Source organism: Stenotrophomonas sp. GD03958, assembly GCF_029839005.1.
Classification (GTDB): Bacteria; Pseudomonadota; Gammaproteobacteria; order Xanthomonadales; family Xanthomonadaceae; genus Stenotrophomonas; species Stenotrophomonas hibiscicola.
Map to the genome: position 1 here is coordinate 1 of NZ_JAOBZT010000001.1, position 110,239 is coordinate 110,239.

The 110,239-nt window shown below is 67.3% G+C and carries 107 protein-coding genes, 2 tRNA genes, 1 other RNA gene and 2 pseudogenes (1 of these 112 cut by a window edge); 56 read left to right on the forward strand and 56 right to left on the reverse strand.

Going from position 1 to position 110,239, the window contains the following annotated elements; all coding sequences use genetic code 11:
• The first annotated feature begins 184 nt into the window (after positions 1–184).
• Positions 185–589 carry a DUF6165 family protein gene (locus N5C25_RS00005; protein ID WP_058980313.1) on the forward strand — a complete coding sequence of 135 codons (405 nt, stop codon included), beginning with the start codon at positions 185–187 and terminating at the stop codon, positions 587–589.
• Between the two features lie 18 nt (positions 590–607).
• Here N5C25_RS00005 and N5C25_RS00010 read toward each other — a convergent pair whose 3' ends face one another.
• Complete coding sequence (locus N5C25_RS00010) at positions 608–1,654, reverse strand: glycosyltransferase family 9 protein (RefSeq protein ID WP_058980312.1); 1,047 nt, start codon at positions 1,652–1,654, stop codon at positions 608–610.
• 20 nt (positions 1,655–1,674) lie between these two features.
• On the opposite strand from N5C25_RS00010, the gene N5C25_RS00015 reads away from it, so the two are divergent.
• The 3 genes and pseudogenes from N5C25_RS00015 (at position 1,675) to N5C25_RS00025 (ending at position 3,577) form a co-directional block, all read left to right on the forward strand.
• Positions 1,675–2,424 carry a 3-deoxy-D-manno-octulosonic acid kinase gene (locus N5C25_RS00015; RefSeq protein WP_021204519.1) on the forward strand — a complete coding sequence of 250 codons (750 nt, stop codon included), beginning with the start codon at positions 1,675–1,677 and terminating at the stop codon, positions 2,422–2,424.
• Positions 2,424–3,191 carry an MBL fold metallo-hydrolase gene (locus N5C25_RS00020; protein WP_058980311.1) on the forward strand — a complete coding sequence of 256 codons (768 nt, stop codon included), beginning with the start codon at positions 2,424–2,426 and terminating at the stop codon, positions 3,189–3,191. Before N5C25_RS00015 ends, N5C25_RS00020 begins: the two co-directional genes overlap by 1 nt.
• Positions 3,188–3,577, forward strand: a pseudogene (locus N5C25_RS00025) (DUF4440 domain-containing protein). Before N5C25_RS00020 ends, N5C25_RS00025 begins: the two are co-directional and overlap by 4 nt.
• A 77-nt stretch (positions 3,578–3,654) precedes the next feature.
• On the opposite strand, the gene ffs reads toward N5C25_RS00025, so the two are convergent.
• Positions 3,655–3,751: signal recognition particle sRNA small type (gene ffs, locus N5C25_RS00030), an RNA gene on the reverse strand.
• A 302-nt stretch (positions 3,752–4,053) separates the two neighbouring features.
• On the opposite strand from ffs, the gene sugE reads away from it, so the two are divergent.
• Positions 4,054–4,371, forward strand: a complete 318-nt coding sequence (gene sugE / locus N5C25_RS00035; RefSeq protein ID WP_005415486.1) for a quaternary ammonium compound efflux SMR transporter SugE — start codon at positions 4,054–4,056, stop codon at positions 4,369–4,371.
• Between the two features lie 358 nt (positions 4,372–4,729).
• Positions 4,730–15,631, forward strand: coding sequence for an autotransporter-associated beta strand repeat-containing protein (locus tag N5C25_RS00040; protein ID WP_279936101.1), 10,902 nt, complete (start codon positions 4,730–4,732; stop codon positions 15,629–15,631).
• Positions 15,632–15,687: 56 nt separating this feature from the next.
• On the opposite strand, the gene N5C25_RS00045 is transcribed toward N5C25_RS00040, so the two are convergent.
• The gene (locus N5C25_RS00045; RefSeq protein ID WP_058979454.1) at positions 15,688–16,131 is read right to left on the reverse strand and encodes a GNAT family N-acetyltransferase; all 444 of its coding nucleotides are present in this window, start codon (positions 16,129–16,131) and stop codon (positions 15,688–15,690) included.
• A gap of 352 nt (positions 16,132–16,483) precedes the next feature.
• On the opposite strand from N5C25_RS00045, the gene N5C25_RS00050 reads away from it, so the two are divergent.
• A complete protein-coding gene (locus tag N5C25_RS00050; protein ID WP_021204514.1) occupies positions 16,484–16,858 on the forward strand; it encodes a DUF3592 domain-containing protein in 375 nt (124 codons plus the stop codon).
• Between the two features lie 334 nt (positions 16,859–17,192).
• Here N5C25_RS00050 and N5C25_RS00055 read toward each other — a convergent pair.
• Positions 17,193–17,285, reverse strand: a tRNA-Ser gene (locus tag N5C25_RS00055).
• Between the two features lie 143 nt (positions 17,286–17,428).
• Between N5C25_RS00055 and dnaX the strand changes: the two genes are divergently transcribed.
• The 4 genes from dnaX (at position 17,429) to N5C25_RS00075 (ending at position 20,942) form a co-directional block, all read left to right on the forward strand.
• Positions 17,429–19,477 (forward strand): DNA polymerase III subunit gamma/tau, encoded by a 2,049-nt coding sequence (dnaX, locus tag N5C25_RS00060; protein WP_279936105.1) that lies wholly within the window; start codon positions 17,429–17,431, stop codon positions 19,475–19,477.
• A gap of 6 nt (positions 19,478–19,483) precedes the next feature.
• Positions 19,484–19,804 (forward strand): YbaB/EbfC family nucleoid-associated protein, encoded by a 321-nt coding sequence (locus N5C25_RS00065; RefSeq protein ID WP_019659509.1) that lies wholly within the window; start codon positions 19,484–19,486, stop codon positions 19,802–19,804.
• A gap of 111 nt (positions 19,805–19,915) precedes the next feature.
• The gene (gene recR / locus N5C25_RS00070) at positions 19,916–20,515 is read left to right on the forward strand and encodes a recombination mediator RecR (RefSeq protein WP_058979448.1); all 600 of its coding nucleotides are present in this window, start codon (positions 19,916–19,918) and stop codon (positions 20,513–20,515) included.
• A gap of 67 nt (positions 20,516–20,582) precedes the next feature.
• Entirely contained in the window at positions 20,583–20,942 is a 360-nt protein-coding gene (locus N5C25_RS00075) for a histidine triad nucleotide-binding protein (RefSeq protein ID WP_005408300.1), read from the forward strand.
• 76 nt (positions 20,943–21,018) lie between these two features.
• Here the strand turns inward: N5C25_RS00075 and N5C25_RS00080 are convergent, their stop codons facing one another.
• The 4 genes from N5C25_RS00080 to N5C25_RS00095 are packed head-to-tail and all read right to left on the reverse strand — an operon-like array spanning position 21,019 to position 25,385.
• Complete coding sequence (locus tag N5C25_RS00080) at positions 21,019–21,546, reverse strand: Slp family lipoprotein (protein ID WP_019659507.1); 528 nt, start codon at positions 21,544–21,546, stop codon at positions 21,019–21,021.
• Positions 21,543–23,492, reverse strand: a complete 1,950-nt coding sequence (locus N5C25_RS00085) for a DUF3488 and transglutaminase-like domain-containing protein (protein WP_262214649.1) — start codon at positions 23,490–23,492, stop codon at positions 21,543–21,545. Before N5C25_RS00085 ends, N5C25_RS00080 begins: the two co-directional genes overlap by 4 nt.
• On the reverse strand, positions 23,485–24,408 hold the full coding sequence (locus N5C25_RS00090; protein ID WP_032955142.1) for a DUF58 domain-containing protein: 924 nt from the start codon (positions 24,406–24,408) through the stop codon (positions 23,485–23,487). The genes N5C25_RS00085 and N5C25_RS00090 overlap by 8 nt, the downstream gene beginning before the upstream one ends.
• Before the next feature lie 23 nt (positions 24,409–24,431).
• On the reverse strand, positions 24,432–25,385 hold the full coding sequence (locus N5C25_RS00095; protein WP_019659504.1) for an AAA family ATPase: 954 nt from the start codon (positions 25,383–25,385) through the stop codon (positions 24,432–24,434).
• 42 nt (positions 25,386–25,427) lie between these two features.
• Here N5C25_RS00095 and N5C25_RS00100 point away from each other — a divergent pair, with 42 nt between their 5' ends.
• Entirely contained in the window at positions 25,428–27,263 is a 1,836-nt protein-coding gene (locus N5C25_RS00100; RefSeq protein WP_058979444.1) for a glycosyltransferase family 39 protein, read from the forward strand.
• A 100-nt stretch (positions 27,264–27,363) separates the two neighbouring features.
• Here the strand turns inward: N5C25_RS00100 and N5C25_RS00105 are convergent, their stop codons facing one another.
• On the reverse strand, positions 27,364–27,933 hold the full coding sequence (locus N5C25_RS00105) for a Maf family nucleotide pyrophosphatase (RefSeq protein WP_019659502.1): 570 nt from the start codon (positions 27,931–27,933) through the stop codon (positions 27,364–27,366).
• A 113-nt stretch (positions 27,934–28,046) separates the two neighbouring features.
• Here N5C25_RS00105 and N5C25_RS00110 point away from each other — a divergent pair, with 113 nt between their 5' ends.
• From N5C25_RS00110 to N5C25_RS00175, 14 genes are all read left to right on the forward strand, one after another.
• Positions 28,047–28,556, forward strand: coding sequence for a YceD family protein (locus N5C25_RS00110; protein ID WP_019659501.1), 510 nt, complete (start codon positions 28,047–28,049; stop codon positions 28,554–28,556).
• A 107-nt stretch (positions 28,557–28,663) separates the two neighbouring features.
• Positions 28,664–28,858, forward strand: a complete 195-nt coding sequence (rpmF, locus tag N5C25_RS00115) for a 50S ribosomal protein L32 (protein WP_005408308.1) — start codon at positions 28,664–28,666, stop codon at positions 28,856–28,858.
• A gap of 91 nt (positions 28,859–28,949) precedes the next feature.
• Positions 28,950–29,927: a beta-ketoacyl-ACP synthase III gene (locus N5C25_RS00120; protein WP_019659500.1), complete on the forward strand. Its 978-nt coding sequence runs from the start codon at positions 28,950–28,952 to the stop codon at positions 29,925–29,927.
• A gap of 76 nt (positions 29,928–30,003) precedes the next feature.
• On the forward strand, positions 30,004–30,786 hold the full coding sequence (locus N5C25_RS00125; protein ID WP_019659499.1) for a serine/threonine protein kinase: 783 nt from the start codon (positions 30,004–30,006) through the stop codon (positions 30,784–30,786).
• A 147-nt stretch (positions 30,787–30,933) separates the two neighbouring features.
• Positions 30,934–31,878: an ACP S-malonyltransferase gene (gene fabD, locus N5C25_RS00130; protein ID WP_279936113.1), complete on the forward strand. Its 945-nt coding sequence runs from the start codon at positions 30,934–30,936 to the stop codon at positions 31,876–31,878.
• Positions 31,879–31,959: 81 nt separating this feature from the next.
• Positions 31,960–32,703: a 3-oxoacyl-ACP reductase FabG gene (fabG, locus tag N5C25_RS00135; RefSeq protein ID WP_005408312.1), complete on the forward strand. Its 744-nt coding sequence runs from the start codon at positions 31,960–31,962 to the stop codon at positions 32,701–32,703.
• Between the two features lie 152 nt (positions 32,704–32,855).
• Complete coding sequence (gene acpP, locus N5C25_RS00140; RefSeq protein ID WP_005415509.1) at positions 32,856–33,095, forward strand: acyl carrier protein; 240 nt, start codon at positions 32,856–32,858, stop codon at positions 33,093–33,095.
• Between the two features lie 142 nt (positions 33,096–33,237).
• Complete coding sequence (fabF, locus tag N5C25_RS00145) at positions 33,238–34,500, forward strand: beta-ketoacyl-ACP synthase II (RefSeq protein WP_019659496.1); 1,263 nt, start codon at positions 33,238–33,240, stop codon at positions 34,498–34,500.
• Between the two features lie 92 nt (positions 34,501–34,592).
• On the forward strand, positions 34,593–35,957 hold the full coding sequence (locus N5C25_RS00150) for an aminodeoxychorismate synthase component I (RefSeq protein WP_279936114.1): 1,365 nt from the start codon (positions 34,593–34,595) through the stop codon (positions 35,955–35,957).
• Positions 35,958–36,166: 209 nt separating this feature from the next.
• Positions 36,167–37,228: an endolytic transglycosylase MltG gene (mltG, locus tag N5C25_RS00155; protein WP_058979434.1), complete on the forward strand. Its 1,062-nt coding sequence runs from the start codon at positions 36,167–36,169 to the stop codon at positions 37,226–37,228.
• The gene (gene tmk, locus N5C25_RS00160) at positions 37,225–37,890 is read left to right on the forward strand and encodes a dTMP kinase (RefSeq protein WP_058979432.1); all 666 of its coding nucleotides are present in this window, start codon (positions 37,225–37,227) and stop codon (positions 37,888–37,890) included. Before mltG ends, tmk begins: the two co-directional genes overlap by 4 nt.
• The gene (locus tag N5C25_RS00165) at positions 37,887–38,843 is read left to right on the forward strand and encodes a DNA polymerase III subunit delta' (protein ID WP_279936115.1); all 957 of its coding nucleotides are present in this window, start codon (positions 37,887–37,889) and stop codon (positions 38,841–38,843) included. Before tmk ends, N5C25_RS00165 begins: the two co-directional genes overlap by 4 nt.
• A complete protein-coding gene (locus tag N5C25_RS00170) occupies positions 38,840–39,193 on the forward strand; it encodes a PilZ domain-containing protein (RefSeq protein ID WP_065177971.1) in 354 nt (117 codons plus the stop codon). The genes N5C25_RS00165 and N5C25_RS00170 overlap by 4 nt, the downstream gene beginning before the upstream one ends.
• Before the next feature lie 175 nt (positions 39,194–39,368).
• A tRNA-Val gene (locus N5C25_RS00175) sits at positions 39,369–39,443 on the forward strand.
• A 159-nt stretch (positions 39,444–39,602) separates the two neighbouring features.
• Here the strand turns inward: N5C25_RS00175 and N5C25_RS00180 are convergent.
• The 4 genes from N5C25_RS00180 to N5C25_RS00195 all read right to left on the reverse strand — a co-directional run bounded on the left by N5C25_RS00180 (position 39,603) and on the right by N5C25_RS00195 (position 42,040).
• Complete coding sequence (locus tag N5C25_RS00180; RefSeq protein ID WP_021202623.1) at positions 39,603–39,860, reverse strand: hypothetical protein; 258 nt, start codon at positions 39,858–39,860, stop codon at positions 39,603–39,605.
• A gap of 2 nt (positions 39,861–39,862) precedes the next feature.
• Positions 39,863–40,477, reverse strand: coding sequence for an RHS repeat-associated core domain-containing protein (locus N5C25_RS00185; protein ID WP_279936116.1), 615 nt, complete (start codon positions 40,475–40,477; stop codon positions 39,863–39,865).
• Between the two features lie 539 nt (positions 40,478–41,016).
• Positions 41,017–41,580, reverse strand: coding sequence for a hypothetical protein (locus N5C25_RS00190; protein ID WP_279936117.1), 564 nt, complete (start codon positions 41,578–41,580; stop codon positions 41,017–41,019).
• Positions 41,581–41,632: 52 nt separating this feature from the next.
• On the reverse strand, positions 41,633–42,040 hold the full coding sequence (locus N5C25_RS00195) for a hypothetical protein (RefSeq protein WP_058979429.1): 408 nt from the start codon (positions 42,038–42,040) through the stop codon (positions 41,633–41,635).
• Between the two features lie 567 nt (positions 42,041–42,607).
• Here N5C25_RS00195 and N5C25_RS00200 point away from each other — a divergent pair.
• The 4 genes from N5C25_RS00200 to N5C25_RS00215 all read left to right on the forward strand — a co-directional run bounded on the left by N5C25_RS00200 (position 42,608) and on the right by N5C25_RS00215 (position 47,360).
• Positions 42,608–42,988, forward strand: a complete 381-nt coding sequence (locus N5C25_RS00200; RefSeq protein ID WP_058979427.1) for a tautomerase family protein — start codon at positions 42,608–42,610, stop codon at positions 42,986–42,988.
• Positions 42,989–43,179: 191 nt separating this feature from the next.
• Complete coding sequence (locus N5C25_RS00205) at positions 43,180–43,575, forward strand: DUF2946 family protein (protein WP_014646198.1); 396 nt, start codon at positions 43,180–43,182, stop codon at positions 43,573–43,575.
• A 129-nt stretch (positions 43,576–43,704) separates the two neighbouring features.
• Positions 43,705–45,843, forward strand: coding sequence for a TonB-dependent receptor (locus N5C25_RS00210; RefSeq protein WP_279936118.1), 2,139 nt, complete (start codon positions 43,705–43,707; stop codon positions 45,841–45,843).
• 11 nt (positions 45,844–45,854) lie between these two features.
• Positions 45,855–47,360, forward strand: coding sequence for a PepSY domain-containing protein (locus N5C25_RS00215; RefSeq protein ID WP_279936119.1), 1,506 nt, complete (start codon positions 45,855–45,857; stop codon positions 47,358–47,360).
• Between the two features lie 9 nt (positions 47,361–47,369).
• Here the strand turns inward: N5C25_RS00215 and N5C25_RS00220 are convergent, their stop codons facing one another.
• On the reverse strand, positions 47,370–48,503 hold the full coding sequence (locus tag N5C25_RS00220; RefSeq protein ID WP_279936120.1) for an MFS transporter: 1,134 nt from the start codon (positions 48,501–48,503) through the stop codon (positions 47,370–47,372).
• Between the two features lie 11 nt (positions 48,504–48,514).
• Positions 48,515–49,291, reverse strand: coding sequence for a DeoR/GlpR family DNA-binding transcription regulator (locus tag N5C25_RS00225; protein ID WP_279936121.1), 777 nt, complete (start codon positions 49,289–49,291; stop codon positions 48,515–48,517).
• A gap of 156 nt (positions 49,292–49,447) precedes the next feature.
• Between N5C25_RS00225 and smqnr the strand changes: the two genes are divergently transcribed.
• Complete coding sequence (smqnr, locus tag N5C25_RS00230) at positions 49,448–50,095, forward strand: SmQnr family pentapeptide repeat protein (protein ID WP_251102227.1); 648 nt, start codon at positions 49,448–49,450, stop codon at positions 50,093–50,095.
• A gap of 3 nt (positions 50,096–50,098) precedes the next feature.
• On the opposite strand, the gene N5C25_RS00235 is transcribed toward smqnr, so the two are convergent.
• Positions 50,099–50,773 carry a class I SAM-dependent methyltransferase gene (locus N5C25_RS00235; protein WP_262214674.1) on the reverse strand — a complete coding sequence of 225 codons (675 nt, stop codon included), beginning with the start codon at positions 50,771–50,773 and terminating at the stop codon, positions 50,099–50,101.
• 134 nt (positions 50,774–50,907) lie between these two features.
• Positions 50,908–52,287, reverse strand: coding sequence for a PLP-dependent aminotransferase family protein (locus tag N5C25_RS00240; RefSeq protein WP_262214676.1), 1,380 nt, complete (start codon positions 52,285–52,287; stop codon positions 50,908–50,910).
• A 133-nt stretch (positions 52,288–52,420) separates the two neighbouring features.
• Here N5C25_RS00240 and N5C25_RS00245 point away from each other — a divergent pair, with 133 nt between their 5' ends.
• The gene (locus tag N5C25_RS00245) at positions 52,421–53,284 is read left to right on the forward strand and encodes a DMT family transporter (protein WP_058979414.1); all 864 of its coding nucleotides are present in this window, start codon (positions 52,421–52,423) and stop codon (positions 53,282–53,284) included.
• A gap of 49 nt (positions 53,285–53,333) precedes the next feature.
• Here N5C25_RS00245 and N5C25_RS00250 read toward each other — a convergent pair whose 3' ends face one another.
• Positions 53,334–54,257, reverse strand: a complete 924-nt coding sequence (locus N5C25_RS00250; RefSeq protein WP_058979452.1) for a LysR substrate-binding domain-containing protein — start codon at positions 54,255–54,257, stop codon at positions 53,334–53,336.
• A 106-nt stretch (positions 54,258–54,363) separates the two neighbouring features.
• Between N5C25_RS00250 and N5C25_RS00255 the strand changes: the two genes are divergently transcribed.
• Complete coding sequence (locus tag N5C25_RS00255; protein WP_251102231.1) at positions 54,364–55,881, forward strand: MFS transporter; 1,518 nt, start codon at positions 54,364–54,366, stop codon at positions 55,879–55,881.
• A 281-nt stretch (positions 55,882–56,162) separates the two neighbouring features.
• On the opposite strand, the gene N5C25_RS00260 is transcribed toward N5C25_RS00255, so the two are convergent.
• Positions 56,163–56,567 carry a GFA family protein gene (locus tag N5C25_RS00260; RefSeq protein WP_058979411.1) on the reverse strand — a complete coding sequence of 135 codons (405 nt, stop codon included), beginning with the start codon at positions 56,565–56,567 and terminating at the stop codon, positions 56,163–56,165.
• 170 nt (positions 56,568–56,737) lie between these two features.
• Between N5C25_RS00260 and N5C25_RS00265 the strand changes: the two genes are divergently transcribed.
• The gene (locus N5C25_RS00265) at positions 56,738–57,712 is read left to right on the forward strand and encodes a DUF4105 domain-containing protein (protein ID WP_058979410.1); all 975 of its coding nucleotides are present in this window, start codon (positions 56,738–56,740) and stop codon (positions 57,710–57,712) included.
• Positions 57,712–59,733 carry an alpha/beta hydrolase gene (locus N5C25_RS00270; RefSeq protein WP_058979408.1) on the forward strand — a complete coding sequence of 674 codons (2,022 nt, stop codon included), beginning with the start codon at positions 57,712–57,714 and terminating at the stop codon, positions 59,731–59,733. The genes N5C25_RS00265 and N5C25_RS00270 overlap by 1 nt, the downstream gene beginning before the upstream one ends.
• A gap of 87 nt (positions 59,734–59,820) precedes the next feature.
• Here the strand turns inward: N5C25_RS00270 and N5C25_RS00275 are convergent, their stop codons facing one another.
• Positions 59,821–61,242 carry an MFS transporter gene (locus N5C25_RS00275; protein WP_279936122.1) on the reverse strand — a complete coding sequence of 474 codons (1,422 nt, stop codon included), beginning with the start codon at positions 61,240–61,242 and terminating at the stop codon, positions 59,821–59,823.
• A 29-nt stretch (positions 61,243–61,271) separates the two neighbouring features.
• Here N5C25_RS00275 and soxR point away from each other — a divergent pair, with 29 nt between their 5' ends.
• Positions 61,272–61,706 (forward strand): redox-sensitive transcriptional activator SoxR, encoded by a 435-nt coding sequence (gene soxR, locus N5C25_RS00280; protein WP_058979405.1) that lies wholly within the window; start codon positions 61,272–61,274, stop codon positions 61,704–61,706.
• 83 nt (positions 61,707–61,789) lie between these two features.
• Here soxR and N5C25_RS00285 read toward each other — a convergent pair.
• Positions 61,790–62,419, reverse strand: a pseudogene (locus tag N5C25_RS00285) (short chain dehydrogenase); the annotation flags it as partial.
• Between the two features lie 71 nt (positions 62,420–62,490).
• On the opposite strand from N5C25_RS00285, the gene N5C25_RS00290 reads away from it, so the two are divergent.
• Positions 62,491–63,366, forward strand: a complete 876-nt coding sequence (locus N5C25_RS00290) for a LysR family transcriptional regulator (protein ID WP_262214680.1) — start codon at positions 62,491–62,493, stop codon at positions 63,364–63,366.
• Positions 63,367–63,425: 59 nt separating this feature from the next.
• On the opposite strand, the gene proC is transcribed toward N5C25_RS00290, so the two are convergent.
• On the reverse strand, positions 63,426–64,247 hold the full coding sequence (gene proC, locus N5C25_RS00295) for a pyrroline-5-carboxylate reductase (RefSeq protein WP_058979401.1): 822 nt from the start codon (positions 64,245–64,247) through the stop codon (positions 63,426–63,428).
• A gap of 18 nt (positions 64,248–64,265) precedes the next feature.
• Positions 64,266–64,943: a YggS family pyridoxal phosphate-dependent enzyme gene (locus N5C25_RS00300; protein WP_058979397.1), complete on the reverse strand. Its 678-nt coding sequence runs from the start codon at positions 64,941–64,943 to the stop codon at positions 64,266–64,268.
• 87 nt (positions 64,944–65,030) lie between these two features.
• On the opposite strand from N5C25_RS00300, the gene N5C25_RS00305 reads away from it, so the two are divergent.
• The 3 genes from N5C25_RS00305 to N5C25_RS00315 all read left to right on the forward strand — a co-directional run bounded on the left by N5C25_RS00305 (position 65,031) and on the right by N5C25_RS00315 (position 68,501).
• Entirely contained in the window at positions 65,031–66,068 is a 1,038-nt protein-coding gene (locus N5C25_RS00305) for a type IV pilus twitching motility protein PilT (protein WP_006422551.1), read from the forward strand.
• 99 nt (positions 66,069–66,167) lie between these two features.
• Positions 66,168–67,310 (forward strand): PilT/PilU family type 4a pilus ATPase, encoded by a 1,143-nt coding sequence (locus N5C25_RS00310; protein WP_019659468.1) that lies wholly within the window; start codon positions 66,168–66,170, stop codon positions 67,308–67,310.
• Positions 67,311–67,517: 207 nt separating this feature from the next.
• The gene (locus tag N5C25_RS00315; protein ID WP_058979395.1) at positions 67,518–68,501 is read left to right on the forward strand and encodes an aldo/keto reductase; all 984 of its coding nucleotides are present in this window, start codon (positions 67,518–67,520) and stop codon (positions 68,499–68,501) included.
• Between the two features lie 62 nt (positions 68,502–68,563).
• On the opposite strand, the gene N5C25_RS00320 is transcribed toward N5C25_RS00315, so the two are convergent.
• The gene (locus N5C25_RS00320) at positions 68,564–69,463 is read right to left on the reverse strand and encodes a LysR family transcriptional regulator (protein ID WP_058979393.1); all 900 of its coding nucleotides are present in this window, start codon (positions 69,461–69,463) and stop codon (positions 68,564–68,566) included.
• A 93-nt stretch (positions 69,464–69,556) separates the two neighbouring features.
• Between N5C25_RS00320 and N5C25_RS00325 the strand changes: the two genes are divergently transcribed.
• Together N5C25_RS00325 and N5C25_RS00330 are read left to right on the forward strand one after the other, a co-directional pair.
• Entirely contained in the window at positions 69,557–69,769 is a 213-nt protein-coding gene (locus N5C25_RS00325) for a DUF4287 domain-containing protein (RefSeq protein WP_279936123.1), read from the forward strand.
• 111 nt (positions 69,770–69,880) lie between these two features.
• Positions 69,881–70,588, forward strand: coding sequence for a YitT family protein (locus N5C25_RS00330; protein ID WP_005415543.1), 708 nt, complete (start codon positions 69,881–69,883; stop codon positions 70,586–70,588).
• A 60-nt stretch (positions 70,589–70,648) separates the two neighbouring features.
• Here the strand turns inward: N5C25_RS00330 and N5C25_RS00335 are convergent, their stop codons facing one another.
• Both N5C25_RS00335 and N5C25_RS00340 read right to left on the reverse strand, forming a co-directional pair.
• Positions 70,649–71,194, reverse strand: coding sequence for a DNA-3-methyladenine glycosylase I (locus N5C25_RS00335; RefSeq protein WP_279936124.1), 546 nt, complete (start codon positions 71,192–71,194; stop codon positions 70,649–70,651).
• The gene (locus N5C25_RS00340; RefSeq protein WP_279936125.1) at positions 71,191–73,008 is read right to left on the reverse strand and encodes a DUF4153 domain-containing protein; all 1,818 of its coding nucleotides are present in this window, start codon (positions 73,006–73,008) and stop codon (positions 71,191–71,193) included. Before N5C25_RS00340 ends, N5C25_RS00335 begins: the two co-directional genes overlap by 4 nt.
• Before the next feature lie 91 nt (positions 73,009–73,099).
• On the opposite strand from N5C25_RS00340, the gene N5C25_RS00345 reads away from it, so the two are divergent.
• The 4 genes from N5C25_RS00345 to N5C25_RS00360 all read left to right on the forward strand — a co-directional run bounded on the left by N5C25_RS00345 (position 73,100) and on the right by N5C25_RS00360 (position 75,808).
• Complete coding sequence (locus tag N5C25_RS00345) at positions 73,100–73,666, forward strand: YqgE/AlgH family protein (protein WP_021202596.1); 567 nt, start codon at positions 73,100–73,102, stop codon at positions 73,664–73,666.
• Entirely contained in the window at positions 73,659–74,153 is a 495-nt protein-coding gene (gene ruvX / locus N5C25_RS00350) for a Holliday junction resolvase RuvX (RefSeq protein WP_005415547.1), read from the forward strand. Before N5C25_RS00345 ends, ruvX begins: the two co-directional genes overlap by 8 nt.
• Positions 74,154–74,169: 16 nt before the next feature.
• On the forward strand, positions 74,170–75,120 hold the full coding sequence (locus N5C25_RS00355) for an aspartate carbamoyltransferase catalytic subunit (protein WP_021202595.1): 951 nt from the start codon (positions 74,170–74,172) through the stop codon (positions 75,118–75,120).
• A 196-nt stretch (positions 75,121–75,316) separates the two neighbouring features.
• The gene (locus N5C25_RS00360) at positions 75,317–75,808 is read left to right on the forward strand and encodes a transposase (protein ID WP_019659459.1); all 492 of its coding nucleotides are present in this window, start codon (positions 75,317–75,319) and stop codon (positions 75,806–75,808) included.
• A 186-nt stretch (positions 75,809–75,994) separates the two neighbouring features.
• Here the strand turns inward: N5C25_RS00360 and N5C25_RS00365 are convergent, their stop codons facing one another.
• The 16 genes from N5C25_RS00365 to N5C25_RS00440 form a co-directional block, all read right to left on the reverse strand.
• The gene (locus N5C25_RS00365) at positions 75,995–76,792 is read right to left on the reverse strand and encodes a prolyl oligopeptidase family serine peptidase (RefSeq protein ID WP_111103434.1); all 798 of its coding nucleotides are present in this window, start codon (positions 76,790–76,792) and stop codon (positions 75,995–75,997) included.
• Positions 76,793–76,862: 70 nt separating this feature from the next.
• Complete coding sequence (locus N5C25_RS00370; RefSeq protein ID WP_019659457.1) at positions 76,863–77,129, reverse strand: hypothetical protein; 267 nt, start codon at positions 77,127–77,129, stop codon at positions 76,863–76,865.
• 59 nt (positions 77,130–77,188) lie between these two features.
• Positions 77,189–78,550 (reverse strand): magnesium transporter, encoded by a 1,362-nt coding sequence (gene mgtE / locus N5C25_RS00375; protein ID WP_019659456.1) that lies wholly within the window; start codon positions 78,548–78,550, stop codon positions 77,189–77,191.
• A 194-nt stretch (positions 78,551–78,744) separates the two neighbouring features.
• The gene (gene ptsP, locus N5C25_RS00380; protein WP_279936126.1) at positions 78,745–80,514 is read right to left on the reverse strand and encodes a phosphoenolpyruvate--protein phosphotransferase; all 1,770 of its coding nucleotides are present in this window, start codon (positions 80,512–80,514) and stop codon (positions 78,745–78,747) included.
• A 2-nt stretch (positions 80,515–80,516) separates the two neighbouring features.
• Positions 80,517–80,786 (reverse strand): HPr family phosphocarrier protein, encoded by a 270-nt coding sequence (locus N5C25_RS00385; protein ID WP_005408385.1) that lies wholly within the window; start codon positions 80,784–80,786, stop codon positions 80,517–80,519.
• Positions 80,779–81,171 (reverse strand): PTS fructose IIA subunit family protein, encoded by a 393-nt coding sequence (locus N5C25_RS00390; RefSeq protein ID WP_111103436.1) that lies wholly within the window; start codon positions 81,169–81,171, stop codon positions 80,779–80,781. Before N5C25_RS00390 ends, N5C25_RS00385 begins: the two co-directional genes overlap by 8 nt.
• Before the next feature lie 509 nt (positions 81,172–81,680).
• The gene (rapZ, locus tag N5C25_RS00395; RefSeq protein WP_019659453.1) at positions 81,681–82,565 is read right to left on the reverse strand and encodes an RNase adapter RapZ; all 885 of its coding nucleotides are present in this window, start codon (positions 82,563–82,565) and stop codon (positions 81,681–81,683) included.
• 27 nt (positions 82,566–82,592) lie between these two features.
• Positions 82,593–83,543, reverse strand: a complete 951-nt coding sequence (gene hprK, locus N5C25_RS00400; RefSeq protein WP_019659452.1) for an HPr(Ser) kinase/phosphatase — start codon at positions 83,541–83,543, stop codon at positions 82,593–82,595.
• A complete protein-coding gene (locus N5C25_RS00405; RefSeq protein ID WP_061479789.1) occupies positions 83,540–83,992 on the reverse strand; it encodes a PTS sugar transporter subunit IIA in 453 nt (150 codons plus the stop codon). Before N5C25_RS00405 ends, hprK begins: the two co-directional genes overlap by 4 nt.
• 21 nt (positions 83,993–84,013) lie before the next feature.
• Positions 84,014–84,331 (reverse strand): ribosome-associated translation inhibitor RaiA, encoded by a 318-nt coding sequence (gene raiA / locus N5C25_RS00410; protein WP_004147311.1) that lies wholly within the window; start codon positions 84,329–84,331, stop codon positions 84,014–84,016.
• A 58-nt stretch (positions 84,332–84,389) separates the two neighbouring features.
• Positions 84,390–85,811: an RNA polymerase factor sigma-54 gene (locus tag N5C25_RS00415; protein WP_279936127.1), complete on the reverse strand. Its 1,422-nt coding sequence runs from the start codon at positions 85,809–85,811 to the stop codon at positions 84,390–84,392.
• A gap of 39 nt (positions 85,812–85,850) precedes the next feature.
• Positions 85,851–86,570 (reverse strand): LPS export ABC transporter ATP-binding protein, encoded by a 720-nt coding sequence (lptB, locus tag N5C25_RS00420; protein WP_019659449.1) that lies wholly within the window; start codon positions 86,568–86,570, stop codon positions 85,851–85,853.
• A complete protein-coding gene (lptA, locus tag N5C25_RS00425) occupies positions 86,570–87,121 on the reverse strand; it encodes a lipopolysaccharide transport periplasmic protein LptA (RefSeq protein ID WP_058979378.1) in 552 nt (183 codons plus the stop codon). Before lptA ends, lptB begins: the two co-directional genes overlap by 1 nt.
• Before the next feature lie 103 nt (positions 87,122–87,224).
• Positions 87,225–87,800, reverse strand: coding sequence for an LPS export ABC transporter periplasmic protein LptC (gene lptC, locus N5C25_RS00430; protein ID WP_058979375.1), 576 nt, complete (start codon positions 87,798–87,800; stop codon positions 87,225–87,227).
• Complete coding sequence (locus N5C25_RS00435; RefSeq protein WP_019659446.1) at positions 87,797–88,345, reverse strand: HAD hydrolase family protein; 549 nt, start codon at positions 88,343–88,345, stop codon at positions 87,797–87,799. Before N5C25_RS00435 ends, lptC begins: the two co-directional genes overlap by 4 nt.
• A 66-nt stretch (positions 88,346–88,411) precedes the next feature.
• Complete coding sequence (locus N5C25_RS00440) at positions 88,412–89,413, reverse strand: KpsF/GutQ family sugar-phosphate isomerase (protein ID WP_019659445.1); 1,002 nt, start codon at positions 89,411–89,413, stop codon at positions 88,412–88,414.
• A 54-nt stretch (positions 89,414–89,467) separates the two neighbouring features.
• On the opposite strand from N5C25_RS00440, the gene N5C25_RS00445 reads away from it, so the two are divergent.
• The 3 genes from N5C25_RS00445 to N5C25_RS00455 are packed head-to-tail and all read left to right on the forward strand — an operon-like array spanning position 89,468 to position 91,305.
• On the forward strand, positions 89,468–89,698 hold the full coding sequence (locus tag N5C25_RS00445) for a BolA family protein (RefSeq protein ID WP_021202589.1): 231 nt from the start codon (positions 89,468–89,470) through the stop codon (positions 89,696–89,698).
• Positions 89,699–89,719: 21 nt separating this feature from the next.
• Positions 89,720–90,991, forward strand: a complete 1,272-nt coding sequence (gene murA, locus N5C25_RS00450; RefSeq protein WP_058979374.1) for a UDP-N-acetylglucosamine 1-carboxyvinyltransferase — start codon at positions 89,720–89,722, stop codon at positions 90,989–90,991.
• Positions 90,988–91,305 (forward strand): hypothetical protein, encoded by a 318-nt coding sequence (locus N5C25_RS00455; protein ID WP_032957609.1) that lies wholly within the window; start codon positions 90,988–90,990, stop codon positions 91,303–91,305. The genes murA and N5C25_RS00455 overlap by 4 nt, the downstream gene beginning before the upstream one ends.
• A 114-nt stretch (positions 91,306–91,419) precedes the next feature.
• Here N5C25_RS00455 and N5C25_RS00460 read toward each other — a convergent pair whose 3' ends face one another.
• The 7 genes from N5C25_RS00460 to purM all read right to left on the reverse strand — a co-directional run bounded on the left by N5C25_RS00460 (position 91,420) and on the right by purM (position 96,336).
• Positions 91,420–92,103: a DUF3108 domain-containing protein gene (locus N5C25_RS00460; protein ID WP_019659442.1), complete on the reverse strand. Its 684-nt coding sequence runs from the start codon at positions 92,101–92,103 to the stop codon at positions 91,420–91,422.
• Between the two features lie 2 nt (positions 92,104–92,105).
• Positions 92,106–92,924 carry a DUF3108 domain-containing protein gene (locus tag N5C25_RS00465; protein WP_279936128.1) on the reverse strand — a complete coding sequence of 273 codons (819 nt, stop codon included), beginning with the start codon at positions 92,922–92,924 and terminating at the stop codon, positions 92,106–92,108.
• 68 nt (positions 92,925–92,992) lie between these two features.
• On the reverse strand, positions 92,993–93,652 hold the full coding sequence (purN, locus tag N5C25_RS00470) for a phosphoribosylglycinamide formyltransferase (RefSeq protein ID WP_251102240.1): 660 nt from the start codon (positions 93,650–93,652) through the stop codon (positions 92,993–92,995).
• Positions 93,649–94,308 carry a DUF2238 domain-containing protein gene (locus tag N5C25_RS00475; protein ID WP_019659439.1) on the reverse strand — a complete coding sequence of 220 codons (660 nt, stop codon included), beginning with the start codon at positions 94,306–94,308 and terminating at the stop codon, positions 93,649–93,651. Before N5C25_RS00475 ends, purN begins: the two co-directional genes overlap by 4 nt.
• 40 nt (positions 94,309–94,348) lie before the next feature.
• The gene (locus tag N5C25_RS00480) at positions 94,349–94,771 is read right to left on the reverse strand and encodes a hypothetical protein (RefSeq protein WP_058979369.1); all 423 of its coding nucleotides are present in this window, start codon (positions 94,769–94,771) and stop codon (positions 94,349–94,351) included.
• On the reverse strand, positions 94,768–95,256 hold the full coding sequence (locus tag N5C25_RS00485) for a hypothetical protein (protein WP_019659437.1): 489 nt from the start codon (positions 95,254–95,256) through the stop codon (positions 94,768–94,770). The genes N5C25_RS00480 and N5C25_RS00485 overlap by 4 nt, the downstream gene beginning before the upstream one ends.
• A 21-nt stretch (positions 95,257–95,277) precedes the next feature.
• A complete protein-coding gene (gene purM, locus N5C25_RS00490; RefSeq protein ID WP_019659436.1) occupies positions 95,278–96,336 on the reverse strand; it encodes a phosphoribosylformylglycinamidine cyclo-ligase in 1,059 nt (352 codons plus the stop codon).
• Positions 96,337–96,435: 99 nt separating this feature from the next.
• Between purM and N5C25_RS00495 the strand changes: the two genes are divergently transcribed.
• Genes N5C25_RS00495 through hda form a run of 3 tightly spaced genes read left to right on the forward strand, consistent with a single transcriptional unit; the run spans position 96,436 to position 99,448 of the window.
• Positions 96,436–97,575 (forward strand): DUF2066 domain-containing protein, encoded by a 1,140-nt coding sequence (locus tag N5C25_RS00495; RefSeq protein WP_019659435.1) that lies wholly within the window; start codon positions 96,436–96,438, stop codon positions 97,573–97,575.
• Complete coding sequence (locus N5C25_RS00500) at positions 97,572–98,741, forward strand: AI-2E family transporter (protein WP_058979367.1); 1,170 nt, start codon at positions 97,572–97,574, stop codon at positions 98,739–98,741. The genes N5C25_RS00495 and N5C25_RS00500 overlap by 4 nt, the downstream gene beginning before the upstream one ends.
• Positions 98,741–99,448, forward strand: coding sequence for a DnaA regulatory inactivator Hda (gene hda / locus N5C25_RS00505; RefSeq protein WP_021202582.1), 708 nt, complete (start codon positions 98,741–98,743; stop codon positions 99,446–99,448). Before N5C25_RS00500 ends, hda begins: the two co-directional genes overlap by 1 nt.
• A 620-nt stretch (positions 99,449–100,068) precedes the next feature.
• Here hda and murU read toward each other — a convergent pair.
• The 4 genes from murU to N5C25_RS00525 all read right to left on the reverse strand — a co-directional run bounded on the left by murU (position 100,069) and on the right by N5C25_RS00525 (position 103,699).
• Positions 100,069–100,779 carry an N-acetylmuramate alpha-1-phosphate uridylyltransferase MurU gene (murU, locus tag N5C25_RS00510; RefSeq protein ID WP_279936129.1) on the reverse strand — a complete coding sequence of 237 codons (711 nt, stop codon included), beginning with the start codon at positions 100,777–100,779 and terminating at the stop codon, positions 100,069–100,071.
• Complete coding sequence (locus N5C25_RS00515) at positions 100,776–101,801, reverse strand: phosphotransferase (RefSeq protein ID WP_279936130.1); 1,026 nt, start codon at positions 101,799–101,801, stop codon at positions 100,776–100,778. Before N5C25_RS00515 ends, murU begins: the two co-directional genes overlap by 4 nt.
• A 64-nt stretch (positions 101,802–101,865) precedes the next feature.
• Positions 101,866–102,135, reverse strand: a complete 270-nt coding sequence (locus tag N5C25_RS00520) for a GlsB/YeaQ/YmgE family stress response membrane protein (protein ID WP_019659430.1) — start codon at positions 102,133–102,135, stop codon at positions 101,866–101,868.
• Between the two features lie 70 nt (positions 102,136–102,205).
• Complete coding sequence (locus N5C25_RS00525) at positions 102,206–103,699, reverse strand: M20 family metallopeptidase (RefSeq protein ID WP_279936137.1); 1,494 nt, start codon at positions 103,697–103,699, stop codon at positions 102,206–102,208.
• 199 nt (positions 103,700–103,898) lie between these two features.
• Between N5C25_RS00525 and N5C25_RS00530 the strand changes: the two genes are divergently transcribed.
• From N5C25_RS00530 to N5C25_RS00545, 4 genes are all read left to right on the forward strand, one after another.
• Complete coding sequence (locus tag N5C25_RS00530; RefSeq protein ID WP_032955193.1) at positions 103,899–104,225, forward strand: helix-hairpin-helix domain-containing protein; 327 nt, start codon at positions 103,899–103,901, stop codon at positions 104,223–104,225.
• A gap of 351 nt (positions 104,226–104,576) precedes the next feature.
• Positions 104,577–105,659 (forward strand): L,D-transpeptidase, encoded by a 1,083-nt coding sequence (locus N5C25_RS00535; RefSeq protein WP_111104316.1) that lies wholly within the window; start codon positions 104,577–104,579, stop codon positions 105,657–105,659.
• A 17-nt stretch (positions 105,660–105,676) separates the two neighbouring features.
• A complete protein-coding gene (locus N5C25_RS00540) occupies positions 105,677–106,402 on the forward strand; it encodes a murein L,D-transpeptidase catalytic domain family protein (protein ID WP_262214163.1) in 726 nt (241 codons plus the stop codon).
• A gap of 34 nt (positions 106,403–106,436) precedes the next feature.
• Positions 106,437–107,045, forward strand: coding sequence for a HutD family protein (locus N5C25_RS00545; protein ID WP_279936131.1), 609 nt, complete (start codon positions 106,437–106,439; stop codon positions 107,043–107,045).
• A gap of 113 nt (positions 107,046–107,158) precedes the next feature.
• Here N5C25_RS00545 and N5C25_RS00550 read toward each other — a convergent pair whose 3' ends face one another.
• The 3 genes in view from N5C25_RS00550 to N5C25_RS00560 are tightly spaced (at most 55 nt apart) and all read right to left on the reverse strand, a layout consistent with a single transcriptional unit that may run on beyond the window.
• Complete coding sequence (locus N5C25_RS00550; protein WP_279936132.1) at positions 107,159–108,763, reverse strand: sulfite reductase subunit alpha; 1,605 nt, start codon at positions 108,761–108,763, stop codon at positions 107,159–107,161.
• On the reverse strand, positions 108,760–109,731 hold the full coding sequence (locus tag N5C25_RS00555) for an FAD:protein FMN transferase (RefSeq protein WP_279936133.1): 972 nt from the start codon (positions 109,729–109,731) through the stop codon (positions 108,760–108,762). Before N5C25_RS00555 ends, N5C25_RS00550 begins: the two co-directional genes overlap by 4 nt.
• A 55-nt stretch (positions 109,732–109,786) precedes the next feature.
• A protein-coding gene (locus N5C25_RS00560; protein ID WP_058979350.1) for a DUF4198 domain-containing protein crosses the window boundary here: on the reverse strand, positions 109,787–110,239 show its 3' portion. 351 nt of this gene lie beyond the right edge of the window; the window shows 453 of its 804 coding nt (coding positions 352–804); its start codon lies beyond the right edge, outside the window; the stop codon is at positions 109,787–109,789.

A 110,239-nucleotide genomic window follows, 5' to 3' on the forward strand; every position in this document is an offset into this window, starting at 1 on the left:
CCCCTGTCGGGGCAGCACCTCAACAGAGGGGCTTGGTCCTCCAGATGCATCACGGGAGATCCGCGCGGTGCGTGGATGCTGTTCCTGCTGGCAGGCTCATCCACGCATGGCGTGGATCTACCCGGGATATCCGTGCGTACGCTGCGGGTTAACATGTACGCATCACCTGCTGGAGCTTTTCCCGATGACCGCTGAAATCCTCGTCCCCGTTTCCTTCGGCGAGCTGCTGGACAAGATCTCGATCCTGCAGATCAAGTCCGAGCGCATCAGCGACGAGGGCAAGCTGGCCAATGTGCGCAAGGAGCTGTCGGCGCTGGAGCAGACCTGGATGGCACACCCGGCCGCGGTGAAGGACATCGCCAGGCTGCGTGCCGAGCTGAAGGCGGTCAACGAGCAGCTGTGGGACATCGAGGACGACATCCGCCTGAAGGAGAAGGTGCAGGCGTTCGACCAGGGCTTCATCGACCTGGCGCGCAGTGTCTACCTGCGCAACGACGAGCGCGCGCGCATCAAGAAGGCGATCAACCTGGCGCTGGGCTCGGCGTACGTGGAAGAGAAGTCCTACCAGGATTACGCGCAGCGCACGTAAACCCGGGCAGGCTGCCGATCACCCCAGGTGGTCGGCGACGTAGCGTTCGAACGCAGCGATACCGTCTTCCACGGTGATCAGTTCCATCACATCGTCGAATTCGATCTTGGTGCCCCACTTCAGGTCCGCCGCCTGCTTGGCCAGGTACTTGCGCGCGGCATCATCGTAGCGGTCCACGCAGTAGCGGCGGTCCGAGTACGGGCCACTGCGGTCCGGATTGCTGGCTGCATGCAGGCCCAGCACTTTGGCGCCCATCGCGTTGGCGATGTGCATCGGGCCCGAGTCCGGGGTCATCACCAGATTGGCGCGGGCCAGCAGGGCAGGCAGCTGCTTCAACGTGTCCTTGCCGACCAGGTCCAGTGCCGGCGTCTGCAGCTGCGCCTGGATCGCATCGGCCATGTGGCGCTCCAGTTCGCTGCGGCCACCGCACAGCACCACCCGCCAACCGCGCTGTGCGGCGTGGTTGGCCACCGCTGCATAGCGGTCCGCATACCAGTTGCGCCGCACGTGGCTGGAGCAGGGCGAGATCATCAGCACCGGGCGGCCATCGTCCTGCCACTGCGCGGCGGCCCACTCGAAGGCGGAGGGCGGCACGGCCAGATCCCAGCTGACTTCGGTCTGGCGCAGGCCCAGCGGTTCGCAGAAGCTGCCGATGGCATCCAGTACATGGATGCCGGGGCGGTCAGGAATGCGCTCGTTGATGAAGAGCCCGTGCAGGTCCTTGGAGCGGCTGCGGTCGTAGCCGATGCGGCGCTCGGCCGGAATGAAGGCTGACAGCAGGTTGGCGCGGAATGCGACCTGCATCTGCAGAAGCGCCTCGAAGCGCCCCGGTGGCAGTTGCCTGCGCAGTTCCTTGACCCCAGCCATGCCGCTCTTCTTGTCGTAGGCATGGAAGGTGACACCGGGCAGGCCGTCAAGCAGCTTGTGGCCAACCTTGTCGATGATCCAGTGGATCGGCGTGTCCGGGCGCGCAGCCTGCAGGGTGCGCACCAGGGGCACCACGTGGGTGACGTCGCCGAGTGCGGACAGGCGCAGGAGGCACAAGGAGGAGGACGCTGATGCCATGTGTTGTTAGACTCAATGAAATGGTCGCATTCGACGCCAATGAAGCGCTGACGCCATGCCGCGAGGGTCGCGGCATCGGGGCCATTCTGTTCGACCGCGAGCGGCTGCGGCAAGCCGACATCGGCCTGTTCTCGCCCCAGCACTGGGGCAGCAGGGCCCGACCGGTGGGCGAGGGCGGCCGCGGCAGCGCCTGGTTCGTCGATGCGCCGTTCGGGGCCAGCGTGCTGCGGCACTACCTGCGGGGCGGCCTGGCCGCGAAGCTCAGCCACGACCAGTACCTGTGGCGCGGTTCGGACCGGACCCGCAGCTTCGCCGAATTCCGGCTGATGCGCGCGCTGCGCGAGAAGAAGCTGCCGGTGCCACGGCCGATCGCCGCGTTCTACATGCGCGAGGGCCTGCGCTACCGGGCCGCGATCCTGATGGAGCGGATCGAGGGCGTGCGCTCGCTGGCCGACCGCGCCCTGGTCGCCGGCCGGGGCGCGCCCTGGGAGGAGACGGGGCGGCTGATCGCCCGCTTCCATCGTGCCGGCCTGGACCATGCCGACCTCAACGCGCACAACATCCTGTTCGATGGCAACGGCCATGGCTGGCTGATCGACTTCGACCGTGGGGTGATCCGCATTCCGGCCACCGCCTGGCGCGAACGCAACCTCAAGCGCCTGCTGCGCTCGCTGATCAAGTTGCGCGGCGAGCGCAGCGTGGAAGATGTGCAGAAGGACTACGCGCGGCTGCGCCGTGCCTATGACATGGCCTGGAACCGGGGCACCTGATGGATTGGTCGTTGCGTTTCCTCGGCGTCGGCAATGCGTCGGCGGTCGAGCTGGGGTCGCCGATGTCGGTGATCGAGCGGGATGGGCGTCCGTGGCTGACCATTGATTGTGGTGGTGAAGGGCTGACCGCATTCAAGGCGCACTACGGCCACATGCCGCAGGCGTTGTTCGTGACCCATGTGCACCTTGACCACGTGGCCGGCTTCGAACGGCTGTTCGTGGACACCTTCTTCAATGCGCAGCAGCGCGGCAAGGTGCGCCTGTATGTGCCGGCCACGGTGGTGCCGCTGCTGCACCAGCGCATCGGTGACTATCCGAACGTGCTGGCCGAGGGCGGTGCGAACTTCTGGGATGCCTTCCAGCTGATCGTGGTGGGCGATGCGTTCTGGCACGAGGGAGTGCGCCTGGAGGTGTTCCCAGTGCGCCACCACTGGCCGGAGACGGCCTATGGCCTGCGCCTGCAGGGCGCGCTGACCTGGAGCGGCGATACCCGGCCGATTCCGGAGATGCTGGCCCGCTTCGCCAATGACAACGAGCTGATCGCCCACGACTGCGGCCTGCACGGCAATCCGTCGCACACCGGCGTGGACGATCTGGAGCGTGAGTACAGCGCCGAGCTGCGGGCGCGGATGATGCTCTACCACTATGCCAGCGTGGCCGATGGCCAGGCGCTGGCGGCGCGGGGGCACCGTGTTGCGCAGCCGGGGCAGTGCGTGCCCCTGGCCAGCCCGACCGCGCCGCACGTACTGGCGCAGGATCCGGCGTGATCGACGTGGGCCAGCCTGCGGACGCAGCGTTGGCCGCCGAACTGGAGGCGCTGGAACGCGCGCTGCATGCGCCGCAGGTGCGGGGTGACCGCCAGGCCCTTTCGGCCCTGCTGGACGAGGATTTCAGCGAGATCGGCAGTTCCGGACAATGCTACGGTCGTGATGCCGCGTTGCTGGAGATCCCGTTGGAGCGCGCGCAGGTGCTGATTGAATCGGAACAGTACGCCGTGTGGTTGCTGGCCTAGGGCCTGGCCCAGGTGCGCTACCGCAGCCGCCATCACGTCGATGGCCAGGCGCAACGCTGGGTGCTGCGCAGTTCGCTGTGGCGTCGGCATGCGCAGGGGTGGCGTGTGGTGTTCCATCAGGGAACGCCGCAGGCGCGGTAGCGGTGGGCCATGCCCGGCGAGGGGCGCCAATCAAGATTGGCGGCTACCAGGGCCGTGGGGCGCCCGAAAAGGCGATGGCCCCGCCGGCTGACCTCGGCGCCCGCGTCGATCGATACCGTTGCTGCCTTCCGGCCCTGGCGGGATTTTCGACCTAGCGTCGCGAGGGGCCGACGGGGCCACCATAGAGACGTTGGCCGCCCAAGGGGCGACCGGTGTTCACCGATCAGGGGAAGCAGCGCGCGACGCGCCGGAGACCACAGCCGGACTGCGCATCGGCTGACCGATGGCAGACGGCAACTATAGCGCAGGCAGGTACATCGACGCCAGCTTCGTGCACTGAATCGGCTGTAACCCGCGTCTGCTGGCAAGGGCCCGGCGCGACCGGCGTTGCTACAATGCCGGCCAGGAGGAACGGCCTCCCCCACATCGGGAACCACTGACCAGGACGGCCTGGCCCTACCAAGAGGAGGGCTGTCATGGCCTGGATCTATCTGTTGTTCGCCGGCCTGCTGGAAATCGTCTGGGCCGTGTCCATGAAGCAGTCCGAAGGCTTCACCAGGCTCACCCCCACCGTGGTCACGATCATCGGCATGATCGCCAGCTTCTGGCTGCTTGCAGTGGCCATGCGCAGCCTGCCGCTGGGCACTGCCTACACAATCTGGACCGGCATCGGCGCGGTCGGTGCATTCGTGGTCGGCATCGTGTTCCTCGGCGAGCAGGTCAGCCCGATGCGGATCGGTGCAGCGGTGCTGATCGTTTCCGGCCTGGTGCTGATGAAACTCTCGAGCAGCTGAATGATTTACTTAAGGCGGGGAAAGGAATCTCCGCTTTCGGCAGGTATATGCATTTTCGGCAAGACCATTTTGTCCGCCCGTTTTATTTGACGTACGTCATGAAAATAACGAGCGTGATTCACATGCCGCTGGCACCGACGGTCGCACAGTGCCGCCATTCGTCGGGCGAAACCGGGGAGTTTTCGCCTTGAGGGACACGCTGTCGTACCTGTCACCGGGTGCGATCGCGTGAAGATGTGAAGATTTTCAGGAGTTAATGCCCTCGAACCTTGTTCCCGCATCGGGAGCCGGGGTGGGCCGCATTGTCTCCAAAAAACCTGCCAGCTGTGCCATCCGGTCTTTTCATGGAGATTTACCGATGAACCGCATTTACCGTCTGGTTTTCAATCGTGCCCTTGGGGTAATGCAGGTTGCTTCGGAGATCGCCCGCAATCCCGGCGGAAGCGCGGCCAGCGCAGGGCGGGTGCCGCGATTGCGGGCGCACCAGCTGGCGGCGGCTTTGGCCGCCACACTGGCCAGCGGACCGGCATTCGCAGCGTGCACGGGCACCACAACCGTAAACTGCGACAGCACCACCAACATCAACAACTACTCCAACGCGACCAACGGCCTCACGCTGAACATCGACGCGGGTGCATTGCTGCGTACGCCGCCGATCGTAGGCGGCGGCAACGCAGCAACGCTGACCGGCGACAACGTGACGGTCAACAACAATGGCACGATCGATCCGAGCTCGATCATCCTCGCCTCGCCCGGCCTGGTCATCGGCAATGCTTCTGCCAACAACAGCGCGATCGTCGTCAACAACAATGCCAGCGGACAGATCAAGGGTGTCGTCAACATCGCAACGCTGCTGGGCTTCGGTGGACAGGCGCTGGTGGCACAGAATGTCAACGGCACCACCACCATCAACAACGCCGGCCTGATCAGCACGTCGTTGATCGGCGCAGGCAGCGTTTCCGACGCGACTACCGTGGTGACGTACGGTGGTGCGGCAGCCAATGTGACCAACACCGGCACCATCGACGGGCGTGTCGGCCTAGGCGCTTCTGGCGGTAATACGTTCCTCAATGCGGGGGCGGTCAGTGGCAGCGTTCACCTGGGTGATTCAACCGGCGGCAACACCTTCACCGCAGTGTCGGGTTCCAGCGTTGTGAGCGGCGGCGGCGGCGCTCTTGCCGGCGTGATTACCGGTGTTACCGGGGTGAAGGTTGCGGCTGCGGGATCGGTCGACGCCGGTACCGGCAGTGGTGCGGCCAACAACACGCTGGTGTTGCAGAACGTCGTCAGCGGTCCGGGGGCCGGCACCGGCGGAGCGGTGACCACACTGGGCTGGAACCAGTACCTCAATTTCCAGAAACTCACCGTCAACAGCGGCACCTGGAACCTGCAGGGTGCGTGGGCGGTTGCAGGCGCGACCACGCTCAATGATGGCCTGGTCAATTTCAACAATGCCGGTTCCTTCGGCACAGGGCTGTTCACCGCCAACGGCGGTGCCATCGCATCCTCCACGGCCGGTCTGAATCTGGCCAACGCTTTCAGCCTCGGCGGCAATCTATCCCTGGCCGGGACCAATGCGTTCGGCTTGAATGGCGTGCTTTCAGGTGCTGGCGGACTGACGGTCAACAACACCGGCATCGTTACTCTCGGCGGCGCAAACCTGTTCTCCGGTGGCGTCAACCTCAATGCCGGCGGCCTGCTGCTGGGCAATGCCGGTGCACTCGGCAGCGGCAATCTGACCATAGGTGGCAGCGCCTCGCTGGACACGACGGCGGGCTTCAACCTGGGCAACAACCTGGTGGTCAATGGCGGGGGCTCGCTGAACCTGCTGGGCAGCAATGCGCTGTCATTGAGTGGCTCGATTTCCGGTGCCGGCAACGTGACCAAGAACGGTGCGGGCACGCTGACCCTGAACGGTGCCAATTTGCTGAGCGGCAGCTTCAACCTGGCCGGGGGCGCGTTGGCCTTGGGCGCGGGCGGTAGCCTGTCGCCCACCGGCGCGATCACGCTGGGCGTCGGCACCAGCCTGGATCTTTCGGCGGCCGCCAACCAGACCATCGGTTCGCTGGCGGGCCTCGGCGGTTCGGTCAACCTGGGCAGCCACACGCTCACCCTCGCGGGGCTGGGCGATACCAGCTACAGCGGCACGTTCGCCGCAGGCACGGGTGGCCTGGTCAAGCTGGGCACCGGCGTGCAGACCTTGTCGGGCGTGAACAACCTCAGTGGCGGCGTGGCACTCAACGGCGGCGGCCTGCTGCTGGGCAATGCTGCTGCGCTGGGCAGCGGTGCGCTCAGTGTCGGCGGCGACGTGACGCTCGATGGAACCACGGGGGCGCTTGCACTGGGCAACGCGGTCAACCTCGGTTCGGGTGCCAGCCTCAATCTGCTCGGCAACCAGGCGTTGACGTTCAACGGCGTGATCGGTGGCACCGGCAGCCTGGTCAAGAGCGGTGCGACCACGCTGACGCTCAACGGTGCAAATACCTTTGGTGGTGGGCTGGCGCTCAATGCCGGTGGCTTGGTCCTGGGCAATGCCGGCGCGCTCGGAACCGGCGCGCTGAATGTCGGCGGTCCGACAACGCTCGATGCCAGCGCGGCGCTGAGCGTGAGCAACGGCATCAACCTCGGCGCAGGTGGCCTGCTGAATGTACTGGGCAGCAATGCATTGACGCTGGGCGGCGCCATCGGTGGCACCGGCAGCCTGGTCAAGAACGGTGCGGCCACGCTTACGCTGGGTGGCGCAAATACCTTCATCGGCGGCCTGGCGATCAATGCCGGCAAGGTTGCGGTGGGCAGCGGCGGAAGCCTGGCCGCCGGCGGTGCGGTCAGCCTGACCGGCGTTGGCGCGGACCTGGACATCTCGCTCGGCGGCAACCAGACCATCGGCGCGCTGTCCGGTATTGCCGGCAGCACGGTGACGCTGGGCAGCAGCACGCTCACCTTCGGTGATGCCACCAACCAGACCTTCGCCGGCGTGATCGGCGGCACCGGTGGGCTGATCAAGCAGGGTACCGGCGTGCAGACGCTGACCGGTGCCAATACCTTCAGCGGTGGGGTGAATCTTGCGGCCGGTGGGCTGGTGCTGGGCAACGCCGGTGCGCTGGGAAGCGGCGCGCTGACAGTCAGTGGCAACGGGTCGCTGGATGCCACGGCAGCGTTGAACCTGGGCAGTGCGATCAACCTCGGCGCGGCCCTGACCCTGCCGGGTAGCCAGAACCTGGCCCTGGCCGGCAACATCACGGGCACCGGCAGCCTGGTCAAGAACGGCGCCTCGACACTGACCTTGAACGGAACCAACACCTTCAGCGGTGGACTGAACGCAAACGCGGGCAGCCTGCTGCTGGGCAACAGCGGCGCGCTCGGTACGGGGACACTGGGCATCGGTGGCAACGTCTCGCTCGACGGCAGTGCGCCGCTGAACCTGAGCAACAACGTGGCACTGGGTGCAGGCGCCGCGTTGTCGCTGCCGGGTTCGCAGGCGATCACGCTGGGTGGGGTGGTGTCCGGTGCGGGCAGGCTGGTGAAGAACGGTGCCACCACCTTGACCCTCAATGGCGCCAACAGCTTCGGTGGGGGGCTGACCGTCAACGGCGGCGGCCTGCTGCTGGGCAATGCCGGCGCGCTGGGCAACGGTGCATTGTCGGTGGGGGCCGATACCACGCTGGACAGTTCGGTGGCCCTGAATCTCGCCAACGACGTCAACCTCGGTGCAGGCGCGGTGCTGGATCTGCTGGGCAGCCAGGACGTGTCGCTGGGCGGTGTCATCAGCGGCACTGGCGGCCTGGTCAAGAACGGTGCGGCGACACTGGCGTTGAACGGAGCCAACACCTTCAGCGGGGGTGTTGGCCTCAACGCGGGCCTGCTGCAGCTGGGCAATGCCCAGGCATTGGGTACCGGCCAGCTGGACGTGGGCGGCAACGCTTCGCTGGATGCAGCATCGGCGCTCACCGTGACCAACAACATAGGCCTCGCCGCCGGCGCCAACCTCACGGTGCTGGGCAGCAATGACCTGACGCTCGCCGGCCCGGTATTCGGTGTTGGCGGGCTGATCAAGGACGGTACGGCGCGGCTGACGTTGTCTGGCGCCAATACCTACAACGGTGGCACGACCATCAACGCAGGCACGCTGGCGCTGGGAGCGGGCGGCGGTCTTGCCGCAACCGGTGCAGTGGATCTTGCGGGCGCCGGTGCGGCACTGGACATCTCCGCAGCGGGTGCAGCGCAGACCATCGGCGCACTGAACGGCGTGGCAGGCAGCCAGCTGCTGCTTGGCGCGCAGTCACTCACCTTCGGCGGTGCCGCCGATGGCAGTTTTGCCGGCGTGATCGACGGTACCGGTGGCCTGATCAAGACCGGTACGGGCGTGCAGACGCTGTCCGGCGCCAACACGTTCAGCGGTGGCCTTGCGCTCAACGCGGGCGGCCTGATTCTCGGCGACGCCAGTGCGCTCGGCACGGGTCCGCTGGGCATCGGTGGCACCACCACGCTGGACAGTACCGTGGCGCTGAACCTGGCCAACGCGGTGAACTTTGGTGCCGGTACGCAACTGACGCTGGGCGGCACCAATGATGTCACCCTCGGCGGCGTGGTGGCTGGCAACGGCAGCCTGGTCAAGAACGGTACGGGTCTGCTGACGCTCAACAACACCAACACGTTCGATGGCGGCCTGACCTTGAACGGCGGCAGCCTGGTGGTGGGCGCCAACGGGGCGCTGGGTTCCGGCACGCTGGCGGTGAACAACAGTGCTTCGCTGGATGCCGGCACCGCGGTGACGCTGGGCAACGCGGTGAACCTTGGCTCGGGCGTGGCGCTGACCGTAGCGGGCAGCAATGCGCTGACCCTGGGCGGCATCGTGTCCGGCAATGGCAGCCTGATCAAGAACGGCACCGCCACGCTGACACTGGACGGCGCCAACACTTACAGCGGTGGCACCACCATCAACGCCGGCACGCTGGCGCTGGGCGTGGGGGGCAGTCTGGCTGCCGCTGGCGACCTCACGCTCGGTAATGCCGGCGCGGGCTTCGATATCTCCGGCGCGACCGGCAACCAGACCATCGGTGCGCTCAACGGCGTGCTCGGAACCACACTGGCGCTGGGGGGCAATTCGCTGACATTCGGCACCGCGACCAACGGGGCCTTCGATGGCGTGATCAGTGGTGGTGGCGGGCTGGTGAAGGTCGGCGCCGGGGTGCAGACCCTGTCCGGTGCCAATACCTTCGGCGGCGGCGTCTCGCTCGATGCCGGCGGCCTGGTGCTCGGCAATGATGCCGCGCTGGGTACCGGCGTGCTCACCGTCGGTGGGGCGACCACGCTGGATACCACCGCGCTGGCGACGCTGGCCAATAACGTGGTGCTCAACGCCGGGCTGACGGTGCTGGGCACCAGCGCGCTCACCCTCAACGGTGTGCTCTCCGGTGCCGGCAGCCTGACCAAGAACGGCACTGCGATGCTGACCTTGAACGGCGCCAACACCTACACCGGCGGTACCAACGTCAACGCCGGCACGCTGGCACTCGGCGCCGGGGCCAGCCTGGCCGCAAGCGGCACCGTCAATCTCGCCACCGGCGCCACGCTGGACCTGTCGGCCGGCAATGGCACGCAGGTGTTCGGCACGCTGGTTGGCAACGGCACGGTCAACCTGGGCGCCAACAACATCGAAGTGGGCAGCGCCGCCAACGGCACCTTCAGCGGTTCGATCGCCGGCACCGGTAGCCTGACCAAGGTCGGTAGCGGTATCGAGACACTGACCGGCACCAATACCTACACCGGCGGCACCACCATCAACGCCGGCACGCTGGCGATCGGTCTCGGCGGCAGTCTGTCCTCGTCCGGAGCGGTGAACGTCGCCGCCGCCGGCGCGGGCTTCGACATTTCGGGTTCCGGTGCCAACCAGACGATTGGTTCACTGTCTGGCGTGACCGGCTCCCTGGTCAGCCTCGGCGCCAACTCGCTGATCCTCGGCGGCGCCGACAGCAGCACCTTCGACGGTTCGATTTCCGGCACCGGTGCGCTGGTCAAGAACGGCGTGGGTATCCTCACCCTGGGCGGCGCCAACCTGTTCAGTGGTGGTCTGGCCTTGAACGGTGGCGGCCTGGTGGTCGGCAACAACAGCGCGCTGGGTACGGGGGCGCTGGACGTGGGGGCCGACGCGACGCTGGACAGCAGCCTGGCAGTCACCCTCGGCAACGCCATCAACCTCTCTGCCGGCAACAACCTCACCCTGCTCGGCAGCAATGGGCTGACCTTGGACGGCATCATCAGCGGTGCCGGTGGTCTGGTGAAGGACGGCGCAGCCACGGTGACCCTGACCGGTGCCAACACCTATTCCGGCGGCACCACCATCAACAACGGCACGCTGGCCATCGGTGCCGGAGGCAGCCTGGCGTCCTCCGGCGCGGTGAATCTGGCCGGTGCCGGCACGCTGGACATCTCCGGCGGTGGCAGCCAGAGCATTGGTTCGCTGGCCGGCGTGGCCGGCAGCACAGTGGCGCTGGGCGGCAACACGCTGACCCTCGGCGGCGTCGCCGACAGCACCTACAACGGCGTGATCAGCGGCAGTGGCGGCCTGATCAAGAACGGCGCCGGCGTGCAGACGCTGAATGGTGCCAATGCCTTCAGCGGTGGCGTCACGCTCAACGCCGGTGGCCTGGTGGTCGGCAACAATTCCGCGCTTGGCACGGGTACGGTGACCGTGGGTGGCAATGCCTCGCTCGATTCCAACAGCGCGATCACGCTGGGCAACAACTTCGTTCTCAATGCCGGCCTGACCGTGCTGGGCAGCAACGATCTGACACTCAACGGCAATCTCAGCGGCACCGGGTTCCTCACCAAGGAGGGCCTGGCCACACTGACCTTGAACGGCACCAACACCTATTCCGGTGGCACCAACATCAACGCCGGTACGCTGGCGCTGGGCGCGGGCGCGAGCCTGCTTGCCAGTGGCACCGTCAACCTGGCCACCGGCGCGACCTTCGATCTGTCGGCCGGTGCGGGTACGCAGGTGTTCGGCACGCTTATCGGCAACGGTACGGTGAATCTGGGCGCGAACACGCTGACCATCGGCGATGCCAGCAACGGCACGTTCGGTGGTTCGATTGCCGGCACCGGCGGCCTGATCAAGGAAGGCACCGGCACCGAAACCCTGACCGGTACCAACACCTTCACCGGCGGCACCACCATCAATGCCGGCACGCTGGCGATCGGTGCCGGCGGCAGCCTGGCGGCGACCGGTGCGGTCACCCTCGCCAATGCGGGTACCGCGTTCGATATCTCCGCAGGCGGCAACCAGAGCATCGGCTCGCTGGCGGGCGTGGCGGGTTCGAGTGTGGCGCTGGGTGGCAACACGCTGACTCTCGGCGGCGTCGGCAACACCACGTTCGACGGCACCATCGGCGGCACGGGAGCGCTGATCAAGGACGGCGTTGGCGTGCAGACGCTGGGCGGTGCGAACACCTTCAGCGGCGGCGTCACCCTCAATGCCGGCGGGCTGGTGGTCGGCAACAATGCCGCGCTCGGTACGGGTGCGTTGAACGTGGCCGGGAACGGTTCGCTGGATGCCAACGCGGCGGTGACCCTGGCCAACAACGTTGCACTCGGCGCCGGTGCCACGCTTGATGTGCTGGGCAACAACGACCTGACGCTGGCCGGTGCGGTCTCCGGTGCAGGCGGCCTGACCAAGGATGGTGCGGCCACGCTGACCCTGGCCGGCGCCAGCAGCTACACCGGCACCACCACCATCAACAGCGGCACGCTGGCGGTGGGCGCGGGCGGCAGCCTGTCCGACGCCAGCACGGTGAACCTGGCCGGCACCGGTACGCTGGACATCAGTGCCGGTGGCAACCAGAGCATCGGTGGCCTGGCCGGTGTTACCGGCAGTACGGTGGCGCTGGGCGGTGCAACGCTGACCACCGGCGGCAACAACGCCAGCACCACGTTCGCCGGCGTGATCGGCGGCACCGGTGGCCTGGTGCAGAGTGGTACCGGCACGCTGACCCTGAGCGGTGACAACACCTACACCGGTGGCACCACCATCAACGGTGGCAGCACGCTGCAGATCGGCAACGGTGGCAGCACCGGCTCGGTGCTGGGCGACATCACCAACGACGGCAGCCTGGTCTACAACCTCGGCACCACGGCAACCGTGGGCGGTGTGGTCAGCGGCAGTGGCAGCCTGACCCAGGCCGGCAGCGGTACGCTGGTGCTGACCGGCAACAACACCTACACCGGCGGTACCACCATCAATGCCGGTGGCACATTGCAGGTGGGCAACGGCGGTGCAACCGGCGCGATCGTGGGTGACATCACCAACAACGGTGCGCTGGTATCCAACGTGGCCGGCAACACCACGCTGGGCGGCACCATCAGCGGCGCCGGTGGCCTGACCCAGGCCGGCAGCGGCACGCTGACCCTGACCGGCAACAACACCTATACCGGCGGCACTACCATCAATGCCGGTGGCACGCTGCAGGTGGGCAATGGCGGTGCGACCGGCGCGATCACCGGCAACGTTGCCAACAACGGCAGCCTGGTGTTCAACGTCGGTGGCAACACCACAGTCGATGGCGCGATCAGTGGCAGTGGCACGCTGATCCAGGCCGGCGCTGGCGTGTTGACCCTGGTTGGCAACAACACCTATACCGGCGGCACCACCATCAATGCCGGTGGCACGCTGCAGGTCGGCAACGGCGGGGCAACCGGCTCCATCGCTGGCGACATCACCAACGATGGCGCGTTGATCTCCAACGTGGGCGGCAACACCGCGCTGGGCGGCACCATCAGCGGCAGCGGCGGCCTGACCCAGGCCGGCAGCGGGACGTTGCTGCTGACCGGTACCAACACCTATACCGGCGGTACCACCATCAACGCCGGCGGTACGCTGCAGCTGGGCAACGGCGGTGCGACGGGCTCGATCGTCGGCGACGTCACCAACAATGGCACGCTGCTCTCCAATGTGGCGGGCAATACCACGCTGAATGGCACCATCAGTGGCAGTGGCGGCCTGACCCAGGCCGGCAGCGGCACGCTGACCCTGAACGGCAACAACACCTATACCGGCCAGACCACCATCAATGCCGGTGGCACCCTGCAGGTCGGCAATGGCGGTGCGACCGGTGCCATCGGCGGCAGCGTCGTCAACAACGGCAGCCTGGTGTTCAACGTGGGTGGCAACACCACCGTCGGCGGTGCCATCAGCGGCAGCGGCGGCCTGACCCAGGCCGGCACCGGCACCGTGGTCCTGACCGGTAACAACACCTATACCGGCGGCACCACCATCAACACCGGCGGCACGCTGCAGGTCGGCAACGGTGGCGCGAGCGGTGCGATCACCGGCAACGTTGCCAACAACGGCAGCCTGGTGTTCAACGTCGGCGGCAACACCACGGCGGGCGGCACCATCAGCGGCAACGGTGGCCTGACCCAGGCCGGCACCGGCACCGTGGTCCTGACCGGCAACAACACCTACACCGGCGGCACCACCATCAATGCCGGCGGCACCGTGCAGGTCGGCAATGGCGGCGCCAGCGGCTCGATCACCGGCAATATCACCAACAATGGTGGCCTGGTCATCAACACCGGCGGCACCACCACGCTGGGCGGCACCATCAGCGGTGGTGGCAGCATCGTGCAGGCAGGCCCGGGCGGCCTGAACCTGGGCGGCAACAGCGGCGGCTTCAGCGGCACCGGCCAGGTCACCGGCGGTGGCCTGAATGTCACCGGCAACATCGGTGGCCAGTGGACCATCGGCAGCGGTACCACGCTGTCCGGTACCGGGACCATCGGTGGCACGGGTGGCGGCGTGACGGTGTCCAGCGGCGGCGTGCTGGCGCCGGGCAATGGTCCAGGCAACAGCGGCGGTGCGGGCAATGGCGCCGGCACCATTACGGTGGGCGGCAATCTGACCCTGTCGCCGGGCAGCACGCTGGGCATCGACCTGGGTGCCACCGGCAGCGACACGGTGCAGGTGGGCGGTAGTGCAAACGTGGGTGGCAGCACGGTGCGGGTGAACACCATTTCGCCGAGCACCAGCTACCAGCAGGGCCAGCAGTACACGGTGGTCAATGCAGGTGGTGGCGTGAGCGGGCAGTTCGCTTCGGCAACCTCGCCGTCGGCCTTCCTGACGATTACGCCGGTCTATACCGCCAACACCGCCAACCTGCAGATAGACGTGGCGCAGACCGCAGCATTCACCACCGCAGCGACGACGCGCAACCAGTACAACACTGCCGCAGCGCTGGACAGCCTGCCGCAGAGCGGCCCGGCGCTGGGCCTGTACAACACCCTGCTGATGTATGACGCGGGCACTGCGCGCGCGGCGTTCGACCAGCTTTCGGGTGAAGTGCATGCGGCCAGCCGCGCGGTGCTGCTGTACGACAACTACCTGGAGGAGGGTATCCGCCAGCGCCTGGGCAGTGAGCTGCCGACCGTGCGTGGTGAGCGAGCCTCGGCCTGGCTGGCCGGGAGTGGCAAGGTGTTCCGCCAGGACGGTGACGGCAACGGCGATGACATCCGCTCCAACCGCAATGCGCTGATGGCGGGCGTGGACTGGCAGCTGGGCGAGCACGTGGTGCTGGGTGCGGCCGCAGGCAACGAGCGGCTGGATACGCGCCTGTACGATCGCAGTTCGCGGGCCCGCCTGCGTGGCCACACGTTCAGCCTGTATGCACAGGGCCAGTGGAACAACGGTTTCGCGGTCGGTGGCGGCGTATCGCGTGGCGACTACCGCACGCGCACCACGCGTGAGGTGCCGCTGCTGGGCCAGACCCTGTACAGCCGCCAGGACTCGGATGTGACCATCGCGCAGGTGGAGGGCAGCTGGACCTGGTCCCATGGCAGGACCCAGCTGCAGCCGTACGTGCAGTTCACCAAGCACTGGGTCGACAGCGATCGCGCAGTGGAGCAGGGCGGCACTGCTGCGCTGGCGCTGGAAGGCGGCAAGGACACGCTCAATGTCAGCGCCGTGGGCGTGCGTGGGCGCTGGGACGTGGGCAGCGGCGAGCGCTTCCCGGCACAGCTGACGGTCGGCCTCGGCTGGCAGCACGCCTCGGGTGACACCGATGTGGCCAGCCGCAATCGCTTCGCGGTGGGCGGCAATGCCTTCGATGTCTACAGTGCGGTGATGGCGCGCAATGCGCTGGTCAGCCAGCTGGGCGTGGCGGTCGGCCTCGGCCGCAACAGCCAGCTGTCGATGTTCGTGCAGGGCCAGCATGGCGATGGCCGCCGCGACGTGGGTGGGCAGATCAACCTGCGCGTAGGCTTCTGAGGGAAGTGCGGCGATGTTGGATCCAGGCTTGCGTGGATCCGGGGCGGGGCGGAGGGCTAGACCCTCCGCTCCATCTCCACGGCGTCGATCCCGGCGCCGTGGCCATTGGACACGATCCGCGTCACCTGGAAGCCCAGCCCGGCATAGAAGCCCTGGGTGTGCTGGCTGGTACTGAGCGTGATGCGCTTGATCGACGGATCCGCTTCGGCCTGGCGCAGGCGTGCCAGCGCCAGTTCGCGGCCCAGTCCCTGCCGGTGCAGCGCGCGCTGCACCATGCCCCAGCAGAAGCCGGCACTGCCGTCGCCGCGTCGCGACAGGCCGCCACAGGCCACGATGCTGCCATCGCGCTCGATCACCTGGAATGCACAGTCCATGGCCTGCTCGCGCAGGAAGCGTTCAAAGTCGCTGCGCTCTTCGGGCGCGAAATAGGTGGGCACGTTGCTGTCGAACATCGACAGGCAGGCGCTGGCGTCGGCGGGGCGGTAGAGGCGGAGGTTCATGGGAAATGCCATGGAGTTGCCCGGCTGCATTTCAACCGTCCAGACGTTGGGAGGGGGCGAAGCGTTCCAGGGTACATGGAGCGATGCCGATCCTTTTCCAGGTGACTTTTCCCCACTCGAATGACCGGGCTCGGGACGCAGGCGCCTGTACCAGGCGGGTGCGTCGTTCGCGGGCAATGGCGAGGCGCATGCGGCCGCGATGGCGTGCAGCGGGGCGCGGCGGCTTCCGGGCTATGCTTTCGACACATGGGACTGACCGCGCGGCAGGATCCGCCGGCCCCATTCGTCTTCCTGCCTGCAACGGAGCTGCCCAGTGACGCCCGACCCTTCTCTTTCCCGGACTGCCCAGCTCATGCGCGGTCTGCTGTTTGGCGCGGTGGGCCTGTTGAGCCTTGCCGTGGCCGCCCTCGAGGTGACGCATCGTCTTGAGTTCCTGGAGGTCGCGCAGGCCGTTGATGGCCAGGTCGAGCGTCTGAACGCCGGCGGATCGCATCCGCAGGTCGCGTTCACCACCGCGACCGGCCAACGCATCTCGTACCCGCAGGGCGGCATGATTTTCGGCTATGAGCCTGGGCAGCCGGTACGCGTGCTGTACGACCCGGCGCGACTGCGGCTGGAGCCGGTCCTGGATACGTTCGGTGCGTTGTGGGGAATGACGGTCGTGTGGGTGCTGCTGGGGCTGGCGTTCGTCGGCGCCTGCGTGCGGGGACTGCTCCGGCGCAGATGACTCGCGGCCGATCGCGCGCCGTCGGCGGGCGGGCCGTTGGACCGGCCACGGCGGCAGCGCCTGTTCAGTCCGGCAGTGCCTGCGGCGATTGCCGACAGTCAAATGAAAAAGCCGCCCACTGGGCGGCTTCTTCATTTATCTGGCGGAGAGAGGGGGATTGTCGGGTGCATCCCTGCACCCGATCCCGATGCGCGTTGCGCCCCGGGACCAGCCTGCGGCTGTCCGGTTCTGCTCCTGCAGAACCGTCGAACCCCGGCGGGGCTTCTCACCACCCATCCCATCCGCCAGACAAACGCAAAAGGGCCACCCTGTGGGCGGCCCTTTTGCGTTTGTCTGGCGGAGAGAGGGGGATTCGAACCCCCGAAGCGCGGTTTAGACGCTTACACACTTTCCAGGCGTGCTCCTTCAACCACTCGGACACCTCTCCGGATCCCTGCCACCGGCAAACGCCTCAGCAGGGGCGCAGATTCTAGCGGGCGGCGCGGCCGGACACAAGCGCCCAGATCACGGACGCATCCGGGCGCATTGTTGGCGAGGGGGCTGGACAGGCATGGCACAATGGAACATCCGATGGAAAACGGTGGCCTGATGTCCTACCTCGTCCTTGCCCGCAAGTGGCGTCCGAAGCGTTTTGCCGAGCTGGTGGGCCAGGAACACGTGGTCCGTGCGCTCAGCAACGCGTTGGACAGCGGCCGTGTCCACCACGCGTTCCTGTTCACCGGTACCCGCGGCGTGGGCAAGACCACCATCGCGCGCATCTTCGCCAAGTCGCTGAACTGCGAGCAGGGCACCAGCGCCGACCCGTGCGGCCAGTGCGCGGCCTGCCTGGACATCGACGCCGGCCGCTACATCGACCTGCTGGAAATCGATGCCGCGTCCAACACCGGCGTGGATGACGTGCGCGAGGTGATCGAGAACGCGCAGTACATGCCGTCGCGCGGCAAGTACAAGGTCTACCTGATCGACGAAGTGCACATGCTGTCCAAGGCGGCGTTCAATGCGCTGCTGAAGACGCTGGAAGAACCGCCGGAGCACGTGAAGTTCCTGCTGGCCACCACCGACCCGCAGAAGCTGCCGGTCACCGTGCTCAGCCGCTGCCTGCAGTTCAACCTCAAGCGCCTGGACGAGGATCAGATCCAGGGCCAGATGACGCGCATCCTGGCGGCAGAAGAGATCGAGGCAGAGGGCAGTGCCATCGTACAGCTGGCCAAGGCCGCTGACGGCAGCCTGCGCGACGGCCTGTCGCTGCTGGACCAGGCGATCGCCTATGCCGGCGGCGCGCTGCGCGAGGACGTGGTGCGCACCATGCTGGGCACGGTCGATCGCACCCAGGTGGCGGCGATGCTCGATGCGCTGGCCGAGGGCGATGGCCCGCGCCTGCTGCAGGTGGTGGCCGCGCTGGCCGAATTCTCACCGGACTGGAGTGGCGTGCTGGAAGCGCTGGCCGAAGGCCTGCACCGCATCCAGGTGCAGCAGCTGGTACCGGGTGCGGCCGCTGCCGAAGGCCTGGACGCCGTCGCATTCGCCGAGCGCCTGCGCCCGGAAGTGGTGCAGCTCTGGTACCAGATGGCGCTGAATGGCCGGCGCGACCTGCCGTTGGCGCCGAGCCCGCGCGCAGGTTTCGAAATGACCGTGCTGCGGATGCTGGCATTCCGCCCGGCCGTAGCAGTCCCGCCGGTACCGAAGTCGGTGGATGGTGCAGGCAATGCGCCGGGTGGCAATGCGGCCGGTGGTGGCACCGGTGCGGGTACCCACGAAGCGATGCCGGCGACTGCCGCCGCTTCGGCAAGCCCGGCCGTGGTGGCGCAGGTGGCCGCTCCGGTGCAGGCCGCGCCGCGCGAACCTGAACCCGAACCCGAGCCGGCCCCGCAACCCGAACCGGACCCGACGCCGGAGCCCGAGCCGGTTCCGGTGGAAGAGCCTGTGCAGCCGCCGCCGATGAAGGCCGAGGCCGCTCCACCGGCTGCTGAAGCGGAAGCGGGCGACGACCTGCCGCCGTGGGCCACCGACGAAACCGAGGCGCGTGACGAGGCGCTGGCGGCCGAGATGGCGGGGCCAGACGCCGCCATGGTCGCGCCCTGGCATGAGCCGCCGGCTCCCGTCGTGGCTCCCAGCGAGCCTGCACCGCCCGAGCGCCCGTTCCGCACTGAAGGCATTGCCATCGCGCCGGCCGAGCCCGCGCCAGTGCAGGGGGCCGCGCCGCTGGAAGGTGTCAGCGACCTGGCCACGGCCGAGGACTGGCTGGATCTGGTGGACAACAGCGGCCTCAGCGGCCCGTCGCGGCAGCTGGCGGCCAACGCTGCCTTCATCAGTTGCCAGCACGGGACCTTGAAACTGGGCCTTTCGCCCGGATTTGAGTACCTGCGCTCTGAGCGTGCGCTGGCCGCCCTGGGCGAGATGCTGGAGAAAGCCCTTGGCCAGGCCCCGAAGATCGTGGTCGAGACCGTGGAGATCGAGCACGTTCCGGCCGAGACCCTGCATCAGCGTGCCGACCGCCAGCGTAGTGAGCGGCAGCAGGTGGCAGAGGCTGTTTTCATGGACGATCCGGAGGTGCAGATGCTGATCCAACAGCACGGTGCCCGGGTTGTTTCCGATTCCATCCGTTCTTTTGACGAGTAAGAGACTATGCGCGGCAACATCGCCCAACTGATGCAGCAGGCCCAGAAGATGCAGGAGAACCTGCAGAAGGCCCAGGAAGAAATCGCAAGGATCGAAGTGACCGGCAGTGCCGGTGGCGGCATGGTCAGCGTGACCCTGACCGGCGCCAAGGAATGCCGCAAGGTGCGCATCGACCCGTCGCTGACCAGCGACCCGGAGATGCTGGAAGACCTGATCGCTGCCGCCTTCAACGATGCTTCGAACAAGATCGATGCCGAGTCGAAGTCGAAGATGGGTTCGGCCACCGCTGGCATGCAGTTGCCGCCGGGCATGAAGCTGCCGTTCTGATTCTTGGCGGGGCGCCTGCTGCTGAAGGCGCCCGCTGCAACCCTCAGTCGAGCATGGCTCGACTCTACACGTAGCTGTCGAGCTTGCTCGACGCCATCAAAGCACACCGCCGTGTCCGCACCCCTGCTTGAACAATTGATCGACGCGCTGCGGGTGCTGCCTGGCGTGGGCCAGAAGACGGCGCAGCGCATGGCCTACCACCTGCTAGAGCGCGAGCGCGAAGGTGGCCAGCGCCTGGCCCAGACCCTGGCGCTGGCGGTGGAGCGCATCGGCCACTGTGCGCAGTGCCGCGATTTCAGCGAAACCGAGCTGTGCCCGACCTGTGCCAACGGCAGCCGCGAGCGCAGCCAGCTGTGCGTGGTCGAATCGCCGGCCGACCGCCTGGCCATCGAAAACGCCACCGGCTTCCGCGGTGTCTACTTCGTGCTGCAGGGGCGACTGTCGCCGCTCGATGGCGTCGGCCCGCGCGAACTGGGCCTGGAGCAGCTGGAGCGACGGCTGGCCGAAGGCGAGGTGCAGGAGCTGATCATCGCCACCAGCGCCACTGTCGAGGGCGAGGCCACCGCGCATTACCTGGCGCAGCTGGCGCGCGCACGCAAGGTACAGCCCAGCCGCCTGGCGCAGGGCCTGCCGCTGGGCGGCGAGCTCGAATACGTTGATCGTGGCACGCTGTCGCACGCGTTCGGTACGCGCAGCGAATTCCGCGATTGAGCAACGGCCGGACGTGGCCGGGCGTGGGCGGCCTACAATGCGGGAGACATCTCCGCCGAGGCCGACCATGAGCAACGAAACCCTTTTCAGCAAGATCATCCGTCGTGAGATCCCGGCCACCATCGTCTACGAGGATGACGAGGTGCTGGGCTTCAAGGACATCGCACCGCAGGCGCCGGTGCATGTGCTGTTCATCCCGAAGAACGAGATCATTCCGACCCTGGATGACCTGCAGCCCTCGCAGGCGCACCTGATCGGCAAACTGGCCCTGGCCGCTGCCGAGTACGCGCGCCGCGAGGGCTTCGCGCAGGACGGCTACCGCATCGTGATGAACTGCCGTGAGCATGCCGGGCAGACCGTGTTCCATATCCATATGCACCTGCTGGCGGGGGCACCGCTGGGGCATTTCGGTGCGCCTGGGCGTTGAAGCCCCTGTCCACGCCATGCGTGGATGAAAAAGGCCGCCCGAGGGCGGCCTTTCCGTCATGCCTGTGCGGTGGCGATCACCACCAGCCCCAGCGGCCATAGCCGCCCCAGTAAGGGCCCCACGGACCCGGACCCCACGGGCCATAGGGGTAGGGCACCACATCGACCTGGCGCTGTTCCGGCCACAGGTAGATGACATCGGCCGCCAGCTTCGGCAGGCGATAGTCGTACTCGCCGATGCGGGTGTTCTGGTAGCCGTCGATCTTGCCGATGAAGGTGACGTCACGACCGGCCTCGAACACCGCCGGGTCGTAGAAGCCGGCACGGCAGGCGATGAAGCGGCCGTCGCTGGCATCGGACGAGGTGGTGTTCGGGCGGCCACTGCCATTGAGCGGGCGCGAGATGATCTGGAAGCAGGTCTCGCCCTGGCCAGGCTTGGTTTCGATGATGCGACCGCCCCAACGGACCGGCGTGCCGACCTGCTGGGTAGCGACCGAGTCGCGAGGAGAGACCAGGCTGAACTGTCCCTGCAGCGGCTTCGGGGCCGTGGCGCAGGCCGACAGGGCCAGCGTGGCCACAGCGGTGAGGAGGAACTTGGTGTTCATGGGGAGGCTCCGGAAGTCGGGCGATGCCTGCGCAGGTCCCGCAATAATGAGGCGAGGTCGTTGCAAGTTCCAGCGTAGCGCGCGTCGGCGAAACGCTGGCTGAGCGCGAGCAGGGTCGGGTCGGGTCGCTGCCGGTGAACCCGCTGTGCCCAGTGCTGTGCGGTTTCGTGCGGTTCTCGGGCCAGGCCGAGGCGGGCGTAGCGTCGCCCGAGGCGATGCCAGGCGCGCAGCAGCGGGTCGCGTTCGCGCTCGCCGCGGGCCAGCAGCCAGGCCATCCACGCCAGTGCCAGCAGGGCGGCCACGACGAAGCCGGCGACCAGCTGCCCGGGACCCAGATCGTCCAGCCCGAAAGGCTTGAGCAGTTGCTGCTGGCGGCGCGCATCGAAGGACAGCACCAGATCGTTCCAGCCGCGGCGCAGCCAATCCCCCATCTGGCCCAGCTGCAGCCACCGCTGTCGCAGTGGTGTGTCCGTGCCGGCCTGCAGGCGGTCGTCCAGCGTGTCCAGGATGCGTTCCGGTGCCACGGCCGCCGTCGGGTCTACCCGTACCCAGCCGCGCTGCGGCAGCCACACCTCGGCCCAGGCGTGGGCATCCATCCGCCGCACCACCCAGTAGTCGCCGATGCGGTTGCGGGTGCCGCCGGCGAAACCGGTCACCACCCGCGCGGGTACACCCGCGTTGCGCATCAGCACCACGAAAGCCGAGCTGAAGTGTTCACAGAAGCCGGCCTTGTAGCCGAACAGGAACTCGTCGATCGGGTCGCGCCCCGCCGCCGGGGTATCCAGCGTGTACGAGAAATCCGTGGTGATCCACTGCAGCGCGCGGCGCACGATGGCCTCGTCATCACCGCCGGCGTCCTGTCGCCATTGCTGGGCCAGGGTGGCGGTGCGCGGGTTGAAGCCGGCCGGCAGCTGCAGCGTCGCGCGGCGCAGAAGGGGCGACAGCGTGCTGTCGAACTGCCGTGGAGGGGCCGAATGCAATCGCCAGCGGCTGAGCGAGGCCAGCGGGCGTTCGCTGCGCAGGCTCATGTCCGCATCCAGCATGCTGCCCGCAGGCGCACCGCTGGGCAGGTCCAGCGCCACAAGCTGGCGGCGGTCAGTCGGCTCGTAGTCGATCTGGTAATCCCAGCCCTGTGTACCGGCTTCAACCACCGCAGCAGGTCGCCGCGCGCTCGCAGGCTCGCGTGTCCAGCGCCGTCCATCGAAGGCGGTCAGTACAGGGCCGCGCCAGTAGCGCTGCGCCGGCTCGGGTGGGGCACCGAAGAACTGCACGCGCAACGCCGGGGTGTCGTCGGCCATCAGGTCCAGCCACTGGCCGGGTTCCATGCTGTCGGACAGCCCCGGTGTACCCACGGCGCGCTCGGGAACGCCCCACAGTGGCGTGGCAAGGCGCGGGAACAGCCAGAAGCAGGCCAATGCCAGCGGCAGGCCGATCGCCAGCAGGCGGCCGACACCACGCAGCTGCCCGTGCAACGGCAGGCGGCCAGCATGGCCTTCATCCTGGGCCAGGCGTTGCAGGGCGAGCAGTGCGCTGACCCCGGCCAGCGCGGCCAGTGCTGTTGTCAGCGGCCCCTGGTCGAGCAGGAATGCTGCAAAGGGCGAGAACAGCGCAAAGCCGAGCAGACTGCGGGCATCACGCAGGCTGCGCAGCTCGCTGGACTTGATCGCCAGCATCGCGGCCAGCAGCGCGCAACCGGTGTCGCGTCCTGGGCGCACCATGCCCATCTGCCAGACGATGGCGCCGAGCATGGCCAGCACCAGCAGCAGGCGCACCGGCATCGGCAGCACTGTCCGCCGCGACAGGGCGGCGGTGAAAATCGCCGCCAGCGCGATCACGCCCGCCAGCAGTGGCGGCAGCTGCAGCAGCAGCGGCAACAGAGCCAGCGCCGCGCTGGCCAGGGTCCAGTTGCGGGCGTTGCGGTCGAGCAGCTCCGGGGTCTCAGTCATGCGGCATCAGCGCCAGCGCGCGCAGGCACAGGTGGTGGTGGCTGGCGCCCTGTCCGGGCCCGAACGGCGGGTGTGCAGGCAGCAACAGGGTGTAGCGGCGGCCCTCGCGCTCGGCTACATCCACCCAGCGCGCCAATCGAGCGATGCGTGCTTCTTGGCCCAGCGGCGCCAATGCGCGCCAGTCGAGGACTACTTCGATGCCGACCGGTTTTTCGTACTCGCGCACCAGCAGGCTGTCGCGGCGTGCCGAGTGCTTCCAGGAAATGCTGCGCGGCGCATCGCCCGCCCGGTAGGGGCGCAGCTGATGCAGTTCCTCGCCGCTGGCGTGGGCACGGGTATGCAGCGGATCGCTGCCGCTCTCCGGCAGTGCAGGCGCCAGGGCTTCGGCCAGTGGGTAGACCAGCAGCGGCTGTTCCGGCCACACCCACGACCACGCCCGCACCAGGCCCAGGGGCTGGGTCGTGGACAGGCGGATACGTGGAAGCTCCAGCCAGCCCCGGCGTTCGCTGGGAACCTCCAGTTCCACTTCACCACGGCCGTGTGCAGGCAGCGAGGTCCAGGCCTGGCTGTCGCCCAGCTGGAGATGAAGGCCGTGCCGCGCACGCGGATCCCGCAGAGAGAGGTCCACGCGCAGGCGCAAGGGTTGCCCGGCCGGTACCGGCTCGGCGGAGATCGCGTCGATCTGTACGCCGGACAACTGGAGATGCGCGGCAATGGCACTGGCGATTGCCGCTGCCGCCAGCAGCAGGGCCAGCAGCAGGGCGGGATTGTTGTTGTAGTTCAGCGCGCCCAGCAGCATGGCTGCCAGCAGGATTGCAACGAACAGGCCGAAGCGGGTGGGCAGCACATAGATGCGATGGCGATCCAGTCGCTTCGGCAAGGCTTCGGGCCTGCGCGGCCGAGCCAGCAGCTGCATGCGTGCCCAGCGTGTGGCCACGTTCAATCCACCGCGACGGTCTGCAGGATCGCGCGTGCCAATGCCGGCCCCGAACTGGATTCGGCTTCCGCCACCAACCGGTGGCCGGCCACGGCGACGAACAGCGTCTGCACGTCCTCCGGCACCACATGCGCGCGACCCAGCAGCAGAGCATGTGCTCTGGCTGCACGCAGCAGCGCCAGGCCGGCACGCGGCGACAGGCCGACGCGCACGCCTGCGTGCTGGCGGCTGCGGGTCAGCAGGGCCTGCACATAGTCGATCAGCGCGTCGCTGGCATGCACCTGGTTCACCGCGTCGCGCAACGTGCGCACCTGGGTGTCATCCAGCTTCGGCACGGCCCGCGCGATCAGGTCGCGGCGGTCGCTGCCACGCAGCAGCTCGCGCTCGGCCTGGGCGCTGGGATAGCCCATCGCCAGCCGCAGCAGGAAGCGATCCAGCTGTGAATCCGGCAGCGGGAAGGTGCCTGACAGGTCCACCGGGTTCTGTGTGGCGATGACGAAGAAAGGGTCCGGCAGCGGGTGCGTCTGCCCGTCCAGGGTGACCTGCTGCTCGGCCATCGCTTCCAGCAACGCGCTCTGCGTGCGCGGGGGGGCGCGATTGATCTCGTCGGCCAGCAGTACGTGGGTGAATACCGGGCCTGGGTGGAACTGGAACTGGCGGCTGCCGGCTTCATACACCGACACGCCCAGCACATCGGCGGGCAACAGGTCTGAGGTGAACTGCACGCGCTGGAAACTGAGGCCCAGGCTGCTGGCCAGCGCATGCGCCAGCGTGGTCTTGCCCAGGCCGGGCAGGTCTTCGATCAGCAGGTGGCCGCCGGACAGCAATGCGACGAAGGCCAGCCTGACTTCCGGCACCTTGCCCAGCACCAGTGCGTTGACCTGATCCTGTGCCTCCCGCAGGGCCTGACGCAATTGATCGGTTAGCATGCTGGGATTGGGGGACGAGGCTGGCATGATCGTCTCAGATCTGGAATCCACTCGATTATCCATAGAGCAATGCAAGGCGAACAGCGCGCACGGACGATATTTCTCTGGTTATGGACGCTGGTCACAGCGGCCAAGCTGATCGTTGCCGCGCGCCTGCCGCTGTTCGTCGACGAAGCGTTCTATTGGCAGGAAGGCCAGCATCTGGCCGCAGCCTATTCGGACCTGCCCGGGCTGACCGCGTGGCTGGCCCGGCTGGGCGTTGAGATCGGTGGCCATCACGTGCTCGCGTTGCGCCTGCCATTCCTGGCCATCGGTGCGCTGCTGCCGCTGCTGGTGGTGCGCACGGCCACGCGCTGGTTCGGCAACGTGGCCGGTTGGCAGGCGGGCAGCCTCACGCTGTTGATGCCGTTGTCGGCGACGCTGGGCCTGCTGGCGGTGCCGGACGTGCCGATGGCACTGGCGGCGGTGATCTGCCTGCATGCCGGCGCGCGCCTGCTGCACAACGTGGATGCCTCCTCGGCGATGAAGCTGGCGCTGGGCCTGTTGATCGGTGCGCTCAGCCATTACCGCTTCATCGGTGTCATCGGCGTGGGTTTCATTGCGCTGCTGGCATTGCCGCAGGGGAGGCGCATGCTGGCCGATCCGCGCGTATGGGTCGCGTTGGCGGTGGGCGTGCTGGCGTGGCTGCCACTGCTGGCGTGGAATGCGGACAACCACGATGCCGGGCTGAAATTCCAGGTGGTCGAGCGTCATCCCTGGGCCTTCGAATGGGGCGGGCTGTGGTTCCTGGTGATCCAGCCGATGCTGGTGACGCCGATCCTGTGCATGGCGATGTGGAAGGTGGCGCTGGCAGGAACCCGGAGCGGTGGCGGCGCGCGCGTGCAGTGGCGCTATTTCGGCCTGGTGGGCGGCGTATCCACGCTGGGCATTTTCGTGCTCGGCTTCTTTACTGACGTCGAGCGGATCAGTTTCCACTGGCCGCTGCCGGGTTACCTCGCACTGCTGGTGGCGGTGCCGGTGGTGCTCAACGGCTGGCCGCGCTGGCTGCGCCGCACCGGCTGGTGGTTGGCCGGTGCGGGCATGGTGCTGGCCTTCGGCTACTACCTGATGGCCTCCACGCCGGCACTGCGCGAGCAGATGGCCGGCAGCAAGTACTACCCGCGCAATTTCGCCGGCTGGCAACCCCTGGCGGTAGCGGTGCGCGAGGAGTTGCGGCAGATGCCGCAAGGGACACGCGTGCTGGCCGGCAACTTCAAGGTCGGCGCTGAACTGGGTTTCCAGCTGGGCAATGGCAACATCGAGGTGCTGCCGCATCCGCTCAATGACAAGCATGGCCGCACCGCACAGCTGGCACAGTGGGGCCTGCTGCATCAGGGCGAGCGCACGGCGCCGATGCTGCTCGTGCTGTCACCCAGCGACCAGCGCTATCGCGAACTGCTGGCGCGCTATCACGTCATCTGCGATCAGGTGGGGCCGCTGCCTGCGCCACGCGTGGTCAGCAGTGATCACGGATTCCAGCGCTTCCTGTTGTTCCGCCTGCCGGTGCAGCGCGCGCAAGGGCCGTGCGTGACGCCGGCGATGGCGTGGCTGGATGCGCCGTCCAACGGCGAGAAGGTGTCCGGCACGCTCGCGATCAAGGGCTGGGCGTTCAAGGATGGCGTCGGCCTGGCGCGGGTTGAAGTGCTGGTCGATGGCCGCTCCATCGGTGATGCCCGCTACGGGCGTGTGTTCGACGTGCGCCACACCTGGCCGGACAGTACCGATCCGCAGCATCCGGCGGTGGGCTTCGACGCATCGTTGGATACCACCACGCTGGCTCCGGGCAAGCACTGGCTCGGGCTGCGCCTGCATGGCCGCGATGGCAGCGTGGAGGCGTGGCAGGAGCAGCCGTTCGAGGTTCGTTGAGGTCCTCTGGTCCTGTAGAGCCGAGCCCATGCTCGGCTGCTTCTGCTTCAGATGCAGGCAGCCTCAAAAAAACAGCCGGGCATGGGCTCGGCTCTACCGTTCACGGCACCGCGAAACCTGCCCTGCGCAGCAATCCGCATAGCGTGATCAGCGGCAGGCCGATCAGCGCGGTCGGGTCGCGGTTGTCGATGGCGTCGAACAGGCTGATGCCCAGGCCCTCGCATTTGAAGCTGCCGGCGCAGTCCAGCGGCTGTTCGGTGGCCACGTAGCGGGCGATCTCGTCCGGTTCCAGTGCGCGGAAGCGGACCTCGGTCAGATCGGTGGCCGTGAATGATGCTCCATCACGGCTGAGGCAGACGGCGGTATGGAAGTGCACGGTCTGCCCGGACATCGCCGCCAGCTGTGCGCAGGCGGCCTCGACCGTACCCGGTTTGCCCAGTGGCTGGCCGTTCAGGTCCGCGACCTGGTCCGAGCCGATCACCCACGCGCCGGGATGCCGGCACGCCACCTCGACCGCCTTGGTGGCGGCCAGGCGGGTGGCCAGGGCCAAGGGCGCTTCGTTGTTCAACGGGGTTTCATCCACCTCAGGGCGCGCGCAGTCGAAGGGCAGGCCCAGCCGCTGCAGCAGTTCACGGCGGTAGCGGGACGTGGAGGCCAGGACCAGTGACATGCGACAATACCGGGGCAGGGCGAAGCAGTCTGGCCCGTCTGCAGCGCCAGCGGCAAGTCCTGTATGGCGGGCATTTGACAGCCGCCGCCCCGATCCTTAGTATTCAGCGGCTTATGTCCGCGAACGTGCCCGAAACGCTGGATGCCTGGCGGATGGTTGTAGCGCGAAGGCGCTTCGACGGTCAGGTCTCCCTGGCTGAATTGACCCGCCTGCAGGGGTTGGTCGCAGATACCGACGGCGAGTGCGTCTACTCGCTTGAATTCGGTCGCGACGACGTCTTGCGGGTATCCTATGTGGAACTGACCATCGACACCGCGTTGCCGCTGACCTGTCAGCGCAGCATGCAGCGATTCCTGTTGCCGGTGAAGGTGACCCAGAGGCTTGGCCTGATCCGCGACGAGGACGAGGAATCGTCCCTGCCGGAGGAATACGAGGCGTTGCTGGTGCCGGAAGATGGCCAGCTGAAGCCGCTGGATCTGGTCGAGGACGAGCTGGTGCTGGCGGTGCCGGTGGTACCGCTGTCGCCCGACGGTGAAGCAGTCGACAAGGACTGGGCGCCGAGCGAAGAAGAAACAAAGAAGGCCAACCCGTTTGCGGCGTTGGCGGCATTGAAGAAACAATAGCAGCCGGTTGTCGTCGGCGGCTGCGGCGAAAGCGAAAAGTGTGCTGGGCGCTGGCGTCCTGTGCGACGAAACGACGAAGCAAAACGAACCGAGTTTGGAGCAATCCCATGGCTGTCCAGAAATCCCGTGTTACCCCGTCCCGCCGCGGCCAGCGCCGTTCGCATGACGCCCTGAGCGCCAAGCAGCTGTCGACCGACCCGACCACCGGCGAAGTGCATCTGCGTCACCACATCACTGCCGATGGTTTCTACCGCGGCAAGAAGGTCATCCAGACCAAGACCTCGGCCGTCGAAGAAGATTGATGTGCCGGGAAGGCCGCTGCCTCCGGGCAGCGGCCTTTGCCTTCTTTCCCGGGCGTGCCGGTGATCGGCGGCCCGCGCAACAGGAAACATGATGAGCAAGCGGATCTACTCGAGGATCGCGGGCACCGGCAGCTATTTGCCGGAAAAAGTCCTGACCAACGCCGACCTGGAAAAAATGGTCGAAACCTCGGACGAGTGGATCCAGTCGCGCACCGGCATTCGTGAACGGCACATCGCGGCCGAAGGCGAAACCACCAGCGACCTTGGCTACAACGCCGCCCTGCGCGCGCTGGAAGCCGCAGGCATCGACGCTTCGCAGCTCGACATGATCGTGGTCGGTACGACCACGCCTGACCTTATTTTCCCGTCCACCGCGTGCCTGATCCAGGCCAAGCTCGGTGTGGCCGGGTGCCCCGCCTTCGACGTCAACGCAGCCTGCTCGGGCTTCGTGTTCGCGCTGGGCGTGGCCGATAAATTCATCCGTTCCGGTGACTGCAAGCACGTGCTGGTGATCGGCACCGAAACGCTGACCCGCATGGTCGACTGGAACGATCGCACCACCTGCGTACTGTTCGGCGATGGCGCTGGCGCCGTCGTGCTCAAGGCCGACGAAGAGACCGGCATCCTCAGCACCCACCTGCATGCCGACGGCAGCAAGAAGGAACTGCTGTGGAACCCGGTCGGCGTCTCGAGCGGTTTCAAGGACGGCGCCAACGGTGGCGGCACCATCAACATGAAGGGCAACGACGTGTTCAAGTACGCCGTCAAGGCGCTGGACTCGGTCGTGGACGAGACCCTGGCCGCCAACGGCCTGGACAAGTCCGACCTGGATTGGCTGATTCCGCACCAGGCCAACCTGCGCATCATCGAAGCCACCGCCAAGCGCCTGGAGATGTCGATGGACCAGGTGGTGGTGACTGTCGACAAGCATGGCAATACCTCGTCCGGCTCGGTGCCGCTGGCGCTCGACGCCGCCGTGCGTTCGGGCAAGGTCGAGCGCGGCCAGCTGCTGCTGCTGGAGGCCTTCGGTGGTGGCTTCACGTGGGGTTCGGCTCTGTTGCGCTATTGATAGTGCAAGTTACGACAATGTGAAGCTTTGTCGTTGCGGCCCTCCGGGGCCGTAACGCGTTTAAGGAGGACCTGTCATGGTTGAGCCCATCGTCATCGAAGGGCAACGTGCCTGGCTGAAGCAGTACGGCAAGGGAAGCCGGGCGCTGGCCCTTGGCCTGCTCAATTTTGTTGCCCGTCGTTTCCACCTCGATGCCCTTCGTCCTCCTCCGCACCGTGGCGGCGACGCCGCACGCGAAACCGAGGCCCGCCGCCTTGCAGAACTGCAGGCGCAAGGTGTGAACGTGCCTGACGTGCTGGGCACCGGCCATGCCGCGCTGGTAATCGGCGACAACGGCAGCTCGTTCAATACCTGCCTGCGCCAGGCCGACGAGGCCGGTCGTGATCGGCTGGTCATGGCGGCGATGCAGGCCATTGCCGAAGCGCATGCGCGCGGCGCCTATTTCGGCCAGCCGTTGCCGCGCAACCTCACCTGGGATGGCGACAAGGTCGGTTTCATCGACTTCGAGGAAGATCCACTGGAAGTGATGGACCTGTCCGAAGCCCAGGCCCGTGACTGGCTGATGTTCGGCTATGGCGTGGCCAAGTACTATGCCGACCGCCCCGAGCACCTGCAGGCGATGATGGCCGAGGCGATGGGCGGTGCCCAGGCACCGGTGCGCGAGCACGTGCATGCGGTCAGTGGCCGCCTGCGCAGCCTGGCCAGGGTCTGCATGAAGCTGGGCCGGTCAGCGCGCGCGCTGGCCCATTCGATCTTCATCACCCACGGTGCCAGCACTGCGGGCGTGCTGATGCTGGTGGGCCTGTGCGTGGATTTCCTCGCCGACGGCGATCTGGACGTCCTGCAGCTGTTCTGCTGATCGTCGGCCGGGGTCAGATCCCATTTCCGGTGGAAAAGGGATCTGACCCTGTCATTGCTCCATACGCCTGCATACGCGCACGTACAGACGACACAGCGGATTCCCCCTTATCATGGCCCGCTTCGATTGCAACAAGCGGATGACCGCGTGACCGTATCCACCCTCGCTTTTGTCTTCCCCGGCCAGGGCTCGCAGTCTGTGGGCATGCTGGCCGAGCTGGCCGAACTGCACCCGCAGGTGCGTGAAGCCTTCACCGAGGCATCCGATGGTGCCGGTGTCGACCTGTGGGCGTTGTCCCAGGGCGGCCCGGAGGAAATGCTCAACCGTACCGAATACACCCAGCCGGCCCTGCTGGCCGCCAGCATCGGCGTGTGGCGCGCCTGGAACGCCGTGGGCGGTCCGCGCCCGTCGGTGCTGTCCGGCCACAGCCTGGGCGAGTACACCGCCCTGGTTGCCGCCGGCGCGCTGAGCCTGCATGACGGTGCGCACCTGGTGCGCCTGCGTGGCCAGCTGATGCAGGAAGCGGCGCCGGCCGGTGTCGGTGCCATGGCCGCCGTGCTCGGTGCCGAAGACCAGCTGGTGCTGGATGTCTGTGCCGAAGCCGCAGGCAGCCAGGTAGTGGTGCCGGCCAACTTCAATTCGCCGGGCCAGATCGTGATCGGTGGCGACGCCGATGCGGTCGACCGTGCGCTGGCGCTGCTGGCCGAGAAGGGCGTGCGCAAGGCGGTCAAGCTGGCCGTCAGCGTGCCCTCGCACACCCCGTTGATGCGCGAAGCCGCCAACCGCCTGGCCGAAGTGATGGCCGGCCTGTCCTGGCAGGCGCCGCAGCTGCCGGTGGTGCAGAACGTCGATGCCCAGGTGCACGACGGCGTGGACGCCATCCGCACCGCGCTGGTCCAGCAGCTGTACCAGCCGGTGCAGTGGACCGGGTGCGTGCAGGCGCTGGCCGCCCGCGGCATCACCCAGATCGCCGAGTGCGGCCCGGGCAAGGTGCTGACCGGCCTGGTCAAGCGCATCGACAAGGCCATCGACGGCCGTCCGCTGGCCACGCCGGGCGACTTAGAAGCCGCCCGCGAGGCATGGTCGGCCTGACCTTCCCTGTTCCTGCCGGCCGTACCGGTGGCCGCTGCAAGCGGCACGGTGCGGCGGCCGCTCCCGTCTGAGGAAAACATCATGAGCAAGCCCCTGCAGGGTGAAATCGCACTGGTCACCGGTGCCAGCCGTGGCATTGGCGCCGCCATCGCCGATCTGCTGGCCGCCCAGGGCGCCACCGTCATCGGCACCGCCACCACCGAATCCGGCGCCGCCGCGATCGGTGAGCGCCTGGCCGCCCACGGCGGTCACGGCCGCGCGCTGAACGTCACTGACGCCGCTGCGCTGGACAGCGTGCTCGATGGCATCGCCAAGGAATTCGGCCCGATCTCGATCCTGGTCAACAATGCCGGCATCACCCGCGACAACCTGCTGATGCGCATGAAGGACGAGGACTGGGCGTCGATCATCGACACCAACCTGACCAGCGTGTTCCGCACCAGCAAGGCGGTGATGCGCGGCATGATGAAGGCACGCAAGGGCCGCATCATCAACATCGCATCGGTGGTGGGCGTGACCGGCAACGCCGGCCAGGCCAACTACGCCGCGGCCAAGGCCGGCATCATCGGCTTCAGCAAGTCGCTGGCCAAGGAAATCGGTTCGCGCGGCGTCACCGTCAATGTTGTCGCACCTGGCTTCATCGACACCGACATGACCAAGGCGTTGCCGGAAGAAGCGCGCACCGCGCTGATCAACGACATCGCCCTCGAACGCCTGGGATCGCCGGAAGACATCGCCCATGCGGTGGCCTTCCTGGCCAGCCCGGCTGCCGGTTACATCACCGGCGAAACCCTCCATGTGAACGGCGGCATGTACATGCCGTAAGCAAGGGGCGCAGGGATTGCGCCGCAAGTGGTTGATCTGCGGGGGTTTTTGCTGCAATGCAAGGCCGCGCCGGTTTCCACTACACTATCCCACGGCCATCGCCCTTGATGGCGACCACTTTTGAACCACAACTCCATCTGGAGCGAGATCCCATGAGCACCATCGAAGAACGCGTCAAGAAAATCGTCGTCGAACAGCTTGGCGTCAAGGAAGAAGAAGTCACCAACAGCGCATCGTTCGTCGATGACCTGGGCGCTGACTCGCTGGACACCGTCGAGCTGGTGATGGCCCTGGAAGAAGAATTCGAGTGCGAGATCCCGGACGAAGAAGCCGAGAAGATCAGCACCGTGCAGGCCGCCATCGACTACATCAAGGCCCACGTCAAGGCCTGATGTCAGACGGCAGTGCGCGCGCGGGCTCACGCTCGCCGCGCACCGCACCCCATGGGGCCGCAGTTGCGGCCCCGTGTGTTTGGGCATCACACCGAAGCAAACCGTGTTACCCGATTGAACCTTCGGGTCAGGAGAATCAGCAATGAAGCGTCGCGTCGTCGTAACCGGCCTGGGTATCGTCTCGCCGTTGGGCAATGATCTGGCCAGCAGCTGGGAAGGCATCACCCACGGTCGTTCGGGCATCGGTCCGCTGACCAACATTTCTGATGCCTACCTGGATCGGTTCACCACCAAGATTGCAGGTGAGGTCAAGGGCTTTGACATCACCGCCGACAACGAACTGTTCGGCAAATTCCGGGTCAGCGGCAAGGATGCCAAGAAGATGGACCCGTTCATCCATTACGGCCTCGGTGCCTCCTTCATGGCCCTGCACGACTCGGGCCTGGAGATCACCGACGCCAATGCCGAGCGCATCGGTGCCATCGTCGGCGCCGGCATCGGCGGCCTGCTCGGCATCGAAGAGCAGACCATCGAGTTCCACGAGGGCAAGAAGATCTCGCCCTTCTACGTGCCCAAGACCATCATCAACATGCTGCCGGGCCAGCTGAGCATCATCACCGGCCTGAAGGGCCCGTCGTTCTCGGCGGTGTCGGCGTGCGCGACCTCGAACCATTCGATCGGTACCGCGATGCGCATGATCCAGTACGGCGACGCCGACGTGATGGTGGTCGGCGGTGCCGAACGTGGCTCCTCGCCGACCGCACTGGGTGGCTTCTGCGCGATGAAGGCCATGAGCACCCGCAATGACGCCCCGGAACAGGCTTCGCGCCCGTGGGACAAGGACCGTGACGGCTTCGTGCTGGGCGACGGCGCCGGCATCCTGATCCTGGAAGAGTACGAGCACGCCAAGGCGCGTGGCGCAAAGATCTACTGTGAACTGGCCGGCTTCGGCGCCAGCTCCGACGCGTACCACATGACCGCACCGAGCGAGAACGGCGAAGGCGCCGCGCGCTGCATGGTCATGGCCATGAAGGACGCGGGCGTGACCCCGGAACAGGTGGGTTACCTCAACGCGCACGGCACCTCCACGCCGCTGGGCGACCTGGGCGAGACCATGGCCATGAAGACCGCCTTCGGCGACCACGCCTACAAGATGATGGTCAGCTCCACCAAGTCGATGACCGGCCACCTGCTGGGCGCTGCTGGCGGCGTGGAAGCGATCTTCTCGGTGATGGCGCTGCAGGACAACGTCATTCCGCCGACCATCAACCTGCAGCAGCCGGGCGAGGGCTGCGACCTGGACTACGTGCCCAACGAAGCACGCCAGGCCAAGGTCGACGTGGTGATGTCCAATGGCTTCGGCTTCGGCGGCACCAACGGCACGCTGATCTTCAAGCGCGTCTGACCGAGTTGTAGCGTCGGGCCATGCTCGATGCCGCGTTCTACGGAGCCGCCGCAAGGCGGCTTCCGTGCATCTGAACCCCAGAACTGGCTGCCATGACCCACGCACCGCTGATCCACCCGCTGCCGCACCCGATCGACCTGCTGGCCCTGCAGCAGCATGACCCGGCGCGCTTTCCGCTGCTGATGGAATCCACTGCCTCGGGCACCGCGCAGGGCCGCTGGAGCCTGCTGCTGGCCGCGCAGGGCGATCGCCTGCGACTGGATGCGGATGGCCAGGTGCGCGACCAGCACGACGCGGTGCACGCCGGCAGCTTCCTGCAGGTGCTGGACCGTGCCTGGCAGCGCGAACGCCTGCCGCATGACGGCAGCCACAGCCTGCCGTTCCGCGGCGGCTGGGCGTTGATGCTCGATTACGAAGTGGCCAGCCAGATCGAACCGGTGCTGCCGGCGCGCGCGCGCGAGGACGGCCGCCCGACCGCGCTGGCGCTGCGCTGCCCGGCCGCGGTGCTGCACGACCACCAGAACGACGCCAGCTTCGTCATCGCCGAAGCCGGTGAGCAGACCCTGCTGGAGGCGCTGATGACCTTGGTGTCGCAGGCATTGCCGGAGCCCGGGCAGGGCTGGCAGCCGCCGCAGTCGGTCGGCGAGGATGCGCCACAGCGCTTCACCGATGGCGTGCGCCGGGTGATCGACTACCTGCGTGCCGGCGATGTGTTCCAGGTGAACCTGTCGCGGCGCTGGAGCGCGCAGTTCGCCGCGCCGGTCAGCCCGCAGGCGTTGTATGCGCAGCTGCGCCGTGCCAACCCGGCACCGTTCGCCGGGTTGTTCAGCGCGCACGGCCGCCACGTGGTCAGTTCCTCGCCGGAACGGCTGGTGTCGGTGCATGCCGGCCACGCGCAGACGCGTCCTATTGCCGGCACGCGTCCGCGCTTCGAGGGCGACGATGATGCCGCGCGCATCCAGGAGCTGGTCGGCCACCCGAAGGAGCGTGCCGAGCACGTGATGCTGATCGACCTGGAGCGCAACGACCTGGGCCGTATCTGCCTGCCCGGCACCGTGGTGGTCGATGAGCTGATGACCGTGGAGAGCTACGCGCATGTGCACCACATCGTCAGCAACGTCAGCGGCCACCTGCGCCCGGAGGTCACGCCCGGCGAGGTGATCGCCGCCACGTTCCCGGGCGGCACCATCACCGGCTGCCCCAAGGTGCGCTGCATGCAGATCATCAGCGAGCTGGAGCAGGTGCCGCGCGGTGCCTACACCGGCGCGTTCGGCTGGCTGAACCGCGATGGCGACCTGGACCTGAACATCCTGATCCGTACCGCCGAAGTGGATGGCCACGAGGTGAGCTTCCGCACCGGCGCCGGCATCGTGGTTGATTCGGACCCGGACAAGGAACTGGACGAGACCCGCGCCAAGGCCCGCGGCCTGCTGCGCGCGCTGGGCCAGCAGGGGTAGGCGTGTTCCGGTAGTGCCGGCCGCTGGCCGGCAACCTCATGCACCCACGATCCGCGCGCTTGCCGGCCAGCGGCCGGCACTACCGTACCGGTGGGTGCCAGTGTTCGGGTGGGTGCCGACCGTTGGTCGGCACGGGCGTGTGGCCCGGTCATGACCCCAATCCACCGGCACGGTATCCTGCACGACGGAATCGAGTTCAGAGGTAGTCCATGGCGGGAGCCAAGCGCGGGTGTCTTTTCGTGGTAACGCTGGTGGTGGTGCTGGGCGCCGTCGTGGCCGGCGCCGGCGCGTGGTTCTTCCACCAGCAGACCCGGTTCGCCGATGCCCCGATCACCCCGACCGCCGAGAGCGTGGTCATCGCCAGCGGCGATGGCATGAACAGCGTGCTGCGCAAGCTGCGCGAGGCCGGCGTGGACGAGGGCCAGGACACCCAGTGGCAGCTGCTGGCGCGCCAGCTCGATGCGGCCGGCAAGCTGAAGGTGGGCGAGTACGCGCTCAGTGGCGAGCTGACCCCGCGCGAACTGCTGCTGCGCATGCGCGCCGGCAAGGTGCTGCAGCACCGCGTCACCATCGTGGAGGGTTGGAACATCCGCCAGCTGCGTGCCGCACTCAAGCGTGCCGAGCCGCTGCTGCACACCACCGACACTCTTGATGACGCCGCGCTGATGCAGCGCCTGGGCTTCGGTGGCCAGCATCCGGAAGGCCGCTTCCTGCCGGAGACCTACGTCTACCAGCGCGGCGACAGTGATCTGGACGTGCTCAAGCGTGCCCACGCCGCAATGGAAAAGGCGCTGGACGAAGCCTGGGAAAGCCGCGCGCCGGACCTGCCGATCAACACGCCCTACGAACTGCTGACGCTGGCCTCGATCATCGAAAAGGAAACCGCGCTGGCCAGCGAGCGCCCGCAGATTGCCGGGGTGTTCATGCGCCGCCTGAAGATCGGCATGCGCCTGCAGACCGACCCGACCGTGATCTACGGCCTCGGTGCTGCGTATGACGGCAACATCCGCCGTCGCGACCTGACTACCGATACGCCGTACAACACCTATACCCGCGCTGGCCTGACCCCGACCCCGATCGCCATGCCCAGCCGCGACGCGCTGATGGCCGCCGCGCAGCCGGCCGCCGGTGATGCGCTGTACTTCGTCGCCGTGGGCGATGGCAGTGGCGCGCACGTGTTCTCGCCCAGCCTGGACCAGCACAACGCCGCCGTAGCCCGCTACCTGCAGCAGCTGCGCCAGCAACGTACCCAGGAGACCCCGGCGCAATGAGTCCCGCGCTGCTTCGCCACCCGCGTTTCGTCAGCCTGGAAGGCGGCGAGGGCGCGGGCAAGACCACCGCCATCAATGCCATCCGTGACTGCCTGCGCAGCCACGGCCACGAGGTGGTGCTGACCCGCGAGCCGGGCGGTACGCCACTGGCCGAGCGCATCCGCGGCCTGGTGCTGAAGCCTGATGCCGAGATCGCTGCCGAGCCGCTCAGCGCCGAAGCCGAACTGCTGCTGGTGTTCGCCGCGCGCGCGCAGCATGTGCGTCAGGTGATCCAGCCGGCATTACAGCGCGGTGCCTATGTGTTGAGTGATCGCTTCACCGATTCCAGCTACGCCTACCAGGGCGGCGGCCGTGGCCTCGATCCGCAGTGGATTGCCGACCTGGAGCGCCGCGCGGTCGGCCTGTTGCCGGGGCTGACCCTGTTGCTGGATGTGGACGTGGCCGTCGGCCGCGCGCGCGCCAACGGTCGCGACCTGTGGCCGGACCGCATCGAGAGCGAGCAGGACGATTTCTTCCAGCGCGTGCGCGAAGTGTTCCGCAGCCGCGCACAGCAGGACCCGCAGCGCTTTGCGTTGATCGACGCCGGCCAGGTGCAGGAACGCGTGGCCGCCGACGTGGTTGCGCGTGTCGAGCGCTGGCTGCAGGACGGGGAGGGCGCATGAATACCTTTTCACCGTGGCAGCAGCGCGCGTTCGACCAGACCGTGGCCGCGCTCGACGCCGGTCGCCTCGGTCATGGCCTGCTGATCTGCGGCCCGGCCGGGCTGGGCAAGCATGAGGTGGCGCTGGCGCTGGCCGACCACGTGCTGGCGCAGGGCGATGCAACGCACGCCACGCGCACGCGCCAGTTGATCGCCGCCGGCACCCATCCGGACCTGCAGCTGGTCAGCTTCATTCCGAACAAGAGCGGCGACAAGCTGCGTACCGAGATCGTCATCGAGCAGGTGCGCGAGATCACCGACAAGCTGGCGCTGACCCCGCAGTACGGCGTGGCGCAGGTCGTGATCGTCGATCCGGCCGATGCGATCAACCGTTCGGCCGCCAACGCGCTGCTGAAGACGCTGGAGGAGCCGCAGCCCGGCCGCTACCTGTGGCTGATCAGCAGCGATCCGGCACGCCTGCCGCAGACCATCCGCAGCCGTTGCCAGCGCCTGGAGTTCAAGCTGCCGCCGCAGCACGAAGCACTGGCCTGGCTGCAGCAGCAGGGCCATAGCGAGGCGTTGGCGCGCGAAGCGCTGGACGCCGCGCGCGGCCATCCCGGCCAGGCCGGCAACTGGCTGCGCGAAGACGGCCTGAGCCTGCGCCGCGAAGTCGGTCGAGATCTGGAACAGCTGGCCGCCGGCAAGACCGGCGCGGTGGAGCTGGCGCAGAAGTGGTGCGGTGACGACAACGCGGCGCTGCGCCTGCGCTTTGCCGCCGACCTGGCGCTGGCCCAGGCCAGCACCGATGCCTTGACCACGCCGGAGCGATTGCACAAGCTTGCAGCCTGGTTCGATGCGGCCAACCGCACCCGCGACCTGCTGCGCACCACGGTGCGTGCAGACCTTGCGGTGGTCGAGTTGCTGCTGGCCTGGAACAAGGTGAACGAGCGGCCTGCCGCAAGGGGAAATCGATGAGTGCCAGCAACGCCCGCCAGGGCATCCTGTCCCTGGCCGTGAAGGACAAAGCCGCGCTGTACAGCGCGTACATGCCGTTCGTGAAGAATGGCGGCATCTTCGTGCCCACGCCCAAGCGCTACTTCCTGAGCGACGAGGTGTTCCTGCTGCTGACCCTGCCCGATTCCAGCGAGCGCCTGCCGGTGGCGGGCAAGGTGATCTGGGTGACCCCGGCCGGCGCGCAGGGCAACCGCACCGCCGGCATCGGCGTGCAGCTGGCCGACGGTGCCGAAGGCGAGGGCGTGCGCCACAAGATCGAGACCCTGCTGGCCGGTCTGACCGGTTCGGACAAGCCGACCCATACGATGTGAGTCCGGTAGCGCCGGGCTGGGCTCGGCTGCATGCCCCGAAACGCCTGTGAACCCGCTGTTCTGTAGAGCCGAGCCATGCTCGGCTGCGCACCCCGAAAACACCCGTGAACACGAATGTGAAAAAGTGTTGACGGCCTCTGAAAAGCCCCTATAATGAGCGGCTCAGCAACACACCGGGCGGTTAGCTCAGCGGTAGAGCATTGCCTTCACACGGCAAGGGTCACAGGTTCGATCCCTGTACCGCCCACCATGTTGCAGAACGAAAGAAGCCTCCAGAAATGGGGGCTTTTTTGTTACCAGCGATCCAGCAGGATCAGCCGAATGCGCGCTCCGTCTCAGCCGTGTTCTTCCAGCGGCGCGCTTGATCTTCGCCGTGCGTCAATCAGGCCGTGCCCGCATCAACGTGCCTTCAGTCACCCGACGCATCGGGCCGATCAACGACGGGGCCGACGAAGTCAATGATTTCTTCGATCTCAATGCCTCGTTGATTAGGTTCATCGTCAGGCCCCAAGCCGCTCTCTGACAGTTCTTCCAGCAACGCATCAATCAGCGACTCGCGATCACGCTCAACGAGGTATCTGACGCCATTCTCGGGCAGGAGCAAATTGTGCTTCGCTGCGATTTCAACCAACAGCGAGCGCAGGCTGGGTGAGATATCCTTCTTCATCTTTACTTTACCTTCGGGTCTCTCAGTCCTTCGCTATTCTTCGGGAAGGCCGTTATGACCTTCCCTTCGCCGTTCAAAACTACTTTCGCATCCTTCCCTGTGTACGCCGTCTTGCCGCCGGCCTGCTCGGCAACCTTCGCGGGTTCTTTCACTGCCGATAGTATGGCCTTTGCAGAGACCCCCCTGCCTCCATCGCGGGAGATTGCCTGATTCAAGCCGTGCTTAGTGTAGCCGGTGATCTTTCCCGCTACTGCGCCAGAAGTGCCCGTGACACCGGCGGCTCCTGCGCCAATCTCTGCCGCAGTGGCTACCGCTCCTGGATTTGCCATTGCGGCCAGGCCACCCTCTGCGAGTACTGGAGCCGCCAGAATTGCGGTTAACGCGACACCAATTGCCGGTCCGAGGCTATCGCTTGGATTTTTCGGCGGAGGAGTAATCGGTTGCCCATTCGTGGCGTCGTTGACTACCTTGAAGGCTGCACCACTCTCCCGCCCATCAGGATCCGTGAACTTGTAAGGGTTTCCGTTGGCATATCGATACCGGTTGAACTGTTCAACTGGCTTCTGATAGGCCGTTACCGGGTCCACCGATAGGAAAATCCCCAACTGTGGATCCACCGCTGCTGCATGTAGCTCAGCCCGGTGACCGAGTCGCTCACATGTCCCGTGTATCCCGGTCCGTCTGTGGCCTGGCCACCTACCAAGGCCCTATAGGGCTCATAGTCGTAGCGCTTGATCACTTTCCCATTGGCATCTGTTTCGGCGACGACGGAGCCAAGGGCGTCAGTGTGGATGTAAGTGACTGTTTCCTGGCCTGCGGCGATGGCAGATGGTAATAGGCCAAGGCCGAATGGCAGCGCAAAGCACAACCAGGTGCCTATGGCAGCCAACTGGCGGAATTGAGATTCAAATCTCCTGAAGCGCGAAATTGCACCACCTGCAGCATCCCTGCACCTACGCATTCTTCGCATCCCCGGAAACGCCTTCGAGTAAGGCTTGACCGGATATTACGATCATGAAGCTTGTTGGTCGATGCGGGCCACGCAGGGGAGGGGGCGGAAAGTCCTGCTCTACAGCGGTCCCAGCCATTCTCTGAGCTCACTGCTGGCCTTCATTTACTCAGGGGTTTTCTTCTGTGAATGGGAACAGGCCTTGTCTCAGCCGTGTTCGTCCAATAGCTCGCGCGCGATCATCGCCGTGGCATCCAGCAGGTCATGGCCGCTACCCGCCTGCACCACCACTGCAAGCAGACCACGGCCCACCTCGGCATTGCCGCTGGTCAGCTCCATCTCGCCTTCAAAGCACAGATCGGCCAACCATTCATGAGCCTGTTGCAGCCCGCGCTTGCGGACGCGGCGGAACTCCGCGAGCAGCTTCGCCTGGCCGGCCTTCTGCTCACCGTCGGCCAGCAGGCCGATGGCACCGCCGTGCACCGCGCGCCAGAGGGCCGGCAGTGGGCGACCGTTCGCGTCCACCACGTCCGGCGAGAACTGCGCGCAGTACATTTCGTAGCGCTTGCCCGCTGTGCTGCGGGGCACGATGCCGGCTTCGGCGAGCAGACGTTCGGCTTCATCCAGTGTGCTGAATTTCAAGCGCAACAGTGCAGGGCGGCTCAGCTGTTGTGCCAGCGCCTGCTGGTTGGCGGCGAACCAGACGTTCCAGCCCACGCTTGCGCGGCCTTCCAGTGCGGCCTTGAAGTACTCCAGGTGTTCGGCGTCCATTGCGGTCTCCTGCGCTCCCTGCGCGATTGTAGCGGGAGCACGTCCGGGCCGGTCAGGCGTCGCCGCCGGAGAGGCAATGATGTGCTTCGCGCACCAGTTGTCGTGCGGCCACGATCAGTCCGTCGATATGGAAGGCGCCCAACTGTTCGTCCGGGCCGCCTTCGTTGCGCGCATGGTCGGCGGCCTGCAGCAGATCGAGTACTGCGCTGAGCCCAGACATCGAGCGGCGCAGGGAGGCGTGGTTGCTGGCACCGAGAGTGAGGCTGTTGCACGGCTGTCCGTCATCACCGTCGGCATGGTTGATCGCATTGAGACGGGCGAAGAACGTGGCCGACTGCGCCGGAAGGTTCTGTTCGTTCAGGGCGCACTCGATCTCGCGTGCGAGGTCCCCGGGCACGTCGGCTGCGACGTCGCCGATAAGCGCGCGCAGGCGGGGATGGATGGCGGTGCGGTTGGTCATGGCGAAACCCTCATTGGCGTAGGGCCACCTTCCGGAGTGAAGGTGGCGGACGGTGCGGGTTGGCGTACCAAGGCAAACAAGCTTCAAGGGAGAAGAACGCCTGGCGGATCTTGTGATCCCCACGCACCGGCCGCCATGGAGGGCAGTCGATGCATTCTCTCAGCTGCGATTTCTTTCGCAGCCCTTGAAGCCTGTTCGTTTATTCGAGACGCCAATCCCGGCCAAGGTGTCTTGCCCCGGCGCGGCGATCTTCAAGCCGGGCAATCACATCGGTCTGTAAGGAAAATTCTCAACTGTCCCTAGGCAGGCCAGACGTTTCCCGATGTGTGCCGTCCAGCACCCGCGAGTAGTGCGGCCCATCACTGATGGCGCACATCGCCGCCCCTGCCGACCGTGCACATGACGACTCCGGAGGGATGCCGCCATGGCAATCGCGTCACCCCGCGCGCCGGAGGCGGGGGCCATGCCACGCATGGAGCCAGAGGGTTCCATCCCTGTGCTGTCCCACCGCCCCGGGCAGGCGTAGTCTCAGCCTGTCGTCGTACCCATCCAGTCTGGAGTGCCACCATGCCGCTCGCCCGCATCGATCTTCGCAAAGGTAAATCCGCCGACTACCTGCAACGGGTCGGTGAAACCATCTACCAGGCCCTGCGCGCAGTGGGCGTGCCGGAGAACGACCGCTTCCAGATCTTCCAGGAACACGCGCCCGGCACGCTGATCTACGATCCCGGCTACCTGGGCGTGGATCGCACCGACGACTTCATCTGCATCCAGATCACCTGGAACGAAGGGCGCACGCTCGAGCAGAAAAACGCGTTGTACCTGGGCATTGCCGAGGGCCTGCATGCGGCGGTGGGCATCCGCCGCGAGGATGTGTTCATCAATCTGGTGGAAGTGAAGCGGGAAAATTGGTCGTTTGGTAATGGTGTGGCCCAGTACGTGAGTTGATGGGCAAAAAGCATCCACGCATGGCGTGGATCTACTGAATGGAGGGCGTGCGCGGGGGAGGACAGTCCTGCGTCACCGTGTCGCAGGGGCCAAACCCTGAACGGGGTCCAAGGTTGGCTATGGCCCCGTAGAATGGCGGCGTGCGCCATTCTGTTCTCCACCGCCGGTTCCAGGCCCTGGCATGGCTTGCCATGCTGCTGGTGCTGCTCGCCCCGCTGGTGAGCCGCTGGCTGGCGCATGGTCACGTGGCTGCCGCTGCGCCGGTGGCGGCCATGGACCACGCAATGCACGCAGAGCACGCGCTGCACGCGATGGAAGGGCACCACGACCATCACGCAATGGCCATGCCGCACGGCGGGGCCACGAAGAAGCCGCCCGCCGATCCACATGCCGATCATGAGATGGGTGTGGACTGCGATTACTGCCTGATCGCTGCACGGCTGATCACCCTGCTGGTGGCGGCCGTGCTGCTGTTGGCGCCGATGGCACCGGTGTGCCGCGCACTGCGCGGCGCGGTGCGGGCGTTGCCGCAACGGATCAGCGGCACATTGGGCGCGCGTGGGCCGCCGGCACTGATGGCCGCCTGAGCCGCACGCGCGCTGCATTGAACGTTCTTCCATGAGGTTGCCGGCCACGGCCGGTGCCCGCACGCGCGTGTCTGTCCCTTTCTGATTGCTGCCCTGCCATTGCGGGGTGGCCTTGCATGCCGTGAAAAAATGAAAACGAACCCCAACCCCGGGTGCCTGCGCCGGGCGACGCTGCCTGTCCTGTGCGCGCTGCTCCTGCATGCTGCGCCCCTGCTTGCCGCCGACGCGGCACCCCCGACCACGCTGGATACCGTGCGGGTGGTCGACACCCGCAGCGGCGAGCTGTCCTCCACTGCCAGCGCAGGCTCTGCATTGGGCCTGAGCGTGCTGCAGACACCGGCCAGCCTGACGGTGATTTCGCGCGAGCAGCTGGAGCAGCGCGGCGACAGCAACCTCAACGATGCGATCAGCCGGGCCGGTGCGATCAGTGCGATGCCGCATCCGGGCAATGGCCTGAGTGCGCTGTCCAGCCGCGGCTTCACCGACGGTGCCTCGGTGATGCGGCTGTACGATGGGCTGCGCCAGTACGGCGGCGTGGGCATCACCTTCCCGTTCGATACCTGGTCGATCGAGCGCATCGAAGTGCTGCGCGGCCCGGCCTCAGTGATCCATGGCGACGGTGCGATCGGCGGCGTGATCAACATCGTGCCGAAGAAGCCCTCGCGCGGTGCCATCGAAAACGAGATCAGCGTGACCGTGGGCAGCGAGGACACCGCGCGCCTGGGTTTCGGCAGTGGTGGCGCGCTGACGCCCGGGCTGGCCTACCGGCTGGATGTGAGCGGCAACTACAGCGGTGGCTGGGTTGATCGTGGACGCAACAGCGACGCGACGTTCTCCGGTGCGTTGCTGTGGCAGCCACGTGCGGACCTGCAGCTGACGCTCACCCATGCGCAGGGCTACCAGCAACCCATGCGCTACTTCGGCACGCCGCTGGTCGAGGGCCGCCAGCTGGAGGCGCTGCGCCACCGCAACTACAACGTGGACGACAGCGAGATCCGCTTCCGCGACCGCTGGACCCAGCTCGACGCGCTGTGGACACCGAACGCGAACGTTGAATGGCGCACGCGGGTTTATCAGATCGACAGCCAGCGCGATTGGCGCAATGCCGAGGCCTATGTCTACAACCGCGCTACCGGCCTGATTGATCGCTCGGGCAATACCGAGATCACCCACAACCAGGACCAGACCGGACTGACCTCGACGCTGCGCGTGCAGGGAACGGCGGGTGGCCTGCAGAACAACTTCGCGGTGGGCCTGGATGCCAACCGCGCGCACTTCAAGCACACCAACAACACCTATGCCGGCAGCTCGGGCCCGGTCGATCCGTTCGATCCGGTGCCGGGCCAGTTCGCCAGCGACGCGCCGAACCTGCCGCGCTACCGCAACCGTGCCGAGCAGTACGCGCTGTTCGTGGAAGACCGGCTGGCGCTGAGCGAGCGCTGGTCGGTGCTGGGTGGCCTGCGCCACGACCGCGCGCGCATTGATCGCACCGATCTGATCAGCGGCCAGAACGCGTTCTCGAAAACCTACAGCAGCACCGGCTGGCGTGCGGGTACGGTATTCGCGCTGCAGCCGACGCTGAGCCTCTATGCGCAGTACTCGCAGGCGGCGGACCCGGTCAGTGGCCTGCTGATGATCAGCCCGGCCAACGGTGCGTTCGATCTGGCCAAGGGCCGGCAGATCGAGGTGGGCCTGAAGCAGGCCTTCGACGGTGGCGAGTGGACGCTGGCGGCGTACCGCATCCGCAAGACCGGGCTGCTCAGCCGCGATCCGCTGGTGCCGGATCGCCGCGTGCAGGTGGGCGCGCAGACCTCGCGCGGTATCGAGGCGTCGCTGAACTGGAACTTCGCGCCACACTGGACGCTGGATGCCAATGCGACGGTGCTGAAGGCCGAGTTCGAGGACTTCCTGGAAACCACGGGTTCGCCGCCGATGCTGGTGTCGCGCGATGGCAACGTGCCGCCGAACGTGGCCGAGCGCCTGGCCAGTGTGTGGCTGAGCTGGCAGTTCGCGCCGGACTGGAGCGCGGCGGGTGGCGTTCGCTATGTCGGCAAGCGCTACGCCGATAATGCCAACACGCTGGAGTTGCCCGGTTACAGCACCACCGACCTCGCCCTGACCTGGCAGGCGGCACCGCACACGCGATTGTCCGCACGCCTGTTCAACGTGTTCGACAAGGCGTACTACGCCACCGCGTACTACACCAGCACGCAGTGGCTGCTGGGTGCGGACCGGCGCGTCGAATTCACCGTCGACCATCGCTTCTGAGGGCGCTGGCGATGACGCTGCGTTCCACCGCCAAGCGCTGGACCTACCTGGTGCATCGCTGGCTGGGCATCGGCGGATGCCTGCTGATGCTGCTGTGGTTCGTCAGCGGCATGGTGATGCTGTTCATTGGTTACCCGAAGCTGACACCCGGCGAGCGGCTGGCGGCGTTGCCGTTGCTGGGTGATGCCCGCGACCTGCAGGGGCTGTCGGTACTGCCTGCGGCTGTGCAGGCCGAGCCGGAGGCTGTGGCGTTGACCACACTGCGTGGCGAGCCAGCGTATGTGGTGCGCAGTGGCAGCAACGTGGGCGCCTGGTCTGCCGTGACCGGCCAGGCCCTGCTGCCGGTGTCGGCACAGCGCGCTGAAGCATCCGCTGCACAGTTCGCGGGCGGGCAGGCCTTCGTGGGTGCGATGCGCGTGGAGGAGGACCGTTGGACGCATTCGCGCGCGCTGGACGTGCATCGGCCGCTGTATCGGGTGGAGGTGGGCGGCGCGCAGCCGGGCGACCTGTATGTGTCCTCGCATACCGGTGAGGTGGTGCTGGACGCCCCGCATGTGCAGCAGCGCTGGAACTATGTGGGCGCCTGGCTGCACTGGCTGTACTTCCTGCGCATGCAGTCGGTCGACCCGGTATGGACGTGGGTGGTGATCGTGCTGTCCGCACTGTGCACGGTGGCGGCGATCAGCGGCATCGTGGTGGGCGTATGGCGCTGGCGTTTCCGTGGGCACTATCGTTCCGGTGCGAAGACGCCGTACGTCGAGCCGTGGATGCGCTGGCACCACCTGCTTGGCCTGATGGCGTCCGCCTTCGTGTTCACCTGGATCTTCAGCGGGCTGATGTCGATGAACCCATTGGGTGTCTTCAGCAGCACGGATGAAGCGATCGATGTTGAGCACTACCGTGGCGGCGCGGTGGCGGTGGATGGTGCGCTGGGTGATCCTGCGAAGCTCCTGGCGGTGGCCGAAGCTGCGCGCTTCCAGCCGGTGGAGATCCAGTGGCGACGGATCGGTGGTGAGCTGTTCGCGGTGTTGCTGGACGGGCAGGGTGATACGCGCATCGTGTCCGGCGGCAATGGGCACCTGCATGTCGCACGGTGGCTGCCGACCGCGTGGTTGCAGCAGAGGGCACGTGCGCTGTCCGCTACACCCATGCAGGGTTTCGTGGTGCAGCATGCAGCGGATGCGTACTTCTACCCGCGTGCGCCCGAGGCCATGAATGGTGCAGCGGTACGTCGCTTCCCGGTGGCAGTGGTGGATTTCGGTGATGCCGAGGCGACACGCGTCTATCTCGATCTGGCGACCGGCGATCCGCTGCTGACGATGGGGCATCGTGAGCGGGTGGGGCGCTGGCTGTTCTACTTCCTGCATAGCTGGGACCTGCCGGCGATGCTGCGCCAGGAAGGTGCCCGGTTGGCGGTGTTGCTGCTGCTGAGCGCTGCTGGCACCGCGCTGTGTGCCACGGCGACGGTGATCGGCTATCGGCGCTTGCGGATGAAGCTGCGGCGCAGGCGGCGCTGATGCCCTGGGCTACACCCGCAGCCAACGCGTGGACATCGCCACCAGCAACAAGGCCGTGGCCACGCCGATGAACGCGGCGATCAGGCCGAAGTGATTGGCAGCGAAACCGATCAGCGCCGGCCCAGCAAGGATGCCGGCAAAGCCCAGCGTCGAAACGGCAGTGATGGCCAGCGCGCCGGGCATGCGCGTCTGGTGGCCGGCCAGCGAGAACAGTGCGGGTGCGATGTTGGCGCAGCCGAGACCGACCAGCACATAGCCGAGCAGTGATGCCTGCCACGGCGTGACCAGGGTCAGCACCAGCATGCCCGCGGCGGCAAGCAACGCGCCGAACACGATCGCGCGCTGGCGGCCCACGCGTGCCACCAGTGCATCGCCGAACAGGCGTGCGACGGTCATGGTCAGGGTGAAGGTCACATAGCCGATGCCGGCAAGGCTGGCATCGACGCGACGCACATCGCTGAGAAACACTGCGCTCCAGTCCAGCATCGCACCTTCGCCGAGGAAGGCGACGAACGCCAGCACGCCGATGAACAGCACGATGCCATGCGGCAGGGCCAGCATCGGTGTGTCATGCGGCATGCGTTCGCTGTGCCAGTACGATGCCGACAGCAGCATCACCAGCAGCATGGCGCCGACGCCGACCAGCACGGATGCCAAGGGCGGCAGCTGTGCGGACAGCAGCACGGTCATGGTGGCCGCGCCGAGGAAGCCGCCGATGCTGAAGAACGCATGGAAGCCGGACATCATTACGCGCCGTGCTTCGCGCTCGACCATGACGGCCTGTACGTTCATCGTGCAGTCCATTGCCCCCACGGCCGCGCCGAACACGAACAGGACCAGCCCGAGTGTCCAGGCCGAACCGGCCAGCGCCAGGCCGGGCACGGTCGGGCAGATCAGCAGGCTGCTGGCCACCATCACCCGCCGGCAACCGAGGCGCGCGGCCAGCACGCCGGACAACGGCATTGCCAGCAGCGAACCGGCACCGAGGCAGAGCAGCACCAGCCCCAGCGTGGCGTCATTGATCTCGGTGCGTGCCTTGGCGAACGGCACCAGCGTGGCCCACAGCGCGGTGGCGAAGCCGGGAATGAAGAACGCAGCGCGGGTCGCGTGCTGTTCGGCACGCGCGCGGTTGGCAAGGGACATGAGCGGTACGGTCAGGGGGGAGTGGGATGCACCGCGATGCCGGCGGCGCGGAAGCGTGCCGCCAATGCGGGCGGCGCGGTGGTGGTCAGCACCAGGTCGTCGATCTCGTTGAGGCTGGCAATCTGCCAGTGGCCGCGGGCACCGAGCTTTTCAGTAGTGGCGGCGACGATGACACGGCTGCTGCAGGCCACCATCGCGCGCTTCAGCGTGGCTTCTTCCGCATCCATTGCCCACACGCCGGTGTCGCCGTCCACCGCGCAGGGGCCGGGCAGATACACATCGGCGCGCAGGCGCTGCACCTGGGCCAGTGCTTCGGCGCCGACCGCGCCGCCACCGCTGGCCAGGCGGCCGCCGATCAGCTGCACCGAGGTGCCATCAAGCATGCTGGCGGCGGTGGCGATCTGTGGCGCATTGGTGATCACCGTCAGGCCGAGGGCGGCCGGCAACTGCTGGGCGATCACCAGGTTGGTTGAACCGGCATCGAGCAGTACGACCTGGCCGGGTTGCAGCAATGCGCAGACGCGGGCGGCCAGCTCGGCCTTGTCGCCGCGGTCGCGGGTCAGGCGCTCGCGCAGCGGCCGTTCCTTGGGCGGCGGCAGCACGGCGCCGCCGTAGACGCGCTGGCACAGGCCCTGGGCGGCGAGCTCGCGCAGGTCGCGGCGGATCGAATCTTCAGAGACGGCATAACGGCGCGCCAGTTCGGCGGCGACCACGCGGCCCTGCTGGCGCAGCTCCTCGAGGATCTGCCGGGTGCGCTGGGCGGGTAGGGGGCTGGGGTCGGCGCTCATGCCGCAAGTCTGCACGTTCGTGCATAATCGTGCAACAACGCGCGTTGGTCGGGAGGGCGCAGGGCGGCTGGACTGCCGGTGAACCCGCCCGCCCCGGGGTCTATGGATCGGCCTCGCCGCCCGGCATCATGGCGGGCACTTGGCATGGAATCCCCGATGTCTCCCACCGTTCACCGCAAGCTGCGCATCGGCGCGGACCAGTACACCGGCCAGAAAGTGGTCGACCAGCAGTTCCACGAGTGCGATTTCTGCGGTGCGGACCTGACCGGCACCGAGTTCATCAACTGCAGTTTCTACGATGCCGACAGCCGCGCCGGCTGCCGCTTCAATGGCGCTACGCTGAAAGAAGCCAGTTTCCGCAGCTGCGACATCAGCATGTGCCACTTCAACTTCATCAAGGCGCTGGGCCTGGAGATCAGCGAGTGCCGTGCGCAGGGCGCGGACTTCAGCAACGCCAGCTTCATGAACCAGATCACCACGCGCAGCTGGTTCTGCAGTGCCTTCATCAAGAAGTCGAACCTGCGCTACGCGAACTTCTCGCGGGTCACGCTGGAGAAGTGCGAGCTGTGGGAGAACCGCTGGGATGGCGCGAATGTGAGCGGCGCCAGTTTCGCGGGCTCGGATCTGTCCGGCGGCCAGTTCGAGGGCATCGACTGGAACAGCGCCAACTTCACCGACTGCGACCTGACCAACTCGGAGCTGGGTGAGCTGGACCTGCGCAGCACCAACCTGCGTGGTGCCACGCTGGACGTGCAGCAGGTGGCGCTGTTGATGCAGCGCATCGGCATCACCGTGGTGCCGTAGGCATCACCCGGCGTACGCCACCCAGCCCTTGAAGCTGAAGCCTGCGTAGAACAGCTCCACGCCATCGAAGCCGGCCTCCTGCAGCAGCGCCACTTCCTGTTCGGGGGCCAGCAGCGGCAGCCGCTCGGCAATGGCCTCGATCGCGCGCTGTGCATCGGCGTGGGCAACGCCCGAGGCTTCGGCGAACGCTGCGTAGCGCTGCAACCAGCGCAGCTTGCCGGCCGGTTCCTGCGGCACGCTGTGGTGGGCCACAACCAGCGGCGCGCCGGTCTGCAGGCGCCGGTGCAGCTCGCGCAACGTGTGCAGGCGCTGCCCTGCATCGAGGAAGTGCAGGGTCAGCAGGCAGCTGGCACCATCGAAGCGCAGATCGGGCGCATCGTCGATGTAGCCTTCCAGCAGCTGCACACGCGGCATCAGCGGACCCAGTGTCTGCTCGGCCAGGGCCAGCATCGGTGCGGCCGGGTCCACGCCCAGCAGCTGCCAGCCCGGTTGCGCCTCGGCAAAGGCCTTCAGCTCCAGCCCACCCCCGGCACCGAGTACCAGCACGCGGCCCTGTGCGGGAACGCGTTCGGCCAGCAGCAGGCGGCTCATCTGCTGCAGCGCGAGGAAGCCCGGCACCTGGCGCAGCGGGCCCTCGGTATAGCGGGCCACCGCCTGCGGATCGGAGAACGTGGACATGCGCGGATTCCTGCGGCGGGGGACATGCCACTGTAGCGCGGCGCGCAAGAGGCATTGCGCGCCGCTGCCGCATCGTCGCGGCCAGTTGCGGGGCGTACGCATGGTGGTGGATGCGCTGGTCGCGCATTACCAGCTCAACGCAGCGCGCGTGCCAGCACCTGCCAGATCCTCGGGTCCTGGCACTGCGAGACGTTGAAGCGCAGATAGTCGGCCGCGCGCTGCGACTGGCTGAACGCGTTGCCCGGCGCCAGCACGATGCCCTCGCGCAGGCAGTGCCGCGCCAGTGCGGCGGCGTCGCGGCCATCGGGCAGCTGGCACCACAGGAACAGGCCGGCTTCCGGCTGCAGCCACGGCGTGATGCCCAGCGCCTGCAGTTTCCGCAGTGTGTGCCGGCGTGCATCGGCCAGGCGCGAACGTATCGACTGCATGTGGCGGCGGTAACCGCTATCGGTCAGCGCGATGTGCATCAACTGCGCGGCCAGATGGCCGCCGCCAAAGCTGGTCGCCAGCTTCAGGTCGGTCAGTGCTTCTATCCAGTCGTGGCGCGCAGCGATGTAGCCGCAGCGCGACGCTGCCGACAGCGTCTTGGAGAAACTGCCGACGTGGATCACCCGTGACAGTCCATCGAGCGCGGCCAGCCGCGGTGCCGGCTGCAGTTCGAAGTCGGCGAAGATGTCGTCCTCGACGATGATCAGCTCGCTGCGTTCGGCCAGGCCCAGCAGGCGGTGCGCGGTGTTGGCTGAAAGCACCGCGCCGGTCGGGTTGTGCAGTCCGGAATTGGTGATGTACAGCCGCGGCGAATGCGCCTGCAGGGCTTGCGCGAACGCCTCCAGGTCCGGGCCGCTGTGCGTGTACGGCACGCCGATGGCCTGCACCTGGTGCGCCTTGAGCAGTGCGTGGTAATTGAAGTAGCTCGGGTCATCGACCAGCACGCAGTCACCGGGCTTGAGCAGGAAACGGCAGAGCAGATCGACCGCGTGCGTACCGGATTCGGTCAGCAGGATCTGCTCCATCGGTGCATCGATGCCAAGCGAGGCGCTGCGCCTTTGCAGCAGCTGGCGCAACGCGGGCAGCCCGAGTGGGCCGGCGTAGTCCACCAGTTGCATGGCATCGGCACGCGCCAGCCCGCGCAGGCCGCGGCGCACGCCATCGTGATACAGCCAGTCACTGGGCATCCAGCCGCACCCTGGCTTGAGATCGCCCGCGGGCGTTTCCAGCGATTGTCGTGATACCCACAGCGGATCCACCGCGCGATCCAGCCGCGGCTCCATTTCGGCCAGCGCCAGCGGTGCGGCCGGGCCACTGACGTAGAAGCCCGAGCCTGCGCGTGCACTGATCAGGCCCTCGGCCGCCAGGCGCTCGTAGGCCTCGACCACGGTGGAGACTGAAACTCCCATGGTCGCTGCCTGCGCACGTACCGAAGGCAGGCGGGAGCCGGGGCCATCCACCCGTGCACTGATGCGGGTGCGGACGGTCTGGATGACCGATTCGATGCGGGTGAGCGGGCGCGGCATGGTGGAACCGTAGTGGAAGTGTGGGTAGTACAGTTACTTGCGGCTGTACTGGATTGTAGCTGGGGTCGTTCCGCGCTGGATGCTTCCATACAGGTGCAGCCGGGCATCGTCCGGCACCTTCAGGAGTACAGGCGTGGAACGGTCGGCGAGTGGTTGGATCAATGGCTTCATCGGTGTGGTGATCTTCGCCGGCTCATTGCCGGCCACCCGGCTGGCGGTGCTGCAGCTGGATGCCGGGTTCGTTACCGCCGCACGCGCCACCATCGCCGCGGTGCTCGGTCTGGGGCTGCTGCTTCTGCTGCGCCAGCCATGGCCGCGGCGCGGCGACCTGCCAGGGCTGGTGGTGGTCAGCCTCGGCGTTGTGGTCGGCTTCCCGCTGCTGACCGCGCTCGCGCTGCGTCACGCGTCGTCGGCGCACACCATCGTGTTCCTCGGCCTGCTGCCGTTGAGTACAGCGGTGTTCGGCGTGCTGCGCGGTGGCGATCGGCCGCGCCCGGCGTTCTGGCTGTTCTCGTTGCTGGGCAGTGCCTGCGTGGTCGGCTATGCCGCGCGCAACGGCATCGAAGCCTCTTTGCAGGCCGACCTGCTGATGCTGGCGGCGATCGTGGTGTGCGGGCTGGGCTACGCGGAAGGTGGTCGGCTCGCCCGTCATCTGGGTGGCTGGCAGGTGATCAGCTGGGCATTGCTGCTGGCGTTGCCGGTGATGCTGCCGATGACGGTGCTGATGCGCCCGGCCTCGCTCTCGGCGGTCGGTGCCTCGGCGTGGTGGGCACTGGGCTACGTGGCAGTGTTCAGCATGCTGATCGGCTTCCTGTTCTGGTACCGCGGGCTGGCCCAGGGCGGCATCGCCGCTGTCGGCCAGCTGCAGCTGCTGCAGCCGTTCTTCGGCCTGGCCCTGGCCGCGCTGCTGCTGCACGAATCGGTCAGCCTCAGCATGGTGCTGGTGACTCTGGTCGCGGTGATCTGCGTCGCCGGCGCGCGCCGCTTCAGCCGCTAGGAAAAAGGGGACGGAGGGGATTAAGTCGTTTCAGGCACAGCAGGACCAATTACGACTTAATCCCCTCCGTCCCCTTTTCCGGGGTGCTGCGGAAAAGGTGCGCAACGGCGTAGTCGATGAACACCCGCAGGCGTGCACTGGGATGGCGCCCACCGGGCCACAGCAGCGAGAACTGCCCCTGGTGCGTGGGCAGTGTGGGCAGCACCTGTTGCAGGCGGCCATCGGCCAGCGCGTCGGCTGCGAGGAAGTCAGGCATCCAGGCCAGGCCCATGCATCCGATCGCAGCGGCCAGCACGGCTTCCATGTTGTTGCAGGTCATCGCCGTGGGAAGGCGCGCCCCGGCGTCGCCTTCGATGCCCGGCAGCTGCCACGGATGCAGCTTTCCGGTGGTGGGGTAACGGAAGCGCAGCGCGGTATGCATGCGCAGGTCGCCCACATCGCCGGGCGTTCCATGCATCTGCAGATAGCCCGGCGCCGCACAGAGGATGAAACGAAAACCACCCAGCCGCCGTGCGGTCAGGCTGGAATCGGCCAGTTCGCCACTGCGTATCACTGCATCCAGGCCTTCGCTGACCACATCGACGATGCGGTCGTTGAAGTCCAGTTCCAGCTGCACCTGCGGATAGCGTTGCTGGAAGCCGGGCAGCACCGGCAGCAGGAAGCGGTAGCCGATGGTGGGCAGGCCGATGCGCAGCAGTCCGCTGGGGGCGTGCTGTCGCTGCGCCAGGTCCGCCTGCGCTTCGGAAAGCTCATCCAGCGCACGCCGGCAGCGTTGCAGCAGCAGTTCGCCTTCGTCGGTGAGATGCACGCGGCGGGTGGTGCGCTGGAACAGGCGCGTGCCGAGTTCCTGTTCAAGCCGGGCGATGCGCTTGCCGACGGCCGAGGCTGACAGGCCGAGTACGCGGGCGGCACCGACAATGCTGCCTGCCTCCGCGGTGCGGACGAAGGCGAGCAGGGCGGAGATGGAGTCCATGCTTGGATGATTGCGGAACATCTCGCCGCAATCAACGTCCACCGAGCCTGTTTTTCTGGAATAGCGGCCTGTCCATCATCAATGCCCCTGATGGATGGAGGCCCGCATGGCCCCGGATTCGATGCTCCCTGTACCTGTCCGCGCGCAGCAGCGCTGGGCGCTGCTTGCGGTCTGCCTGGCCGCGCTGGCGTTGCCGTTGTCCTTCTCTGCCGGTGCAGTCGCGGTGCCGGCGCTGGCCCGTTCCGCGGCGGCATCGCCCACCGCGCTGGCCTGGGTGACCAACGCCTTCATGCTCACCTTCGGCAGTCTGTTGCTCGCTGCAGGCGGCTTGGCCGATCGATATGGCCGTCGGCGGCTGTTCCTGCTGGGCACGGCGGGCTTCACCACCGCCACCGCCGCCGTCTGCCTTGCTCGCACGCTGCTATGGCTGGATCTGGCGCGCGGGTTGCAGGGCGTTGCCGCGGCGGCGGCGCTGGCATCCGGCACGGCGCTGCTGGCACAGGCCTGGCAGGGGCCGGCGCGTGCCCGTGTCTTCGCCCTGCTGGGCACCACGTTCGGCATGGGGCTGGCGTTGGGGCCCCTGCTCGCGGGCCTGCTGCTGCAGACATTGGGATGGCGCAGCGTGTTCGCCGCGGGCGGTGTGCTCACGTTGGTGGCCTTCGGCCTGGGGGCACGCGCGTTGCCTGAAAGTCATGGCGAGCGCCGACCACTGGATATCGGCGGCATGCTGAGTTTCAGCCTGACGCTGGCGGCGTTGACCCTGGCGCTGCTGTGGTCGGGCGAGTTCGGCCTGCATGCCGCGCGCGTGCAGCTGGCGCTGCTGGCGACGCTGCTGTTGGGCGGGGTGTTCGTCTGCATCGAACGGCGGCACCCCTCACCGTTGCTGGACCTCTCACTGTTCTCGCAACCGGCGTTCCTCGGTGTCCAGCTGCTGCCGGTGGCGACCTGCTTCGGCTACGTGGTGCTGCTGGTCGTGTTACCTCTGCAACTGCTGGGCGTGCATGGCCAGAGCGCGACGCTGGTGGGACTGCAGATGTTGGCGCTGTCCGCGCCGATGCTGGTGCTGCCGATGCTGGCTGCGCGCTGGGCGGAGCGCGTGGGAAGTGCGCGGCTGTGCACGCTGGGTCTGCTGGTATGTGCCGCCGGCCTGTACCTGTTGTCGCGGCAGGCGTCGCACCCGTCGCCCTCGCAGTGGGTGCCGCTGCTGATGCTGGTCGGCGCAGGCACGGCTTTGCCGTGGGGGCTGATGGATGGACTGTCGGTGAGCGTGGTACCGGTGCAGCGTGCCGGCATGGCCGCAGGCATATTCGGAACCGTGCGGGTGGCCGGCGAAGGCATCGCGTTGGCCGCAGTCACTGCCTTGCTTGCGCTGCTGATCGGCCATCAGCTGCAGGGCGCGTCGCCGGCATCGCTGGTGCGTGCCGGTGCCTATCTGGCCACGGGGGCGCGGGAACAGGCGCAGGCACTGCTACCGACGATAAGCGGCATGCAGCTGCAGCACGCCAGTAGTGAGGCGCTGGCGACACTGCTGCGTGTACTGGCGCTGCTGACCGCCGCCTGTGCCGCCGTGTTGCGCCTGTTGTTGCGGAAAAGGACAGGTGCCTTGGTCGGGAACATGGTGTAGCAGGCTCATCGCCGCCTCCGCCGTCATCCCGTTGTCGTGTCCCGCTCACGTCGCCTATGCCCACCCGGGCCTAGTCTTGATCGTCCCCGTCCCCCCACACGGAGACCTGCCATGTGGCTGCTCGACCATCTCTGGCCCGGCCGTCGACCCCTTCCTCCCCCGGTCGAGGACGCGCCACAGGCACCGTCACGCCGGCCCTGGCTGAAACGCCCGGCGCGGGCGGGGCGCAGCGGCATGGCGCCCTGGCAGAAGATCGCCACGCCGCCGCGGCGCACGCGCCACTAGCCGGTGCGGTCTGACGGGTGGTTGACCCCGTCGCTGACCGGAATAACCCCCAGCGCGAACGGATCAATGCCCTCCAGGCAGGCCACGTTGTAGCCGTACTGGTCGGGGTTGGAGCGGCGTCGGTGATGGGTGTAGATGCCGCACACCCCGCAGAAGTAGTGCTCGGCCACATGGGTATTGAACTGGTATTTCTGCAGGTGGTTCTGCCCGCGGAGCACCTGCAGGCCCTGACGGGGGACGCTGGCGGCGATGGCGCCACGGCGGCGGCACATCGAGCAGTCGCAGCGGCGGGGATCGACGATCCCGTCCGGCAGGTCCAGCAGCAGCTCGACCGTGCCGCAGTGGCAGGTCGCGCGGTGCCGGGGTTGGACCGGAACGCCGGCCACGGAAGTGATGCCCATCGTTGCTCCTGTGTGATCCATCTGGCCGTCGGGCCGCAGCAGACGGTGCGCCGGCGTGCCTGAACGGACCGTAGATGCCACGGTGAACCTGCTTGTGGCTAACTATGCGGCTTCGGAACCGCGACAGGATGCCAGTGAAAGCCGCAGGACGTTGGATGACAGGAAGTGCCATGGCGCTGGCAGCGTTGTGGGTGACCGGGCTGCTGGCTTACCAGATGCCTGGGCCGGGCTGGCTGTCCACCGGTGCCGCTGCGCTGTGGCTGCTGGTTGCGCTGTGGGCGTCGTGGCGCGTCGCGCGGGGCCATGCTTCGCGCCGCCTGGGCCTGGCGTTCGGGGCATCGCTGGCACTGGCCGGCCTGTGGTGGCTGCTGCTGACCCCGCGCCAGGACCGCGTCTGGGCCGATGACGTGGCCCAGCGCCTGCATGTGGTCTCCTTCGATGGCCGCCACGTGGTGCTCGACAACGTGCGTGACTTCAGATGGCGGACCGAAACCGACTACGACGCCCGTTGGGTGCGCCGCGCGTACGACCTGGACCAGCTGCGTTCGGCCGACCTGGTGCTGTCGTACTGGATGGGCCCGGCCATCGCCCACACCCTGATCTCGTTCGGTTTCGACGATGGGCGCCACGTGGTGTTCTCGCTGGAGATCCGCAAGGAACGCGGCGAATCGTTCTCGGCGCTGGGCGGCTTCTTCCGCAAATTCGAGATGACCCTGGTGGCCGCGGAGGAGACCGACATCATCCGCACCCGCACCAATGCGCGTGGCGAGGATGTCTACCTGTACCGCCTGCACGGCATGGACCGTGCGCAGCTGAAGGAGCTGTTCGCCGCGTACATCGCGCAGGCGCGCGAACTGGATGCGAAGCCGGGCTTCTACAACACACTCACCAGCAACTGCACCACGATCGTCTTCGATCTGGCCCGCCAGATCGCGCCGCGCCTGCCGCTGGACTACCGCCTGTTGCTGTCCGGCTACCTGGCCGAGTACGCACAGGAGGTCGGTGCACTGACCCCGGGTGTGCCGTACGCCGAGCTGCACGACAAGGGCCGCATCACCCAGCGTGCGTTGGACCTGGGCAGCGGCGAACACTTCTCCACCGTGATCCGCCAGGGCGTACCTGGCACCGAGCAGGACCCGCAGTAATGACTCGACTCCTCCTGATCCGCTGGCAGCGTGCGCTGCCGGTGTTGTTCGTCGCCTTCCTGCTGCTGGTCAGCAGCGGTTGCGCGATGGTCACCGTCAAGCAGGTCAAGTCCAGCGATTCGCTGGTCAACAAGCGTGCCGACGTGCTCAATACCGGCAAGCTCAGCCCCGCCGCGCGAGAGACGCTCAGCGCGGCAGGCCTGGACGAATCGCAGTGCGAGAAGGACTTCCTGGTCTGCCGCAGCACGCTGCTGATGACCGACGATCTCAATGTCGAGCAGCGGCTGTCGGCGCTGTCCGAACTGTGGGTGAAGGCCGCGCTGGCGCTGACGCCGAAGAAGACCGCAGCCGGTGATCCGCCGATGAGCGACGCAGCGCTGGACGCCTGGCTGGAAGCCGCGCGCTACGCCTATGCCTACCTGTTCTACAGCGGCCGCTCACCATCGGATCGCGCCTTCGAAGACCGGCAGACACAGGTGCGTGACTACTACAACTACGCGGCCGAGAAGGCGGCGGTGGTGCTGTTCGTCCGCGCGCGCGCCGCTGCGTTGGCGGGCGAGGACTACACGAAGCCGATCTCGGTCGGCAGCTGGTCGCTGGCTTCCAACTACCAGCAGCTGAACCTGAAGAGCATTCCCGCGCAGCTGGTGCCAGCCGGCACGGTCAGCTTCGTCGGGCTGCGCAGTACTTATCGCCGTGATGGCTTCGGTGCCGAACTGGTGATGGTGATGGACCCGCCGAAGCTGGTCGCACCGGTGATCGCACCCGAGGGCGCCAAGGCTGAGGCGCCGCAGGAGGATGAGGACGACGCACGCCGTGGCCGCCGTCATCGCCACGACGATTCGGTGCCCGAGTTCAGTGAGATGTCCTCGATCAACGTCACCGCACTGCTGCGCTTCGAAGGCAGCAACCTGGACGATGTGATGCGCACGCGCCGGGTCGAGCTGGACGCTTATTCGCCCGAAGCGACCGAGCGCATCACCCTGCATGGCGAGCAGGTGCCGCTGGCCGGCAGCTTCACCGCCGCCTATGGCCTGTGGTTGGCGCAGAGCGGTTTCGCCCGGCAATCACTGCGCACCCTGTTCGGCATGAGCGAGAGCATCGGCGAACCGCACATCTACCTGATGCAGCCGTGGGACCCGAACCGCCGCATCATCTTCATGCTGCACGGCCTGGCCAGCAGCCCGGAAGCCTGGGTGAACCTGGCCAACGAGATCATGGGCGACCCCGAGCTGCGCCAGCAGTTCCAGGTGTGGCAGGTCTACTACCCGACCAACGCGCCGATCGCGCTGAACCGCTACGAGATCGCCAACGCGTTCAATGACACCCTCAAGCACTTCGACCCCAACGGCAGCACGCGCGCATCGAAGGACATGGTCTATATCGGCCACAGCATGGGCGGCGTGCTGGCGCGGCTGCTGGTGAGCGACTCGGGTGATGTGCTGTGGGATGACCTGCTGGCCAACTATGACCTGAAGGGCGAGCGGCTGAAGCGGGTGCAGGCCAAGCTGGGGCCACTGCTGCATTTCAAGGCGCAGCCGAACGTGGAACGCGCGATCTTCATCGCCGCGCCGCACCAGGGCACGGATATCGCCGGCAACAGGGTCGGGCGGCTGATCGGTCGCCTGGTACGCCTGCCGCTGACCATTCTCGGCAAATTCGAGGACGTGTTCATGGCGCTGGCACAGGCCGAGCAGCAGGTCGACGGCACCGCCAAGCCGAAGATCCCCAACAGCATCGACAACCTCAAGGCCAGCGATCCATTCGTAAAGGCCGCAGCGCAGCTGCCGATCGAAGCGGGACTGAAGTACCACTCGATCATCGCCCAGCGCAAGCCGGAGCTGCCGGTGGAAAAGTCCGATGACGGACTGGTGCCGTACTGGAGTGCGCACCTGCCGGGTGCACAGTCGGAGAAGGTCATCATTTCCGGCCACAGCGTGCAGGAGACCCCGCAGGCAGTGCTGGAAGTGCGGCGCATCCTGCACCGGGACATCGATGACGTAGGCACGGGGACCCGGTAGTGCCGGCCGCTGGCCGGCACCATCATGGGATTCCCGCGTGCGCGGAGGTTGCCGGCCAGCGGACGGCACTACCGAAACCCGACGGCGCTACACCCGCCGCGCGATCACCACGGCCAGCACCGCCAGGCCGAAGGTGATCGCCAGGCACAGCAGGTAGCCGGTGTGCGGCGCGCTTTCCACGAACAGCGCGAACAACGCACCGGAGACCGCCAGCGCGGTGGTCACCGACAGGGCCTCGCTCAGCTGCAGGGCCGACGTGTTGGCACCCTGCTCATGCGCTGCTGACAGCGAAAGCGTGAGTACCGAGAGGCTGGCGTAGATCATGCCCATGCCGAAACCGGTGACCGTCCAGCCCACCAGGGCCACCGGCAATGGCACTGCATTGAACAACACCGCAAGCGTTGCGGCGATGCCGAGCGTCATCATCGCCGTGCCGACGCGCAGCAGCTGCTGGCGTGACCAGCCGCGCTGCTGGTGACCCTGCAGCCAGGAGCCGGCGAACCAACCGAGTGCGCCGAGGCTGAGCACCGCGCCGGCCCAGCTGGGCGGGAGTCCGCGTTCGCGCTGCAGCAGCAGCGGCAGGTAGGCTTCGCAGGCGAAGAATGCGGCAGCGGCGATGCCGCGCAGTGCGATCACGCTGGGCAGGCCCCTGCGCAGGATCAGCGTTCCGGCCGGCAGCAGGCGATGCACGCATAGCAGCAGCGCCAGCATCGCCACGCCGATGCAGAGCAGGGCGGTCGGACCGTGCTGCTGGCCGCCGAAGTACAGCAGCAGCGCCGCCAGCGATGCACCACTGGCCCAACGTACGACGTTGCCGCGCCCCTCGTCGTCGTTGCTGTCGGCGGAGCGCTGCATGCGCGCCAGCGCAGGCCGCAGCAACAGGGCAGCAGGGACTGCCAGCAGCGGCACCGCCAGGAACACCCAGCGCCAGCCGAGATGCTGCACGATCAGGCCGCTCAGCGCCGGGCCGACCATCGAGGGCACCACCCAGCCCGCCGAGAATGCCGCGAACACCTTCGGCCGCAGGTGCTCCGGGTAGCTGCGGCCGACCATCACGTACAGCGAGACCGAAATCGCGCCCGCACCCAGGCCCTGCAGCAGGCGCCCGGCTACCAGCATGCCCATGCGCACGGCGAAGCCGGCCAGCAGCAGGCCCAGCACGAAGCAGGCCAGGCCGTACCACAGCGGCCGTGCCGGGCCTTGGCGGTCGGCCCAGCGTCCGGCCAGGGTCATGCCGATCACGCTGGTGGCCAGTGTGCCACCGAAGGCCAGCGCATACAGGCGCAGGCCGCTGAGTGCTTCGGCCACCGTGGGCATCGCGGCCGCGACGGCCAATGCTTCGAAGGCGTGCAGCGCGACCAGCGCGACCATGCCGAGGGTGGTGGCGCGGTAGCGCGCGGACAGGATCGATGTGTCAGCCGGCAGGCGGGTGTCGGCGGGAGAGAGGGTCGGGGTCATACCGGTCAGGGGCGGGCCGCGCTTGTCAACGGGCGGCGAAGATAGCAGCATGCCACCTCAACTATAGTTGAGGTCAAGCAATGGCATCCCAGGAACTCAGCGTTGGCGAGGTCTCCCAGCGCAGTGGCGTGGCCGTTTCCGCACTGCATTTCTACGAGCGCAAGGGGTTGATCAGCAGCCTGCGCACCTCGGGCAACCAACGCCGTTACAGCCGCGACGTGCTGCGCCGGCTGGCGGTGATCCGCGTTGCGCAGCGGGTGGGCATGCCACTGGAAGCGGTCGGCCGCGCCTTCGAGAGCCTGCCTGAAGGCCGTGCACCGACCAAGGCTGACTGGGCCAAGCTGTCCGCGCGCTGGCGCACCGAGCTGGAAGTGCGCATCCACATGCTGCAGCTGCTGCGCGATGAACTGACCGGCTGCATCGGCTGTGGCTGCCTGTCACTGCAGCATTGCCGCCTGGCCAACCCCGGCGACGTCCTCGGCGAACGCGGCGACGGCCCGATGCGCTGGGAGTGAGCGACAAAAAGGGAACGCGCTCCCGGTAGCGCCGGGCCATGCCCGGCGGACGAAAACGACTTAATCCCCTCCGCCCCATTTTCTTACCAGACCGTGATGGTTTCGCCGCTCTGGATGCCTTCCACCGCGCGCTGGAAGGCCAGTGCCGCGCGCTGTGCGCTTACCGCCTCGAAGCCTGGGAAGTAGGGGCCGTAGGCGGCCATCGATTCGATCAGTACGTTCGGGCTGACCACGTTGATGCGCAGGCCGCGCGGCAGCAGCTCCAGTGCGGCTGCGCGCACGAAGCCTTCCAGTGCGGCATTCACTGCGGTGGCGTTGACGCCGTCGCGGATCGGCTGCGCGCTGATGATGCCGCTGGTCAGGGTGATCGAGCCACCGGCATTGAGGTGGTGCTGCGCGGCCAGTGCCAGCCGCACCTGTCCCAGCAGCTTGTCCTGCAGGCCGATAGTGAACTGCTCGGGCGTCATCTCCTGCAGCGGTCCGAAATGCACCGAGCCGGCGGTGGAGATCACCGCATCGACTGCGCCGGTACGCGAGAACAGTTCGGCGACGCTGGCGTCGTCGGTCAGGTCCACGCGCAGTTCGCCGCTGCTGCGGCCGGCGGCGAGAATCTGATGCTGTTGGCCGAGCTGACGGGCGACTGCCTGGCCGAGGGTGCCGCTGGCACCGACGAGGAGGATCTTCATGGCGGTTCCTTGCGTGAGGGTGTGAGCGCAGTCTGCGCCGTCACATTGGGGTTAGGTAAGCGGCGTATGATTCGCAGATTCCTAACTCTGGATTAGCAATGGATACCCTCCGCTGCATGCAGGCCTTCGTCGCCGTGGCCGAGCGCGGGAGCTTCGCAGGGGCTGCCGAACAGCTGCAGGTCTCGGCGGTGATGGTCGGCAAGTACATCCAGCAGCTGGAGACGCACCTGGGCACCGCGTTGCTGCAACGGAACACCCGCCGCCAGCGCCTGACCGAAGCCGGCAGCGCCTACCTGGCCGGTTGCCGGCAGGTGCTGGAGCAGGTGCAGCAGGCCGAGGCCGACGTGGCCGGACTGCAGATACAGCCACGCGGGCTGCTGCGGGTCAGCGCACCCACCACCTGGGGCAGCTGCGTGCTGGCGCCGCAGCTGGCCGGCCTGCTGCGCGCACAGCCGCAGTTGAATATCGAGCTGGACCTGAGCAACCGCCGCGTGGATCTGATCGAGGATGGTTTCGATGTGGCGATCCGGGTCGGGCCGCTGCCATCGCAGGAACTGGTGGCGCGGCCGCTGCCGCCGTATGCGATGAGCCTGTGTGCGTCACCGTCGTACCTGCGCCGGCGCGGCACGCCGCGTACGCCCGCCGATCTGGCAGGGCATGACTGCCTGAGCCATCTGGCCTGGCGCGGTGGCCACGGCTGGCAGCTGGCCAACGGTGAACAGGTGGACTGGGAAGCGCGCCTGACCTGCAACGATGGTTTCGCGTTGCGCGAAGCTGCCGTTGCAGGAGCGGGTCTGGTGCTGCAACCGACGGCGCTGCTGGCTGGCGAAATTGCTGCCGGGCGGTTGAAGCCGCTGCTGCGCGACTATCTGCCTGAACCACGGCCGATGCACCTGATCTACCTGCCCGACCGCAGGCCGCGCCCGCGGTTGCAGTGCTTCGTCGATTTCGTCATGACGACATTGGGGCAATGAGCATCCACGCCAGACGTGGATGACGGTGGGTGCCGACCGTTGGTCGGCACGCATCGGGATCAATCATTCGCCGCAGACAGTTCCTGCCCACGCACCTGCGCGGCGCGCAGTGCGGTGTCCACCAGCGCCTCGAAGCCACCGGCCTGGAAGCTCTCGATCGCGGCCTGGGTGGTTCCGTTCGGCGAGGTCACGCGGCGGCGAAGCTCGGCCGGGCTCTCACCGGCTTCATCAAGCATGCGCGAGGCACCCAGCAGGGTCTGCACCACCAGCGTGCGCGCGGCGTCGGCTGGCAGGCCCTGGGCAATACCCGCCGCTTCCATCGCTTCGGCCAGCAGGAACACATAGGCCGGGCCACTGCCGGATACGGCAGTCACTGAATCCATCAGCGCCTCGCTGTCGATCCACACGGTGCGGCCTGCGCTGGCCAGCACCTTCTCGGCCTGTGCGTGCTGCTGCGTGTCCACCGACGGTGTGGCGAACAGGCCGGTCACACCTGCGCCGAGCAGGGCAGGGGTGTTCGGCATCGCGCGCACCACTGCCTGGTCGCCTCCCAGCCAGCGCTGCAGCTGCGCACTGGTGATGCCGGCGGCAATCGACACCACCAACGGCTGGTTTGCCTGGGCCAGCGCCTGCAGCGACTGGCAGACCTCACGCAGCACCTGCGGCTTCACCGCCAGCAGCCAGGTGCTGCCCTGCGCAGCGGCATCAATCGCGTTGTCATGCACCTGCACACCGAAGTCGGCGGCCAGCGCCTGGCGCAGTGCGGCCACCGGTTCGGCGACGTGGATGTGCGCGGCGGGTGTGCCCTGACGGATCAGGCCGGCGATCAGGCTGCGCGCCATGTTGCCGCCGCCGATGAAAGTGATGGAATCAGCTGCCATGGAAAGCTCCTTGGAAAGTCAGGCTGGGCGCGGGCGCGCGCCGAACAGTGCGGTACCGATGCGAACCAGGGTGGCGCCCTCGGCGATGGCTTCGGCGTAGTCGCTGCTCATGCCCATCGACAGCGTGTCGATCTGCACGTGCTGGGCAGCCAGCGACTGGAAAAGTGTGCGCATGCGCACGAATGCATCCCGACGACGCTCGGCTTCGGGCCATGGCGCGGGAATCGCCATCAGCCCGCGCAGGCGCAGGGCAGGCTCGGCGGCAATTGCCGCAGCCAATGCATCCACGTCTTCCGGTGCACAGCCGTGCTTGCTGGATTCATCGTCGATGTTGACCTGGATCAGCACATTCAGCGGGCCGCGTGCGGCCGGGCGATGGCGCGCCAGCGCCGTTACCAGCTTGGGCCGGTCCACGCTCTGCACCCAGTCGAAGTGGGTGGCCACGGCATCGGCCTTGTTCGACTGCAGGTGGCCGATCAGGTGCCACTCCAGCGCCAGGTGCTGCAGCGCCTGCATCTTTGCCAGCGCTTCCTGCACATAGTTTTCGCCGAAGGCCTGCTGGCCCTGTGCGGCCAGCGCAGCCACGGCCTCGGCCGGTTGGGTCTTGGACACGGCCAGCAGGCGCGGATCGGGCCGGCCGGCCGCCTCGGCGGCGGCATGCAGGTTGCTCAGGATCTGGGGCAGGGGAGTGGCCACGTAACGCGTTCCATTGAATCAGGAGGCTATACTGCCGCCCGGGGAAAGATCCTTCCAGTCGAAGCCGTTATTGGGGAGTAGCCGCTCATGGATATCGCCGAACTGCTGGCGTTTTCCGTAAAGAACAAAGCGTCCGACCTGCACCTGTCTGCAGGCCTGCCGCCGATGATCCGCGTGGACGGCGATGTTCGCCGGATCAACATCCCGGCCCTGGACCACAAGCAGGTCCACGCGCTGGTGTACGACATCATGTCCGACAAGCAGCGCCGCGATTATGAGGAATTCCTCGAAGTGGACTTCTCCTTCGAGATCCCGTCGCTGGCGCGCTTCCGTGTGAACGCGTTCAACCAGAACCGCGGCGCCGGTGCGGTGTTCCGTACCATTCCGTCCGAGGTGCTCACCCTCGAGGACCTGGCCTGCCCGCCGCTGTTCCGTGAAGTGATCCAGCAGCCGCAGGGCCTGATCCTTGTGACCGGTCCGACCGGCTCGGGCAAGTCGACCACGCTGGCGGCGATGATCGACTACATCAACAAGAACGAATACGGCCACATCCTCACCGTCGAGGATCCGATCGAATTCGTGCATACCTCGCAGAAGTGCCTGATCAACCAGCGCGAAGTGCACCGCGATACGCATGGTTTCAACGAAGCACTGCGCTCGGCACTGCGTGAGGACCCGGACATCATCCTGGTCGGCGAACTTCGTGACCTGGAAACCATCCGCCTGGCACTGACCGCCGCGGAAACCGGCCACCTGGTGTTCGGCACCCTGCATACCAGCTCGGCGGCCAAGACCATCGATCGCATCATCGACGTGTTCCCGGCCGGCGAAAAGCCGATGGTGCGCTCGATGCTGTCCGAATCGCTGCGTGCGGTGATCTCGCAGGCGCTGCTGAAGAAGGTTGGTGGCGGTCGTACCGCTGCGTGGGAAATCATGGTCGGCACCCCGGCCATCCGCAACCTGATCCGTGAGGACAAGGTGGCGCAGATGTACTCGGCCATCCAGACCGGCCAGCAGTACGGCATGATGACCCTGGACCAGCACCTGCAGGACCTGGTCAAGCGCAGCCTGATCACCCGCAACCAGGCCCGCGACTACGCCAAGGACAAGCGCCTGTTCGAGTAAGGCAGGGCAGCCACGGGCGGCGCGTGCAATGGCGCGGCCGCTCCGTGTTGTTTCCTCCACCGACCGTTACCTGGTAAACCGCTTTTCCGGGAGCCTGCCGTGAACACCACCGCGACCACCATCGATTTCACTTCGTTCCTCAAGCTGATGGCGCACCAGCGCGCCTCGGACCTGTTCATCACTGCGGGCATGCCGCCGGCGATGAAGGTCAACGGCAAGATCTCGCCGATCACGCAGACCCCGCTCACGCCGCAGCAGAGCCGCGACCTGGTGCTCAACGTGATGACCCCGGCGCAGCGCGAGGAATTCGAGAAGACCCACGAATGCAACTTCGCCATCGGCCTGTCCGGTGTCGGCCGCTTCCGTGTCAGCTGCTTCTACCAGCGCAACCAGGTCGGCATGGTGCTGCGTCGCATCGAGACCCGCATTCCGACCGTGGAAGAGCTGAGCCTGCCGCCGATCATCAAGACGCTGGCGATGACCAAGCGCGGCATCATCCTGTTCGTCGGCGCCACCGGTACGGGTAAATCGACCTCGCTGGCGGCGATGATCGGCTACCGCAACCAGAACTCGACCGGCCACATCATCACCATCGAGGACCCGATCGAATTCGTGCACAAGCACGAGGGCTGCATCATCACCCAGCGCGAGGTCGGCATCGATACCGACAGCTGGGAAGCGGCCCTGAAGAACACCCTGCGCCAGGCGCCGGACGTGATCATGATCGGCGAGGTGCGTACCCGCGAAGGCATGGACCACGCCATCGCGTTCGCCGAAACCGGCCACCTGGTGCTGGCCACGCTGCATGCCAACAATGCCAACCAGGCGATGGATCGCATCATCAACTTCTTCCCGGAAGACCGCCGCAACCAGCTGTTGATGGACCTGTCGCTGAACCTCAAGGGGGTGGTCGCGCAGCAGCTGGTGCCGTCGCCCGATGGCCGCTCGCGCAAGGTGGCGATGGAGATCCTGCTGGGCACGCCGCTGGTGCAGGACTACATCCGCGACGGCGAGATCCACAAGCTGAAGGAAGTGATGAAGGACTCGGTCCAGCTGGGCATGAAGACCTTCGACCAGAGCCTGTTCGAGCTGTACCAGGCCGGCGAGATCAGCTACGAGGACGCACTGCGCTACGCCGACTCGCAGAACGAAGTGCGCCTGCGCATCAAGCTCAGCCAGGGCGGCGACGCGCGCACCCTGTCGCAGGGGCTGGATGGGGTGGAGATCTCCGAGATCCGGTGACCTGCGACTCTGTAGAGTCGACTGTTAGTCGACTCTCGCGCGCAGCGCGGGATTTTCCCGGCCGGTGAAAGAGCAGTCGACTAACAGTCGACTCTACCGGGCGCGTAGGCGATTGATGAATTCCAGTCATGACCGACTGTCGTCCAACCGGCTCAATTCATCGCCGCTGCAGGCGTATCGTCAGCACTCCCCCTCTGGAGCACGACGATGCAGACACGTGAACTCGGCCGCAGCGGCCTGAAGGTTTCCGCCCTGGGCCTGGGTTGCATGGGCCTGACCCATGCCTACGGCCAGCCGGTCGAAACGGGCCAGGGCATCGCCCTGCTGCACGCTGCCGTCGAGCGCGGCGTGACCTTCTTCGACACCGCCGAGGTGTACGGCCCGTACACCAACGAAGACCTGCTGGGCCAGGCCTTGGCGCCCTACCGCGACAGGCTGGTGATCGCCACCAAGTTTGGTTTCAAGGACGCGCGCACCGATGCCGGCCTGGACAGCCGCCCGGAGAACATCCGTGCCGTGGCCGAAGCCAGCCTCAAGCGCCTGCGTACCGACCATATCGATCTGTTCTACCAGCACCGCGTCGACCCGAACGTGCCGATCGAGGATGTGGCCGGCACCGTGCGCGACCTGATCGCCGAGGGCAAGGTCGGCCACTTCGGCCTGTCCGAGGCCAGTGCTGCCACCGTGCGTCGCGCGCATGCGGTGCAGCCGGTGGCTGCGGTGCAGAGCGAGTACTCGCTGTGGTGGCGCGAACCGGAGCGTGAACTGCTGCCGACGCTGCAGGAGCTGGGCATCGGCTTCGTGCCGTTCAGCCCGCTGGGCCGCGGCTTCCTGACCGGTGCGATCAACGCCGATACCACCTTCGACGCCAACGATTTCCGCAACAGCGTGCCGCGTTTCGAAGTGGAAGCGCGTCGCGCCAACCAGGCGCTGGTGGATCGCATCAGCACGATTGCGGCAGCGCGCGGTGCGACGCCTGCGCAGGTCGCACTGGCCTGGCTGCTCGCGCAGGCACCGTGGATCGTGCCGATTCCGGGCACCACCAAGGTCCATCGCCTGGAAGAAAACCTGGCCGCGGCCGACCTGCAGCTGGCACCGGAAGAGCTGCAGCGCATCGCGCAGGCGCTGGATGAAGTATCGATTGTTGGTGAGCGCTACAACGCCCAGCGTGCGGCGCAAGCCAAGGGCTGATCACCAGGTGGGTGTGGACCGTTGGTGGTGGGTGCGGACCGTTGGTCCGCACTCCTCAACCCTCACCCCTTCATCGGCCCGCGCAGCGCATCAAGCACCGTGCGCATCGCCACGGTGACGTGGCGGCGCGACGGGTAGTACGCGTAGTAGCCATCGAAGTGGGGGCACCAGTCGTCCAGCACCGAAAGCAGGCGACCATCGTCCAGCATCGGCTGTACCTGGTCCTCCGGCAGCCAGGCCAACCCGCTGCCTGCCAGCGCGGCGGCGCGGGTCATGCCCATGCTGTTGAAGATCCACTGGCCGCTCACACGCACGCTCAGTTCATTGCCGTCCTGGCCGAAATCCCACGGCATCAGCCCGCCATGCGTGGGCAGGCGCAGGGTGACGCAGTTGTGCCCGGCCAGGTCGTCCGGGTGCCGCGGCACCAGGTGCTGGCGGAAGTAGCTGGGCGCCCCGACCACGCGCATGCGCAGCGGCGGGCTGATCGGTACGGCGATCATGTCGCGCGCCAGCCGCTCGCCCAGGCGGATGCCGATGTCGTAGCGCTCGGCCACGATGTCGGCCAACCCGTAGTCGGCCGCCAGTTCCACCTTCAAGTCCGGATACTGCTGCAGCAGCGGCGCCAGCCTGGGCCAGGCGATGTACTCGGCGGCGTGGCCGGTGGCATTGATGCGGATGGTGCCGGCCGGGCGTTCACGGTACTCGGCTAGCGCGGCCAGCCCATCCTCGATCTCGGCCAGGCGCGGGGCCAGCGTTTCCAGCAGGCGGGCACCGGCTTCGGTGGTGGACACGCTGCGGGTGGTGCGGGTCAGCAGGCGCACGCCCAGGCGCTGCTCCAGTCCGCGCATGGCATGGCTGAGCGCGGACTGGGACACGCCCAGCTGGGCGGCGGCCTTGGTGAAGCTGCCCTCGCGGGCAACGTGGACGAAGGCCTGCAGGTCGTTGAGGTTTTCGCGGGGCATGCAGGGATGATACGGCTCCCGGATTGAACGGATCTGTCGATTTCCGGCTCCCCGGCTCGTCGTAACGGTACATCCAACGCGAGGAGCTTCCGCATGAGCACTGACACCAAACCCCAGGGCCCGGCCTCGTACTTCCCCTCCATCGAGAAGACCTATGGGCAGCCGGTCGCCCACTGGCTCGGGCTGCTGGCAGGGAAGAAGGGCCTGAAACACATGGAACTGGTCAGCTTCCTGGAAAGTGAGCATGGACTGGGCCACGGACATGCCAACGCACTGGTGGCGCACCATCTGGCCGGCAAGGGGTGACCGGCGGCTGGCGGAGGGCAGGCTGGGGCGCATTCAGCTGAACGATTTCATCTGCAACTGTCATGCAGATCGTGTCTAATACCGCTCCCCACCTGCTGTTCCCCCACCCGCATGTCCCTTCCTTCCCATGGCCCCGCGCCGTGCGACGACGCTGACGGCCACCTGGTCACCGCCGGTCCGCTGACCCCGCCGCCCGACAGCGCCGGCACCACCGCCGACGACAAAGCGCTGCGTCATTCGATCGCCGAGGACGTGCAAGGCATGGTGCTGGCCACGATGGTGGCCTCGCTGGGCTTGGCCATCTTCGCCAAGGGCGGGCTGATGATCGGCGGCATGGCGGGCATGGCGTTCCTGCTGCACTACGCGATGGGCTGGAACTTCGGCCTGGTGTTCGTGCTGGTCAACCTGCCGTTCTACTGGGTGGCGCTGCGGCGCATGGGTTGGGAATTCACCCTGAAGACCTTCGCTGCGGTCACCGCCTGTGGCGTGTTGACCGACCTGCTGCCGCGCTGGATCGACTTCTCGCACATCAACCCGCTGTATTCGGCGATCGTCGGTGGCGCGTTGTCTGGCCTGGGCATCCTGTTCTTCATCCGTCACCGTGCCAGCCTCGGCGGCATCGGCATCCTGGCGGTGTACCTGCAGCGCACCCGTGGCTGGAGCGCGGGCAAGGTGCAGATGTCCTACGACGCCTGCCTGATGGTGGCCGCGTTCTTCGTGCTGTCGCCTTCCAAGGTGCTGTACTCGGCCATCGGCGCGGTGGTGCTCAGCCTGGTGCTGATGTTCAACCACCGCCCCGGCCGTTACATGGGCGTGTGACCGTTCAACGGGGTTGCCGGCCAGCGGCCGGCACTACCGGCATCCACGCGCGGAGATCCATCAGCGGGCGGCGGCCTGCAGCCACGGCGGTGACAGCATCAGCAGCCGCGCATGCACCGGGCAATCCTCGGCGTGCGCACCGGGCAGGTAGCCCAGGCTCATCAGGAATTCGCCGGTGATCTCGCCTCCGGTGAAGCGGAACGTCTTCTTGAACAGCTTCACCCAGTCGGCCTTGTTGCGTGGGTGGTGCGCATCCAGCCACGCCGCGAAGCTGCCATGGCTGGCCCGCAGCTGCTGGATCACCTGCGCGTTGTGGATCGCCGCCAGCACCTTCAGGCGGTTGCGGATGATGCCCGGGTCCGACAGCAGGCGCGCGATGTCCTGCTCGGCGTAGGCCGCCACGCGGTCCACATCGAAGCGGTCATAGGCTGCGCGGAAGCCATCGCGCTTCTTCAGGATCGTTTCCCAGCTCAAACCGGCCTGGTTGATTTCCAGTACCAATCGCTCGAACAGTTCACGCTCGTCCCGCTGCGGGAAGCCGTACTCGTTGGCGTGGTAGTAGTCGTGCACCGGATGGCCGGGGGCAATCAGGCAGTAACCGCTCATGGGGAAGGCTCGTTGGATTCGGATTCGGATTCGGATTCGGATTCGGATTCGGGTTCGGGATCGATGGCCACTGCAGGGTGCCCGCCGATGGACAGCATCGGCCAGCGCGGTGGCACGAGCGTGAGTTTGCCGTTACGCAGGGCCTGGTTGATCGCCTCGGCCGGCCCGCTGACGGTGCCGAACAGCGCACCGGCCCGGCGCCACTGGGAATCGCTGCCACGTGCGTACAGCACGCAGTCCGGTCCACGGTGGGTGTACAGCTCGCACAGCAGCACTTCGCCGGTACCATCACCGTCCAGGTCGCGATGCACGATCAGGCAGTCGCGCTCGCTCTGTGCGCAGGATTCGCCATTGATCGATCGGGTGGCCAGAGCTTTCCACCAGTCGTCCGGTGGCGAGCTGGATCCCGCGGCCAGCTTCAGCGCGCGCCGCAGGGCGGCGACGTCCTGCGGCCCCTTGTCGAGGCGGTGGCCGTCGTCCCAGCGGGAGGTACGCGCCAGTGCTGCCGCGACCACCTGTGGCGCGTTGGCATCGGCGACGATGGCCGGATCACGCTGCAAATCGCGCAGCGCCTGCACGCCACGGCGGCCAAGATCGAAGCGCAGCACGTTGACGTCACTGCTGGTGATCGCCGGCGGGTCCGCGCGCAGGCGCTCCAGCTGGCTGGACAGGGTCAGCCGCACCGGGTCCAGCAGGGGCGAGTTGCCCAGCAGGGCCAGTGCGAGCACCACCCAGCACATCCAGCGGTTGACCGGTTCCAGCGCCTGCAGCCAGCGGCCCTGGCGACGCAGTACCGCCAGCGCATAGCCCAGGGCATAGCCGGCCACGGCCAGCGCGATCAGCAGTGCCCAGAACCGGTCCACTGTCCACCCGTACTGCACCACGCGCAGGCCCAGCGCATACAGCGCCAGCGCGGCGTAGACCGGCAGCGCCAGCAGGCTGGCCTCGACCAGACGGCGCAGCACGAGAGGGTACGGCGGGGAGTCTTCCCCCTGCTGGTAGACCGCATTGGTGAACGTCACCAGCAGCAGTGACACCACCACCAGCAGGCTGGCGGCCGAACGGGTCTTCCACAGTGGTTCCAGCCCGGCAAGCGGCAGGCTCAGCACGAACAACACGGCGATGAACGAGAGCAGTGGCAGCAGCCCGCGGCAGATCGCGAACAGCACCTGGCGGGTGATCTGGATCGCCCGATGCTGGGTGCGCCCGATCAGCACGCCAAACCCGGCCAGGCTGCCGGTGGCCAGTGCGATGAAAGCATCCTGGCGGAACAGATCGCGGAAGAAGGTGACCTCCAGCAGCTGGAACAGCGCCGCCCACAGCCACAGCAGCAGCCAGGTCAGCCCGGTGAACAGCGCCGCCAGGGCCAGGGTCAAGCCGTTCTGCCAGGCGCGCTCGAACAGCTCGGGGTAGCTGGCGCGCCACTGACCGTGCTGCAGCTGGAACTGCCACCAGGGCAGGGCCACGAACACCGCCACGCCCATGCCCAGGGTCAACGGAAACTGCAGCGCGCCCGATTCCAGTGCGGCCTCGCCATTGAGGTTCCAGCCGATCCAGGCGGCCAGTGCCAGCACCACCACCGAGCCGAGCGCCGCCTGCAGCCACAGGCGGCGTTGGCCCAGTTCGACCAGGCTCAGCGCCACCGCGCTGGGAATGGCCAGCACCCAGGCGTACCAGCAGTAGCGCCAGCCGATATCGCGGAACGGCCCCGCATCGGACAATTCCTGCGCGGCATACAGCATCAGACCCTGCAGCAGGGCGATCAGGACGATGGCGCTGCGTGCCGGCAGGGTCAGGGGCGATGAAGACTGCATCGATGACCTTCCATGGCAAAGCACCATCCTAGCCCATCGCGGTTCGGCGCCATCGCGCGACCATCCCGCCCCCAGCAGGTAGAATGGGCCCATGCCTGTAATGCCGACCTCCCTTGCCGATCACCTGCTCGTCGCGCTGCCGTCGCTGCTCGACGCGACCTTTGCCCGCAGCGTCGCGCTGATCTGCCAGCACGACGAGAACGGGGCGATGGGCGTACTGGTCAACCAGCCTTCCGAATACACGCTGGGTGAAGTGCTTGCGCAGATGGACATCACCACCGGTGATGGCGAGCTGCAGGCGCGCATGGTGCTCAATGGCGGTCCGGTGCATCCCGAACGCGGCTTCGTCATCCACGACGACGCGCGCGCGTGGGATTCCAGCCTGACCGTGGGCGACGGCCTGTACCTGACCACCTCGCGCGACATCCTCGAAGCGATGGCGCGTGGCGAAGGCCCGGCCAATGCGGTGGTCACCCTCGGCTGTGCCGGTTGGGGCGCAGGGCAGCTGGAAAGCGAGCTGTCCGAGAACAGCTGGCTGACCGTGCCGGCCGATGCCGAGCTGGTGTTCCAGCTGCCGCTGGAGCAGCGCTGGCAGGGCGCGGCTGCGCGCATCGGCGTGGATCTGTTCCGGCTGACCGACTACAGCGGCCATGTCTGAGCCGGCCGCGCCCGCACCGGTTCCTGCTGCCCCGGCGATCCGCCGTGACGGCACCGTTCTGGGTTTCGATGTTGGCTCGCGACGCATCGGCGTGGCCATCGGCAGTGCTTTCGCCGCCCATGCGCGCGCGGTGGCCGTGGTCGATGTGCACGGCAACGGCCCGGACTGGACCGCGATCGAGCGCCTGCTCAAGGAATGGAAGCCCGACGGCCTGGTGGTCGGCGATCCGCTTACGCTGGACGGCCAGGACCAGCCCAACCGCAAGCGCGCGCAGGGCTTCGCCCGCCAGCTGCGGGAACGTTTCAAGCTGCCCGTGGTGATGATCGACGAGCGTTCCAGCTCGGTCGAGGCCGCACGCCGCTTCGCCGTCGAGCGCGCCGAAGGACGCAAGCGCCGCCGCGATGCGGCCGCCCTCGATGCTGTGGCCGCGGCGGTGATCATCGACCGCTGGCTGTCGTCCCCCGACGACGCCACCCCCATTCCCTGACTGCACGACTCCCGCCATGACTGCCCAGCAAATCGATGCCTCCGGACGCCTGCGCCACCTGCTGACCCTGGAGGGCCTGCCGCGCGAAACACTGCTGCAGTTGCTGGACCGGGCAGGGCAGATCCGTGACGCCGCAGTCGGCCGTGTCGGCAACAAGCGCCACGTGCTGGCCGGTTCTGCGGTATGCACGCTGTTCTTCGAACCGTCCACGCGCACCCGCAGCTCGTTCCAGCTGGCCGCGCAGCGCCTGGGCGCCGATGTGCTGAACTTCGACGCGTCGACCTCGTCCACGCGCAAGGGCGAAACGGCCTGCGACACGTTGCGCAACCTGGAAGCAATGGGCGTGCGCGGCTTCGTGGTGCGTCACCCCGATGACGGCGCCGTGGCCGCGCTGGCCGAGGCGGCGGGCGAGGGCACCGCACTGATCAACGCCGGCGACGGCCGAAGCGCGCACCCGACCCAGGGCCTGCTGGACATGCTGACCCTGCGCCAGGCCAAGGGCCCGGATTTCTCGAAGCTGAAGGTGGTGATCGTCGGCGACGTGAAGCACTCGCGCGTGGCGCGCACCGACCTGCATGCGCTGCGCACGCTGGGGGTGGGCGAGATCCGCGTGTGCGGCCCGCAGTCACTGCTGCCGGACGACGAGACCCTGAAGGGCTGCGTGGTCGGCGATGATTTCGATGCGATGCTGGAAGGCGCCGACGCGCTGATGATGCTGCGCCTGCAGCGCGAGCGCATGGAAGAAGGCCTGGTGCCGTCGCTGGAGCAGTACCACGCCCAGTACGGCCTGACCAACGAACGCCTGGCCCGTGCCGGCAAGGACGCTGCGGTGCTGCATCCGGGCCCGATCAACCGTGGCGTGGAAGTCACCGATGACGTGGCCGACGGCCCGCAGTCGTGGGTGCTGCGCCAGGTCGCCAACGGCGTCGCCGTGCGCATGGCCGTGCTGGAAACCCTGCTGGGCTGACCACTTTGGTGGGTGCCGACCGTTGGTCGGCGCGGTTGATCTGTCCTCATCCGACCCGGTGGGTGCCGACCGTTGGTCGGCATCGAACCATCAGTGCGGTGAAGTGCGGGCCTGGCCATTGAATGGTTCCGGGCCTACCTGTACTGACGTGGTTGCCCGATAGAAGAGGGATACCGGCAGGCGCACGCTTGGGCCCATGAACCGCGCACGCCTACGCCTTGGCCGTCATTCCCGGATCGGGCAATCCTACATCCTGACCACCGTCACCCAGGAACGTCGACGCTACTTCGATGATGCCACTGCGGCACAGGAGGTGATGGATGTGTTCCGTCGCATTGATGATGATGGCCTGACGCACTCACTTGCCTATGTGGTCATGCCGGACCACATCCATTGGCTTGTTGAGATCCGTGCGTTCTCGCTGGACTACATCATGCAACGCTTCAAATCGAGCAGTGCATTGCGGATCAACCGCATGCTGGGTAAGACAGGACCATTTTGGCAATCGAGCTATCACGATCACGCCATGCGTTCTGAAGAATCACTGTTTCGCCATGCGATGTACATCGTCGCCAACCCGGTCAGGGCGAACTTGGCGAGCTGCGTGGGAGAGTATCCGTATGCCTGGTGCCGATGGGAGATCGATGGGAGGTACCAAGCAATGGATTACCCCGAAGCGGAGAGATAGTGCCGACCAACGGTCGGCACCCACCAATACCCGAGCCGACCAACGGTCGGCACCCACCAATACCCAAGCCGACCAACGGTCGGCACCCACCAATACCCAAGCCGACCAACGGTTGGCCTCCACCAATACCCAAGCCGACCAACGGTTGGCATCCACCCACAGATGTTTCCCAGCAGAAGCTATGGCTCAGCGCTTCTGCGCGAACATCCATTCCCACATCGCCGGGTCGGCGTAGGTGGCGTCCCAGGCATTGTGGTTGCCTTCCGGGTATTCGGTGTAGCGCACGTCACGCGCGTTGGCGTTCTGGAATGCGGCGTGCAGCCGGCGGTCGTCATCCGGCGGCACCACGTCATCCAGCGCGCCATGGAAGATCCAGATCGGCGTCTGCCGCAGGCGCTGGGCAATGGCCGCATACGGGTCGGTTTCACCGGCCACCTGTTCGACGAACAGGGTCGGACGTACCGCGCGCGGGGCCAGCACCGCGCCGCACACCGGCACGATCGCAGCAAATCGGTGCGGGTTGTCCAAGGCGATATTCCAGCTGCCGTAGCCACCCATCGACATGCCGGTCAGATATTGCCGCGCCGGATCGGCACCGAACTCGGCGATCGCTGCATCCAGCGCGGCCAGGGCCACACGGTTGTTGCGCCCGCTCCATTCCCCGCGTCCCGGCGCCTGCGGAAATACGGCCAACGCAGGGAAATCGGCGGCCTGCTCGCGCAGGTACGGTCCCAGCCCCGCGTGGGTCTGCTTCACGCCATCGGCGCCGCGCTCGCCCGAACCGTGCAGGAACAGCACGACCGGCAGTGAGCCCGGTGTACGCGCCGATGCGGCCGGAATGAATACCTGGTAGTAGGCCGTCTCGCCATCCACCTTCACGGCGCGGGCTTCGAAGCGACCCCGCGCGCCATCCGGCAGCGACGTGCAGCCGCTCATCAACAGAAGGGCCAGCAGTGGCAGCCAGCGCGACAGCAAACGGACCATGGGGTTTCCCGAAGTGGCGAGATCGCCTGCATCGTAGTCCGCTGCCGCCAGCGCGGCATCGTGCGCCGCGTCACTGCGGGCGCGGGAAGCTGGCAATGATGTCCAGTTGTTCCTGCGCTTCGGCATTGCCTGCCGCCGCCGCAGCCTGCACCTGCGCCATATCCGGGTGCAGGACCACCAGCAGCGGGTTCTCGCAGACCGGGCAGTCATACTCGGTGGCGTCCTCGTCCAGTTCCATCTCCATGGCGCGCGAACTGCCTTTCCATTCGCAGGCCGGGCAGGTGTGCTGCTGGTCGCGCCAGCCGGGCTGGAAATAGTTTTCGATCGTTGTTGCCATGGGTGTTCCGGTTGGGTGGAGTCAACGACCCGCGTGGCGGGGGCCGATCCTCGATGCGGTCAGTGCAGCAGCACCAGCGTGGCCAGGCCGAGGAAAGTGAAGAAGCCCATCGAGTCGGTCACTGCGGTCAGGAAGATACCGCTGGCCAGCGCTGGATCGAAGCCGAAGCGTTTCAGTGTGAGCGGCACCAGCACGCCGGCCAGCGCTGCGAACAGCAGGTTGCAGGTCAGTGCGATGGCGATCACCGCAGACAGCCCGGGTGAATGGAACCAGGCCAATACGATCAGGCCCAGCACCGAGCCGAGCATCACGCCGTTCAGCAGCGCAACACGCACTTCCTTCCACAGCAGGGTGCGCGCGTTGGAGGCGCCCACTTGCCCCAGCGCCAGGCCGCGCACCATCAGCGCCAGCACCTGGGTGCCGGCGTTGCCACCGAGGCCGGCCACGATCGGCATCAGCACCGCCAGCGCCACCAGCTTGTCGATGGTGCCCTCGAAGTGACCGACCACGCTGGAGGCCAGGAAGGCTGTGCACAGGTTGATCGACAGCCACATCAGGCGGCGGCGCATGGCCCGCCAGACCGGGCTGAACAGGTCCTCGTCCTCGTCCAGGCCGGCGGCGCCCAGCGCCTGGTGCTCGGCCTGGCCACGGATGATGTCGACCACGTCATCGATGGTGATGCGACCAACGAGGATGTTGTTCTCGTCCACCACCGGTGCGGAGATCCAGTCGTGGTCGGAGAACTGCCGCGCGACTTCCTGGTCGCTCTCGCCGACGTCGATGGCCGGCTGCTCGTCGTCGATCAGGCGGTTGATCGGGGTGGTGTCCTCGTGGGTCACCAGCGCCGCCAGCGACACCCGGCCAAGGTACTGATGGCGCCGGCTGACCACGAACAGGTGGTCGGTGTGGTCCGGCAGTTCGCCGCGCAGGCGCAGGTAGCGCAGCACCACGTCCACGTTGACGTCGGCGCGCACGGTCACCACGTCCGGGTTCATCAGGCGGCCGGCACTGTCCTCGGGATAGGACAGCACCTGTTCCAGGCGCTCGCGGTTCTCGCGGTCCATCGACTTGAGGACTTCGTCGATGACCGTGTCCGGCAGGTCTTCGACCAGGTCGGCCAGGTCGTCGATGTCCAGGTCTTCGACCGCGGCGATGATTTCGTCCGGGTCCATGTCCGCGAGCAGGCTCTCGCGCACGTCGTCGCCGACGTGGACCAGCACCTCGCCGTCATCTTCCGGATCGACCAGGCCCCACACCACCTCGCGCTTGCCCGGCGGCAGCGATTCAAGCAGGTTGCCGATCTCGGCCGGGGCCAGGGTGTTGACCAGGCGACGCACCGGGCCCAGCCGACCGCTGTCCAGTGCGTCGGACAGCATCCGCAGTTGGCGCGCAGTCTTGTCGTGGCGTACGGCTTCAGCCATCGCAGCTCCCGCGGGATAAGAAAAGCCGCGATCCCGGCAAGGATTCGGCAACAGGGGTGTTCAGCGCGTCATTATCGCAAGGGGATGTTTCAACGCATAGCCGAGGGGCGGTGGTTGCGCCGGCCGCTGGCCCGCAATCGTCCCCATCGAAGTCCACGAGATTGCCGGCCAGCGACCAGCACTACCCTCGGCAGTCAGGCCGTTTCGGCCACCAGCGCCAGCCAGCGCTCGATCGCGCGGCGGTCGCGTGCGGCCAGCAGCTTCGGCGCGCGCGCGCGCAATGCGGCCAGATCGGCATCGCGGATCGCACGGCGCACTTCCAGCAGCGTGCCGGGGTGCAGGCTGAACTCGGTCAGGCCCAGCGCCAGCAGCAGCGGGGTCATCCGTGCGTCGCCGGCCATCTCGCCGCAGACCGCCACCGGGATGTGGTGACGCGCGCCGGTCTCGATCACCATCTGCAGCAGTCGCAGCACGGCCGGATGCAGTGGCGAATACAGTTCGCCCAGTGCCTCGTTGTTGCGGTCGGCGGCCAGCAGGTACTGCACCAGGTCATTGGTGCCGATCGACAGGAAATCGACCAGGTCGATGAAGCTCTCCAGCGCCAGTGCTGCCGCAGGAACTTCGATCATCGCGCCCAGCGGCACGTGGTCGGACACCATGTGGCCCTCGCCGCGCAGCTGTTCGGTCAGCTTGAGCATGCGCCGGCGCACCGCCAGCAGCTCCTCGCGGGTGCTGACCATCGGCACCAGCACGCGCAGCTTGCCGTAGGCGGAGGCGCGCAGGATCGCGCGCAGCTGGGTATCGGCCACCTTCGGCCGTGCCAGCGACAGGCGTACGCCGCGCAGACCCAGGGCGGGGTTCTCTTCATTGCTGAGGGTCAGGCCGGTGCGGTCGGCCTTGTCCGCGCCCAGATCGAGCGTGCGGATGGTGACCGGTCGCCCGCTCATGCCCAACGCGGCATCCCGGTAGGTCTGGAACTGTTCTTCTTCATCCGGCAGCTCGTTGCGCTGCAGGAACAGGAACTCGGTGCGGTACAGGCCCAGTCCCTGCGCGCCCAGCGCGTGCGCCTGGGTGACGTCTTCCAGCGATTCGGCATTAGCCAGCAGGGCGATGTCGACCTGGTCGCGGGTGCGGCTGGGCTTGCTGCGCAGGCGGCCGAGCTCGCGCTGCTCGCGCGCATGCTCCTTCAGGCGCGCGCGATAGTCGCGCAGGTTGTCGGCCTGCGGGTTGGCGGTGATGCTGCCGTCGGCGCCATCGATGATCAGCACGTCGCCATCGGCGATGCGGCTGAGCAGCTGCGGAACGTTCACGATCAACGGCAGATGCAGGCTGCGCGCCAGGATCGCGCTGTGCGACAGCGCGCTGCCGGCGGCGGTGACGATGCCAACCACGCCCTGGGCCTGCAGCTGGGCCAGTTCGGACGGGGCGATGTTGTCGCAGACCAGGATCTCGCCGGCCAGGCCCTTCATCACCGGCGCGCGTTCAGGCTGCAGGAACGCGTGGATGCGGCCGATGACATGGTCCAGGTCGTCCATGCGGCTCTTCAGGTAGGCATCGTCCATGCCATCGAAGACCTTGGCCAGGCGGTCACGCTGCAGGCGCAATGCGTAGCCGGCACTGTAGGGACCGCTGCGGATCAGCTCGTCCAGCCCGAACAACAGCTCGGGATCGTCCAGCAGCAGCGCGTGCAGGTCCAGGAACTCGCCCACTTCCTGGTTCAATGCGCCATGCAGGCGCTGGCGCAGTTCGTGCATTTCCGTGCGCGCGGCATCCACCGCACGATGCAGGCGGGCCAGCTCGGCCTCGACCTGGTGGGCGCCGATGCGTTGCTCGGCCACCTCCAGCGCATGCGGCAGGCGTACCCGTGCGCGGCCCATCGCCGCGCCACGGGCAGCACCGTGCCCAGCCAGCAGCTGGACCGGCCGCTGGCCGGAAGGAACCTGGCCGGCGCGCGCGCGCGGCACGCTCAGCTGTCCTCGTCGAAGCGGCGCTCGAACAGACCGACCACCGCTTCCATCGCGGCGGCTTCGTCCTCGCCGTTGATGCGCACCGTGACCGGAGTGCCCTGGCCGGCGGCCAGCAGCATCACGCCCATGATGCTCTTGGCGTTGATCTCACGGCCCTTGGCGGCCATGGTCACGTTGCAGCGGAACGGCGCCAGGGTCTGCACCAGCTTGGCGGTGGCCCGGGCGTGCAGGCCCAGGCGGTTGCTCACGGTGAGTTCTCGTTCAAGCATCGTCGACTATCGCTCCATTACGGGTGCCCGCCGCGGCTGTGGCGGGCAGTAGATCCAGTCCCTGTTCCGGATAATTCATCACCCGCAGCAACATCGGCAGGCTCAGCGCCGATACCCGGCGAACCGGGGTCCCCAACCGGGCCAGCTGCCCGGCTAGGTTGGCGGGGCTGGCGCCGTACAGGTCGGTCAGGATCAGCACGCCATCCCCTGCATCGACCCGCCGCAGGGCGGCCGAGGCGAGCGGGAGCAGGGCGTCCAGGTCTGCGTCGAACGGTACTTCGAAAGCTTCGGTTTTCAGCGGCAATTGCCGCAGGAGCCGGGTCGCCACCTCAAGCAGGGCGGGCCCGACCCCCGGATGTGTTACGAGGAGAATGCCACAGGTCATTACTGCACGTTAACAGGTCAAGGTGAATTGGCGATAGCAGCAGGAGAGGGGCACTGTGTCCCGTATTCAGTGTTGCTCGCGTGGGAGCCCTTTTCCGTTGGAGAAGAGATCCGACCCCATCCGTTTTTCGATGCCTGACAGCGATTCATCCACGCACGCGTGGATCCATCGTGTCGACCAGGGTCGACACCCACCAACAGCACACGGAATCTGTCAGAGGCGGGGCGGTGTGGGTAGGCAGGACCGTTGGCGCCATGGATGGCGCCATCGAGCCCCCAGGGGTGAGGGCGCTTTGCTTGCGAAGCACTGCTTCGCAAGCGCCCGAACGCCCAGCCGCCAGCGGCTGGGCCGGACCGCGGAGCGGGGTTCAGGGCGTGTCCTGCCTGCCCACATCGCCCCGCTATCCCACGGAATGCCGCTTCTGCTGTTGCTGTTGCTGTTGCTGTTGCTGTTGCCGGCCAGCGGCCGGCACTACCGGCGGGTGCCGGGCGCAGCCCGGCCTATCACCCTCAATCCTGTTCGCGGTGATACGTGGCCACATCTTCCCAGCCCATCTCGCGGGCATGCCGTGCCAGGCGCTCGGCCAGAAACACCGAGCGGTGCTTGCCGCCGGTGCAGCCGAACGCCACCGTCACGTAGCTGCGGGTGCCATCCCCCAGTTTCGGCAGCCACGTATCGAGGAAATCCATCAGCTGGGCCAAGTAACGCTGCACGTCCGGCTGTGCTTCCAGATAGTCGCGCACGCCCGGTTCGCGGCCGCTCAGCGCACGCAGATCGGGGTCCCAGTGTGGATTGGGCAGCACCCGCGCATCGAATACGAAGTCCGCCTCGGCCGGCACGCCGCGCTTGTACGCGAACGATTCGAACAGCAGGGACAGTCCGGTGGCATGGTCCAGCGTGAACTCGGTGATGATCCGCCGCCGCAGCTGATGCACGTTGAGGTTGCTGGTATCGATCACCGCATCGGCCTCGCGGCGCAGCGGTGCCGTCAATTCACGTTCGCGTGCGATCGCTTCGGGCAGCGACAGGCCCAGCTGGCTCAGCGGATGACGGCGCCGGGTGTCGGCGTAGCGCTTGAGCACAGCCTCATCGCTGGCCTCGAAGAACAGTACCTTCACTTCCACGCCGGCGTCAGTGGCCAGCTGCCGCCAGTTGCCCAGCTGGCTCAGATCGGCCTGTCCGCGAACGTCGATGCCCACGGCCAGGCGGCGCGGTGCGCTGCCGTCATGGTTGGCCAGCAGGCTGCGCACGAAGTCGGGCAGCAGATTGATCGGCAGGTTGTCCGAGCAGTAGTAGTCCTGGTCCTCGAAGGTCTTCAGGGCGACGGATTTACCCGAGCCGGACAGGCCGCTGACGATGATCAGGGTCGGGGCGGAGGGGGTGACGGTGCTCATGGACAGGCTCTTCGAGGGGCAGGGAAATCAGGGTGTTCGCCGTTCCAGCAGGTTGCTGTGGCGGGCGATGAACATAGCCGCCGGGTCGATGCCCTTGGTGCGCAGGATGTGCAGGCGGGTCGCGGCTTCGGTCAGTACGGCCAGGTTGCGGCCGGGCATCACCGGCAGGGTGATCAGCGGAACGTCCAGGTCCAGCACATGGCGGGTGCCCGAATCGCCGGTCAGGCGTTCGTAGCCATGTGGGGTGGGTTCGGTCATCGGCTTGGTCAGGTGGACGATCAGCCGAAGGTACTTGTTCTTCTTTACAGCCGTGTCGCCGAACATCTCGCGCACGTTGAGCACGCCCAGGCCGCGCACTTCCAGCAGGTCCTGCAGCAGTTCGGGGCAGGTGCCGTCGAGTACGTCCGGGGCGATCTGGGTGAACTCGGGGGCATCGTCGGCGACCAGGCGATGGCCGCGGGTGAGCAGCTCCAGCGCCAGCTCGCTCTTGCCCGATCCGGCCTCGCCGGTGATCAGCACGCCGATGGAATAGATCTCCATGAACACGCCGTGCAGGATCACCCGCGGCGCCAGCGTACGCGCCAGATGGTAGGACAGGTGGTTGAGCAGTTCGTGGCCGCGCTTGGGCGAGAGCCACAGCGGCGTGCCGGATTCGTCAGCAGCGGCGCGGAGGTCTTCCGGGCAGGGCTGGTTGCGGGTCAGCACCAGCGCCAGCGGGTGCGACTGCATGATCTTCTCGATGGTCTCCCAGCGCTGGCGTGGTTCCAGTGCATCCAGCCAGGACAGTTCCTCGGTGCCCAGGATCTGCACCTTGTTGGGATAGATCGCGTTGAGGTAGCCGGCCAGCGAGGGGCGCCGCGAGACGGTATTGCCGGCCTCCAGCTCGCGCTTCTCACCGGACTTGCCGGCGGCCCAGCGCAACCCCAGCCGCTCGCGCTGCTGTTCGAACAGTTCACGGGCGGTGATGCTGGTATTCATGCGGCACTCGCAGGAGGGGTCATGTCCAGCGCCTCGCGCAGCGCCCGGGCATCGCCCGCTTCGCGCAGGGCCTGGCGGATGTCCGGCGCGGAAAACAGTTCGGCCAGCTCGGACAACAGCATCAGGTGCTGGTGGGTGTAGTGGGCGGGGACGGCCATGGCGAACACCAGGTCCACCGGTTCGTCGCCGCCGAAATCGACCGGGGCGGCCAATCGCAGCAGGGCGCCACGGGGGCGATCAAGGGTAGGCGCGCGGCCGTGGGGGATGGCGATGCCGTGGCCGATCGCGGTGCTGCCCAGGGCTTCGCGCTGGCACAGGTTCAGGTAGATCTGTTCGGCATTGGCCTGGCGGCAGGCCAGCAACCCGGCGGCGGCCTGCAGGACGCTGTCACGGTCGGTGGCCGCGCAGAGCTGGGTCTGCACGGCCGCCAGGAGGTCAGTCAGGGGCATGTCTGCGGGGAACGGTGGCGATCAGCCACCATTGTCGCCCACCGGCAGCGGCGCGTGCTGCTGTTTTTTCTCCTTGTGCTTGATCACCAGGCGGTCAAGCTTGTCCGCAAGCAGGTCGATCGCGGCATACATGGTCTGGGCATTGGCCTCCGCGTGCAGGGTCTGGCCCGGGATGTTGAGGCTGGCGTCGACATGGTGTTCGGTCTTCTGCAGCTTGAGGGTCACCCGCGCTTCGCAGTGCTGGTCGAAGTGCTTTCCGATCCGGGCCAGCTTTTCCTCCACATAGGACTGCAGGGCCGGGGTGACTTCGACATCTTTGCCAAACGTTTCGATGCGCATCGGGTTTCTCCTGTGTTCGGATGTGCCAATGAACCTCTCCGCCGGGCGCGGCGGCGCGTCAAGCGATTCTGACCCTTTCGTGCGAGGCGGAAATGTTCATGGCTTCACGATACTTCGCCACGGTGCGCCGCGCTACTGGGATTCCCGACGATTTGAGCAGGTCAGCCAGCTTGGCGTCAGAAAGCGGCTTGCGCGGATTCTCATCGTCGATCAGGCGCCGGATCATCGCCTGGATGGCGGTGCTGGACGCCTCGCCGCCGCCTTCGGTATCGATGCCGGAGGCGAAGAAGGCCCGCAGTGGCAGGGTGCCGCGCGGGGTGCGCACGTGCTTGCGGGCGATCGCACGCGACACCGTGGATTCGTGCAGGCCCAGTTCGGTGGCAATCTCGCGCAGGGTCAGTGGGCGCAGCGCCTGCTCGCCGAATTCAAGGAAGCCGGCCTGCTGCAGGATCAGGCTGCGCACGACGCGCAACAGGGTTTCGCCGCGCTGCTGCAGGCCTTTCAGCAGCCAGCGTGCTTCCTGCAGCTGGGCACGCAGGTAGCCGGCATCGGCATCGCCGCAACGCCGGATAAGCTGTTCGTAGCCGCGGTGGATCACCACCTTCGGCCCGGCATGGGCGGCCAGTGCAGCGCGCCACACGCCGTTCTGCCGCCATACCACCACGTCCGGCACCACGTAAGTGTCCTGCGACAGCGGTGCGATCTGCGTGCCCGGGCGCGGGTCCAGCGAGCGCAGCAGCGCGACGGCAGTCTCGACCTCGTCCATCGGCTGCTTCAACTCATGAGCAAGCCCGGCGACGCCACTGCGTGGCAGCCGTTCCAGCGGGCCTGCGGCAATCTGTCGCGCCAGCGCCAGCCCGGGCGTTTCGCCGGGCAGCACATCCAGCTGCAGCAGCAGGCATTCGCCCAGCGTGCGTGCAGCCACACCCACCGGATCGAAGCGCTGGATGCGATGCAGCACGGCGAGGATCTCGTCCTCGCCGGCGTGGATCGCCGGCAACAGGGTGTCGGCGATGGTGCCCAGCGGTTCGCGCAGATAACCGTCATCGTCCAGTGCATCGATGAGCGCGGCACCGATGCTGCGATCAGGTGGGGACAGATGCGACAGATGCAGCTGCCACAGCAGATGGTCGGCCAGCGTTTCGGTTTCGGCTACGCGCTCGGCGGCGCTGCCATTGTCGTCGTCATCGTCGAAGCTGCCGCCGCTGCCGGACGTGTTCCAGTCCAGTTCCGCCGGCGCCCAGTCGTCGCCGGCATCGGTGCGTTCTGCGGGCGCATCGTTGCCGTTGTCGTCGCCTTCGCCGGCAGGACTGCTGCTGTCACTGCTGTCGGCCCAGTCCAGCAGCGGATTGCTTTCCACCGCCTGCGCGATTTCCAGCTCCAGCTCGGTGGTGGACATCTGCAGCAGCTTGATCGCCTGCTGCAACTGGGGCGTAAGCACCAGTTGCTGTCCCAACGATGTCTGCAGCCGAGTCTTCATGCCTGTGCCGAAAGGAAGGAAAGGGACCCGGCGACTGCTTCACAGCTTGAAGGAATCCCCGAGGTAGACGCGGCGTACATCGGCGTTGTCCAGGATCGCTTCCGGCGAACCCTGGGCCAGCACGCTGCCCTCGGCGAGGATATACGCGCGGTCGCAGATACCCAAGGTCTCGCGCACGTTGTGGTCGGTGATCAGCACGCCGATGCCACGCTGCTTGAGATGGGTGACGATGCGCTGGATCTCACCGACCGAAATCGGATCGACACCGGCGAACGGCTCGTCAAGCAGGATCAGGCGCGGCTGCGCTGCCAGGGCGCGGGCGATCTCGCAGCGGCGGCGTTCGCCACCGGACAGGCTGGCGCCAAGCTGGTCGGCAACATGGCCCAGCTGCAGTTCGTCGAGCAGGCTGTTCAATTCGCGCTCGCGGCCGGCCGCATCCAGGTCTTCGCGCAGCTCCAGCACCAGGCGGATGTTGTCGGCCACGGTCAGCTTGCGGAATACCGACGGTTCCTGCGGCAGATAGCCCACGCCCTGCTTGGCGCGGGTATACATCGGGTCGCCGGTGATGTCCTTGCCGTCGAGCACGATGCTGCCAGCGTCAGCCGCAACCAGGCCGACGATCATGTAGAAGCAGGTGGTCTTGCCGGCACCGTTGGGGCCCAGCAGGCCGACCACTTCGCCGGCGTCGAGGGTCAGCCCGAAATCCTTGACGACTTCGCGCTGCTTGTACTTCTTGCGCAGGCCCTTGGCGACGAGCATTACTTCCTGCTCCCGGCCGGCTGCGCCGGCGTGGTGGCCTTGGGCTGTGCCGCAGGCGCGGCCGGGGTCTTGTTCTTCGGCGGGATGACGGTGCGCACACGGCTGCCGTCACCACCGGAGTTCATTTCGCCGGTGCGGGTGTTGTAGACCATGCGCTGGCCGGCATTGGTGCCGCGCGCGCTGGTGACCTTGTAGTTGCCGGTCAGGGTGATGATCTCGGTCTTGATGTCGTAGTCGATGCGGTCGGCAACGGCATCCATCCAGGTGCCGTCATCGAGCTGCTGCTTCATCTTGGCCTGCTTGCCAGTGAACACCGCGCGCACGGCTTCGCCATCCTTGAGGTAGATCTCGGCCTCGGACGAGCGCAGGTCCAGCGTGCCCTGGGTGATGATCACGCCCTGCGACAGCACGGTCTTGCCGTCGCCGGTGAGCGTGCCGGACTGGGCGCCGGAATCGATGTGCATGTCTTCGTTGCGGTCGGTGGACTTGGCGAAGGCGGCGCTGGGGACAAGAAGACCGAGCGCGAGTACGGCGGCAAAGGGAATCTTCATCGGGGTCCGTTCTACCGGTGGGGGCCTCCCGGGCGGGCCGGGGGCGGAGGGTGGGGCTGCCAGCCCTGCGCCTGTCCGGAGACGTCGCGGGCTGGCGGCGGAATCAGCGTTTGGGCGTGTAACGGCCCTTGGACTGGCTGAGGAAATGATACGTGTTGTTCTTCGAATCCACTTCGAAGCCGACGCCGGACTGTTCCATGCCCGGGCGGGTCATGGTCACCAGGGCGTCGGTGCGGGCGCGGTTCTCCTTCGGGAACACGTCCAGATGGTCGGTGCGGAAGGTGGTCGGCACCACGCCCGGATCGGCCGGGCTGTCGCCGGCCACATTGCCGCGCAGCTTCATCTGGTCGCCCTTGGCGCTGAGCCAGCCGGTCTCGGCACGCAGGGTCCAGTGCTTGCCATCCTTGTCCGGCATCTCGAACAGCGGTGTGGCGATGTTGATGGTCTGGTCGCCACGCTGGCGCTCCAGCCGCGGCGCACGCAGGGTGGTCAACTCCTTGCCGTGCTCATCCAGGGCCACGATCTGGAAGTCGTGCAGAACGTAGTCCACACCCGGCTCCTGGCTGTCGTTGGCCGGGCCCTTGTCGCGGTTGCGCAGGGCGGCCCAGCTGCTGAGCAGCGCCGCCAGCAGCAGGCCGACGCCCAGCAGGGTGCGCCAGTTCAGTGTCGGCAGGCTCATGCGCCGAACCTCGCCAGCACCGCATCCACGTGGCCCTGTGCGGCCAGCAGGATGTCGCACAGTTCGCGGGCGGCGCCACGTCCGCCGTCGGCGCGGGTCTGCCAGTGCACGCGCTCGGCGATCCACGGGTGGGCGTTGGCCGGGGCCACTGCCAGGCCGACCGCGCCCAGCGGCGCCAGGTCCGGCAGGTCGTCGCCCATGAAGGCCACCTGCTCCAGGCCGACGCCGTGCTGCGCGCACAGCGCCTGCACGCTGGCCAGCTTGTCGCCCACGGCGATCTGGGTGTCGATGCCGAGGTCGGCGCCGCGCTTGAGCGCGGACTGGCTGTTGCGCGCGGTGATCAGCACGGGGTGGATACCGTGCTGCTGCAGCAGTTTCAGGCCCAGGCCATCCTGCACGAAGTACGCCTTGCTCTCGTTCCCTTCCTTGTCGTAGTACAGCCGACCGTCAGTGAGGGTGCCGTCCACGTCGAAGCAGGCCAGGCGGACGCGGGCCGCAGCGGCATGCAGGTGGGCAGGGAAGGCGGGCAGCGGGGACCAGGGCATCAGGGCAGCAGGCTCGGTGGGGTCGGGTGGGGCATTACAGACTGAATGGGGTCTACGGACTGTCGGTTAAACCACCCGGGCCCGCAACAGGTCATGAATGTTCAGGGCGCCTACCGCACGGCCCTGGTCATCGACCACGATCAGGCCGTTGATTTTCTGGGTTTCCATCTGCCGCGCGGCCTCCACGGCCAGCTGGTCGGCCCCGATGGTGCGCGGGTTGCGGGTCATCACGTCGGCGATCTTCGCGGTGCGCACGTCAAGCGCGCTGTCCAGCGCGCGGCGCAGGTCGCCGTCGGTGAACAGGCCGATCAGCACGCCATCGGCGTCGACCACGGCGGTCATCCCGAGTCGCTTGCGGCTCATTTCCACCAGCGCCTCGCTGAGGCTGGCGTCGGCACCCACGCTGGGCAGGTCCTCGCCGCTATGCATGACGTCGGTGATGTGCAGCAGCAGGCGGCGGCCGAGGCTGCCGGCCGGGTGCGAGCGGGCGAAATCGTCGGCGGTGAAGCCGCGTGCGTCGAGCAGGGCCACGGCCAGCGCATCGCCCATCGCCAGCGAGGCGGTGGTGCTGGAGGTCGGCGCCAGCGCCAGCGGGCAGGCCTCGGCCGGCACGCTGACGTCCAGGTGGATATCGGCGGCGGTGGCCAGGCTGGACTGCGGGCGGCCGGTCATGGAGATCAGCAGGTTGCCCTGGCGCTTGAGCACCGGCAACAGCATGAGCAGCTCGTCCGACTCCCCCGAATAGGACAGCGCCAGCACCACATCGTCCTCGGTGATCATGCCCAGGTCACCGTGTCCGGCCTCGCCAGGGTGCACGTAGAACGCCGGGGTGCCGGTGGAGGCGAGGGTGGCGGCGATCTTGCGGGCGATGTGCCCGGACTTGCCCATGCCGGTGGCGACCACACGCCCGCGGCTGGCCAGGATCGCCTGGCAGGCCTGCTGGAAGGCCTCGCCAAGGCGGTCGGCCACGGCCTCCAGCGCCTGCCGCTCGATCTCGAACACGCGGCGGCCACTGGCGATCAGGCCGGCAGGGTCGGCAGAACGGGGAGGCAACAGGGATTCGGCCATGCGGACGCCACGCAGCGGAAGTAGAATGGATGCACATTTTATTAGGAAAGCCCGTTGGACGCCGACACCATCCGCAATCTGATCGAAACCGGCCTGCCTGGCGCCCGCGCCGATGTGCGTGGCGACGATGGCGTGCATTTCGAAGCGACCGTGGTCTGCGAGGCCTTTGCCGGCAAGATGCCGCTGGCCCGCCACCGGATGGTCTATGCCACCCTCGGCGACCTGATGGGCGGCGCCATCCACGCGCTGGCACTGAAAACCGTGACCCCGGCCGAAGCCGGCTGAACCGCAGAAGATTCCCAATACATGGCCAAGATCGTTGTGACCGGCGGCGCTGCGCTGCACGGTGAAGTGAGCATCTCCGGCGCCAAGAACGCCGTCCTTCCCATCCTCTGCGCGACCCTGCTGGCCGATGCGCCGGTGGAGATCACCAACGTGCCGCACCTGCACGACGTGGTCACCACGGTGAAGCTGCTGGGCGAACTGGGTGCCAAGGTCACCATCGACCAGGGCACGCTGTCGCGCGGCAGCGCGATCGTGGTCGACCCACGTTCGGTCAACCAGCACGTGGCACCTTACGAGCTGGTCAAGACCATGCGCGCCTCGATCCTGGTGCTGGGCCCGCTGCTGGCCCGCTTCGGCGCGGCCGAAGTGTCGCTGCCGGGCGGCTGCGCGATCGGCTCGCGTCCGGTCGACCAGCACATCAAGGGCCTGCAGGCGCTGGGTGCCGAGATCGTGGTCGAGAACGGCTTCATCAAGGCCAGCGCCAAGCGGCTGAAGGGCGGCCACTTCACCTTCGACATGGTCAGCGTCACCGGCACCGAGAACGTGCTGATGGGCGCGGTGCTGGCCGAAGGCACCACCGTCCTCGACAACTGCGCGATGGAACCGGAAGTGACCGATCTGGCGCATTGCCTGATCGCGCTGGGCGCGAAGATCGAAGGCCTTGGCACTGCCCGCCTGGTCATCGAAGGCGTCGAGCGCCTGTCCGGCGGCCGCCACGAAGTGCTGCCCGACCGCATCGAAACCGGTACCTTCCTGGTCGCTGCGGCGATGACCGGCGGCAAGGTCACGGTCAACCGTGCGCGCCCGAACACCATGGACGCGGTGCTGTCCAAACTGGTCGAGGCCGGTGCGAAGATCGAGACCACCGAAGACACCATCACCCTGGACATGCAGGGCAAGCGACCGAAGGCGGTCAACCTGACCACCGCGCCGTACCCCGCATTCCCGACCGACATGCAGGCGCAGTTCATGGCGCTCAACTGCGTGGCCGACGGCGTGGGCGTGATCAACGAAACGATCTTCGAGAACCGTTTCATGCACGTCAACGAACTGCTGCGCCTGGGCGCGGACATACAGGTTGAAGGCCACACCGCCATCGTGCGTGGCAGCGAGACCCTGAGCGGTGCGCCGGTGATGGCCACCGACCTGCGTGCCTCGGCCTCGCTGATCCTGGCCGGCCTGATGGCCAGCGGGGAGACCACCATCGACCGCATCTATCACCTTGATCGTGGCTACGAGAACATCGAAGAGAAGCTGTCTTCGCTCGGTGCCACCATCCGGCGCGTGCCATGATCCTGCGCGGCAAGTTCAGCCCGCGCCGCAAGGCGCTGCTGGCCTTGGTGCTGATCGTGCTGGCGTGGCTGGGCTATGCCTGGTACGCCAACATCGCCATCACCCAGGGCATCGAGCAGAAGGACATGGACTGGAACGGCGACGGCACGGTCTCGCGTGACGAGATCATCGAATCGTTCTACGCGGTCGCGGTGAACGACAGCCAGGACGGCAACCGCCATTGCCGCACCTTCGTCTGGCGCAGCACCGGCGAGCAGATCCGCGTGGACTGCCGCACCGAGTTCAAGCCCGCTGCGGCCGAGGAAAAGAAGTAAGAAAAACGCCCGCGAAAGCGGGCGTTTTTCCCGGGGCGTCCATCCACGCATGGCGTGGATCTACTCCAGGTTTCCAGTAGATCCACGCCATGCGTGGATGACGTGGATCTCCGGTCAGTTCAGCGCCTTGATGGTCAGGTCCAGCGCATCACGTCCGCCCTCACGCTGCAGCATGCGCGCCGGCACCGGGAACTCCGGCACGATCCAGGCGATCAGCTCCTTGTTGCCGTCGGCGCGCGAGACCTTGGTGGCCTCGTAGCTCTTGCCGCCCACGGTGATCGATTCCTTGCCGACCACGCGGTAGGTCATGTTCTTGATGCGGCCTTCGTCGACCATGCGATAGGTCAGCGGCTTGCCGGCGGCCAGGTCACGGGTGATCGCCAGGTTGATCAGCAGCGCATCCATGTCACCGGCCTTCAGCGCGATGGGGCCGGCACGGTCCGGCTTGATGTCGCCGGTCCAGGTGGCCTGGTTGCTGGTCCAGTTGTAATTGGCCTGCACGTTGCGCTTCTTCACCAGCAGCGCCGAGCGGTCCTGGCTGCTCAGCGGGCGCAGTTGCCCACGCACTTCCTCGAACACGGTGCTCTGGCTCAGGTCGGCCAGCTGGTTCTTCACCTGGAGGCTGTAGCGCCACTTGTTGCTGCCTTCGTTGGACAGGGTCATCGTGCCGTTGGCCTGCATGCCCATGTAGCTGGCCAGGTAATCCGCCTTGAAAGGTTGCAGGGCCATGGCCGGCAGGCTGGCCACGGACAGGGCAGCGGCCGCGATCCAGGCGAGGGGGCGGGTCGGGATGCTCATGCTCAGACTCCTTGGTATTCGATCAGGCGCAGATCGACGCGGTCTTCGCCGTCTTCGCGTTGCAGGATGCGCACCGGGGTGGGGACCCCGTTGGCGATCCAGAGGATGGTTTCATTGTTGCCGCCGTTGGTCCGGTAGACCCGCAGCGCGTTGTAGGACAGGTCGCCGACCTCGACGTTCTCGGTCTGCGGCGCGGCCTGGTAGTCATGCTGGCGGACCTTGCCCATGTCCACGTAGCGGTAGTGCATCGCGGCGCCTGGGCGGGCGTCGCGCATGATTGCCAGATTGATCAGCAGCGCACTCTGGTCGCCCGGCTGCAGCGGAATCGGCTGTGCGCGCTTCTTCTCGACATCGCCGCTCCACTGCGCGGTACCGGCCTGCCAGTTGTACGTGCCGACCGCCTTCTTGCCGAGAAACAGGCCTTTGCGCACCGTGCTCTGGCTCAGCGGTGCATAGGAGCCAGCGCGCTCCTCGAAGACCGTGCTCTGCTCGATGTTCAGTCCCAGCACGCTGGCGAACCCGCGGCGGCCGACCACCTGCATGTCCACCCGCCACTGGTTGCCGCCGGTGTGGGTGACCTGCATGCTGGCGTCGCCGGCCTCCTTGCCCTTGTAGAAGGCCTGGTAGGTGGCGCTGAACGGCTGCAGCGGCGGCGGTTCCCACGCCAATGCCGGCAGGGCCGGGGCCGTCGTTCCGGCCGGCGGTTGCACCGCTGGCGCCGGAACCGGCGAGGCAGGCGCCTGTGCCTGGCCCCAACCCACGCCGGGAAGCACGACAAGCGACAGCAGCAATGAAGTGGACAGCAGGGCCGTGGTCTTCATGGAGGACAGGAGCTGCAGGAGGGGGGCAGGATGCCAGCCCCGCAGTCAGCGGGGCGTGTGCGTGGGCGTTACCGGTTCAGGTTCCCGGCGGAATCTAGGACCAGTGGGCTAAACAGGGGGTGACCATCCAGCAGTGGCTGGCCCTCCCGTTCAGCCAGGCGGCCGGCGCACAGCAGCTGCAGGGTGGCGATCAGCAGCGGATGCTCCACCGCCAGCACACGCGCCGCCAGGCTGTCGGCGTCATCGCCGGGCATCACCGGCACCCGCGCCTGGGCCAGCACGGCGCCGGCATCCAGCTCGGGCACCACCAGGTGCACGCTGGCCCCATGCTCCGCATCGCCGGCGTGCAGCGCCCGCGCATGCGTGTCCAGCCCCTTGTGCAGCGGTAGCAGGGAGGGGTGGATGTTGACCAGCCGGCCATTGAAGCGCTGCACGAAGGCGGCGCCGAGAATGCGCATGTAGCCGGCGCAGACGATCAGATCCGGCGCGACCGCGGCCAGTGCATCGCCCAAGGCCTGCTCGTAGGCGGCGCGGTCACCGAATTCTTTCGGTGCATGCGCCCAGCGCAGGCTGTCGCCGACCCGTTGCAGCGCGGCTGCGGCTGGGCGGTCGGAGAACACGCCGACAACCTCGGCGGGCAGGCGGCCGTCAGCAATTGCGTCAAGGATGGCCTGCAGGTTGCTGCCGCGGCCGGAGGCGAGCACGGCAATGCGGGTGGGCGTGCTCATTGCCGGGCACTCCGGCGGATCAACGGCCAGGTCAGCAGACTGCCCAGGGTCGCCAGCAGCATGTCGGCATGAGCGTCCCACATGTCGCCCTGCTGCCCGTTGTAGGCCTCGGCGGCGTCGGGCGACAGGGCAAGCGCGATGGCCCACTCGAACCACTCGTAGACCAGGCTGGCGCACATCACCGTCATCACCGCCAGGCTGAAGGCCTGGCCCAGGCGCAGCGCCGGCCAGGCATGCCGGGCCAGCTGCAGCAGCGCGGGGGTGAAGCAGACGCCGAACAACAAGTGGATGAGACGGTCGAAGTGGTTGCGCTGCCAGCCGAAGGCGGCATTCGGCGACCAGCCGGCCAGCGCCTGTGCCCAAGCGTCGTAGGGCACGTTGGAGTACAGCCAGCGCGCGCCCACGCAATGCAGTGCGATGAAGCCACAGATCGCGATGAAGGCGCCATTGCCCAGCCAGCCACGACGGTCCACCCAGAGCAGGGCAGCCAGGCCGACGACGGTGAGCGAGCTGTGCAGGGCCTGTTCGACGGGCCACAGCGGATCGATCCAGCTGACCAGGAACACGGCCAGTACGGCGGCGAAGGCCAGCTTCTTGGGCAGTGAAACACGATAGCCGCGGGCAGTGGCGTTTGCGGCGGTGGCGGGCGCGGACATGTCGGATCGGTCAGGAGGAAGCGATGGGTTGCCTGCGGGCTCAGGCACTGAGGTGGTCGCCGCGGTCGAACAATGCGGCCATGTCAGGCTTGGACAGGAACACCCGGGCATAGGCCGTCAGCGCCATGCCCAACGGGCCGGCAAGCACTGCCAGCCATGCCGCGCGCTGGCACCAGGCCAGCCCGGTGCGGCGCGACAGCAGGCGCGCGGTGTGCAGCTGTACGAAGCCAAGCGCCGCCGCCAACAACGAAATGACCCCGTAGACCGTGGCCAGCGCCGCGCCTTCGTCCAACCCGCGGGAACTGGCGACCAGGCCGATGAAACCGAGGAAGGCCAACGCGGCCAGCCAGTGGAAACCTGCCAACGCGTAGAACAGCACCTTCAGCGTCTGCAGGTGGCTGGCCAACTGCAGCTGCGCCAGGGTCTGCTGTGGCAATGGCGGAGGCGCGCCCGGCATCGTCATGCAGCCGTGCCAGCTGCATCGAAGGCGGCCTTCACCTGCGGGCGCAGCAGTGTGACCAGGGTGAACACCCCTAGAACGGTGCCCAGCGGCGCGAACAGGCAGAGCAGGCCGGCCACGATCAGGCACAGCAGGTAACGACGCCGCCGGGCCACGCAGCGGCCGGCATGGATGACGAATGCGGCCATGCCCAGGCCGCCGGCGACGAACACGGTCCCCAGGACCGTGAACACCCAGCCGAACAGGCGCTGTTCGGCCGGCGACGAGGGCTGGCCCCCGGAGTTCATCGGCAGATGGCCGCTCAGCGCACTGATGCCGAGCACGATGTACAGAATGAAAAACAGCGAGAGCAGCGCAATCAGGCCACCGAACACATAGTGGGCGATGGACAGCGCGCGCAGGTGGTCAGCGTCCTGCCTGCTGAAGACCGGCACCGCCGCCAACGGCGGTGGTACCGGGGTGGGTGCCAGGGGGGGCGTTGCGTCCATGCGGGCTCCTGGTTGCCGGGCTCAGCCGATGTGGACGCGCTCGGCGCCTTCGGCGGTGACCACCTGGCCGATGGTCCAGTGCTCCAGGCCCTGCGCCCTGACCGCCTCGGACACGGCAGCCTCCTGGTCCGGCGCGACGATCAGCACGAAGCCGATGCCGCAGTTGAAGGTGCGCCACATCTCGCTGTCGGCCACGGCGCCTTCCTTCTGCAGCCACTGGAATACCGGCGGCAGGGTCCAGGACGAGGCCTGGATGTCCAGGCCGAGGCCGTCGGGCACCACGCGGATGATGTTCTCGGTCAGCCCGCCACCGGTGATGTGGGCCATGCCGTGAATGGCCTCGCCGTGTGACTTCAGCAGCGCCAGGATCGGCTTGACGTACAGGCGGGTCGGCGCCATCAGCGCATCGACCAGCTTCACGCCGCCTTCCAGCTCCAGCTCGGCCGGGCGGCCGGCACGGTCGTAGATGCGGCGCACCAGCGAGTAGCCGTTGGAGTGCGGGCCGGACGAGGCGATGCCGATCAGCACGTCGCCGGCAGCCACGCTGGCGCCGTCCTTCAGCTCGCTCTTCTCGACCGCGGCCACCGTGAAGCCGGCCAGGTCGTATTCGCCCGGGGCATACATGTCGGGCATTTCAGCGGTTTCACCACCGATCAGCGCGCAGCCGGCCTCGGTGCAGCCGTTGGCGATGCCGCCCACGACCGCCGCGGCGGTGTCGATGTCCAGCTTGCCGGTCGCGAAGTAGTCCAGGAAGAACAGCGGCTCGGCACCCTGTACCAGCACGTCGTTCACGCACATGGCGACCAGGTCGATGCCGATCGTATCGTGGCGGTTCAGCTGGTGCGCCAGCTTCAGCTTGGTGCCCACGCCGTCGGTACCCGACACCAGCACCGGCTCGCGGTACTTGTTGGACAGGTCGAAGAGGGCGCCGAAGCCGCCCAGGCCGCCCATCACTTCCGGCCGGAAGCTGCGCTTGACCAGGGGCTTGATCCGCTCGACCAGCTCGTTGCCGGCGTCGATGTCGACACCCGCGTCACGATAGGTAAGGGGGGAGGGGGCGGAAGACGGGGTGTTGGTCACGGGCGTCGGCGCTGGCAGGGGTTGAACGGGCGATTTTAACAGGCCGCATTGGCGCAAAGGCCGTATTCGGGCAACAATTCCCCCGGATACGTCGAGCCAATGGATGTCCTGATGCGCCGCAGCCTGATTCTGACCCTGCTCCTTGCGCTGAGCCTGCCGGTGGCCACGATGGCCCAGAGCGGCCTTCGCACCGAGGGTGATGTCGCCACCGCCAGTGGCGCGTACGAGGCCGAAGTGCCCGTCAACAGCCAAGCCGAAGCCGATCGCAACGGCGCCCTGGCCCGCGCCCTGAGCGTGGTACTGGGCAAGCTGTCCGGTGATCGCAACGTGATGTCGCGCCCCGGTGTGGTGCAGGCACTGCGCAATGCCAAGGACTACGTGGCCAGCTACGACTACAAGCAGGACCAGAGCGTAGGCGCCAGCGGCGCGCCGAGCTTCCGGACCCTGCTGGTGGCCCGTTTCCGCGAGGACGACGTCGATTCGCTGGTCTCGGCGCTGGGCCTGCCGCTGTGGCCGCAGCCGCGACCGAAGCCGGTGGTGTGGCTGGCCGTGGATGACGGCAGCGGCCCGCGCCTGGTCAGCGTGCAGCAGGCCAATGCCGCCCGCCCACTGCTGAACCGCGCCATCGAGCGCGGCTACAAGCTCGGCCTGCCCAGCGGCGGTGCCGCCGAGCAGGCGCTGGCCGGTGCCATCTGGCGCCAGGACAGTGCCGCCGTGGCCCGCGCCTCCTCGCGCTACTCACCGCCGATGCAGCTGATCGGCAAGCTCTACCGCGCCAACGGCGGCTGGCAGGCGGACTGGGTGTTCGTCGACAACGGCCGTGAGCTGAACAAGTGGACCAGCAAGGACGCCAACGCCATGCGGGCGATGGCGGCCGGCGCCGATGGCGCCGCCGATGCGCTGGTCAGGCGCTATGCGAAGGCCGGCGCCGCCGTCGGCCAGGCCGGAACCTACCGCGTGGTGGTCACCGGCATCAACAGTGCCGACGACTACCTGCGCCTTGCCGCCGGCCTGCGCGAGGTGCCGGTGGTGCGCAACGTCACCCCGCTGCATGCTTCGGCCGGCCAGCTGGAGCTGAGCCTGGAGATGACCACCGGCCTGGCCGGCTTCAACCGCATGCTGGGCGACAACGGTGTACTGGTGCCGAGCGCGCCGCTGCCGGCCCTGCCGACGCCGATCGACGACACCACCGGTGCCCCGGTCGCAGCACCGGTCAGCAATGAGTACCGCCTGCGATGACCCTGACCCCGGAAGCGGAAATCGCGCAGTTCCTGCGCCGGCTGAAGTACATCCTGTTCGCCGGCCTGGTCGGCTGGGTGGTGTGGCTGCTGGCCCCGATCCTGACCCCGTTCGTGCTGGCGCTGGCACTGGCCTGGCTGGGCGACCCGCTGGTGGACCGCATCGAGGCCACCGGCCGCTCGCGCATGACCGGCGTGGTGCTGGTGTTCGCGGCGATGGTGCTGGTGATCGTGGCGCTGCTGCTGGTGCTGGTGCCGATGATCGAGCGCCAGATCACCACCCTGATCGCGGTCGCGCCGCAGGCGCAGGCGTGGCTGATGGAAAAGGGGATTCCCTGGTTCGAGCAGAAGACCGGCCTGGAAGTGATGCAGTGGCTGGATCCGGACCGCCTGATCGAGTGGGTGCGCAGCCACTGGCAGCAGGCCGGCGGCGTCGCCACCACGTTCATGGGCTACGTCTCGCGTTCGGGTTTTGCGATGGTGACCTGGGTGGTCAACATCCTGCTGCTGCCGATCCTGGCGTTCTACTTCCTGCGCGACTGGGACAAGCTGGTCGAGCGGGTGGCCTCGGTGATTCCGCGCAACCACATCGGCACCATCACTGCGCTGGCGCGTGAGTCCAACGAGGTGTTGGGGGCGTTCATCCGCGGCCAGTTCCTGGTGATGCTGGCATTGGGCGTGATCTACGCCGGCGGCCTGTCGTTGGTAGGCCTCAAGCTGGGCCTGCTGATTGGCCTGATTGCCGGCCTGATCAGCTTCATCCCCTACCTGGGCGCGACCACCGGCGTGCTGATGGCGGTGATTGCCGCGCTGGTGCAGGCACAGGGCTTCGACCTGAAGCTGCTGATCCTGGTCGGCGTGGTGTTCACCGTGGGCCAGCTGCTGGAGAGCTACGTACTGACCCCGCGCATTGTCGGCGACAAGATCGGCCTGCATCCGGTGGCGGTGATCTTCGCGGTAATGGCCGGCGGCCAGCTGTTCGGCTTCCTCGGCATGCTGCTGGCGCTGCCGGTGGCGGCGGTGACCAACGTGCTGCTGCGCTATGCGCACCAGCGTTACCGCCTGAGCGAGCTGTACGTGGGCGAGAAGCCGGCGATCGTGCTTGATGGCGTGGTCGATGCGCCCCATATCATCGTTCCGACCGACAAGGGCCCCGACCTGAAGTGATGGGTGTGCCGCAACTGCCGCTGGCCCTGCATTACCCGCGGGACCAGCGCTTGGAGACCTTCATCGGCGCGCCGGATGGCGCGCTGGCGCAGCTGCGTGCGATCGCGGTCGGCGCCAGCCACGATTGGGTCTACCTGGAAGGCGCGGCGGGCACCGGCAAGACCCACCAGGCGCTGGCGACGTGCTCCAGCGCCGAGCAGGCCGGGCGCCTGCCGACGTACGTGCCACTGGCCAGCGCCGCCGGCCGCGTTCGTGCAGCGCTCGACGGGCTGGACGCACGCGAACTGGTGGCGCTGGACGGGCTGGACGAGGTTGCCGGCAACCGCGAGGACGAGATCGCGCTGTTTGATTTCCACAACCGCGCGCGTGCAGCAGGCGTGACCGTGCTGTACACGGCGCAGAAGGCGCCGGAAGAACTGGGCCTGGTACTGCCGGACCTGCGTTCGCGGCTGGGCCAGTGCGTGCGCGTGCTGCTGCAGCCGCTGGATGAGGAAGGTCGTGCTGCGGTGCTGCGCGAGCGCGCGCTGCGACGCGGCCTGGCCATCGACGAAGCGGCCATCGAGTGGCTGCTGTCGCACACCGGGCGCGAGCTGGGTGGGTTGATCACGCTGCTGGACTGGCTGGACCGCGAATCGCTGGCGGCGAAGCGGCGGATCACCGTGCCGTTCCTGCGCCAGGTGCTGGAAGAAGGCCGGCCTCGTTACTGAGGGTGGGGTTTGTTTGCAGGGCTGCGCCCTGCACCCGCGGTAGTGCCGGCCGCTGGCCGGCAACTTCAACAGCAACGTCAAATGCTGGCTTCCTGAGGGGGGCGGGGTGGCTCAGGTTGCGGGGGACGGCGCAAGTACGTCCATGTAGCCTCGATCGCGCCATCCATGGCGCTCACGCCCCCGCAACCGGACCCACCCCGCCTTCGACAGGTTCCCGCGATCTGCCGGGACTGCGTACTGCACTGCTGTTGGTGGGTGTCGACCATGGTCGACACGTGTCTTGCTTGTGGTGGGTGACGACCGTTGGTCGTCACCGGAGCAAGCGCAGCGAAGCGACCCGCTTTTGCTTTTCTTTCCTTTCTTCCGTGGCTGGACGCCCACGGAAACTGTCAGAGGCCGGGCGGGTGGGCCATGCAGGGGCGTTGGCGCCATGGATGGCGCCATCGAGCTTACAGGGGTGAGAGCGCTTTGCTTGCGAAGCACTGCTTCGCAAGCGCCTGAACGCACAGCCGCCAGCGGCTGGGCCGGGCCCCGGAGGGGGACTTGCAGCGTCCCCTGCGCAGCCCACCCCGACCGGCCAAGCACGGCTTCTGCTTTCAATGAGTCCAGCCACGAGGGGCTCAGCCGTTCGCCGCCAACTCAACATCCAGCGCATGCAGGCGATCCACGGTACCCACATCGGTCCAACGCCCGCGATGGTGCTGCCCGGTCATCAACCCCTGCGCCATGAAATGCTTCTGCAGCGGCACCACCGAGAACTTCGGCGGCATCCGCTCGCTGCCCGGCGCATCGCCGATCACCGCGCGCCAGTCGGCCACAATCGAGGGGCGGTACACGCCGATGCCGGCATAGGTCAGGCACGGCCCTGCGCGGTCGTGGTGCAGCAGGCCCTGCGCATCGAGTCGGTAGTCACCGTCGGGGTGTTGCGCCGGATTGTCGACCAGCACCAGGTGTGCCTGGCCCTGCGGCTCGCGCGGCAGCGTGGCGAAATCGAAATCGGTCCAGATATCACCGTTCACCACCAGGAACGGGGCATCGCCCAGCACCGGCAATGCGTTGAGGATGCCGCCGCCGGTTTCCAGCGGGGTCGCTCCTTCGTACAGGAAATGCAGGTGCAGGCCCCATTGGCTGCCATCGCCCAGCGTCGCCGGGAACTGTTCGGCCAGCCATGCGGTGTTGACCACCACCTCGCGCACGCCGAGTGCGGCCAGGCGTTCCAGGTGCCAGACGATCAACGGCTTGCCAGCCACTTCCAGCAGCGGCTTGGGCGTGTGCAGGGTCAGCGGGCGCATGCGCTCGCCGAGGCCAGCGGCAAAGACCAGCGCCTTCATCGGGCCACGCGCATCGGTGCACCAAGCTCGGCCAGCGCCGGCTTGATGCGCTCGTCCAGCAGCTGCTGCAGCGGTGCCAGCTCGCGGTAGCGCGGCAGTACTTCATCCAGGTAGCCGATGAAGCGCGGCGCGTCGTCCAGGTAATGGCCCTTGTTGTCGCGGTAGCGCAGGCGGCAGAACAGGCCAAGGATCTTCACGTGGCGCTGGATACCCATCCAGTCGGCATCGCGCAGGAAGGTGGCGCGATCGGGTACCGGCAGGCCGGCGTCGCGTGCGCGCTCGTGGTACTGCGCCAGCCACTCGTCCACGCGCTGCAGCGGCCAGCTCAGGAAGGCGTCCTTGAACAGGCTCACCGCATCGTAGGCGATCGGGCCACGCACCAGGTCCTGGAAATCCAGCACCGCGGGGCCGTCCTCGACCGGCATCAGGTTGCGCGGCATGTAGTCGCGGTGGGTCATCAGCTGGGCCTGGCCCAATGCGTTGTCCATCAACCGGCGGTGTACCAGCTGCAGCCCTTCAATCTCGCCACAGTCCAGTTCCAGCTGCAGGTGGCGCTGCAGGAACCACTCGTCGAACAGGCCGGCATCGCGCTGCAGCAGCGCTTCGCCGAACTGGCCGAAGTCGGCCGGCACCGGGATCGCCTGCAGGCGCAGCAGCTGTTCGATCGAGCGGCCGAACCATTCATCGGCGTTGCGCTCGTCGAGGATCCTGGCCAGGGTCGGGCCGCCGAGATCTTCCAGCAGCAGGAAGCCGGCTTCCAGGTCCTGCGCCAGCAATGCAGGCACGCGCAGGCCGTTGTCGTGCAGCAGGCCGCGCATGCGCAGCCACGGCCGCGGATCTTCCAGCCCCGGCGGAGCGTCCATCACGATGTGGCTGCCGCGCGTGCTGGTGGTACGCCAGTAGCTGCGCATGCCGGCATCCACCGAAGCGCGTTCGACTACCGCGTTGGCGTCATCGAGCTGGGTACGGGCCCACTGCAGGCGCTGCGCGCTGCGCTGGGGATCGGAGGCGGGTTCGGTCATGCGGGCATATCCGGGCGCGCCGGGCGCGCCAACGTCGGGAGCAGGAGGGGAAGGAGGGACGGGGTCAGCGGCGGCCGCTGAACAGGCGCAGGACGGCCAGCACGGCCACCGCGCCCACTACCGCACCGAGGAAACCGGCCGGTTCGCCGGGAGCGTACCAGCCCATGTACTGGCCGAACCAACCGGCCACCAGCGCGCCAATGATGCCCAGCACGATGGTCAGCAGGCAGCCCATGCGGTTGTTGCCGGGCATGAAGAAGCGCCCGAGCAGGCCGACGACGAAGCCGACCAGCAGGATGTACAGCCAGCTGCTGCTGCCGAACAGACCATTCATGTGCATGTGTTCCGCTTTGGGTGGACGCAGCCTAGCAAGGCCAGGCTGCGTCCGTCACGGTGTGCCGTAATCAGCAGCAGCCGTGGTCGCCGTGGCGGGTGCCGCTGTCGGCAGCCACTGGCGAACCGCTGGTCTCGCCGCGCAGGCTGGCGGCATAGTGCTCGCTGATCACCTTGGACACGCAGGCGGTGACCTTCTTGCCCATCGGGATGTGCAGGAACTCGTTGGGGCCATGTGCATTGGAATGCGGGCCGAGCACGCCGGTGATCATGAACTGCGCGCCCGGGAACTTCTCGCCCAGCATGCCCATGAACGGGATCGAGCCGCCTTCGCCCATGTACATCGCCGGCTTGCCGAAGAAGGCCTGGCTGGCGTCGTCAATGGCCTGGGTCAGCCACGGCGCCATGGCCGGTGCGTTCCAGCCGGTGGAGGCCTTTTCCAAGTCCAGGGTGACCTGCGCGCCGTTCGGCGGGTCGCGCAGCAGCGCTTCCTTCAGCAGTTCCCCGCAGGTCTTGCCATCGGCAGTCGGCGGCAGGCGCAGCGAGAGCTTCACCGAGGTCTGCGGACGCAGCACGTTGCCGGCCGATTCCAGCGGCGGCATGCCACCGACGCCGGTGACCGACAGCGCCGGGCGCCAGGTGCGGTTGAGCACCAGCTCGGTCAGGTCCTCGTTCATGGGGCGCAGGCCGTCGACCATCGGGAATTTCTCGAAGATCTCGGTATCCACCACTTCGGCCGCGCGCTTGGCCTGTTCCAGGCGTTCGGCCGGGATTTCCACGTTCATGCCGTCGATCAGGATGCGGCCGGTGTCCTGGTCCTCGATGCGCGACAGCAGCTGGCGCAGCAGGCGGAAGCTGGACGGCACCACGCCGGAGGCATCGCCGGAATGCACGCCTTCGTTGAGCACCTTCACGGTGAAGTTGCCGCCGGTCAGGCCGCGCAGCGAGGTGGTGCACCACAGCTGGTCGTAGTTGGCGCAGCCCGAATCCAGGCAGACCACCAGCGACGGCTTGCCGATGCGGTCGGCCAGGTGGTCGACGTAGGCCGGCAGGTCATAGCTGCCCGATTCTTCACAGGCTTCGATCAGCACCACGCAGCGGGCGTGCGGCAGGCCCTGGGCCTGCAGCGCCAGCACCGCAGCCAGCGAGCCGAAGATGGCGTAGCCGTCATCCGCACCGCCGCGGCCATACAGTTTGTCGCCGCGCAGGACCGGGGTCCACGGGCCGAGATCGTCGTCCCAGCCGGTCATTTCCGGCTGCTTGTCCAGGTGGCCGTAGAGCAGGATGGTGTCGTCGCCGGTTTCCGGGCCGGAGGCCGGAATTTCCAGGAAGATCAGCGGGGTGCGGCCTTCCAGGCGCACCACTTCAACCTTCAGGCCGGGCAGCTGCTGGGCCCTGGCCCAGTTCTCCATCAGCGTGACCGCCTGTTCCATGTAGCCGTTCTGCACCCAATTGGCGTCGAACATCGGCGACTTGTTGGGAATGCGGATGTAGTCGACCAACTGCGGGACGATTTCCCTGTCCCACTTGTCATTGACGAATTGGCCGAGCTTGGCGCTGTCCATCTGAAACTCCGGTTGCATGGGCTGATCCCGCCATTCTACGCCTGTGCCACGGGTAGGGTTTTTCCTACATCACGTCGGGTATTTGGCTGGCTTTTAGAAATCCAGGAAACCGATAGGCTGTGTGCATGTGGTGACGGACACTGTTCCTACCGACGGGATTGCCGGTCGGGACGTCCAGAATCACAAGGAGATACACGTCGTGCCTTGGAGTGTCGTGTTGAGGGCACTGGTGCTGGTCGTGTGGATCGCTGGGGCGCATGCCGCCGAACCGATCGACATCAACCGCGCCGATGCCCAGGCGCTGCAGCAGGGATTGACGATGGTCGGAGCCGCCAAGGCCGAGGCGATCGTCGAGCACCGGCGCAGACACGGCCCGTTTCATCGCGTCGAGGACCTGGCGCAGGTGAAGGGGATAGGGAAAGCCATCGTCGAACGGAATCGACAGCGGATCACCGTAGGCAACAGGTTGTTGCCGGCGGATCCGGTACCCGGATCGGTACCGGTGCGAACCGTACCGAGGCGCTGACAGCAGGAATCGTCGGAACCGGCAGGACGCTGGTTCACCGGTCACGGACAGGACGCCCGTGACCACCGACCGCCGCAGGACGCGGCACCACTCACCAGGATGGTGGCATCACAGACCTGTGGAAGGGGCTGAGATACAAACAGGACAGACGCGGCCGCGTGCAGGATGCAACGCTGCCCCCACAGCGCAGGATGCGAGGGGGCGGCAGCAGGCCGACAAGGACGTAACGATTGCCCGGTACGACACATGGCTGTGTCGCCGGGCAATTTCATTTCCGGGGCCTGGTTTTGCCGCGGCCACCACGGGCCGATGGTGTACGGTGGCCGCTCCGCATGGAAAGGACCCCGCTGGATGCTTGTGCACCGCCCCACGACCCTGATGCTCGCCCTGGCACTGACTCTGCCACTGCAGGCCCACGCCGCTGCGCCGACGCCGACAGCCACGCCCGCGGCCGCAGCCAGCACCGCTGAAGTGCGCGGACCGACCGACCTGAAACCGGGCGAATACCTGTGGCATCCGGAAATCTCGCCGACCGGCCCGATCGTGCTGGTGGTCAGCCTCGATGAGCAGCGCGCCTACGTCTACCGCAACGGCATTGCCATCGGCCTGACCACGATCAGCTCGGGCAAGGCCGGGCACGAGACGCCGACCGGCGTGTTCACCATCCTGCAGAAGGACAAGGACCACAGGTCCAACCTCTACAACAGCGCGCCGATGCCGTACATGCAGCGGCTGACTTGGGACGGTATCGCTCTGCATGGCGGCAGCCTGCCCGGGCATCCCGCCTCGCACGGCTGCGTGCGCCTGCCGCAGGCCTTCGCGCAGAAGCTGTTCAGCGAAACTCAACGCGGCGATACCGTGGTCGTGGCCGACGCCAAGAGCTCGCCGATGACCCTGGCCTATCCGTCGGTACTGGCACCCGTGAATGCGCGTGGGCAGGCCCTGCCGGAGGCAGAGGGCGGAGCGCCGGCGCAGGCGTGGTGGAACGACAGCGTGGCCCCGGCCGGGCAGGTCGGCATCCTGGTCAGCCTGCACGACCAGCGCCTGTACGTGCTGCGCGATGGCGTGATGATCGGCGAGTCGCCGTTGAAGGCGGACGCGCTGCCGGCCTTCCAGGGGACCACGCTGTTCGTGATGGGGCAGGGTTACAGCGACACCCCCAGCCCGCTGGACGTGAACCAGCGCCTGCACCAGTGGACGGCCTACCCGTTGCTGGGCCAGGATCGCGCCCAGGCCACGCCGGACCTGCTGGCCACGCCCTCGCTGCCGATGGCGCTGCCGGCCGATTTCGCCCGCCAGCTGTACCAGGTGCTGGTGCCGGGCACGACCCTGCTGGTGACCTCGCTGCCGGCGGTCCGCCCAAGCCCGGCTGAATCCGGAATGCAGCCGGTCTTGGAATCCGAGCCGCCAGGGTCCACCCTCAAGGGCAACTGAGTCCCCTCGTTGTGCCCATGACTGCATCCCGCCTGTGCCGGCTGGCCGCGTTCGGCCTGCTGGCGACCTCGGCCAGCGCCCCGGCGCTGGCACAGACGCCCGCCCTCGCCACCTCTGCCGATGATCTGGCTGCCCTGCTGTCGCGCAGTGCGCCCAAGGCCGACCGCCACGTGTTGCAGCTGGCGGCGCGCGCCATGCGCTGCGCGCTGCAGCGGCCGGAGCTGGGCATCAACGGTGATCGGCTCAGCGTGATCGATTACTCGCGCCCGTCCACCGAGCCGCGCCTGTGGGTGTTCGACCTGGCCCACCAGCGCCTGTTGTTCGAGGAATGGGTGGCGCATGGCCGCAACAGCGGCGAGAACCGCACCGAGCACTTCTCCAACCGCGACGGCAGTTTCATGTCCAGCCTCGGCGCGTTCACCGCGCAGGAGACCTACATGGGCGGCAATGGATATTCGCTGCGCCTGGCCGGGCTGGAACCGGGCTTCAATGACCGTGCGCGCGATCGCGCGATCGTCATCCACGGCGCACCGTATGTGAACCCGGCCACCGCCCAGCTGCAGGGGCGGCTCGGCCGCAGCCTGGGTTGCCCGGCGGTGCGCCTGTCGGTGGCCAAGCCGCTGATCGACGCATTGCGCGGCGGCACGATGGTGTTTGCTTACTACCCCGACCAGGATTGGCTGAAGCACTCGCAGCTGCTGGCCGGCGGATGCGGTGGCCAGGGCACGCTCACCACGCGGTGATGCGCGACGGCGCGCGGCATGATGCAATGCGCGGATGACCATCGACTCCCTGCTGCACACTCCGAGCCAGGTAATCTCCCGCCTGGACTACCGCCGCGAACGCTGGCGCAACGGCCTGGGCTGGACGCGCGAGATCCTGCGCCTGCCTGCGCAGGGCAATGACTGGGCGCTGCGCCTGTCGGTGGCCGAGATCGAGCAGGACGCCGCGTTCTCCGCCTTCCCCGGCGTGGAGCGCGAACTGGTACTGCTGCAGGGCAATGGCGTGCGTCTTCGCTTCGAGGATGGCCGTGTGGCGGAAGTGCTGCCGCCACACGGGCGGGTGCGCTTTGCCGGCGAGGAAACGCTGCACGGCGAACTGGTCGATGGCACCACACATGATTTCAACCTGATGTGGAAGCGCGAGCTGCTGCAGGCCGAACTGCTGCACCGGCCACTGGTGGGCACGATGTTCTTCTTCTGCGAACCGGGCGTGGCCTGGGCACTGCATCTGCTGGCCGGTCAGGCGGAGTTCGGTGCCGGCAGTGGCCTGCCGCCGCTGCAGGCCGGCGATACCGCGTGGTTGTCAGCGGGTGAACGGCAGCGGCACGCTTTGCAGGGCGGGGGCGAGTTGTTGGCGATACGGGTCAGTGCGGCGGCGGGATGATGCCTCGGCGCCGGTGGGCGCTATCCACGCATGGCGTGGATCTACTGGGGGGTTACCAACCATGCCTTGACACGCCGCGCAGTAGATCCACGCCATGCGTGGATGCGGCGACCTCAATACACATCGCGCCGGTAACGACCGGCCAGCAGCAGCGCTTCCTTGTCCGCAGTCCCCAGCACCTGCTCGATCACCGCATCCACCGCCGGGGCCATGCCCTGCAGGCTGCCGCAGACCAGGATCGTCGCGCCCTCATCCACCCACCGCCGCAGTGTTGCCGCTTCGGCCAGTAACCGGTCCTGCACATAGCGATGCACACCGCCATCGCGGCTGAACACTGCATCCAGCCGCGCCAGCGTGCCGTCGGCCAGCATCGCCTGCAGCTCTTCGCCGAAATGGAAGTCGTGGGCGGCGGTGCGCTCACCGAACAGCAGCCAGGTACGGCGGGCGCCACTGCGTACGCGTTCGTGCAGGTGTGCGCGCAGGCCGGCGATGCCGGTGCCATTGCCGATCAGCAGCAGCGGTACCTCGGCGGCGACGCCGTGGAAATTGTCGTTGCGGCGCAGGCGCAGCTGCACCGGCTCGCCAATGGCCGCGTGGTCGCACAGCCAGCCACTGCCGATGCCGGGCGTGCCGTCCGCGCGCAGCTGTCGGCGCAGCAGCAGCTCCACCGCGCCGTCGGCCATCACTGAGGCGATGGAGTACTCGCGATGCGGCAGCGGTTGCAGGGTCGCCAGCAATGCGGGCAGATCACCCGGGGGAACCAATGAGGGCAGGTGCGAGCGCGCGACACACGCCAGCAACGTCTGCCCGTCATCCAGCACGGTATCCGCATCGAAGCGTTGTGCGTCCAGCCAGGCACGCACGGTGTGCGATGCGTGCTGCGGGCCGATCTCGGCGATGTCACCGGCCTGCCACTGCGCATCTGCATCGGCCGGGGCCTGCAGGCGCAGCCAATACACGGGGCCGCCAGGGCTGCCGGCGTTCAGATGCTCGCGCTGCAGCAGCGTCCACGGCTGGTACTCGGCCGGGCTCCAGTCGGGCAGTTCGCTGGCGCCGCCGCCGAGCTGGCCCAGCAATTGCTGCCAATGGCGCAGCGCGGCCGGATCGGCGTTGTCGACCTCGATCGCATCGAACAGCGGATGCGCACCGTGCTGGCGCAGCCACTGGTCGAGCTGGTGGCCGAATCCGCAGAAGTGGCCGTAACTGCGGTCGCCCAGTGCGAGCACGCCGTACTGCAGGTGCTGCAGCGCAGGCGGTGAGGCCATCACGCCGCGCAGGAACGGCAGCGCATGATCGGGTGGGTCGCCTTCGCCAGTGGTGCTGGCGATGAACAATGCACGCTCGCTGTCGGCCAGCAGCGTGGCGTCGACCTCATGCAGGCCGCGCACACGCACCGGCACGCCGGCACCGCGCAATGCCTCGGCACTGCGTTCGGCCAGTTCGCGGGCAAAACCGGTCTGGCTGGACCAGACCATCAGGATCGGTGCGACGTCGCCAGAGGCAGCATCGTCGCGCGGTCGCCCACGCCACCGCAGTGCGGCGCAGGCCAGCGCATACAGCGCGGTGGCGATGATCGCGATCTGCGTTTGCCGTGCCGGCGGCGCGCCCTGCCACCAGGCTTCGCCGAGATGCAGTCGCAGCAGCGCCCAGGCGATCAGCGCCAGCAGGAGCAGGACCAGTGCGTTGCCGAGCCACGCGCGCGATGGACGTGCGCTCATGCGTCCTGCTCGTCGAGCAGGCGCTGTAAGGCGCTGCTGAGAAATTCGCGCGGGCCGTCTGCTGCACGCTGCAGGTAGCGAGCAGCCAGGCCTTCGCGTTCGGCCAGCGCCATGCCCTGTTCGTGGCCGAGCACGGTCAGTGCAGTGGCCCAGGCATCGGCGTGCATGGCGTCGTCGGCCACCACGGTGACCGCTGCGGCGACCTGCCGCACCGGTCTGCCAGAGCGCGGGTCCAGGCTGTGACTGTAAGCCTCGCCATCGGCCTGGTACTGGTGCCAGCGATCACCGGAGGTGGCCACCGCCTTGCCCTCCAGTACCAGCACCCGTGGCGGAGTATCGGTCTGCGCATCCTCTTCCGGCGCCGATTCCACCAGCACGCGCCACGGCTGGCCATCCGGTTTCCGGCCATAGCCGGCCAGTTCGCCACCGACCTCGATCAGCGCGGCAGCGATGCCTTGTCCGCGCAGCCACGCGGCGACGTGATCGACGCCGAAGCCCTTGGCGATCGCAGAGAGATCCAGTTCCAGCCCACCCGGTTGCAGCAGCGCATCGCCCTGCCACTGCAAGCGCTGCCAACCGCAGCGCTCGCGCGTGGCCTGTACGGTGGTGGCATCGGGTTGGCGGCGCTCGCCGGCGTGTGCACCGAAGCCCCACAGCGCAACCAGCGGACCGATGGTGGGATCAAAGGCGCCGCTACTGGCGGCAGCGATGGCCTGTGCGCAGGCCAGAACGTGGCGCGTTTCGGCGGGCAGTACACACCATTGGCCAGTGTCGGCGCGGTTGTAGCGGCTCAGATCCGAACCGCGCTCCCAGGTACTCATCTGCGCGACCACCTCGTCCAGGCGCGCCTGGATGCCGGCATGCAGCGGATGCAGGTCGCGCTGGCGCGGCGCAACCAGCGACACGCTCCAGGTGGTGCCCATGGTGGTGCCACCGAGGCGGGCGATGTCGTACAGGGAATCGGTCATGGCGGGTGTTGCGGGCGCGATGCCGGGACGTGCCCGGCATCGCGGTCCACGTCTATTACTGCGGCAGCACTTCCAGCGTGGCGACGTAGCTCAGGCGGCGCTTGGCGGCCTGCTTCACCGAGGTCTTGTTGTCTTCGGTGCCGGTTTCCAGCCAGTACATGCCGGCTTCCGGCCAGGTCACCTTGATCTCGCCCTTGGCGTCGCTGGTGAGCTTCAGTTCGTCCTGTGCGTTGCGGTAGCGGGTGGCACCACGCACGATCTCGAACTCCAGGCCGGCGGTCGGCTTGCCATCGACCAGTACGCGGAAGGTGGCTTCCTCGCCGGCGAACAGGTCATTCGGGTGGCCGACGGCGACCAGCTCGATGCCACGGTTGGTCGGCTTCAGCGCGGTGTCGTTCGGCGCACCGTTGGTGACGAAGGTCTCCACGCGGCCCACCGACTGGCTCAGTTCGAGCTTCTTCGCGTCCTTGGGCAGTTCGCCGAGGGTTGCCACGCTGCCACGCCAGCG

Excerpts from the sequence above, each read along its gene's own strand:
- N5C25_RS00005 (WP_058980313.1), top strand. The coding sequence starts at position 185 with ATGACCGCTGAAATCCTCGTCCCCGTTTCCTTCGGCGAGCTGCTGGAC.
- N5C25_RS00010 (WP_058980312.1), bottom strand. The coding sequence starts at position 1,654 with ATGGCATCAGCGTCCTCCTCCTTGTGCCTCCTGCGCCTGTCCGCACTC.
- N5C25_RS00015 (WP_021204519.1), top strand. The coding sequence starts at position 1,675 with ATGGTCGCATTCGACGCCAATGAAGCGCTGACGCCATGCCGCGAGGGT.
- N5C25_RS00020 (WP_058980311.1), top strand. The coding sequence starts at position 2,424 with ATGGATTGGTCGTTGCGTTTCCTCGGCGTCGGCAATGCGTCGGCGGTC.
- sugE (WP_005415486.1), top strand. The coding sequence starts at position 4,054 with ATGGCCTGGATCTATCTGTTGTTCGCCGGCCTGCTGGAAATCGTCTGG.
- N5C25_RS00040 (WP_279936101.1), top strand. The coding sequence starts at position 4,730 with ATGAACCGCATTTACCGTCTGGTTTTCAATCGTGCCCTTGGGGTAATG.
- N5C25_RS00045 (WP_058979454.1), bottom strand. The coding sequence starts at position 16,131 with ATGAACCTCCGCCTCTACCGCCCCGCCGACGCCAGCGCCTGCCTGTCG.
- N5C25_RS00050 (WP_021204514.1), top strand. The coding sequence starts at position 16,484 with ATGCGCGGTCTGCTGTTTGGCGCGGTGGGCCTGTTGAGCCTTGCCGTG.
- dnaX (WP_279936105.1), top strand. The coding sequence starts at position 17,429 with ATGGAAAACGGTGGCCTGATGTCCTACCTCGTCCTTGCCCGCAAGTGG.
- N5C25_RS00065 (WP_019659509.1), top strand. The coding sequence starts at position 19,484 with ATGCGCGGCAACATCGCCCAACTGATGCAGCAGGCCCAGAAGATGCAG.
- N5C25_RS00075 (WP_005408300.1), top strand. The coding sequence starts at position 20,583 with ATGAGCAACGAAACCCTTTTCAGCAAGATCATCCGTCGTGAGATCCCG.
- N5C25_RS00080 (WP_019659507.1), bottom strand. The coding sequence starts at position 21,546 with ATGAACACCAAGTTCCTCCTCACCGCTGTGGCCACGCTGGCCCTGTCG.
- N5C25_RS00085 (WP_262214649.1), bottom strand. The coding sequence starts at position 23,492 with ATGACTGAGACCCCGGAGCTGCTCGACCGCAACGCCCGCAACTGGACC.
- N5C25_RS00090 (WP_032955142.1), bottom strand. The coding sequence starts at position 24,408 with ATGCAGCTGCTGGCTCGGCCGCGCAGGCCCGAAGCCTTGCCGAAGCGA.
- N5C25_RS00095 (WP_019659504.1), bottom strand. The coding sequence starts at position 25,385 with ATGCCAGCCTCGTCCCCCAATCCCAGCATGCTAACCGATCAATTGCGT.
- N5C25_RS00100 (WP_058979444.1), top strand. The coding sequence starts at position 25,428 with ATGCAAGGCGAACAGCGCGCACGGACGATATTTCTCTGGTTATGGACG.
- N5C25_RS00105 (WP_019659502.1), bottom strand. The coding sequence starts at position 27,933 with ATGTCACTGGTCCTGGCCTCCACGTCCCGCTACCGCCGTGAACTGCTG.
- N5C25_RS00110 (WP_019659501.1), top strand. The coding sequence starts at position 28,047 with ATGTCCGCGAACGTGCCCGAAACGCTGGATGCCTGGCGGATGGTTGTA.
- rpmF (WP_005408308.1), top strand. The coding sequence starts at position 28,664 with ATGGCTGTCCAGAAATCCCGTGTTACCCCGTCCCGCCGCGGCCAGCGC.
- N5C25_RS00120 (WP_019659500.1), top strand. The coding sequence starts at position 28,950 with ATGAGCAAGCGGATCTACTCGAGGATCGCGGGCACCGGCAGCTATTTG.
- N5C25_RS00125 (WP_019659499.1), top strand. The coding sequence starts at position 30,004 with ATGGTTGAGCCCATCGTCATCGAAGGGCAACGTGCCTGGCTGAAGCAG.
- fabG (WP_005408312.1), top strand. The coding sequence starts at position 31,960 with ATGAGCAAGCCCCTGCAGGGTGAAATCGCACTGGTCACCGGTGCCAGC.
- acpP (WP_005415509.1), top strand. The coding sequence starts at position 32,856 with ATGAGCACCATCGAAGAACGCGTCAAGAAAATCGTCGTCGAACAGCTT.
- fabF (WP_019659496.1), top strand. The coding sequence starts at position 33,238 with ATGAAGCGTCGCGTCGTCGTAACCGGCCTGGGTATCGTCTCGCCGTTG.
- N5C25_RS00150 (WP_279936114.1), top strand. The coding sequence starts at position 34,593 with ATGACCCACGCACCGCTGATCCACCCGCTGCCGCACCCGATCGACCTG.
- mltG (WP_058979434.1), top strand. The coding sequence starts at position 36,167 with ATGGCGGGAGCCAAGCGCGGGTGTCTTTTCGTGGTAACGCTGGTGGTG.
- tmk (WP_058979432.1), top strand. The coding sequence starts at position 37,225 with ATGAGTCCCGCGCTGCTTCGCCACCCGCGTTTCGTCAGCCTGGAAGGC.
- N5C25_RS00165 (WP_279936115.1), top strand. The coding sequence starts at position 37,887 with ATGAATACCTTTTCACCGTGGCAGCAGCGCGCGTTCGACCAGACCGTG.
- N5C25_RS00170 (WP_065177971.1), top strand. The coding sequence starts at position 38,840 with ATGAGTGCCAGCAACGCCCGCCAGGGCATCCTGTCCCTGGCCGTGAAG.
- N5C25_RS00180 (WP_021202623.1), bottom strand. The coding sequence starts at position 39,860 with ATGAAGAAGGATATCTCACCCAGCCTGCGCTCGCTGTTGGTTGAAATC.
- N5C25_RS00190 (WP_279936117.1), bottom strand. The coding sequence starts at position 41,580 with ATGGACGCCGAACACCTGGAGTACTTCAAGGCCGCACTGGAAGGCCGC.
- N5C25_RS00195 (WP_058979429.1), bottom strand. The coding sequence starts at position 42,040 with ATGACCAACCGCACCGCCATCCATCCCCGCCTGCGCGCGCTTATCGGC.
- N5C25_RS00200 (WP_058979427.1), top strand. The coding sequence starts at position 42,608 with ATGCCGCTCGCCCGCATCGATCTTCGCAAAGGTAAATCCGCCGACTAC.
- N5C25_RS00205 (WP_014646198.1), top strand. The coding sequence starts at position 43,180 with ATGCTGCTGGTGCTGCTCGCCCCGCTGGTGAGCCGCTGGCTGGCGCAT.
- N5C25_RS00210 (WP_279936118.1), top strand. The coding sequence starts at position 43,705 with ATGAAAACGAACCCCAACCCCGGGTGCCTGCGCCGGGCGACGCTGCCT.
- N5C25_RS00215 (WP_279936119.1), top strand. The coding sequence starts at position 45,855 with ATGACGCTGCGTTCCACCGCCAAGCGCTGGACCTACCTGGTGCATCGC.
- N5C25_RS00220 (WP_279936120.1), bottom strand. The coding sequence starts at position 48,503 with ATGTCCCTTGCCAACCGCGCGCGTGCCGAACAGCACGCGACCCGCGCT.
- N5C25_RS00225 (WP_279936121.1), bottom strand. The coding sequence starts at position 49,291 with ATGAGCGCCGACCCCAGCCCCCTACCCGCCCAGCGCACCCGGCAGATC.
- smqnr (WP_251102227.1), top strand. The coding sequence starts at position 49,448 with ATGTCTCCCACCGTTCACCGCAAGCTGCGCATCGGCGCGGACCAGTAC.
- N5C25_RS00235 (WP_262214674.1), bottom strand. The coding sequence starts at position 50,773 with ATGTCCACGTTCTCCGATCCGCAGGCGGTGGCCCGCTATACCGAGGGC.
- N5C25_RS00240 (WP_262214676.1), bottom strand. The coding sequence starts at position 52,287 with ATGCCGCGCCCGCTCACCCGCATCGAATCGGTCATCCAGACCGTCCGC.
- N5C25_RS00250 (WP_058979452.1), bottom strand. The coding sequence starts at position 54,257 with ATGGACTCCATCTCCGCCCTGCTCGCCTTCGTCCGCACCGCGGAGGCA.
- N5C25_RS00255 (WP_251102231.1), top strand. The coding sequence starts at position 54,364 with ATGGCCCCGGATTCGATGCTCCCTGTACCTGTCCGCGCGCAGCAGCGC.
- N5C25_RS00260 (WP_058979411.1), bottom strand. The coding sequence starts at position 56,567 with ATGGGCATCACTTCCGTGGCCGGCGTTCCGGTCCAACCCCGGCACCGC.
- N5C25_RS00265 (WP_058979410.1), top strand. The coding sequence starts at position 56,738 with ATGGCGCTGGCAGCGTTGTGGGTGACCGGGCTGCTGGCTTACCAGATG.
- N5C25_RS00270 (WP_058979408.1), top strand. The coding sequence starts at position 57,712 with ATGACTCGACTCCTCCTGATCCGCTGGCAGCGTGCGCTGCCGGTGTTG.
- N5C25_RS00275 (WP_279936122.1), bottom strand. The coding sequence starts at position 61,242 with ATGCTGCTATCTTCGCCGCCCGTTGACAAGCGCGGCCCGCCCCTGACC.
- soxR (WP_058979405.1), top strand. The coding sequence starts at position 61,272 with ATGGCATCCCAGGAACTCAGCGTTGGCGAGGTCTCCCAGCGCAGTGGC.
- N5C25_RS00290 (WP_262214680.1), top strand. The coding sequence starts at position 62,491 with ATGGATACCCTCCGCTGCATGCAGGCCTTCGTCGCCGTGGCCGAGCGC.
- proC (WP_058979401.1), bottom strand. The coding sequence starts at position 64,247 with ATGGCAGCTGATTCCATCACTTTCATCGGCGGCGGCAACATGGCGCGC.
- N5C25_RS00305 (WP_006422551.1), top strand. The coding sequence starts at position 65,031 with ATGGATATCGCCGAACTGCTGGCGTTTTCCGTAAAGAACAAAGCGTCC.
- N5C25_RS00315 (WP_058979395.1), top strand. The coding sequence starts at position 67,518 with ATGCAGACACGTGAACTCGGCCGCAGCGGCCTGAAGGTTTCCGCCCTG.
- N5C25_RS00320 (WP_058979393.1), bottom strand. The coding sequence starts at position 69,463 with ATGCCCCGCGAAAACCTCAACGACCTGCAGGCCTTCGTCCACGTTGCC.
- N5C25_RS00325 (WP_279936123.1), top strand. The coding sequence starts at position 69,557 with ATGAGCACTGACACCAAACCCCAGGGCCCGGCCTCGTACTTCCCCTCC.
- N5C25_RS00330 (WP_005415543.1), top strand. The coding sequence starts at position 69,881 with ATGTCCCTTCCTTCCCATGGCCCCGCGCCGTGCGACGACGCTGACGGC.
- N5C25_RS00335 (WP_279936124.1), bottom strand. The coding sequence starts at position 71,194 with ATGAGCGGTTACTGCCTGATTGCCCCCGGCCATCCGGTGCACGACTAC.
- N5C25_RS00340 (WP_279936125.1), bottom strand. The coding sequence starts at position 73,008 with ATGCAGTCTTCATCGCCCCTGACCCTGCCGGCACGCAGCGCCATCGTC.
- N5C25_RS00345 (WP_021202596.1), top strand. The coding sequence starts at position 73,100 with ATGCCTGTAATGCCGACCTCCCTTGCCGATCACCTGCTCGTCGCGCTG.
- ruvX (WP_005415547.1), top strand. The coding sequence starts at position 73,659 with ATGTCTGAGCCGGCCGCGCCCGCACCGGTTCCTGCTGCCCCGGCGATC.
- N5C25_RS00355 (WP_021202595.1), top strand. The coding sequence starts at position 74,170 with ATGACTGCCCAGCAAATCGATGCCTCCGGACGCCTGCGCCACCTGCTG.
- N5C25_RS00360 (WP_019659459.1), top strand. The coding sequence starts at position 75,317 with ATGAACCGCGCACGCCTACGCCTTGGCCGTCATTCCCGGATCGGGCAA.
- N5C25_RS00365 (WP_111103434.1), bottom strand. The coding sequence starts at position 76,792 with ATGGTCCGTTTGCTGTCGCGCTGGCTGCCACTGCTGGCCCTTCTGTTG.
- N5C25_RS00370 (WP_019659457.1), bottom strand. The coding sequence starts at position 77,129 with ATGGCAACAACGATCGAAAACTATTTCCAGCCCGGCTGGCGCGACCAG.
- mgtE (WP_019659456.1), bottom strand. The coding sequence starts at position 78,550 with ATGGCTGAAGCCGTACGCCACGACAAGACTGCGCGCCAACTGCGGATG.
- N5C25_RS00385 (WP_005408385.1), bottom strand. The coding sequence starts at position 80,786 with ATGCTTGAACGAGAACTCACCGTGAGCAACCGCCTGGGCCTGCACGCC.
- N5C25_RS00390 (WP_111103436.1), bottom strand. The coding sequence starts at position 81,171 with ATGACCTGTGGCATTCTCCTCGTAACACATCCGGGGGTCGGGCCCGCC.
- rapZ (WP_019659453.1), bottom strand. The coding sequence starts at position 82,565 with ATGAGCACCGTCACCCCCTCCGCCCCGACCCTGATCATCGTCAGCGGC.
- hprK (WP_019659452.1), bottom strand. The coding sequence starts at position 83,543 with ATGAATACCAGCATCACCGCCCGTGAACTGTTCGAACAGCAGCGCGAG.
- N5C25_RS00405 (WP_061479789.1), bottom strand. The coding sequence starts at position 83,992 with ATGCCCCTGACTGACCTCCTGGCGGCCGTGCAGACCCAGCTCTGCGCG.
- raiA (WP_004147311.1), bottom strand. The coding sequence starts at position 84,331 with ATGCGCATCGAAACGTTTGGCAAAGATGTCGAAGTCACCCCGGCCCTG.
- N5C25_RS00415 (WP_279936127.1), bottom strand. The coding sequence starts at position 85,811 with ATGAAGACTCGGCTGCAGACATCGTTGGGACAGCAACTGGTGCTTACG.
- lptB (WP_019659449.1), bottom strand. The coding sequence starts at position 86,570 with ATGCTCGTCGCCAAGGGCCTGCGCAAGAAGTACAAGCAGCGCGAAGTC.
- lptA (WP_058979378.1), bottom strand. The coding sequence starts at position 87,121 with ATGAAGATTCCCTTTGCCGCCGTACTCGCGCTCGGTCTTCTTGTCCCC.
- lptC (WP_058979375.1), bottom strand. The coding sequence starts at position 87,800 with ATGAGCCTGCCGACACTGAACTGGCGCACCCTGCTGGGCGTCGGCCTG.
- N5C25_RS00435 (WP_019659446.1), bottom strand. The coding sequence starts at position 88,345 with ATGCCCTGGTCCCCGCTGCCCGCCTTCCCTGCCCACCTGCATGCCGCT.
- N5C25_RS00440 (WP_019659445.1), bottom strand. The coding sequence starts at position 89,413 with ATGGCCGAATCCCTGTTGCCTCCCCGTTCTGCCGACCCTGCCGGCCTG.
- murA (WP_058979374.1), top strand. The coding sequence starts at position 89,720 with ATGGCCAAGATCGTTGTGACCGGCGGCGCTGCGCTGCACGGTGAAGTG.
- N5C25_RS00455 (WP_032957609.1), top strand. The coding sequence starts at position 90,988 with ATGATCCTGCGCGGCAAGTTCAGCCCGCGCCGCAAGGCGCTGCTGGCC.
- N5C25_RS00460 (WP_019659442.1), bottom strand. The coding sequence starts at position 92,103 with ATGAGCATCCCGACCCGCCCCCTCGCCTGGATCGCGGCCGCTGCCCTG.
- N5C25_RS00465 (WP_279936128.1), bottom strand. The coding sequence starts at position 92,924 with ATGAAGACCACGGCCCTGCTGTCCACTTCATTGCTGCTGTCGCTTGTC.
- purN (WP_251102240.1), bottom strand. The coding sequence starts at position 93,652 with ATGAGCACGCCCACCCGCATTGCCGTGCTCGCCTCCGGCCGCGGCAGC.
- N5C25_RS00475 (WP_019659439.1), bottom strand. The coding sequence starts at position 94,308 with ATGTCCGCGCCCGCCACCGCCGCAAACGCCACTGCCCGCGGCTATCGT.
- N5C25_RS00480 (WP_058979369.1), bottom strand. The coding sequence starts at position 94,771 with ATGACGATGCCGGGCGCGCCTCCGCCATTGCCACAGCAGACCCTGGCG.
- N5C25_RS00485 (WP_019659437.1), bottom strand. The coding sequence starts at position 95,256 with ATGGACGCAACGCCCCCCCTGGCACCCACCCCGGTACCACCGCCGTTG.
- N5C25_RS00495 (WP_019659435.1), top strand. The coding sequence starts at position 96,436 with ATGGATGTCCTGATGCGCCGCAGCCTGATTCTGACCCTGCTCCTTGCG.
- N5C25_RS00500 (WP_058979367.1), top strand. The coding sequence starts at position 97,572 with ATGACCCTGACCCCGGAAGCGGAAATCGCGCAGTTCCTGCGCCGGCTG.
- hda (WP_021202582.1), top strand. The coding sequence starts at position 98,741 with ATGGGTGTGCCGCAACTGCCGCTGGCCCTGCATTACCCGCGGGACCAG.
- murU (WP_279936129.1), bottom strand. The coding sequence starts at position 100,779 with ATGAAGGCGCTGGTCTTTGCCGCTGGCCTCGGCGAGCGCATGCGCCCG.
- N5C25_RS00515 (WP_279936130.1), bottom strand. The coding sequence starts at position 101,801 with ATGACCGAACCCGCCTCCGATCCCCAGCGCAGCGCGCAGCGCCTGCAG.
- N5C25_RS00520 (WP_019659430.1), bottom strand. The coding sequence starts at position 102,135 with ATGAATGGTCTGTTCGGCAGCAGCAGCTGGCTGTACATCCTGCTGGTC.
- N5C25_RS00525 (WP_279936137.1), bottom strand. The coding sequence starts at position 103,699 with ATGGACAGCGCCAAGCTCGGCCAATTCGTCAATGACAAGTGGGACAGG.
- N5C25_RS00535 (WP_111104316.1), top strand. The coding sequence starts at position 104,577 with ATGCTTGTGCACCGCCCCACGACCCTGATGCTCGCCCTGGCACTGACT.
- N5C25_RS00540 (WP_262214163.1), top strand. The coding sequence starts at position 105,677 with ATGACTGCATCCCGCCTGTGCCGGCTGGCCGCGTTCGGCCTGCTGGCG.
- N5C25_RS00545 (WP_279936131.1), top strand. The coding sequence starts at position 106,437 with ATGACCATCGACTCCCTGCTGCACACTCCGAGCCAGGTAATCTCCCGC.
- N5C25_RS00550 (WP_279936132.1), bottom strand. The coding sequence starts at position 108,763 with ATGAGCGCACGTCCATCGCGCGCGTGGCTCGGCAACGCACTGGTCCTG.
- N5C25_RS00555 (WP_279936133.1), bottom strand. The coding sequence starts at position 109,731 with ATGACCGATTCCCTGTACGACATCGCCCGCCTCGGTGGCACCACCATG.